Raw genomic sequence first — 113075 nt, 5'->3', positions numbered from 1 at the left:
TGGTCCTGCCCCGGCTCGTCGACCTGCTCGGCGAGCTCACCCCCGTCGTCGAGACGGCCCCGCCCCGCGAGGCGCTCGCCGACGTGCGCGGCGCGCTGCGCTACTTCGGCCGGACCCCCGCCGAACTCGCCTCGGTGATCCGGGTCAGGGCGCTCGCCCTCCACGGCGTCGACTGCGTCATCGGCGCCGGGCCCAACCCGATGCTGGCCAGGATGGCGGCCGACGAGGCCCGCCCCGGCGTCACCCTGGTCGTCGAGGACCCCGAGGCCTTCCTGCGCGACCGGCCGGTCGTCGCGCTCGACGGCGTCGGCCGCGCCACGGCCCGTACCCTCTGCGGCTACGGGCTCGACTCCGTCGGCCGGGTCGCGGACGCGCCCCTCGCCGTGCTCCAGCGGCTCGTCGGCGCGAAGACCGGCCGCGACCTGTGGGAACGGGCCCGGGGCATCGACCGCACCCCCGTCGTCCCGCACGCCGCCTCCCGGTCGGTCGCGGCCGAACGCGCCTTCCCGCGCGACGAGACCGACCGGGCCGAACAGCGCAGGGCCCTGCTCTCGCTCGCCGAGGAGCTGGGCACCCGGCTGCGGACGGAGGGGCAGGTGTGCCGCGCGCTCGCCGTCACCGTGCGGTACGCCGACCGGACCACGACCACCCGGAGCCGCACCCTGCCCGAACCCACCGCCCACACGGCGGCGCTCACCACCCTCGCGTACGCCGTCCACGACTCCTTCGGCCTCCAGCGGGCCCGGGTGCGGGGCATCGCCGTGCGCGCCGAGGGCCTGACGGGCGCGGAGGGGGCGGCGCACCAGCTGTCCCTGGACCCGGCGGACGAGAAGGCCCGGCGGATCGAGGCGGTGGCGGACAGGGCGCGGGCGCGATTCGGCCCACGGGCGGTGGTGCCGGGCTCACTGGCGACGGGACGTCCGGGCTCGCCGACGGGAGGCCCACCGGACTCACCGGTGGGCGGGCGGCCGGGCTCCCTCGCGGCCTGAGCCCTGCCGCGGCGGCCCCACCGGCGGCCCCGGGGCGGCCCGACGGCCCCCGTATCAGGCTCTGGTGACGACACAGCACTTTTTACCGACGCGTAACTTCCCAGCCAAGGCTACCCGTGCGTAGCTTGGCTGAAGCGCATCCCCACCGCGCATCCCCACTTGTGGTCCGGACCGCAGGGCACAGCACCCCCACCATCCCCTTGAGCCGCAAGGAGATCGCCCGATGCTGCCCTGGAAACACGCCGTCAGAGCGCTGTCCGTCCTGCTCCTCACCGCCGTCGCCACACTCGCCCCGACGACCGCCGCCTCGGCCCGGGCCGAGACCGCCACCGTCAGCCGCGGCTGGAACGACTTCTCCTGCAAGCCCTCCGCCGCGCACCCGCGCCCCGTCGTCCTCGTCCACGGAACCCTCGGGAACTCCGTCGACAACTGGCTCGTCCTCGCGCCGTACCTGGTCAACCGCGGATACTGCGTCTTCTCGCTCGACTACGGCCAGCTGCCGAACGTGCCGTTCTTCCACGGTCTCGGGCCCATCGCCGCGTCCGCCGGGCAGCTCGACACGTACGTCGACCGGGTCCTCGCCGCCACCGGAGCCCCCGAGGTCGACCTGGTCGGACACTCGCAGGGCGGCATGATGCCCCGCTGGTACCTCAAGTTCCTCGGCGGTGCCGAGAAGGTGAACGCGCTCGTCGGGATCGCCCCCGACAACCACGGCACCACCCTGCTCGGCCTCACCAAGCTCCTGCCGTACTTCCCCGGCGCCGAGGGCCTGATCAAGGCCACCACCCCGGGCCTCGCCGACCAGATCGCCGGCTCGCCCTTCCTCACCCAGCTCAACGAGGGCGGCGACACCGTCCCCGGAGTCCGCTACCACGTGATCGCGACCCGGTACGACGAGGTGGTCACCCCGTACCGCTCGCAGTTCCTGACCGGCCCGAACGTCACCAACGTCCTCATCCAGGACAAGTGCGCGCTCGACCTGTCCGAGCACGTGGCGATCGGGACGGTGGACCGGGTCACCTTCCACGAGGTGGCCAACGCCCTCGACCCGGCCCGCGCCACCCCGACCACCTGCCTCTCGGTGATCGGCTAGTCCCGCTAGGGCCTGTCTGACCATTCCGGCCCGGACCCGACGCCAATGGTCAGGCAGGACCTAGCGCTGGGTACGGCGCCGGCGCGTCGACCCGAAGAGCACGGCCGCACCGAGCGCGAGCACGGCGGCGCCACCGACCGCGAGGTACGGGGTCGTGGCGTCGCCACCGGTCTCGGCGAGCACCTCACCGGAGTCGGAACCGGCGGCGGGCGCGGGCGCGTTGGGCGCGGCCGAGGTCGTGGCGGCCTCCGGAGCGGCCGAAGCGGTCTGCCCGCCCGATCCCGCGCTCTCGCTCGACTCGGGAGCCGCCGCGGTCTCCCCGGCGCCGGTGGCCGGGTCACCGTCACCGTGGCCGCCGTGCTCGACCGAGGACTCGTCCTGGCCCTCCTCGATCTGCTCGTCGCTCGGCGCGGAGGCGGTCGGCGCCGGAGCCGTACCGCCGTTGTCCTGCCCGAACACCACGTCCGAGCAGGTGTAGAACGCCTCGGGCGAGTCGGAGCGCTGCCAGATCGAGTAGACCAGGTGGCGGCCGGACTTCTTCGGCACCGTGCCCTGGAAGACGTAGTCGCCGCTCTCCATCCGCGGGTCGGTCACCGTCGCGAACGGCTTCGCCTCCAGGTCGGACCACTTCAGCGGCTTCGACGGGTCGTACCCGTCCTTCGTCACGTACAGCTCGAACGAACCCCGGTGCGGCGCGGTCCCCTTGTAACGGAAGGTGTGCGCACCGGACTTCAGGTTGCTCGCCGGCCAGTCCGCCCGCGCGAGGTCGAGCCCCCGGTACTTGTCGTTGCCCGCGCTGCACAGCTTGCCGTCCGGGATCAGGTCCCGGTGCTTCCCGGCCGCGTTGGCGATGTTCACCGCGTTCCAGTCGTAGAACGCCTGCGTCCCACTGGCCGCCACCGCCGCCTTGCACGCCGCCGACCGCGGCGCCTCGGGCCCCTCCGCGTAACAGCCCGACACCCGGCTCACCGGATCGGTCATCGACCCGTGCGCGAACGCGGGCGCGGACACGACCCCGGAGAGGGCCAGCACCGCGGTGCCGGTGGCGGTGGCGAGGATACGGCGAGAGGTCATGGGGGGACAGCTCCTTCACGAGGGTGGTGTGGGGGGTTGCCACGGAAGCTAGCCGACCGCACCCGCGAAAAAGCCTTCGGAGAGCCCGATACGACGATCCTTAGGACCGCTTTAAGGAACCGCTAAGCAGCGGCTCAGGGAGCGGCGCCCGCCCCCGCCCCGAGGAGCGCCCCCGCGCCGGCCGGCCCCCTCCGCGCTGTCCGGGCCCGCGCGGACGCTCCTGCTGCTCCGCGTCCACGGGCGACAACAGCCCTCAGCCCAGCCGTCGGTAGCGTCTCTCCGGGCGGCCCGTTCCCCCGTACCGCAGGGTGATCTCCGCGCGGCCCGTCTCCGCGAAGTACTCCAGGTAGCGGCGGGCGCTGACCCGGGACAGGGAGCCCGCCTCCGCGCACTCCGTGGCCGAGAGGCCCTCCGGGTGGGCGCGGAGGACCGAGTCGACCAGGTCGGCCGTGTGCGCGGCCAGGCCCTTCGGGAGTTCCCGGGAGCCTCGGGGGCGGGTGCCGAAGATCTGGTCGACGTCCTCCTGGCGCGCCTCGTCCAGCTCGTCCAGGCGGCTGCGCAGCGAGGCCACGTGGCGGAGCTGTTCGTGCAGCGCCGCCTGGCTGAACGGCTTGATCAGATAGTGCAGGGCCCCCGCCCGCAGCGCCTCGCGGATCGTGCCCACGTCCCGCGCCGCCGTGATGAACAGCGCGTCCATGCCCAGGCCCGCCGCGCGCAGCTCCCGCAGCACCCGGATGCCGTCCATGTCGGGCAGGAACACGTCGAGCAGCACCAGGTCGGGCCGGAGCCGCTCGGCCGCGCGCAGCGCCTCGGCGCCGCTGTGCGCGACCCCGGACACCGTGAAGCCCGCCACCGCCGACACATAGCGGCAGTGCAGCTTGGCGACCATGAAGTCGTCGTCCACCACCAGCACGTTCGTCACGACGACCCACGCTAGGTCCCGACCACAACGACCACAACGTCCGTTGGTTGCGGAAGAGAGACAGCTTCTTAACGCGCGGGCAACATGTGGGCCACCTCACATCCCCTTTTCCCCTACAGCTGAGAGGCGGCACACGTGCGGTTGCGCACCCCCTTCGCCCTCCTCGGGGCCGCTCTCCTGGTGCTGGTGGGCCCGCCGCTGCTCAGTCCCGGCAGCGGCTCCGACACCGGCACCCGGATACCCGGCCTGCGCTTCATGGTCCCCAACACCCCCGGCGGCGGATACGACATCACCGCCCGCACCGCGGCGAAGAACGCCGAGGAGGCGGGCCTCACCGACGACATCGAGGTCTTCAACCTGCCCGGCGCGGGCGGCACCGTCGGCCTCACCCGGCTCGTCGGCGAACGCGGCAACGGCCGCCTCGCCATGTCCATGGGCCTCGGCGTCGTCGGCGCCGTCCACACCAACGAGACCCCCAGGACCCTCGCCGACACCACCCCGATCGCCCGGCTCACCGAGGAGCAGGACATCGTCGTGGTCGGCAAGGACTCCCCGTACAGGACGATCGGGCAGCTGCTCACCGCCTGGAAGGAGAACCCCGGCAAACTGCCCGTCGGCGGCGGCTCCTCGCCCGGTGGTCCCGACCACCTCGCCCCGATGCTGATGGCCCAGGCCGCGGGGATCGCCCCCAAGGACGTCAACTACGTCCCCTTCGACGGCGGCGGCGAACTCCTCGCCTCCATCCTCGGCGACAAGGTCGCCTTCGGCGTCTCCGGCGTCGGCGAGTACCTCGACCAGATCAAGGCGGGCGAACTGCGGCTCCTCGCCGTCACCGGCCCGAAGCGGGTGCCCGGGCTCGACGCCCCCACCCTCCGCGAGGCGGGCCTCGACACCGAGTTCACCAACTGGCGCGGCATCGTCGCCCCGCCCGGCCTCTCCGACGCCGAGCGCGACAAGCTCGTCGCCCTGGTCACCGAACTGCACGACTCCCCGCAGTGGCGGGAGTCGCTGAAGACCCACGGCTGGAACGACGCCTTCCTGCCCGGTGAGGAGTTCGGCACCTTCCTCACCGAGCAGGAGCGGCGCGTCGGCTCCGTCCTCAAGGAGCTCGGCCTGTGAACACGAAGAGCGTGACCTCGGAGAACGACGGCTCGAAGGACCGAGGCCCGGAGAGCGCGCCCCCGAAGAGCGCCGGACTCGCCGGCCGGCTCCGCGGCCGGTCCGAACTCGGCGTCGGCGTCCTGCTGTTCGTCCTCGGCGTCCTGGTGCTCACCGACGCCCTCACCCTCGACGCCGACCTCGCGGGCCGCGGCCCCGTCGGCCCCGCCACCGTCCCCCTCCTCGTCGGCTGCGGCCTGCTCGTCGTCGCCGTCCTCCTCTCCGTCGACGTGCTGCGCGGCGGCCGCGGCGAGGCCGAGACCGGTGAGGACATCGACCTGGCCGAGCCCGCCGACTGGCGCACGGTCCTGCTCCTCGCCGGCGTCTTCCTCGCCTTCGCCGTCCTCATCGGACCCGTCGGCTTCCCCGTCGCCGGAGCGCTCCTCTTCTGGGGCGCGGCCTACGCGCTCGGCAGCCGCCACCTCCACCGCGACCCGCTGATCGCGGCCGGCCTCTCGCTCCTCACCTACGTCGTCTTCGACAAGCTGCTCGGCGTCCCGCTGCCCGGCGGTCCGCTGATGGGAGTGGTCTGACCCATGGATTCCCTGAACTCCCTCATCGACGGCTTCGGAACCGCCCTCACCCCGATGAACCTGCTGTGGGCGGCCGTCGGCGTGCTCCTCGGCACCGCCATCGGCGTCCTGCCCGGCATCGGCCCCGCCATGGCCGTGGCCCTGCTGCTCCCCGTGACCTACGGCCTGGAACCGACCGGCGCGTTCATCATGTTCGCCGGCATCTACTACGGCGCCATGTTCGGCGGCTCCACCACCTCGATCCTCCTCAACACCCCCGGGGAGAGCGCGGCCGTCGTCGCCGCCATCGAGGGCAATCCGATGGCGAAGGCGGGCCGAGGCGCACAGGCGCTCGCCGCCGCCGCCGTCGGCCACTTCGCCGGCGGCATGATCGGCACGATCCTGCTCGTCGTCCTCGCCCCCACGGTCGCCGCCCTCGCCGTCGACATCGGCGCCCCCGACTACCTGGCCCTGATGGTCCTCGCCTTCATCGCGGTGACCTCGGTCCTCGGCTCCTCCCGCATCCGGGGCCTCGCCTCGCTGCTCATCGGCCTCACGATCGGCCTGGTCGGCCTCGACCAGATGACCGGACAGCAGCGCCTCACCTTCGGTTCGCTCCAGCTCGCCGACGGCGTCGACGTCGTCATCGTCGCCGTCGGTCTCTTCGCCATCGGCGAGGCCCTGTGGGTCGCCGCGCACCTGCGCCGCACCTCGGGGGAGGCCATTCCGGTCGGGCGCCCCTGGCTGGGCCGGGACGATGTGCGGCGGACCTGGAAGTCCTGGCTGCGCGGCCCGTTCATCGGCTTCCCGTTCGGCGCGATCCCGGCCGGCGGCGCGGAGATCCCGACGTTCCTCTCGTACGTGACGGAGAAGCGTCTCTCGAAGCACAAGGACCAGTTCGGCAAGGGCGCCATCGAGGGCGTGGCGGGGCCCGAGTCGGCGGCCTCGGCCTCGGCGGCCGGGACGCTCGTCTCCATGCTGACCCTGGGCCTGCCCACGACGGCCGTCGCCGCCGTGATGCTCGCCGCGTTCCAGCAGTACGGCATCCAGCCCGGCCCGCTGCTCTTCGAGCGGGAGCCCGAGCTGGTGTGGGGGCTGATCGCCTCGCTCTTCGTCGGCATGGTGCTGCTGCTCGCGCTCAACCTGCCGCTCGCGCCCGTCTGGGCGAAGCTGCTGCGCATTCCGCGCCCGTACCTCTACGCAGGCATCCTCTTCTTCGCCGCCGTCGGCGCGTACGCGGTGGGCGGCGAGGCGATCGACCTGGTCATCCTGCTGGTCGTCGGAGTGATCGGGCTCGGCATGCGGCGGTACGGGCTGCCGGTGCTCCCGGCCGTCATCGGCGTCATCCTCGGCCCGGCCGCCGAACAGCAGCTGCGCCGCGCCCTGCAGATCAGCGACGGCTCCGTGACCGGCCTCGTGAACACCCCGTTCTCGATCACCGTGTACGCGGTCGTCGTGGTCCTGCTGGCCTGGCCCCTGCTCCGGAAGGTGGTCGCCCGTCGCGCGGGCGGGTGAGGGACCCGCCGGGCGGACCGTACGACGGTATGCGCGGCGACCCGTCCAAATCGCCCCCGATGGGGTGAGTTTCGGACAGTGGGCGGCGTGATCCGGTATCCCTGGCGGGCAGCACCACCATCCCCCACCCCGAAGGGACCCCGCTCATGCGTGTCCGACTCGTCCTCGCCACAGGCGTCCTGCTGGCCGCCTCAGCCGTCGCCCCTCTCGCCCACGCGGGAGGGGCCGACGGCCTCACCCGCGAGGGCCGCTCCACCGGCGGCTTCACCGCCGACGACCTCTCCGTCTACGGATACGGAACCGTCGGCGCCGACAGCACGGTCACCCTCTCCGGCATGTACCGCTGCCTCGACGACAGCGCGGGCCCCGTCTTCGTCAGCTCCACCCTCGTCCAGGGGGACCGCTCCGCCGGGATCGGCGGCACCCAGGCCGTCTGCGACGGGCACCTGCACGAGTGGGTCAACACCTCCGTCGTGAAGGACCCCGCCTACCGGCCCGGCGCGGCCAGCGTGCGCGCCACCCTCATGCAGCTCACGTCCGACGGGGCGGGCCTGCCGGAACCCGGCTTCCTCGCCACCGAGGACTCGCCCGTCGTCCTGCGCTGACACACGCGCACTGCCCCGGTGAGGCGCCCGCCGTCCCGGGCGCCGACGCACGCGCCCGGCCCCGAGGGACCGGGCGGGGCGCCGCGCTAGCGCAGCAGATCGATCAGGCCCTCACGGCCGAGCTCCTCCAGCTCGTCGAGGGCGACGACGGCACACGCCGCCGCCTCCGGATCGGAGGCGGCGAGCCCGCTCGCCGCGAACTCGTCCTCGTCGAGCCGCAGCACCTCGCTGCCGTCCGCCGACACCCACAGGTCCAGGTCCAGGTCCTCGACCACCACCCCGGAGCCGCCGATCACGGCCGGCCGGGTGATGTCGCAGTACCAGCCCTTGAGGTCGCCGTCGCCGGACCACACCTCCTTGACCGTGAACCAGCGGTCGCTCCAGAAGTGCTCCACGAACACGTCCCCCGGCTCGAACCGCACGAAGCCGAAGTCCCGTACCCCCTCCGCCGCCCACGGGGCGCGGACCGAGAGCCGGGCGCCGTCCTCCACGAGCACCCGCGCCGGGTAGCGGATCTTCGTCCGGCCCGCCTTCGTCAGCGTGACCTCAACCGATCGTCCGGACATGCCGCACCTCCCGCGCCGTGACCTCGTAACCGAACCACTTGTTGATCGCCAGCATCGGACCGTTGCCCGTGTCGTTCCCGGTGAACGCCTCCGTGCAGCCCGCCGCCCGGGCCCGGTGCAGCGAGGTGTTCTTGGCGAGCTTGGCGAGCCCGCGGCCCCGGAAGCCGGGCGCGGTGCCCGTCATCCCCGAGTTGTAGCGGCCCAGACCGTCCGTCTGCGCCGCGCTGAACGCCGCCGGCACACCGTCCACCACCGCGACCGTCGTCAGCGCCCGGTCGAAGAGGGGGTGCTCCCACGTGGTCGCCCGCCAGTGCGCGTAGTCGGCCAGTTCCGCCCCCACGTCGCCCGGCTCGTCGGCCGTCGTCACCGCGTCCAGCTCGAAGAGCGGCCGCGGGTCGGCGGCGAAGTCCTCGGCCGTGCGCAGCTCGACACCGGCCGGCGGCGCCTGGAGCGGCGGCAGCTCGGCCGAGGCGAGGTCGAGCCGGAGGAAGTACGCGGAACGGCTGGGGGAGTACCCGCGCCGCCCGGCCCAGGCGAGGTTCTCCGGCGCGTCCAGGACCCAGCTGTACAGCGTCCGCGCGCCGTGCTCCGCGAGATGCTCCTCGGCGGCGCGCAGCAGCAGCGTCCCGGCACCCCGTCCCGGCCGGGCGGGGTCCGTGTACACGTTGACGGAGCCGATGCCGGGCTCCGGGGCGTCATGGGCGATCCGCACCTGGGCGGTCCCGATCACCCCGCCGTCCTCGGTCACCGCGACGAGCGGACGCTCGAAGCTGTCGGGGTGGGCGTGCGCCCAGTCGAAGGCGCACTGCTCGGCCGTCGCGAGCATGAAGGGGAGCGCGGCCCGGCGCACCCGGGCGAAAGCCTCGGCGTCCTCGGCCCGTACATCACGGACGATCACAGTCATGTGCGCGCACGCTACGGGCCGGAGGCGTACCGCCGCCTCCCATTTTCCGGTGGGGTGGGGGCAGAATCGGCGGGGTGACACTCACCATCGCCGTGGACCACGCATCCACCACCGCTCCGTACGAACAGCTGCGTGCCCAGATCTCGGAGCGGGCCCGGTCGGGCCGACTGCCGGTCGGGTACAAGCTGCCGACGGTACGAGGACTCGCGGAGCAGCTGGGCCTCGCCGCGAACACGGTCGCCAAGGCGTACAAGGCACTGGAGGCGGACGGGGTCATCGAGACGCGCGGGCGTCACGGGACCTTCGTCGCGGCCGCCGGTGACGCGGCGACCCGCCGGGCCGCCACCGCCGCCGCCCAGTTCGCCGAGGAGGCCCGCCGCCTCGGCCTCAGCCGCGAGGCGGCCGAGGCGGCGCTCACCGAGGCCCTGCGCGCCGCCTACGACGACTGACACCCCGGGAAGCGGAAGGACGACCTACAGATAGAGGCCCGCCCCCGCCGTGCGGGGCTCCGGGAGCTCCGCCGGGGGCGTGCCGCGGCGCAGGGCGAACAGCTCCGCCAGCGTCGCGCCCTCGCGCGGTACGTCCTCCTCGCGCCCCAGCCAGCGCACGGACTCGGCCCTGCTCAGCGGCCCGACCTCGATCCGGGCCAGGCAGCGGCCCGGCCGGACGACGGCGGGATGGAGCCGCTCCAGGTCCTCGTTGGTGGTGACCCCGACCAGGACGTTGCGCCCCTGGCCGAGCAGACCGTCCGTCAGGTTGAGCAGCCGTGACAGGGCCTGCCCCGCCGTGTGCTTGGCCTCGCCCCGGATCAGCTCGTCGCAGTCCTCCAGGAGCAGCAGCCGCCAGCGCCCCTTCGCCGTGCCCTCGTCCTCGCCGATGGCGATGTCCATCAGATAGCCGACGTCGTTGAAGAGCCGCTCCGGGTCGAGCACGCAGTCCACCTGGCACCACTCCCGCCAGGACCGCGCGAGGGTCCGCAGCGCGGACGTCTTGCCCGTCCCCGGCGGGCCGTGCAGCAGCAGGAGACGGCCGGCGATCGAGTCGGGCGTGACCTTCATCAGCCGGTCCATGGACTCGGCCACCGGCGCCGAGTAGTTGGGCCGGACCTCCTCCCACGTCCCGGCGCTGATCTGCCGGGTCGTCCGGTGCGGGCCGCGCCGGGGCGACACGTACCAGAACCCCATCGTCACGTTCTCCGGCTGCGGCTCCGGCTCGTCCTTCGCCCCGTCCGTCGCCTCCTTCAGGACGCGCTCGGCGAGCTCCGCGTCGGCGGCCGTGACGGTGACGTCGGCGCCACGGTTCCAGCGGGAGATCAGCAGCGTCCACCCCTCGCCCTCGGCGAGCAGGGCGCTGCGGTCGTCGTCCTTCGCGGCCCGCAGCACCCGGGCCCCCGCCGGGAGCAGCGTCGCCTCGGGCCTGACCCGGTCCAGGGTGGTGCTGTGCGCGTGGGGCTGTTCCCCCGTCGCGAAGCGGCCGAGGAACAGCGCGTCGACGACGTCCGAGGGCGAGTCGCTGTCGTCGAGGTTGAGCCGGATCGGCAGCGACCGCTGCGGCTCGGACGGTACCGGTGAGGTGTCAGCCATGGCGCACATGATCCGGCAACCGGGCATTCCGTGCACCGGGTTTTGAACGGGACGATTCCGCGGCCGGCCGCGCCCCGGAGCCGGAGCGGGGCCGGACCGGGAGCCTCAGATCCAGTGGCCCCGCACCGCGCCCCGGGCGCGTCGCGCGAGGGCGTACCCCTTCGTCATCGCCCGGTCGGCCGCGAAGTTCCGCGCGATCGCCCGGCCCTCCACGAGCCGGGTGAACTCCTCGACCCCGGTGGACCGGCGCACGGTCACCCGCTCCAGGGCGTAAGGCCCCTGGCGGCGCCTGGCCAGCGCGTTGCCGACGGCCAGCGCCTGCTCGAACCCCGCCTCCCGGACGGTACGGCGGACCCGGCGGCTGGAGTAGCCGTAGGGGTAGGCGAAGGAGACCGGGGCGGTGCCCAGCTCCTCGGCCACGATCTCCCGGCAGCGCAGCGCCTCGAACCGGAGCGTCCGCGCGTCCAGCTGGTCGAGCTGCGGGTGGGTGTGGCTGTGACCGCCGATCTCGGTTCCCGCGTCGGCGAGTTCACGCACCTGCTCCCAGTCGAGCATGGTGTCGAGCGCGCCGCCCGTCCCGTGCCGGCCCGGGAGCCAGCCGGTGGAGACGAAGACGGTGGACGCGAAGGAGTGCTTGGCGAGCACCGGCAGCGCGTACCGGTGCACCCCCTCGTAGCCGTCGTCGAAGGTGACGAGGAGCGGGCGCGCGGGCAGTCGGCCGCCGGTGCGCCAGGCGTGGGCGAGCCGGGCGGTGGTCACCGGGGTGAATCCCCGCTCGGCCACCACCTCCATCTGCGTGGCGAAGGCCTCGGGGGTGACGGAGAGCCCCAGCGTCGCGGGCGCGGGGTCCGGGGCGACGGCGTGGTACATGAGGATCGGCACGGCCGTGGTGTCGTCGCTCACGAGACCGCTCCCTCGGCGGCGGGGGCCTCGGTGGCGGCCGGATCCGCCGTGGAGGCCCGGGCCTCGGCCGGAGCGCCTTCGGCGGAGGGGGTCGCGGCGGGAGCGTCGCTCCCGTCCCGTTCGATCGGACCCCACGAGAACGTCGTGCCGTTCCGGCGGGCCCGGAGGGTGCCGAGCGCGTAGCCGCCGGCCGCGACCGTCACCCCGGTGACGATCGCCCCGGCCCGGCCCGCGCCGCCGGAGCGGCCGCGCAGCGCGTCGCCCACTCCGCGCAGGACGCCGGCGGGCAGCACCCGTGTCGTGTAGCGCCGTTCGGACTCCAGGCCCTTCTGCGCGCCGACGCTCCGCGCGACCAGCGCCTTGGAGAGCCCCTCGGCGTAGACCCGGGTGCGGAAGTAGCCGAAGCGCTCGCGGACGGCGGGCACCTTGTGGTGGATGACGGCCCGGTCGTCGATGAGCAGGATCGCCTCGGGCAGCGCCTTGGAGAGCCGGATGCACAGCTCGGTCTCCTCGCCGCCGAGGGGCCGCCGGTCGCCGTCCCGCCCGATGCCGGTGGCGAAGCCGCCCGCCGCGTCGAAGGCCGTACGGCGGAAGGAGGCGTTGCCGCCGAGCACGTTGCGCACGGGGACGCGGCCCGGGGGCAGGCCCCGGTACGTACAGCCGACGACCCAGTCGAACTCCTCGGGGAACCAGGCCGGGCGGCGGCCGGACGCCCAGGCGGGCAGGGTCCGGCCGCCGACGGCCATGACGCGCGGGTCGTCGTAGGCGGCGGCGAAGTGGTGGAGCCACTCCCGCTCGGCGACGGCGTCGTCGTCGAGGAAGGCCACGAACTCGCCGCGGGCGGCGGCGATTCCGGTGTTGCGGCCGGCGGAGAGGCCGCGGGGGCCCGCGTTGGCGAGCACCCGCACCTCCTCGGAGAGCCGCTGTTCCGCGTACTCCTCGGTGAGCCGGGAGAGGAGCCGCTCGTTGTGGTCGACCACGAGCAGCGTCTCCAGCGGCGGCAGCGACTGCTTCCGTACGGAGTCGACGGCGGCGAGGATGTCCTCCCACCGCTCCTCCGTGTAGACGCAGATCACCACCGAGAAGCCGTGCGGGGACGTGCGGTCGCTCAAGACACCTCTCCCCGGGGCACGTTGACCGAGAACGGGGCGGGCCGGCGGCGGGCCGCCTTGGCGAGGGACTTCTCCTTGAGGATGACCTTCAGGACCCGGATGCCGTCGCGCACGGCGTTGAGGTTGCTGACGCCGTGTATGCGGTTGTACTCGTGGCTCGGCACCTCCTGCACCCTGAGACCGGCCTTGACGACCCGGATGTTGATCAGGGTCTCGATCTCGAATCCGGTGCAGTCGAGGGTGATCTTGTCGAGGCAGTGGCGCCAGAAGGCGTTGTAGCCGTAGCAGAGGTCGGTGTACCGGGCGCCGAACTTCCGGTTGACGAGCGAGCAGAGGGCCCAGTTGCCCAGTCTGCGAATGGTCGTCATGTCGTCCGTGCCGCCGCCGTTGGCGAACCGGGAGCCCTTGGCGAAGTCGGCGCCGCCGACGAGGGCGGAGACGTAGGAGACGATCTCCTGGCCGTCGGCCGAGCCGTCCGCGTCGACCATGACGATGATGTCGCCGGTGCAGGCGGCGAAGCCGCTGATCAGCGCGTCGCCCTTGCCCTTGCCGACCTGCTTGACGACCTTGACGTCCGGCCGGAGCTCACGGGCGACGTCCACCGTGTTGTCGGTGGAATTTCCGTCCACGAGGACGACTTCGTGGATCCATTCCGGTAGCGTCTTGAAGACGTACGGAAGATTTTCGGCCTCGTTCATCGCCGGAATGACCACACTGACCGGCGGAGTGATCGCCAGGTGTGAGGTGATGGCCCGGTACTGGGCGGCTATTCGACTCGGCTCGGTCATTTCGGGGCCCGTGATGGATGGGCGCAGGAACGAGCTCATGGGTCTTGTTTCCCTCTCGTCCGGTGGGCCGCCCACCCCTTGGGCGGTCCGATGGTGTGTCCGGTTCGAAAGGGGGGTTCTCGCCATCCCGCACAGAAACGATCTCCTTGCGAGATCGGCGAGTTGGCATGTCTGGCCGCGCGGTACCCGCGACTCGGCGCACGTTCGAACACCGAGCACGGCACCCCCCTACCGCGCCCCGCTCCGGGACCATCAGCGACGCTAGAGCCCTCCCCTGAGCCGCTGTGCGTGATGGATCGATGCGGGTGAGATGTACGACGGTATTGATGAATGGGACTGTATGGCAAGTCCCGGATCTGTGGCCCGCTTTTCCGTAGTTTGGCGAAGCTTCGCCGCTCAGATGCGTAGCAGTTCCGATCGGATTCGATCAATCCGTTTGCATCTAGAAAGCGCTGATACGGGATCACACTCCTGTGCATTGTTGTGCGAATGTGTCGCGATCTCGTTCGATCGTCAAGTGGGACCGGAGCATCCGGTTCCCGTAGTGGCCGAATCTCGACGGTCGCTGACGGAGGATCGGGGGACGTTCATCCCCAGTTTTGACATGAACACTTCCGGTGCGGCGGATCCGATGCTACTACCTGGTAGCGCAGAGATCCTGCTACAGGGAGGTTCCATGAGACTGTCCCGTTTTGCCGCCCTTTCGTCCTCGCTCCTCCTCGGTGCCGTCCTCGCCCTCACCGGGGTGGGCGCCGCCCAGGCCGCCGAGACCGCCGCTGTCGACTACGTCGCCCTGGGCGACTCGTACTCCTCCGGTGTCGGAGCCGGGAGTTACGACAGCGCCAGCGGCGACTGCAAGCGCTCCACGAAGGCGTACCCGGTGCTGTGGAAGAACGCGAACGCCCCCTCCTCGTTCGCGTTCACCGCCTGCTCGGGCGCCCGAACGGGTGATGTGACCGCCAATCAGCTCGGCCCCCTCTCGGCCGCCACCGACCTGGTCTCCCTCACGATCGGGGGAAATGACGCCGGTTTCGCCGACGTCATGACCACCTGTGTGCTGCAGTCCGAGTCCACCTGCATCAACCGCGTCAATCAGGCCAAGAGCTACGTGGACACGACGCTCCCCGGCAAGCTCGACTCCGTCTACACCGCCATCAGGAACAAGGCGCCGTCCGCCCGCGTCGTCGTCCTCGGCTACCCGCGCTTCTACCAGCTCGGCGGCGGCTGCGTCGCCGGCCTGAGCGAGGCCGAGCGCAGCGCCATCAACGGGGCCTCCGACTACCTCAACGCGGCCGTCGCCAAGCGGGCCGCCGACCACGGCTACGCCTTCGCCAGCGTCGTCCCGGCCTTCACCGGACACGAGATCTGCTCCGGCTCCGCCTGGCTGCACAGCGTCAACTGGCTCAACATCGGGGAGTCCTACCACCCGACGGCCGCCGGTCAGTCCGGCGGCTACCTGCCCAGCTTCAGGAACGCGGTCTGACCGGACCGCCGCCCGCGCCGTCCGTGGCGCCGGGGCCGGCCGGAGCGGTGCTCGTGACACCGCCCGGCCCGGGCCCGGCGCCTCGCTCGTCGTCCCGTACGACGTGGTACGTCAACGCCGCCGCGATCAGCAGGGCCCCGATCGACCCGGCGAGGAGGACGGGGCCCCGGCGCGGCCTCCGTGTCACGCGCGGCCGCCGCGACGCGCGGGGCGGCTGCGCCGCATGCGGCGGTCGCTCCGAACCGCCCTCCGCGGGAGCTCCGTCGCCGGGGGCTCCCGTCCCGGCCGCCCCGTGGCCGCCACCGCTGTCGCCCCTGCCCCGGGCCGGTCCGCCGCCCCCCGTCCCGGAGGACTCCCGCCGCGGCGGGCGCGCTCCGCCCGTCGTGATCCGCCGGAGCTCCCGCTCGACCCGCTCCGCCGCGGAAGGGGTCTCGGCGCCCTCGCGGTCCGGCCCTTCCGCCGCACCCTCGCGCGCCGGTCCCTCCGTCGCCCCCTCCGCCAGCTCCTCGATCACGGCGCGGAGCGCCTCGGCCCGACCGTCCGCCGAGGGCAGCGCCGAAGCCGCCGCGTCCAGCAGGGCGCCGAGCGCGCGGAGGTCCCCCTCCGCCCCGGGGTCGTCGCCCGGGCCCGGACCGAAGCCGGTCACGACGATCCTTCCGTCGTTGGAGAGGAGGACGTGCCGGGGCTCCACGCCCCGGTGGGGAACGCCCGCCTCCCGCGCGGCCCGCAGCCCGGCGAGGACCTCGGCGCCGACCCGTGCGGCCTCGCGCGGTGGCAGCGGGCCGGCCGCCTCCAGGGTCTCGGCCAGGGTGAGGCCCCGTACGAGCTCCGACACGACCCACGGCCGGCCGTCGTCGGTGGCCACCCCGAGGACCCGCGCAACGGACGGGTGGGAGATGCGGGAGGCCGCCCGCGCCTCGCGCTCGCGTCGCGCGTACAGCAGGGGTGCCTCGTCCGGAGGGAGTCCGGCCGGGGCGCGGAACTCCTTGAGGGCCACCTCGTGGCGGCTCGTCTCGTCCAGGGCACGCCAGACGGTGCCCGACGCCGCCTCGGCGAGGACGTCCAGAAGCCGGTAACGACCCGCGATCACCGTCATGGATCCACGGTAGCCGAGGGGTGTCGTCCCGGCTCCGGTCCGTCGGCGGGACAGCTCGGACGATCTTGGTGGTGGAGATCACACCGGTCCGGGTGGTCGCGGGCGGCGGTCCGGAGGGCAGGATGGTTCGTGACGGTTCGGCAGGTGTTCGAATCCTGTCCAACTCGCCCTGGAATCAGATGGATTCGCACGGTGACCGTCAACCCCCGTACGAGTGCCGCACATCCCGTCGGCGGGATACACGGGTGTCATGACGGGGCGATAGGGTTAACCTGCCCTGGGTCGGGTGCCCTTGTACGGGTGGGGAGTGACATGGAACAGATAGCAATGCGTAGCAGGCCGCGAGTGCCTGCCATCACCTGCGGAAGCAGCGCGACGAGTTCGCGCCTCGACCGCCATCTCGCGGTGCTCGGCGGTCCCGCCGTGCCCCAGCGCGAGGTGGCGGAGGCGACGCTGCTGATGCGGGAACTGACGTCGCGTACGCACGAGGCGCCGGTGCACGGTCACCGCAGCCGCAGCGCGCGGGTCTCGCTCTTCGCCCCGCTCCGCCGCCTGCGCCGCTCCCTCTTCGGAACGCGCCGCTAGGAGTCGGGCGCACCGGGCCGAGTACCCCGAGGTTCCCGCCCGCTTCCGCCCGGTCGCCCGTACGACTCCGACAGCGACACCGCCGGACGTGTCCCCGCCCGTCCGGCGTTTCGTCGTACCCGCCGGCAGACCCGACGCCCGGGGTGCGACACGATCCGTGCTCCCGGCGTCAGGCGATCACGCCCGCACTCCGCAACTCCTTCACCTCCGCCTCCGGCACCCCGAGTTCGGCGAGTACCTCGTCCGTGTCCTGTCCGAGGGCCGGGATCCGGTCCATGCGCGGCTCCGGCGCGTCCGGGAACACGATCGGCGGCAGCAGCGAACGCAGCGGCCCGACCGGTGACCCCACCTCCCGCCAGCGGTCACGGGCCGTCAGCTGGGGATGGTCCGCGAGCTCCTCGACCGAGTTGAGCCGGGCGCAGGCGACGCCCGCCGCGTCCAGCCGGGCCAGTGCCTCCGGCGCCGTCAGCGGGGCCAGCGCCGCCGCGACCGCCGCGTCCGTGGCGGCGCGGCCCGCCACCCGCGCCGTGTTCGTCGCGAAGGCCGGGTCGTCGGCCAGCTCCGGGCGGCCCAGGACCTGCTCGGCGAGCCGCCGCCACTCCCGGTCGTTCTGCACGGAGAGCAGCACCAGGCCCCCGTCCACCGTCGGATAGGCGTCGTACGGAGCGATGACCGCGTGCGCGAGCCCCGTACGCGCCGGGGGCGTACCCCCGTGCATCCCGTGGTGCAACGGGTGCCCCATCCACTCGGCGAGCGAGTCGAGCAGGGACACCTCCACCGGACCGCCCCGGCCGGTCGTGCCGCGCCGTACGAGCGCCGCGAGGACACCCGAGAACGCGTACATCCCGGCGGCGATGTCCGCCGCCGGGATCCCGGACTTCACCGGCCGCTCCGGCGTGCCGGTCACCGATACGAGACCCGCCTCGCACTGCACGAGCATGTCGTACGCCCGCTTCTCCGCGTACGGCCCCTCCGCCCCGTACCCGGAGACGTCCACCGCGATCAGCCACGGGTGCGCGGCGCAGAGGGTGGCGGCGTCGAGACCGAGCCGGGCCGCCGCCCCCTGGGCCAGGTTCTGCACGAAGACGTCGGCGCCGGCCACCATCCGCCGGACCAGGGCCAGGCCCCGGGGGTCCTTGAGGTCGACCGCCACGGACTCCTTGCCGCGGTTGCACCACACGAAGTGGGAGGCGAGCCCCCGGGCGGCCGTGTCGTACCCCCGGGCGAAGTCCCCGCCGTCGGGCCGCTCGATCTTGACGACGCGGGCGCCGAGGTCGGCGAGTTGCCGGGTGGCGAAGGGGGCGGCGACGGCCTGCTCGACGGCGACGACCGTGACCCCTTCGAGGGGGAGTGGCTGAGTGCTCATGGAGACCCTGCCTACCCTGCGGGACCGGCCCTTGTCACCAGGATGTGGGTCACCCTCGGCGCCGCGCCGGTCTCCTCAGCCCCTTCCGCAGCGGCGGACGGCGAGCGGGGCGAAGACGGCGATCAGGCCGAGCGACCGCAGGAGCGCCCAGCAGGACGCCCACCCAGGTCGTCGCGGAGCGGAAGAGCAGCAGCGGGCCGAGGGCGCCGAGGGCCTCCGGTGTCGTCCCCTCGACCCGCCGGCCCACGAGCGCGCCCGGCCGTGCTCACAGCAGCATGAACTGCCCCTCCGGGCCCTCCTCCTGATGGTCGAGGACGGACGCGGGGCGGCGGGACCAGGGCGGCGGGGGAAGGACCGCGGCGGCGCGCAGCTCCTCCCGCCCGACGGCTCCCGCCGTGAAGGCCGCCCGCTCCGGCTCCCGCGCCCCGAGCAGCGCCAGCACCGTGATCAGGTCGAGCAGCTCCGAGGTCCACTCCTGCGGCCAGGCCGCCGGGCCGATCGCCTCCAGGGAACCCGGCTCGGCCGGGGCCGTCCGGTGCGCGAACCACTGGTCGAGGACCCGCGCCCCACCGGCGCCGAACTCCCAGGCCTCCACCGGCACGGGCGAGATCCGGCCCACGTCGAGGCACAGGGCCTCGTCCCCCGCGTCGTACGTCATCGCCCGGGGCCGCGCCGGGACCGCGACCCGTACGTACGGCCGGCGCCCACCCGGCAGCCGCGGCTTCGTCCCGCTGAGGGCGCCGCGCGCCTGGACGTCCGTGAGCTCCCGGCCGAGCGCCACGCCCGCCGCCCAGACCTCCGGGTCCGCCGGGATCGGGACGCGGCACCCGGCGGGGGAGGGCCGGGCCGCCGCCACCGTCCACGCGAGCCACTCCAGGGCGTCCACCTCGTGCCCGTACCGCTGCCCGAGGAAGGCGAGCAGGCCGGGTGCGAGGTTGGGCTCCCGGCCGCCGGGGCGCCGGAACAGCGGGCGGATCCGGCCCGGCCGGCCCGCGGGGGAGCGACCCTCGGGCAGCGCGGCCGTCACCAGGAGGGCCGGTCCCGTCGCGCCGGGCACGTACCCCGGCTCGACGATGAACAGCTGCGGGTCCCCGGCGACCCGCCACAACTCGGGGCGCGCGGTGTCGATCAGCCGGTGGTCGGGCAGCAGCCACTGCTCGTCGTACGGCCCGCGCGCGATCCGTACCGGCTCCGGGCACCGGCCCGGCTCCCGGGCCCACCGGACGGTCCCGGTCCGCTGGCCGGGCAGCGCGGCCACCGCGCTCGCCGTGGTGCGGGCCCGGCTGGGGCGGAACAGGGCCTCGCGTTCGGCGCCTTCGGCGGCCACCAGCCGGTCCCAGCGGGACCGCAGCGTCCGGGCGTCCGGCGCGACGATCCACGAACGGCCGAGGCGCAGCGGCGCGACCGACCACGGCATGAGGTCGTCGAGGAGGGGGAGGGCGTCGAGACCGGCGGGGTCGTCGAGGCGGGGTCGGGCGTCGAGACCGGCGGGGTCGTCGAGGTGCGAGGGGACGTCGTCGTTCGCTCCGGGCGCTTCCGTCACGCCCCGCATGCTAACGACCGCCGTCGGCGCGCCTCCACCGATCGCGCACCTCGCGCGGTCACTGGGCCTCCACCGTCACGGTGACGCGGGCACAGGATTCCTCCGTCACGGTGAAGCGGTCACTGGGCCTCCACCGTCACGGTGAAGGAGAAGCGGTCGCCCCGGTAGCGGATGCGCGCCACGTCGACGACCCTGCCGTCCTCGTCGTAGGTCACGCCCGTGTAGTGGAGGATCGGGGAGAGCAGCGGGACCTGGAGGAGGGTCGCCGTCTCCGGATCGGCGAGACGGGCCTCGACCGTGTCCGTGATGCGGCTGATCCGCACCCCGACGACGTCCCGCAGCACCTTCGTCATCGGCCAGCGCTCCAGGTCGGCCGGGTCGATCGCGGCGGCGAACTCGGGGAGCACCGCGTTCTCCGCCCAGTTCGTCGGCTCGTCGCTCTCGCCGTCGCGGCGCAGTCGCCGGTACGCCGCGATCTCCATCACGCCCGGGAAGTACTCCGTGAGCTCACCCGGCACCGGCTCGGTGCCGTGCCCGAGGACCGTCGTCCGCTCGCCCGACTGCTGGGCCACGATCGCGTCGATCGAGCCGAGCAGCCGGCGCGGGGTGGAGCGCCGGGCGCCCGGCTCGATGAAGGTCCCGCGCCGCCGGTGCCGGCTGATCAGGCCCTCCTCCTCCAGCTCCTTGAGGGCCTGGCGCATGGTCAGCACGCTCACGCCGTAGTGGGCCGCGAGCTGCTCCTCGGTGGGCAGCCGCAGCGAGGCGTCGGGCGCGCGGCCCAGTATCGAGGCGCGCAGCGACTGCGAGACCTGATACCAGAGCGGCAGCTTGCGGTTCAGGACCAGTGAGTCGGGAGCGAAGGCGGTCACGGGTTCTCCGTACGAACGGCTACGGGCTTACGGCCGAGACACTACGGCCGAAAGTGGCGCTCAAGACCCTGCCATACGTCGTCGTACCCACTCTGCAGATGGTCGGCGTCCGCGGCCTGCGGGGTCGCCGTCACCGGCCAGCGGGTCTCGAACATGAACGCCAGGCCGTCGTCGATCCGCTGCGGCTTCAGTTCGGCGGCGCTGGCCTTGTCGAAGGTCTCCCGGTCGGGACCGTGCGCGGACATCATGTTGTGCAGCGAGCCGCCGCCCGGGACGAACCCTCCCTTCCCGGCCGTCTTGGCGTCGTACGCGCCCTCGATGAGCCCCATGTACTCGCTCATCACGTTGCGGTGGAAGTACGGCGGCCGGAAGGTGTCCTCGCCGACCAGCCAGCGCGGGGCGAAGACCACGAAGTCCACGCTCGCGAGCCCCGGGGTGTCGGAGGGCGAGGTGAGGACGGTGAAGATCGACGGGTCGGGGTGGTCGTACGAGATCGTCCCGATGACATTGAAACGGTGCAGGTCGTAGACGTACGGCGTGTGGTTGCCGTGCCAGGCGACGACATCGAGCGGGGAGTGGCCGTACGTCGCCGACCAGAGGTTTCCGCAGTACTTGTTGACCACCTCGACCGGGCCCTCGACGTCCTCGTAGGCCGCGACCGGGGCCCGGAAGTCACGGGCGTTCGCGAGGCCGTTGGCGCCGATCGGGCCGAGGTCGGGGAGCTGGAACGGGGCCCCGTAGTTCTCGCAGACGTACCCGCGGGCCGTCTCGTCGAGGAGTTCCACGCGGAAGCGGACCCCGCGCGGGATCAGGGCGACCTCGCCGGGGTGGGCGGCGAGCAGGCCCAACTCGGTACGGAGGAGGAGCCCGCCGCGCTCCGGGACGATCAGCAGCTCGCCGTCCGCGTCGCCGAAGACCCGCTCCATGGAGGCGTTGGCGTGGTAGAGGTGCACGGCCATGCCGCTGCGCTGCGTCGCGTCGCCGTTGCCGCCGAGGGTCCACAGGCCGGCCAGCCAGTCGGTGCCCGGGGCCGGGTCGGGCAGCGGGTCCCAGCGCAGCCGGTTGGGGTCGGGCACGGTCTCGGTGAAGGGGGCGCCGCGCAGCGCGCCGTTCTCGATCCGGGTGAACGGCGGGTGGGCGGCCGAGGGGCGGATCCGGTAGAGCCAGGAGCGGCGGTTGTGGGACCGCGGCTCGGTGAAGGCGCTGCCGCTCAGCTGCTCGGCGTAGAGACCGAGGGGTGCGCGCTGCGGCGAGTTGCGGCCGTGCGGCAGCGCACCGGGGACCGCCTCCGAGCTGTGCTCGTTGCCGAATCCGGTGCTGTAGCCGAGCGCCTCGGCCGTCTTCCTGGCCTGCTCCGTGGTCATCGCCCGCTCCTGTCCTGAGCCCACAAGGGAATCCTATGCATGACCGTAGGATTCCGCGCGCCTTCCGTCAACGGGGCGCGGTGAGGAGGTCGCGCGGCCGAGGTGGGCGGGAGGGGGGTGGGGCTGTTGCGGGAGGGGGTGAACGCCTGCCCGTGGGGGCGGATTCCCGTGCGTGAGGGCGAATGTCGGTGCGCGAGGGCGAATGCCGGTGCGCGAGGGGGTCAAAAAAGATGAACAATGCTCTACTCTCACGCGCATGTCCTGGACCCGAAGGTTCGTCCTCGCGCTCTCGGTCGTGCTCGCGGCGCTCGCCGCGGCCCTGCTCACCGCCCCCGGGGCCCAGGCCCACGAGGAGCGGCCCGTCACCTTCCCCGACGGCTCCGGCAGCGTGCCGAAGCTCCGCACCGGAGAACCCGACCTCCTCGTCTGCAAGACCGACCGGACCGATTTCGAGCGCCGGATCTCCGGCTTCCCCGCCACCCTCAAGGCCCGCAACCTCGCCCTCTTCGAACGCTGCGCCCGCGACGGATACCGCCACCTCCAGCAGGCCGTCGACGCCGTCGACCGGCCCGGCCTCACCATCGCGCTCCTCCCCGGCCTCTACGAGGAGGAACCCTCACTGCCCCCGCCCACCGGAGCCTGCGCCACGCTCAAGGCGCCCAAGTCCGCGCTCGGCTACCAGATCCTCAGCTACGCGCAGCAGCGGCAGTGCCCGCACAACCAGAACCTCGTCGCCATCCTCGGCAAGAAGGACCTCCAGATCGAGGGCACCGGCGCCTCCCGCCTCGACGTGGTCATCGACGCCAAGTACCAGAAGCTCAACGCCCTCCGTGCCGACGGCTCCGACGGCGTCTACTTCCGCAACTTCACCGCCCAGCGCACCACGTTCAACTCCCTGTACGTGCTCGCCGCCGACGGCTTCGTCATCGACGACGTGCTCACCCGCTGGAACGACGAGTACGGCTTCCTCACCTTCGCCTCCGACCACGGCCTCTACAAGAACTGCGAGTCCTACGGCAACGGCGACTCCGGCATCTACCCCGGCTCGGCCTCGAACATCAACGACGGCCGCGGCTACGACGTCCCCCGCTACTCCATCGAGATCACCGGCTGCCGCAGCCACCACAACATGGTCGGCTACTCCGGCACCGCCGGAGACTCCGTCTGGGTCCACGACAACGAGTTCGACCACAACATGGGCGGCGCCTCCATGGACTCCGCCTTCCCGGGCCACCCCGGACTCCCGCAGAACCACGCCCGCTTCGAACGCAACCTGATCCACGACAACAACCAGAACTACTATCCGTACGTCGCCGACGGCACCTGCGCCAAACCGCCCGTCGAACGCGGCTACGAACAAGGCGTCGTCTGCCCCCAGATCTCCATGCCCCCCGGCACCGGCATCATCACCGCCGGCGGCAACTGGAACCTCTACGAGAACAACTGGGTCTACGGTCACCAGCGCGCCGCCTTCTTCCTCAGCGCCGTCCCCGCCTTCATCCGCGGCGAGTCCGCCTGGGCCAAGCAGACCGACACCTCCCACCGCAACCGCTACGCCGACAACCACCTCGGCGTCGACAGGGCCGGCAACGCCCGCCCCAACCGCACCGACGTCTGGTGGGACGGCCAGGGCAGCGGCAACTGCTGGCAGACCGACACGGGTGCCGCCACCCCCGGCGCCCTGCCCGGCTGCGGGGCGCGCCGCGGCGACGTCTCCGGGAACACCGACCGGCTCGTCGGTGAACCCGTCAAACTCGCCCACCTCCTCGTCTGCGCCGACTACAACGTCCAGGCCCGCCGCCTCCCGGCCGGCTGCGACTGGTACGGCGCCCGTGGCCTCCAGCGCGTCGAGACCCAACTCGTCCTCGGCAGCTCCCTCGTCCTCGCCCTGGCGGGCTTCGCCCTCTGGTGGCGCCGCCTGCGCGGCAACCGGCTCGCCGGAGCCGCCACCCTCATCGGCCTCGCGGGCCTGGCCCTCGACGTGGTCGCATCGACCCTCGCCCTCACCCCGACCGTCCTCCCGGCCCTTGCCCTGCTCCTCATCGGCGTGTGGTGGAGCCTCCTCGGCCTCGCCCTGCGCCCCACCCGCCCCGTTCTGGCCTGGACCACCGTGGCCCTCGGCGCCCTCACCCTGCTCGACGCCTTCGACAAGGCGATCCTGATGGTCCCGGGCATCCCCCTGAGCCCCGCCTGGCTCCGCCTCCTGCTGGGCGTGATCTGGGTCCTCTGGGCCGTGGTCGCGGCAGGAACCCGAGGACAGACCCCGCCCGGTCGCGCGTCCACGTCGGGGTCCGCGTCAGGGCCTGCGACCGGGCTCGCGACCGGGCTCGCCTCCGGGCATGCCGAGGCGCGGCCGCAGGGGGAGGGAACGGTATGACCCCCCTGCCGCGCGAGGCCACGCCCCTCCACCCCTCGACACCCCAGACACCAGGAGCCACGGCGTCCCCCACATCCCAGGGGGTCACCACACCCCCGACGTCCCCGGCATCCCCCACACCCCCGGCATCCCCCGCGTCCCCGGCAGCCCCCGCTGCCCGGGCCTCCGTCGTGGGCCTGGTGCTCGTCCTGGCCGCCGTGGCGGCCCTCGCGGGCTGTGGTGGACGGCCCACCACCCACCACAAGCCCGGCACCAGTCACCAGGAGGCCACCGGGAGCAGCGGCGTTCTGCTCCCGGCCCGGGACGAGGGCGGGCACCGGCTCCGGGAGCTGCCCGCAGCCGACGCGCCGACCGTCCGGGCCGAGGCCCGCCCCGACAGCGAGGGCGGCTGGAACGTCCACCTCACGGTGGAGAGGTTCCGTTTCACCCCCGACAGCACCGGTGGCGCGGCCCTCCCGGGCCGCGGCCACGCCCGCCTCCTGGTCGACGGCCGGGAGACCACCCGCCTCTACGGCCCGTGGGGGTACGTGCCGGCGGGCGCCCGCACCCTGACCGTCCGGCTCCACGCGGACGACCACACGGTCTGGGCCGTCGCGGGCACCCCGGTCCAGACCACCCTCCGCCTGGACGGCGCCCCCGCCACGCCCGCCCCCACCACGAAGGCCCCCACCATGCCCGCCCCCACGGCGTCGGCTCCCACCGCGTCGCCCACCTCCGCACCGTCCAGCCCCCGCCCGACCGAGACCCCCGCGCCCGATCCCGGCCGGACCGTCACCCTCACCATCGCCGGCAGGACCGTCTCGCCACCCCCCTCCCGCATCGAGTTGAAGAAGGGTGAACGCCTCACCCTCCGGGTCACCAGCGACCGCGCCGACACCCTCCATGTGCACGGCTACGACCGCGAACTGCCCCTCTCTCCCGGCACTCCCGCCACCCTCACCCTCACCGTCGACCGCACCGGCCTCTTCGAGGTGGAGACCCACGAGTCCGGACTCGTGCTGACCCAACTCGTCGTCCGATGACCGGCGCCCTCACCCACGCCACCCACGCCGTCCAAGCCGCCCACGCCCCGGCGTTCGGCCTTCCGCTCGCCCACGGCGTGGGCTCCCGGCACGATCTCCCCCTCTCGCCGTTCTACGCCTACGCGGGCGCCTTCGCCGCGCTCCTCGTCTCCTTCCTCGCCCTCGGGCTGCTCTGGTCCTCCTCCCGCTTCCGCGGCGACCGGGCCGGACGCCCGCTCCCCGCCGCCGTCCAACGGGTGGCCGACGCCCCTGCCACCCGCACCGCCCTGCGCCTCCTCGGCGCCGCCGGCGCCCTCGTCTTCCTCCTCCACCTCCTCCTCGGCCCCGACGACCCCGACCGCAACCCCGCACCCGGCGCCCTCTACGTCCTGCTCTGGGTCGGGCTCGTCCCCGCCTCCCTCCTCCTCGGTCCCGTCTGGCGCCTCCTCAACCCCCTGCGCGCCCTCCACGCCCTTCACCCGCCCAGGGACCCCCGTCCACTGCCCGCCGCCGTCGGGATCCGCCCGGCGGCCGCCGGACTGCTCCTCTTCACCTGGCTCGAACTCGTCGCCCCCGACAACACCTCCACCACCACCCTCCTGACCGCCCTCGCCACCCACACCGCCGTCCAGCTCCTCGGCGCCGCCCGCTACGGCGACCGCTGGTTCGCCCACGCCGACCCCTTCGAGGTGTACTCCTCCCTCCTCGCCCGCCTCTCCCCACTCGGCCGCCGCGACGACGGACGGCTCGTCCTGCGCTCCCCCTTCCACGGCCTCGACGCCACCCCGCAGATCCCCGGTCTCGTCGCCACCGTCTGCGTCCTCCTCGGTTCCACCGCCTACGACGGGCTCTCCGACAACCCCCGCTGGATCACCACCCTCCAGACCTCCGCCCTCGGCCCCACCCCCACCGCCACGATCGGCCTGCTCGCCGCCGTCGCCCTCGCCGCCGCCTGCTACGGAATCTGCGCGGGCGCCCTGCGCCTGTTGCACCGCACCCTCACCACCCCCCTCACCTCCTTCGCCCACTCGCTCCTGCCCATCGCCCTCGGCTATCTCGTCGCCCACTACTTCTCGCTCTTCGTCACCGAAGGGCCACGCACAGTCATCGTGGCAGCGGGCACTGACAACGCCCTCGCACCCGCCCCGCTCCTGGGTCCCGCCGGCCTCGCGACGCTCCAGGTCGCCGCCATCGTCACCGGCCACGTCCTGGGCGTGATCGCCGCCCACGACCGGTCCGTGCGCCTCTTCCCGCCCGACCGCGCGGTCGCGGGCCAGCTCCCCCTGTTCGCGCTGATGATCGCGTACACCCTCGGCGGTATCGGCCTGCTGATCGCCTGAGCCCGACCGGAGCGGCATCATGGTCCCCGTGCCCCAGACCCACCCCCAGACCCCGCCGGCCCTCCGCCGCACCCCGGTGCAGCAGCGCAGCGCCGAGCGGCTCGCCCGGATCCTCGACGCGTGCGCCATACTCCTCGACGAGGCCGGGTACGAGCAGCTGAGCACCCGCGCCGTGGCCGCCCGGGCGGGGGTCCCCATCGGCTCCGTCTACCGCTTCTTCGGCAACAAGCGGGCGATGGTCGCCGCCCTCGCGCACCGCAACCTGGACGAGTACGCCCGGAGGATCTCCGACCGCCTCGCCGCCGCGCCGCTCCTCGACGCGTACGGCGCCATCGACGGCGTCCTGGACGAGTTCATCGCGATGAAGCGGACCGTGCCGGGTTTCGCCCTCGTCGACTTCGGGCTCCCCGCGGCCGCGTCGGGCGAGGCCGCGACGGAGGGCCGGAGTGAGGGCCGGAGCGAGGGCGACGGCCAGGGCGGCAGTGGGGGCGCTGGCGCGGTCGGGAACGCCGTCGAGGATCCCAACCTGCTGGTCGCCGAGCGGATCTGCGCCCTCCTCGCCACCCATCTGAACCGCCCGTCCGACGACGACCTGCGGCGGAAGGTCCTAGTCGGGGTCGAGACGGCCGACGCCCTCGTCCGGCTCGCGTTCCGCACCGATCCCGTCGGCGATCCCGCGATCGTCGACGAGACGCGCCACCTGCTCTACGCGTATCTCGCGCCCTCGCTCTCGTAACTTCCCCTCGATCCGCCCTCTCTCCCTCGATCTCCGCCCCCGCCATCCGGCCCTGCCGCTCCATCCGGCCCCTGGCGCCCGGCCCGCCCCTTTCGTCCAGGCCCCCCCCGCAGGCTCCTCCCGCACACCCCTCCCGAACGTGCCTACCGGTCGGTATGCTCGGCGCCACCCGACGCCGCCCCAGGGAGACGCCATGCCCACCGCCCTGCGCATCTGCCCCCTCTGCGAAGCGACCTGCGGACTGACCCTGACGATCGAGGGGGCCCGCGTCACCGGCGCGCGCGGCGACCGCGACGACATCTTCAGCCAGGGCTTCATCTGCCCCAAGGGCGCCGCCTTCCCCGAGGTCGACGCCGACCCCGACCGGCTGCGCGGCCCCCTCGTCCGGAAGGACGGGCGCCTCCAGGAGGCCACCTGGGAGGAGGCGTTCGACACGATCGCCGCCGGAATCCGTCCGTTGATCGAGGAGTACGGGCCGGATGCCGTGGGTATCGTCCTGGGCAACCCCAATGTGCACACGATGGCCGGCGCCCTCTACCCGCCCCTGCTGATCGGTGCGTTGCGCACACGGAACCTGTTCACGGCGTCCACGCTCGACCAGATGCCCAAGCACGTCTCCAGCGGCCTGCTGTTCGGAGACCCCTTCGCCGTCCCCGTGCCGGACCTGGACCGCACCGATCACCTGCTGATCCTCGGAGCCAACCCGCTGGACTCCAACGGAAGCCTGTGCACCGCCCCCGACTTCCCCGGCAGGCTCAAGGCGCTCCGCCGACGCGGCGGCACCCTCACCGTCGTCGACCCCCGGCGCACCCGCACCGCACGCCTCGCCGACCGGCACGTCGCGATCCGCCCCGGCGCCGACGCGCTCCTCCTCGCCGCGCTCGTCCACACCCTCTTCCAGGAGGGACTCACCGACCTCGGCCCGCTCGCCGCCCATGTGGAGGGGGTCGAGGAGGTGCGGGCGGCGGTGCGGGAGTTCACCCCCGAGGCGGTCGCCGACGCCTGCGACGTGGACGCGGACACCATCCGCGCCCTCGCCCGGGACCTCGCCGCCGCGCCCACCGCCGCCGTCTACGGGCGGATGGGCAGCTCCACCGTGGCCCACGGCACCCTCGCCAACTGGCTCGTCGACGTCCTCAACATCCTCACCGGCAACCTCGACCGGCCCGGCGGCGCCCTCTTCCCGCTCTCCGCCACTCTGCCCGCCCCGCGCCCCGCCGGACCCGGCAGGGGCTTCTCCCTCGGTCGCCGGCACAGCCGGGTCTCGCACCACCCGGAGGTCAAGGGGGAGTTGCCGCTCGCCGCGCTCGCCGAGGAGATCGAGACCCCGGGGGAGGGGCGCATCCGGGCGCTGATCACCGTCGCGTCCAACCCCGTCCTGTCCGCCCCCGACGGACAGCGCCTGGACCGGGCGCTCGACTCCCTCGACCTCATGGTCGCCGTCGACCCGTACCTCAACGAGACCACCCGCCACGCCGACGTCCTGCTGCCCCCGCCCCCGCCCTCACGGAGCGCCCACTTCGACTTCGCCTTCAACGGCTTCGCCGTCCGCGACCAGGTCCGCTACACCCCGGCGGCCGTCCCCCTCGAAGCGGACCGCATGGACGAGTGCGAGATCCACGCCCGACTCGTCCTCGCCGTCTCCGGCATGCACGGGGCTCCGCCGGACGCCGTCGACCGCCTCGCGATCGACACCACACTCGCCAAGGCGGTGACCCAGGAGCACTCGCCCGCGTACGGCGAGGATCCGAAGGAGTACGCGGCGCGGCTCACCGGGGAGACCGGACCGGAGCGCCGGCTCGACCTGATGCTGCGCCTCGGCCCGTACGGGCTCACCCTGGACGAGCTGCGGGCCCACCCGCACGGCATCGACCTCGGCCCCCTGAAGCCGCGCGTTCCCCAGCTCCTCAAGACCCGCAGCGGACGGATCGAACTGTTCCCCGCGCCGATCGCCGCCGACCTGCCCCGGCTGCGGGCCGCGCTCGACGCCGTACCCGACGAGGGCACCCTCCAGCTCGTCGGGCGCCGCCACCTGCGCTCGAACAACAGCTGGCTGCACAACACCCCCGCCCTCGGCGGCGGCTCCAACCGGTGCACCCTCCAGGTGCACCCCGACGACGCGGCCCGGCTGCGGCTGGCCGACGGCGGACTCGCCCGGGTCAAGGGCGAGGGCGGCGAGCTGGAGGTGCCGGTGGAGGTGACCGAAGGGGTGCGCCCCGGGGTGGTGAGCCTTCCGCACGGCTGGGGTCACGACCGGCCGGGCACCCGGCTGACGGTGGCGTCCGCCCGCCCCGGCGTCAACGTCAACCAGCTGCTCGACGGCTCCCGGCTCGACCCGCTGTCCGGCACCGCCGTGCTGAACGGCTTCCCGGTCGAGGTCTCGCCCCTGCGGTGACCCCGGGGTGGAGCCCGTCGTGGGCTTGACCGCCACCCCGTCCGTGACCTGGGGTTTTGCTCGTATTGCTCACGCGTCAACGTCTTGTTAACGGCAGAAGAGGGCACCTACCGTCATCCGGACCGCCGCTCGGCGGCTGTTCAACGGTGAACGTGAGGTGCCCTCCATGCTGACCGTCCTCGGCTTCGCCATGATCGCGACCTTCCTGGTCCTGATCATGATGAAGAAGATGTCGCCGATCGCGGCGCTCGTCCTGATCCCCGCGTTGTTCTGCGTCGCGGTCGGGCAGGGGGCCCAGCTCGGCGACTACGTCATCGAAGGCGTCGGGAAGCTGGCGCCGACGGCCGCCATGCTGATGTTCGCCATCGTCTACTTCGGCGTCATGATCGACGTCGGCCTCTTCGATCCGATCGTCCGGGGCATCCTGCGCTTCTGCAAGGCCGACCCCGTGCGGATCGTCGTGGGGACGGCGGTGCTGGCCGCGATCGTCTCGCTGGACGGCGACGGCTCCACCACTTTCATGATCACCGTTTCGGCGATGTATCCGCTCTACAAGCGGCTCGGGATGAGCCTGGTGGTCATGACGGGCGTCGCCGCCACCGCCAACGGCGTCATGAACACCCTGCCCTGGGGCGGTCCCACGGCCCGCGCCGCGACCGCGCTGAAGCTGGACGCCGCCGACGTCTTCGTGCCGATGATCCCCGCGCTCGGCATGGGCCTGCTGTTCGTCTTCCTCCTCGCGTACGTCCTCGGGCGCCGCGAGCGCAAGCGCATCGGCTACCTCACGCTCGACGAGGCCCTGGTGACCGAGACCGACACGGTGCTCGTCACGGCGGGTGGCGGCGGCGCGGACCTCACCAAGAGGACGAGCGGTGGCTCCGGCTCCGGCGAGGGCTCCGGTACGGGGAAGGGCTCGGGAGACGGCGCGGGAGCGGCGACGGCCGGAGGCGAGGGCGAAGGCAGGGACGGAGGCGCGGGGAGCGGTCCGGACGCGGGTGCGGGCGGGGACGAGGGCTTCCAGGGGCTCGACCCGAACCGGGCGACCCTCCGGCCCAAGCTGTACTGGTTCAACGCCGGCCTGACGGTCGCGCTTCTCACCGCGATGATCCTGGAACTGATGCCGATCCCGGTGCTGTTCCTCCTCGGTGCCGCGCTGGCGCTCACCGTCAACTACCCGAACATGGCCGAGCAGAAGGCGCGCATCGCGGCCCACGCCGACAACGTCCTCAACGTCTCCGGCATGGTCTTCGCCGCCGCCGTCTTCACCGGTGTCCTCACCGGCACGGGCATGGTCAAGCACATGGCGGACTGGCTCGTCGGCGCCATCCCCGAGGGCATGGGCCCGCACATGGGCCTGGTCACCGGCGTCCTCAGCATCCCGCTCACCTACTTCATGTCGAACGACGGCTTCTACTTCGGCGTGGTGCCGGTCCTCGCCGAGGCGGGCGCGGCCCACGGCGTCTCGCCCCTGGAGATCGCGAGGGCCTCGCTGGTCGGCCAGGCGCTGCACATGTCGAGCCCGCTGGTGCCCGCCGTGTACGTGCTCGTCGGCATGGCGAAGGTGGAGTTCGGCGACCACACCAGGTTCACGGTGAAGTGGGCCGCGCTGACCTCGTTGGTCGTGCTCGCGTCGGGGATCCTCTTCGGAATCATCTGAGCCGGAGGCCGGAGGCCGGAGGCCGGCAGCCGGAGGTCCGGGACGGAGGTCCGGGGCGGGGTTCTGAGCCGGACGGGCGACTTCGGAGGGTGGCGCGCGCATGGCGCCACCCTCTGTAGCGATGTTGTGACAGATAGTCCGATTATCGGTTGAACTGTCCGACGAACTCCTCCGGAGGAATCCGCATGACCGCTCGTACCGTCCGTCCCCTCGCTCTGACCGCCGCTGCCGCCCTGACTCTCGGTGGCGCCACGCTCGCGGGCGCGCCGGCGGCGTTCGCCGCGCCCGGGGACAACGGCGACATCAAGATCCACAGGGTCGGCACGTCCTTCACCGACCAGAGGAACGAGCCGAGGGTCTGCACCTTCTACCTCGCCGCCTTCAACTTCGACACGCTCCAGGAAGTCGACTGGGAGATCTCCCGCCAGCCCTCCGACAACGGGCCCGTCCGCTCCGGGGAGCTCACGCTCGCCGCGGGCACGGGGCACACGGCTCCCCTCTCGCTGCCCAACGGCCAGTACAAGCTCGTCTGGACCTTCGAGGGCCAGACCGGTACGGGCAAGCAGAAGGTCTTCCGGGTCGCGTGTCCCGGTGACGTGATCACCAACCCGCCGCCGACCGGAGGGAACGGGGACGGCGGCAGCCCGAACGGCACCGGCGCGAACGGCACCGGCAACAACGGGACCGCCAACGGAACCGGCAACGGCACCAGCAACACCGGCGACAACTGGAACGGCACCGGCACCGGCAACAGCACCGGCAACGGCACCAGCAACAGCAGCGGCGACAACTGGAACGGCACCAGCAACAGCAACAGCAACAGCAACGGCGGCAGCGCCAACGCCAACGGCAACGGCGACGCCGACAACTGGAACGGCGACAGCAACAGCAACGGCAACGGCCGGCCCCCGCAGGGCCCGGTGGGCGCGGGTGGCGGCGGCAGCGTCCAGCTCGCCGACGAGGACTCCTCGGCCTTCGGCGTCGGTGCGGCCGTCGCCGCCGGCCTCGCCGGTACGGCCGGACTGGTCCTGATCCGCCGCTCGCGCCGCCGCAACGATGGCGCCGCGTAGGTCCTCGCGCCTCACGCGCCGGCGCCGGCGTCTGCTCCGGCTCGCCAGGACCGTGACGGTCGCCGCGGTCCTGGTGGTCGGCGGCTTCTGGTGGGCCGGTGACGAGGAGCCGGCCGGTCCGGCGCTCGCCGCCGGACCGGCCGACCCCGGCCGGGAGGCCGGGGCGGTCGCGGCGGCCGGCGCCCCGGCCGCCCTGGACCACAAGGCGAAACCGGAGGCGAAACCCGAGGCGAAACCCGGCGGCCCGTCCGAGGCGAAGTCCCCCGTGAATCCCCACGCGCGGCCCCCGGCGAAGCCCGGGGTCAAGCCCCAGGCCAAGCCCACCGTGAACGCCAAGCCGGTGCCGAAGGCCGTACCCGGGCCCCGGCCGTCGCCCCCGCCCACGCCGCTGGCCCGTTCGCGCCCCACCCTCGTCGCCGTACCGGCCATCACCATCGAGGCCCCGGTGATGGAGCTCGGCCTCGACGGTCAGGGCCGGCTGGCGACACCGCCCATCGACGACCCCACCCTCGTCGGCTGGTACGCGAAGGGCGTCACCCCCGGTGAGCGCGGTACCGCCGTCGTCGTCGGCCACCGTGACACCCGCACCGGGCCCGCCATCTTCGTCAGTCTCGACTCGCTCAGCCCCGGCAACACGGTCCGGGTCGCCCGCGCCGACGGCAAGGTCGCCGTCTTCACGGTCGACCGCGTCGTGACGTACGCCAAGGCCGAGTTCCCCGACAAGGAGGTGTACGGCTCCACCGGGCGGCCCGAACTGCGGCTGCTCACCTGTGGCGGAGCCTTCGACAGCAGTACGGGCTACGACGCGAACATCGTCGTCTTCGCCCACCTCACCGACATCGCCCAGCAGATCTGACCACCGGGAGCGCCGACAGGGTTCCGACGGACCCAGCCGCTCCGTCGGAACTCCGCCGCTCCCGGCCCCCTCTCCTCACCTCCCTCCCCGTCGCGTCCGGCGGGCCGCGCCGGCCGGGTGCGCGCCCACCGGACGCGGCGGTGTGTCCGAGGCCGGTGGGGTCGGGTCGGGTGGGGCTGGGCCAGGAGGCCTGTCCAGGTGCCGTTGGCCAGTTCCGGAGCCAGGGGCCTGTCCGGTCCCGCCGTGGACAGGCCCCCCGACGGGGCGGCACGATCGGCTCGGTACTGAGACCGGGGGCACGTCCCGGAGCCCTGGCGCCCAAAAACTAACAGCGCTAGTTTGGTCTGGACGACGCCCCGGTCGGTCACGTGAGGAGACAGCGGATGAAGGCGCACGACGCGATGTACATCGGTGGGGAGTGGCGCCCCGCGGCCGGCCCCGACACGATCGCCGTCATCAACCCGGCGGACGAGCAGGTCATCGGCCACGTCCCGGCCGGCACCGCCGAGGACGTCGACGCCGCCGTACGCGCCGCCCGCGCCGCCCTGCCCGGCTGGGCCGCGACCCCGCCCGCCGAGCGCGGAGCCCGTATCGCCGCCCTGCGCGACGCGCTCGCCGCCCGCGCGGAGGAGATCGCCGCCACTGTCACCGCCGAACTCGGCGCCCCGCCGCAGCTCGCCGCCGCCGTCCACGCCGGGCTGCCGATCGCCGTGGCGGGGTCGTACGCGGAACTGGCCGCCACCCACCCCTTCGAGGAGAAGGTCGGCAACTCCACCGTCTACGCCGAGCCGGTCGGCGTCGTCGCGGCGATCACTCCCTGGAACTACCCGCTCCACCAGATCGTCGCCAAGGTCGCCCCGGCCCTCGCCGCCGGCTGCACGACCGTCCTCAAGCCCGCCGAGGACACCCCGCTCACCGCCCAGCTCTTCGCCGAGGCCGCGCACGAGGCGGGGCTGCCCGCCGGTGTGTTCAACCTGGTCACCGGGCTCGGCCCGGTCGCCGGGCAGGCCCTCGCGGAGCACCCGGGCGTCGACCTCGTCTCCTTCACCGGCTCCACCGCCGTCGGCCGGAGCATCGGCGCCCTGGCGGGTGGCGCCGTCAAGCGCGTCGCCCTCGAACTCGGCGGCAAGTCCGCCAACGTGATCCTGCCGAGCGCCGACCTCGCCAAGGCCGTCGCCGTCGGCATCGCCAACGTCATGTCCAACTCCGGTCAGACGTGCAGTGCCTGGACCCGGATGCTGATCCCCGCCGACCGGTACGAGGAGGCGGTGGGGCTCGCGGCCGAGGCCGTCGCCAAGTACGTCCCCGGCGAGCGCGTCGGCCCCCTGGTCAACGCCAAGCAGCGGCAGCGCGTCCGCGGCTACATCGAGAAGGGCGTCGAGGAGGGTGCCCGGCTCGTCGCCGGCGGCCCCGAGGCCCCGCGCGAGACCGGCTACTACGTCTCCCCGACCGTCTTCGCCGACGTCACCCCGGAGATGACCATCGCCCAGGAGGAGATCTTCGGTCCTGTCGTCTCGCTCCTCCGGTACGAGGACGAGGACGAGGCCCTGGCCATCGCCAACGGCACCGTCTACGGCCTCGCCGGAGCGGTCTGGGGCGAGCCCGAGGAGGCCGTGGCCTTCGCCCGCCGCATGGAGACCGGCCAGGTGGACATCAACGGCGGCCGTTTCAACCCGCTGGCCCCCTTCGGCGGGTACAAGCAGTCCGGTGTGGGCCGGGAGCTCGGCGCGCACGGCCTCGCCGAGTACCTCCAGACCAAGTCCCTCCAGTTCTGAGCCCCGAGGAGCACCGCACGTGAGCCCGATCCGCGCCGCCGTCCTGCCCTCCGTCGGCTCTCCGCTGGAGATCACCGGCATCGAACTCCCCGAGCCCGGCCCCGGGCAGGTCAGGGTCCGGCTCGCCGCCGCAGGCGTCTGCCACTCCGACCTGTCGCTCTCCAACGGCACCATGCGCCTGCCCGTGCCCGCCGTCCTCGGTCACGAGGGCGCCGGCACCGTCGTCTCCGTCGGCGAGGGAGTCGACCACGTCGCCCCCGGTGACGCCGTCGTCCTCAACTGGGCCCCGTCGTGCGGAAGCTGTCACCCCTGCTCGCTCGGCGAGGTCTGGCTCTGCGCCAACGCCCTGGTGGGTGCCGCGAACATCCACGCCCGCACGGAGGACGGCAGGGAGCTCCACCCGGGCCTCAACGTCGCGGCCTTCGCCGAGGAGACGGTCGTCGCCGCGAACTGCCTGCTCCCGGTGCCGGACGGCGTTCCGCTCACCGACGCGGCCCTGCTCGGCTGCGCGGTCCTCACCGGCTGGGGCGCGGTCCACCACTCGGCCCGGGTCCGCGAGGGCGAGTCGGTCGCGGTGTTCGGCGTCGGCGGCGTCGGCCTCGCGACCCTCCAGGCCGCCCGGATCGCGGGCGCCTCGACGATCGTCGCCGTGGACGTCTCCCCGGAGAAGGAGGAGCTGGCACGGGCGGCGGGGGCGACCGAGTACGTCGTCGCCTCCGGGACGACGGCGAAGGAGATCCGGAAGCTGACGGGGGGCCACGGCGTCGACGTGGCCGTCGAATGCGTCGGCCGCGCGGTCACCATCCGTACCGCCTGGGACTCCACGCGGCGCGGTGGCCGCACCACGGTCGTCGGCATCGGCGGCAAGGACCAGCAGGTCACCTTCAACGCCCTGGAGATCTTCCACTGGGGCCGCACCCTCGCGGGCTGTGTCTACGGCAACTCGAACCCGGCCGCCGACCTGCCCGTCCTCGCCGAGCACATCAGGGCCGGCCGGCTCGACCTCGGGGCCCTCGTCACCGAGCGGATCACCCTGGACGGCATTCCGGGCGCCTTCGACAACATGCTCGCGGGCAAGGGGGGCCGGGCCCTGGTGGTCTTCCCCTGAGCCGACGGACCGACGGACCGACGGACCGACGGACCGACGGACCGACGGACCGTCGGACCGACCGACCGTCGGACCGACCGCCCGACGGAACGCGGAAGCCCGTACCGCCCTGCACGCCGGTACGGGCTTCCGCGCTTCACAGGTCCAGGACGAGACGGGCCCCGCGCGAGCGGCCCACGCAGATCATCATCGTCGTGCCCGAGGCCTTCTCGTCCTCGCCGAGGACGGAGTCGTGGTGCTCCGGCGTCCCGGCGACCACCTTCGTCTCACAGGTGCCGCACCACCCCTCCTCGCAGGAGTACGCGACCCCCGGCACCACCTCGCGTACGGCGTCGAGCAGCGTCCGGCCGGGGTCGACCCGCACGGTCCGCCCGCTCCGGCGCAGTTCGACGTCGAAGCCCGCCCCGGGTCCGCGCACGGGCTCCCGCTCCGGCGCCGTCCCGAACCGCTCCGTGTGCAGCGGACCGGGCCACCGCTCCTCGACCGCCCGCAGCAGCCCCTCGGGGCCGCAGCAGTACACGGCCGTCCCGGCCGGCTGCCCGGCGAGGACGGCGTCCAGGTCGAGCGGCCCCGCCGCGTCCTGCGGGACGAGCGTGACCCCGGGGAGTACGGAGAGCTCCTCGCGGTACGCCATGGACGCGAGGCTCCGGCCGCCGTACAGCAGCGACCAGGACCCCGGCCGCAGCGCGCGGACCATCGGCAGCAGGGGGGTGATGCCGATGCCTCCCGCCACGAACAGGTACCGCTCGGCGGGCACGAGCGGGAAGCGGTTGAACGGGCCCCGGGCCCCCAGGAGCGTGCCCTCCCCGACGGCGGCGTGGATCTCCTCCGATCCGCCCCGGCCGCCGGGCTCCCGCAGCACCCCCAGCCGGTACGTGCTCCGGGCCGCCGGGTCGCCGCAGAGCGAGTAGTGCCGGACGGCCCCGGACGGCAGGGTCACCTCCAGATGGGCGCCGGGCTCCCACGGGGCCAGGTCGGCGCCCGCGGGGTCGGCGAGGACGAGCCCCCGGACGCCTTCCGCCTCCTCGACGACCGACCGGACCGTGAGTCGGAACATGGACATCAGTGAGTCACCTCGGTCAGTGGGCGGGGTCAACGGCCTGCGGAGGGAGGCAGCAGCGGCTCCGGCCACACCCGGCACAGCGCCCCGTACAGCGCGGCGGCGACCACGAAGGAGGCCGGCAGGCTCAGGTCGACCCCGCCCGTGAGGCCGGTCAACGGTCCGGTGTACAGCGGGTTGTTGACCCAGAGGACGCCGACGGCCGCACCGGCCGCGAAGGCCGTGGCGGCCCGCGGGTTGACCCCGCCGGTGTACCAGTACCGGCCGCCCCCGCCCGTCGTGAAGGTGCGCAGCGCCTCCGCGTCGTACCGCCCCCGGTGGAGCACGTATCCGACGAAGAGCACGGCCGCCCAGGGGGCGACGACGGTGAGGAGCAGGGTGACGAACGCCGACATCGCGTCCATGGCGTCGTACACCACCGCCCCGAGGTACAGCACGGCCGCCGCGAGCAGCGCCACCACCGTGGTCACGGCGGCCCGTGAGGAGCGCCAGAACACCGAGTTGGCGGAGAGACCGGCCGCGTACAGACAGAGACCGGCCTGCGGGAGGGTGCCCGCGAAGCCGAAGACCACGACGGCGATCGCGAACCAGCCGGGCACCGCGTCCGTCAGGCCCTGGAGCCACGGCTCGTCGGGGACGGGGAAGAGGGTCGTCACGTACGCGCCGGTGAGCAGTGCGGTGAGACTGCTCAGGAACATGGAGATCCCGCTGGCCCGTACGACCCGGCCGGTGGGGGTGGAGGCCGGCATGTAGCGGGTGTAGTCGCCCTGGAAGGTGGCGTACGACAGGGGGACGGTGGCGGAGGCGGTCGCCGCGAGCAGCCAGGTGTGCAGGGTGCTGCCGAGTGCGAGCGTCCCGCCGGTGTACCCCGCGTCGAAGTCCGGGGCGAGGACGAGCACCGTCCCCAGGAGGACCACGCCGCCGGTCACCGCGGTGATCTTGTACGTCCGGACGAGCGTCTCGTGGCCGCGCACGGCGACCAAGGCGACGGCCGCGGCCGTCACGAACATCGCCGCCGTCAGCGCGCCGGGTCCCGTGGGGGTGGAGAGGAGCCGGTGCCCGGCGACCATGACGGCGGTGCCGCCCGTCCACACGGCGATCGCGAAGAAGCCGAGCGCGGTCACGACGGTGATGACGTTGCCGACGACCCTGCCCCGCACACCGAAGTGCGCCCCGCTCGCCACGGGATCGTTGGTGCCGGTACGGACGCCGAAGCGGGCGAGCGGTGCGAGCAGCGCCGTCCCGACGGCGACGCCCACGGCGACGGCGCTCGCCGAGGCCCACCAGCCGAGGCCGAAGACGACGGGGAGCGCGCCGAGGACGACCGTGCCGAAGGAGAACTGCGCGGAGGGCCAGATCCAGCCGAAGTCGCCCGGCGTCGAGGTCCGTTCGGCCTCGGGCACCGGTGCGATGCCGTCGTGGTCGACCGCCGCGCGGGGCGGCGCCACGGCGGGCGCCGCCCCGGTCGGTGTGGTGGTCATGAGGCGCCTCCGACGGGGCTCTGCCCGGAGTCGTCGCCGGGCAGCACGTCGACCACCCGGATGTCGGCGCACGCCGCTCCGGAGAGCCGCTGCCCGCTGGTCAGGTCGAAGGTCGTGTGGTGCAGGGGGCAGGTGATGCGCAGCCTGTCCCCGTCGACCCTGCCGTACTTGAGCCGGCCCCCGCGGTGCGGGCAGACGGCGGCGGCGAGGACCTTGCGGTCGCCGACCTCGACCAGGACCAGCTCCTCGGTCACCTGGCGGACGCTGGGCTCGCCCGAGCCCCGCCGCCTTCCGGCGGGCACGGCCGTCATCCGGCGGTCTCCCGCCTCCGTGCGGTCGCCCGCGGTCATGCGACGGTCTCCCGCGCCCGCGCGATCGCCGTCTCGGTGGCCGTGCCGACGATGTCGGAGGCCAGCCGGACGCCCGCCCAGATCTTCGCCAGGTCCGGCTGCTCCAGGGCGCGGATCGCCGTACGCATGTGACTGCTGTGGTACGAGTCGATGTACAGGTGCTCGGTGTAGTAGGCGTCGTGGGCGATCCCGAGCCGGCGCGCGGCCCGCGCGAAGCTCTGGAAGGCGTAGAGCACACTGGTCTCGAAGTAGGCGTACGCGCCCAGGAAGTACTGGGGCGAGGGCGCCCGGCTCGCCAGCCAGTGGAACATGTTGACGTAGGCGAAGCACTCCGGCGCCGTCTCGTCGAGGTAGTCGTCGAGCCGGAGGCTCAGACCGAGCTCGGTGAGCAGGTCGCGGTAGAGCTGGGAGTGCGCCTTCTCCTCGTTGCCGCAGCCGAGTTCGTCGATGAGGACCCGGAAGACCGCCATCGCCGAGCGGTACGGCAGCCGGGGCACCACCGGGAGCAGCGACTCGGACTCGGTGAGGCCGTCGAGGGCGAACTGCCGCACCACGACCTTGAACTGGTCGAGCGTCGCGTGCTCGGCGAGGAAGGTCGCGCTCTCCGGCAGCGCGGCCTCCTCCTCGGCGAGGAACTCCTTGAGCGCCTGGAGGAGGTCGCCGGCCGAGTCGAACCGGGGCGCGGAGGCCTCGTACGCCCGCGCCTTGGGCAGGATCCAGCGCTCCTCGATCGCCGTCATCGAGCCGTAGTCGCCGAGGTTGGGGACCCGGCGGTAGAGACCGTGCAGTTCGCGCTGCGCGGTCGCGGCCGGGGCGGTGATCGAGTGCGCGGCCACCGGGACGGCGGGGGCGACGGACGAGGAGGCCGAGGCGGGAGCGGCGGGGGTGTTGCTCATGCCGCCTTCGCCTCCTCGTGGGTGGTGGGGGAGGCGATCACGCCGCGCCGGTGCAGTTCCTTCTTGACCCAGCGGTACCAGTCGTCCTTGAAGACTCCGTACCGCTCGCAGACGGTGTTGATCTCCGCCTGCCGGTCCGGGGTCGGGTCGACCAGCATCGCGTTGCACAGGGAGGGTTCGAGGTTGGCCAGCGGGCCGATGAAGCCGTCGATGCCGCGGGCGTCGACCAGGAGGTTCTCCCAGCCCTCGAAGACCGGGATGCCGGTGCCGGCCTCGGCCATCCTCCGGGTGAAGGCGGCGTCGCCGCTGGACTCCTTGATGCCGGCGATGCCCGGGATCTCCTTGCAGATCCGGATCAGGGTCTCGAACTCGATGCGATTGCCCGAGAGCGCCTCCTCGTTGTAGAGGAAGATCGGGACGTCGACGGCGGCGCGGATGGCCTCGTAGTGGGCGACGATCCGGTCCTGCGTCACGTCGGCGCCGAACGGCGTGGTGACGACGACGGCGTCGACGCCGATCGCGGCCGCCGTACGGGCCCGGTCGATCACCGCCCCGGTCTCGGGGAGCTGGATGCCGGCGAGCACCGGCAGGCCGTCCGCGTGCCGGACGGTGTACGTGACGACGTCCTGCCACTGGCGGGCGTCGAGCTTCCAGCCCTCACCGGAGGTCAGGGCCGGCATGAAGCCGTTGACCTCGGCGCGGACGTGGTCCAGGAGCCGGACGACGCTCTGCTCGTCGACGACACCGTGCTCGTCGAAGGGGGTGATCAGCGGGACGACGGTCCCGGAGTAGGTGCCAGGCATGAGGTGGGTGCCCTTCGGAAATGGCTTCAGAGGATTTCGGGGACGACCGTCAGCACCAGCGACCGCTGGTAGAGGTCCTCCAGGTACGCCGGGAACGAGGGCTCCTCGCCGAGGGCGGGAGCGTCGGCCGACGCGAGCGGGGCGAGCGGTACGACGGGCAGTCCCGCCCTCCCGGCCAGCCGGGGGCTCGCCGTGTGGAGCACGCCCCCACGGCCGATGACCTGGGCGAGCAACAGCCGCTCGTGCGGGGGCAGTCCGTCGAGCTCGGGCGAGGTGAAGGCCCGGCGGACGTCGTCCTCGCCGTAGCCGACCCGCTCGACGGCCAGGTCGGTGTGGAGGACGTCCATGAAGGGGTAGTACTCGTCCTGCACCCCCCGGTCGTAGCCCCACACGAGGTCGTCGCAGCGGCCGACCTGCTCCCAGCTCATGACGACCCCGCCCGCGTCCCCCGCGGCCAGCCGGCCCGCGAAGAAGGCCTTGGCGGCCACGCGGACGGCGTCGTCCTTGCTGTGCATGCCCATGAAGGTCGTGGCGTCGATGAACACCACCGGCCTCGCCACCGGGTCCGCGTCAGGCCGCATAGCGCTCGAGCACCTTCCGCATCCGCTCCATGGCGCCGGCGAACACCTCGGGCTCGCGGGCCAGGGCCAGGCGGATGAAGCGCTCGCCCTTCTCCCGGGTGTTCCAGTAGAAGAACGTGCCGGGCAGGACGTACACCTCCTCGTCGAAGAGGACGGCCTGCAGCTGGGTGGCGGTCAGGTGGTCCGCGGTGATCCGGAACCAGGCGACGCTGGTCCCGACGACCGGCTCCTGGAACTCCAGGACGGTGCCGGCGAGGGCGGCTCGGGCGGCGTCGCCGTTGGTCGTGATGATGTCGCGCACGGAGGCGAAGCCGTCGGTGATGGAGTCCTCGACGTACTGCGTGACCATGTTGAGGACGAAGGGCGAGACGTTCAGGAGGACGCTGGTGTGGAGGTTGTACACCTCCTCCTGGATGTCCCGGCTGGCGGTGATCATGGCGCACTTGGCGTCCTGGATCGGCCAGGTCTTGCCGGTGTCCTCCATGACCATGTACGTGACGCCGGACTCCTCCAGGAGCCGGTAGATGTCCACCCGGCCGATGCCCTCGTCACAGAGCGCGAAGGACGCGAAGCAGAAGTCCATGACGAGGACCTTGTCGTGGTCCACGCAGTAGCGGACCACCTCGCGGAAGCCCTCCAGCTTCTCGGCGAGGAGGGTGAACCCGGTCGGGTTGTTGGGGTCGACGAGGTAGATCGCGTCCGCGTCGACCTGCTCGACGAGCCGGTCGTAGAGGGTGTCCTTGTCGTGCAGCGCCGACTCGGCGAGCGGGGAGATCGGCACCTGCATGTTGCGGAGCAGGTCGACCAGGTTGTCGAAGCAGGGCTCGACCAGCTGCACCGACTTGCCGCGCTGCTTCAGGAACATGCCGGCGACCATCGTCGACACGCTGGCGGAGTAGGAGAGGAGCGTGCGGTCCATGGCGCGGGCCGTGGGCTGCTGGTGCAGCCGGAAGAAGGCGTCCAGGAACTGGCGCTCGAAGTGCGCCTGCTGCTTCGACTCGGACTCGTGCCACAGCTCGGGGAGCCGCGAGACGATCCGCTCCTGGGAGGAGGACTGACGCTGGTGAGTGTGCGCGTCGGCCAGGTTGAACCGGGTCTTCAGGGCTTCGATCTCGTGCTGGGTGAGGTCGACGAACGTGCTGACGTCTGCCTTGTCGGTCAACGACATGAAGAACTCCCGCTGTCGATACGAATCTCCGTCCGGAATTCCGGCGGCGTGAATGACTGTAGGAGCTTCGGCCGTTCTTGCGAATAACGGCCGGGTCACGCATTTAATAATCACCGCGATGTTCTGAACGCCGAAAAAGGGAACGACGGAAAGGCATTCCGTGAATCGGAATGCCTGCCGTCGTTCCCTTTTCCGGGCCCCCTTGCGAGGGCTTTTCAACTATTCAGTGGCGGCCCGCAGCAGGATGTCCTCGTACACCTTCGGGTCGTCCGAGCCGATCACCGGCCAGCCGATGCCGTACGCGCCCTCCCAGCCCACGTCGATGCCCGGGTTGGGGTGGTCGGAGCCGTCGGGCAGGAACAGGTGCGGGCTGCAGTTGACCCGGTCGCTCGCGGACAGCGCCGCCTGGTCCGCCAGCGTCCGGCGCGCCCGCCCGTCGTCCAGCGCCTCGGTGAGGGCGCCGACGTCGACGACACCGGTGTCCGCGGCCACGTCCAGGATGACCTTGCGGTGGCTGATGCAGCGGGACTCGGCCCAGAACGCCCGGCGCAGCCCGAGGTCGAGCCGCTCGGACGCGTTCAGGCTCTGCTCCTTGGCGGCGAGCACCGCTTCGAGGGCCGGGAGGGTCGTGGAGGGGTAGAGCCAGTCCTTGGCCTGCCAGAGCTGCCAGCCGGCACCCGGCTCCAGGGCGGCCATCCGGGCCACCTCGCTGTCCGTGCCGGGGCGCGGGCTCGGGGCGTCGTTGAGCAGTTCCAGCGGGAAGGCCCGCAGGTCGAAGGAGACCTGCTCCTCCAGGCCGAGCCGGGCCCGGGTGGCGTGCAGCCGGTGGATCGCGATGTGCGCGAAGGAACACCAGATGTCGGAGAAGACGGTGACGACTCCGCGCGGCGGGGTGAGGTCCGCGGTCGTCGGGTCGGCGGTGGTCGGGTCGGGCATGGTTCTCCTCGGTTCGTACGCGGGCGGAGCGGGAAGCTCAGCCGGCGGGGGACTCGACGGCGTCGAGCGCCGCCTCCAGGTCGAGGTCGGCGTCGGGCAGCCAGGCGGGCAGGGAAGGTATACGGGCCATCGCCTCGAACAGCCGGGGCACGGCGTCCTCGCGGACGGTCGGCCCATGGGCGCTCAGCAGCTTCGCGGGGCGCAGGGCGGCCAGCTCGCGCACCGGCCGGAGGAACTTCGCCTCGTCGACGAGCGCGGTCCACGGGGCTATGGCCCGGTTCAGGACGTCGAATCCGTGGAAGAACTCCGCCTCGGAGAGATCGGCGAACTCCTGGCTGATTTCCTCGACGACGGTCCCGAAACTGTCGGAACTGTAGAGCGTTCCATCGGAATGGTCGAACACGGCGAGGGTGCCGGGTGAATCGAATGTGGGCGGCCGGTGAAAACTCAGCTCACGGTCGCCGACTTTGACCCGGCTTCCCGGATTCGCGGTGACCACCCGGTCCTGCGGAATGCCGAACTCTTCCGATATTCGCGTCAGCGATATGGCGTTGGCGAGCACGGTGGCGTTCGGCGCGGCCTCCAGGATCCGGGCGAGGGCGCCGGTGTGGTCGCGGTCGTCGTGGGTGACGACGACCCAGCGCAGATCGGCCGGCTCGACGAGCGACCAGAGGGAGTCGAGGAAGCCCTCCCGGTCGACGGGCATGCCGGTGTCCACGAGGAGCGGCTCGCCGGACCGGAGGAGGAAGGCGTTCACCGGCTGGTCGCCGAGGCCGGGGATGGGCAGCGCCGAGGGGAGGACGTGGAGGTCCGGCCCTGCGGTGTAGGACGCTTTCATGACACACCTTTCATGGCGCACCGTTTTCATGACGCGCCGTTCTCACGGCGCGCCCTGCGGGCCGTCGCCCCCGGGTGGGGTCCCGGGGGAGCGACGGCCTCGGTCAGACGAGCTGGATGGTCAGCGAACCGGCGATGAGCAGGGCGAGGCCCAGGGCGCGCGGCTTCGTGAGGGAGCGCTGGGGGAGCTTGAACAGGCCCTTGTGGTCGATCAGGGCCGAGGTGAGCTGCTGCCCGGTCACGGTGAGCGCGATGGTCACGGCCGCCCCGATGGAGGGGATGAGCAGGAAGGTGCCGGTGACGTAGGCGGCGGCGCAGGCGCCACCGAGCCAGCCCCACCAGGGCATTTTCTTCAGCGGGGCGATCTTGGGCTTCGGCGTCCTGCGGGTCGCGTAGAGCACGAGCAGGACGACGGCGATGGTGAAGGTCGCCACGGCGAAGCTGATCACGGCGACGGTGATGGGCTCCTTGATCTGGGCGCGCAGCTGGGCGTTGACCGCGCCCTGGACGGGCAGCACGGCACCGGCGACGACACCGAGCGCGAGCCAGCCGGCCCGGCCGGCGCTCGACATCCTGGGGGCGCCGGGAGGGGCGGCGGCCTTCATGCCCCGGATGATCACGACGATGCCGGCGAGGACGGCGACGGCGCCGACGACGATCCCGGCGCTCAGGTCCTTCCGCTCCAGGCCGAGGAGGCCGAAGAGGTCGAGGGCGAGCGAGGCGAACATCTGGCCGGTGACGAAGAGCCCGACGGCGGCGAGGGCGCCGAGCCGTGGGAAGAGCAGGATGCCGCTGGTGATGTAGAGCGGACTGGCCAGTCCGCCCAGCAGCTGCCAGGCCTCGACGTCGGGCAGTTTGCCGAGCGCGCCGAGGGCTCCGGCCACCACCGCGAGCACGGTCAGCAGACCGGTCGCGACGCCGAGCTGGATGGTCGAGGCGCCGTACGGGGTGCCGACGGCCGAGTTGAGCTGGAGGTTCACCGAGGCCTGGACGGCCAGGAGGCAGCCGACCAGCAGGGCCGCGGCGAGGAGCGCGGTGTGCATCTTGATCTCCCTGGGGCGGGATGGCGAGCGGGTAAGTGGACACTGAGTCCGTTTAGCATGCCATGGGACACCGCAAACGGACAAGGTGTCCACTTAGCTCCAGGGGAAGTAAGGTCTGGTCCATGAGCGACGACGAGCAGCGCGGTCGTGGAGCCGCCTCCGTGCACCGGGTCGGCGGGCTCCTTGGCGATCTCCAGGCCGCGGACGAACAGCCGGTCGCCCCGCGCAGACGCGCGGACGCGGAACGCAACCGTGCCCAGATCCTGGCCGCGGCCGAGCAGCTCTTCGCCGCACAGGACCCGCGGACGGTCACCATGGACCGGATCGCCAAGGCCGCCGGCGTGGGCCGCGCCACGCTCTACCGGAGCTTCCCCGACCCGTCGTCGGTCGCCGTCGCGCTGCTCGACGAGCACGAGCGCCGGCTCCAGGGGCAGCTCATCTACGGCCCGCCACCGCTCGGGCCCGGCGCTCCGGCGGGGGAGCGGCTCGCCGCGTTCTACCTGGCGATGCTCGATCTGCTCGAACGTCATCTGCCGCTGGCGCTCGGCGCGGAGACCGGCCCCGCGCGCTTCCGGACCGGCGCCTACGGCTTCTGGCGCGTCCACGTCCGCACCCTGCTCGTCGACCACGGGGTCCGTGACCCCGACCCGCTGATCGACATCGCGCTCAGCCCGCTGTCACCCGAGCTCTTCCAGTTCCAGCGGCACGAACTCGGCCTCTCGACCGAGCGCATCGGCTGCTCCCTGGCGGACTTCGCCCGTCAGCTGCTGCGATCGGGAGAGTGAACCGGAGCCCCGGCCGCCGGGCCGGGGCGGGCGGGGGCCGACGGGCGGACCCGGACCCGGGATCGGGCCGGTTCGGTTCGGGCCGGTTCGGTTCAGTTCGGGCCGGGTCGGGTCGGGACGGAACGCGGATCCGCGGTCGCGGTGGGGCGGAGGGCGGATCCGCGCGGGGGCGGGCCTCGGCGAGGGCGGCCTCGGCGAGGGTGGGGGGCCGTCGGACCCGATCGGCGGGGCGCCCTAGGCGCCGCGCGGGCGGCCGGTCGGGTGGACCAGGCCCGGCAGGATCAACTGCCAGATGCGGAAGAGCCGTTGCTCCGCGGGGCCGCGCAGCGCCCCGTTCTCGGCGGTCCTGGGCTCGGTCGTGGGCCAGAACTCGTCGCCGGGCGGATGGGGGCGGCGCATCTCCAGCTCGACCCCGGTGATCACATAGCCGAGGAGCGCGGCCACCGCGGTGGCGTCCACGCCCGGGCGCAGGGCCTTCTCGGCCTCGGCGAAGCGCGCGAGACGCGAGACCTCGCGCCGCCAGGGGCAGTCCCCGGAGAGCCCGGGGTCGGTTAACTGCAGCTCGCGCGCGAGGCGTTCGCCGGCGCGCGCCATCGGATCGGTCTCGAAGAGCCGGATCAACGCGTGCGTGGCGAGCACCAGTTTGTCGATCGCGGTGCCCCCCACGCCCTCCGTGGACAGACAGGCCGATTCGACCGTGATCCGCGTGACCGCGTGGGCCCGCCCGCGGACCGCCGTCGCCAGATCCGCCTTCGTCGCGAAGTGGAAGACGAGCGCGCCCGTGGTCACCCGTGCCTCACCGGCGATCCTCGCCAGGGACGCCCGCTCGTAGCCGAGCCCGTCGAACACCCTCGCGGCCGCCGACAGGATCTCCTGTCTCGTCCGCTCCGCCCGCTGTTGAATCGCCATGAGCTCCCCCGTCGGCTTGCGAGAAGGTGCCGGAGCGTGATGTTCCGGCCCGCGCCTGTGACCGACTCGAAACTATCCGGCCGGGAGGCCACGAAACGTGGCCTCTCGACCCACCGGCCGAAACTGGGGCTTGACGGGCATCTCCCTTCCAGGTCGAGAGCGCCGCCCCGGCGCCGCCCCTCCGTGAAGTGACCGGAACCGGGGGTATGGCCTGTCAGGTGGATTCGGCCGTTCCGGAGGCGGCGGAGGACCGCGGCCGCGAGCGGGAAACGGCCACCCCCGCGAGGCACAGCGCGCCCCCGGCCAGCGTGAGCAGCCCCGGCAGCTCACCCAGGAACACCCAGGCCATCAGGACGACGAGCGCGGGTACGGCGTACGTCGTCGCTCCCATGCGTCCCGCGGTCGTACGGGCCAGGGCGTAGGCCCAGGTCGTGAACGCGAGCGCGGTCGGGAAGACCCCCAGGTAGATCATGTTCAGGGTCGCGGACAGCGGCGCGCGCCCGGCCTCCTCGACCAGTCGCCCGGCGAACGGCAGGCACGCCACCGCCCCCACCAGGCACCCGAAGGTCGTCACCTGGAGCGCGCTGCCGTGGGCGAGCGCGGGCTTCTGGGCCACGACCCCGCCCGCGTACGCCATCGCCGCGAGGACGCAGAGCAGCACCCCGAGGACCGACGCGTGCCCGCCCGCGGACGAACGGGACATCGACAGGCCCACGGCCACCGCGCCCGCGAAGGACACCGCCATGCCCGCGAGCAGCCGGGGCGGCAGGGACTCCTTCAGGAACCGCGCGCCGAGCAGGGCGATCAGGATCGGCCCGATGTTCACCACCATCGCCGCCGTGCCCGCGTCGACCTCCTGCTCGCCCCAGTTGAGCACCACCATGTACACCCCGAACCAGAGCAGGCCCGAGACCACGATCCCCGGCCAGGCCGCCCGGGGCGGCAGCCCCTCGCGCCGGACCAGGAGCACGGCCCCGAGGACCAGGACCCCGGCGAGCAGCCGCCCGAGCGCGAGGGCCCCGGGGGAGTAGGCCGCCCCCGCGCTGCGGATGGAGACGAAGGCGGAGGCCCACAGGACGACGGTGACACCGGCGGCGGCGAACGCGAGCCGCGAGGATTGCTTCTGCATGGCTCGACCGTAGGGTGCGGACACTTCGGCGCTCACCGCACTGTCGCCCGCCCGGTTCACCGCAGCTCCGCCGGGGCGATGCCCAGGGACGCGCGCAGCGCGTTCTCGCCCGCCTCGGTCACCTTCACGGCCCGCTCGGACCCGATCCGTACGCACCACCCGGCGTCCAGCGCGTGCCGGCACAGCTCGGCGCCCGCGACCCCCGCGAGGTGCGGCCGCCGCTCGGTCCAGTCGAGACAGCCGCGCGCGACGGGCCGCCGCCCCCGGCGTACGAGGGGGATGCCCAGCTCGTCGAACCAGGCCAGGCCGCGGTCCGTGAGCGCGAACCCGGTGTCCTGGCGCAGCAGTCCGCGCGCGGTCATCGCCTCGGTGACGGTGATGCCCAGCCGTCCGGCGAGATGGTCGTAGCAGGTGCGGCCCCGGGCCATCGCCCGTCCGGCGCTCGCGGCCCGCAGCGAGCGGGGCGGCGCGGTCACCGCCGGCTCGGAGCGGGCGGCCAGCTCCTCGACGAGGTGCGCGATCGCGGGGTCGGCGAGCCGTACGTACCGGTGGCGGCCCTGGCGTTCCTGCGTCAGTACGCCGCCGGTGACGAGCTTCCCGAGGTGTTCACTGGCGGTGGAGGGCGCCACGCGCGCGTGCCGGGCGAGTTCCCCGGCGGTCCAGGCCCGTCCGTCGAGCAGGGCGAGCAGGAACGCGGCGCGGGTCTCGTCCGCGAAGAGCGCCGCGAACGCGGCGAGGTCACTGGCAGCCATGCGTCCAGCGTCCCGCACTCACGCTTCGGCGGAGGCCGAACCGTCACCCGACGACGCCCGGGAGACCCGGCCCCGCCCCGTGCCCCGGTCCTCGCCCACCCCCGTGCCCCGGCCCGCGCTCCCCGCCCCGTCCCGACCCTCGCCCCGTGCCTCGTACTGGAGCCGCAGTCCGTCGAGCAGTGCCCGCAGACCCGTGTCGAAGGCGCCCTCGTCGACCTTCTGGCGGTGCTCCGCGAGGAGGTGCGCCTGGCCGAGGTGGGGGTAGTCGGCGGGGTCGTAGGCCGTCTCGTCGTCCACGAAGCCGCGGGCGAAGGAGCCGAGGGCGGAGCCGGTGATGAAGTACCGCATCAGCGCGCCGATGGAGGTGGCCTGGGCGGGCGGCCACCCCGCCCGGACCATCGCGCCGAAGACGGCGTCCGCGACGCGCAGGCCCGCCGGGCGGCGCCCGGGGCCCTGGGCGAGGACCGGCACGATGTGCGGGTGGTCGGCGAGGGCCGCGCGGTAGGAGACGGCCCAGTCGTGCAGCGCCGTCAGCCAGTCGCGCCCGTCGGACTCCGCGAACATCGACAGGTCGATCTTCGCGCTGACCGCGTCGGCGACCGCGTCGAGGATCTCGTCCTTCGTGCGGAAGTGGTTGTAGAGCGAGGGTCCGCTCACCCCGAGCTCGCCCGCGAGGCGCCGGGTCGAGAGCGCGTCGAGCCCTTCCGCGTCCACGAGCGCGCCCGCCGTCTCGACGATGCGGTCTCGGCTGAGCAGGGGCTTGCGCGGTCGGGCCATGGCGCACATAGTAGGCCTGCGCAATAAAACTAGCAGTGGTAATTAATGAGCGACCGGGCGGCGCCCGGGTGAGGGGTGACACGGTGGATCTGGCGCTGAGCGAGGAGCAGGAAGCCGTCCGGCGGCTCGCCGAGGACTTCGTCGCACGCGAGGTCACCCCGCACGCCGTCGCGTGGGACCGGGCCGAGGAGGTCGACCGGGCGATCGTGCGGAAGCTCGGCGCCGTCGGCTTCCTCGGACTCACCGTCCCGGAGGAGTACGGCGGTTCGGGCGGCGACCACCTCGCGTACTGCCTCGTGACCGAGGAGCTGGGCCGCGGCGACTCCTCGGTGCGCGGCATCGTCTCCGTCTCGCTCGGCCTGGTGGCCAAGACCGTCGCCTCCTGGGGCACCGAGGAGCAGAAGCGGAGCTGGTTGCCCCGGCTCGCGTCCGGCGAGGCGCTCGGCTGCTTCGGTCTCACCGAGCCCGGCACCGGATCCGATGCGGGCAACCTCGTCACCCGGGCGGTGCGGGACGGCGACGACTACGTCGTCAACGGCACCAAGATGTTCATCACCAACGGCACCTGGGCCGATGTCGTGCTGCTCTTCGCCCGCACCGGCGACACCCCCGGTCACAGGGGCGTCTCCGCCTTCCTCGTCCCCGCCGACACCCCCGGCCTCACCCGCCGCCCGGTCCACGGCAAGCTCGGCCTGCGCGGCCAGGCCACCGCCGAACTGGTCCTGGAGGACGTCCGCGTCCCGGCCGCCGCGCTGCTCGGCCCCGAGGGCAAGGGCTTCACCGTGGCCATGTCCGCCCTCGCCAAGGGCCGCATGTCGGTCGCGGCGGGCTGTGTCGGCATCGCCCAGGCCGCCCTCGACGCCGCCGTGCGGTACGCGGGGGAGCGCGAGCAGTTCGGAAAGCCCATCGCCTCGTACCAGCTCGTGCAGGAACTCATCACCGACATCGCCGTCGACGTGGACGCCGCCCGGCTGCTGACCTGGCGGGTCGCCGATCTGATCGACCGGGGCCAGGACTTCGCCACCGCCGCCTCGAAGGCGAAGCTGTACGCCTCCGAGGCCGCCGTCCGCGCCGCGAACAACGCCCTCCAGGTCTTCGGCGGCTACGGCTACATCGACGAGTACCCGGTCGGGAAGCTGCTCCGCGACGCACGCGTCATGACCCTGTACGAGGGCACCAGCCAGATCCAGAAGCTCATCATCGGCCGGGCGCTGACGGGGGTCTCCGCCTTCTGAGGTCTGAGTACCGGGCTGAGTACGCGGACGGATGTGGCGCCTGCCACATCCGCCCGATGCTGTGCCCATGAGCGACACACCGGTCAAGCAGCAGAACACCGCCGCCTACTACATGCAGGCCGTCATCTCCTTCGGGATCGCGATCACGGCCGTGTCCATCGGGATCTACCAGCTCGACGCGAGCGCCTGGGTCCGCGCCTTCCTCGCCGTCTCGGTCCTCTACCTCACGACCTCGGCCTTCACGCTCGCCAAGGTCGTCCGCGACCGGCAGGAGGCCGGCCAGATCGTCAGCCGGGTCGACCAGGCCCGGCTGGAGAAGCTCCTCGCCGAGCACGACCCCTTCCAGAAGCTCTGAGCCGTCGACCGCCGCCCATCGCCACCGCCCACCGCTACCGACCGCTGCCGATCGACAGCGATCGGTGTCGATCGGCATCGATCGGGCATCGATCTCTAAGCGCTTGCTCACCCTCGTTGTATGGTGTTCGTCCTGACGGGGTCCGAGAGGGAGTGTGGGATGAGCACGGCGGAGCAGACGCCCGGGGGCGAGGACATGCCCTGGGGCGAGGTCACGCCCGAGGCGGCCCGGCGACTGCTGGTGGCCGCCGTCGAGGCGTTCGCCGAGCGCGGCTACCACGCCACCACCACCCGGGACATCGCCGGCCGCGCCGGCATGAGCCCGGCCGCGCTCTACATCCACTACAAGACCAAGGAAGAGCTGCTCCACCGGATCAGCCGGATCGGTCACGACAAGGCCCTGGAGATCCTCCGGGCCGCGGCCGGCGGCGACGGCACGGCCGCCGACCGCCTCGCCGACGCCGTGCGCTCCTTCGTCCGCTGGCACGCCGAGCGCCACACCACCGCGCGGGTCGTCCAGTACGAGCTCGACGCCCTCGGCGCCGAGCACCGCGCCGAGATCGTCGAGCTGCGCCGCGAGTCCGACGCCGCGGTGCGCGGGATCATCAACGAGGGCGTGGCGGCGGGCGAGTTCGACGTGCCGGACGTCCCCGGCACCACGGTCGCCGTGCTCTCCCTCTGCATCGACGTCTCGCGCTGGTTCAACACCCAGGGACGCCGGACGCCCGACGAGGTCGGCGCGCTCTACGCCGACCTCGTCCTCAGGATGGTCGGCGCTCAGAAGTAGTAGCGGGACACCGACTCGGCGACGCAGACGGGCTTCTCGGCGCCCTCGCGTTCCACGGTCACGGCCGCCGTCACCTGCACGCCGCCGCCCGCCTCCTCGACCTTCGTCAGGACGGCCGTGGCGCGCAGCCGCGAGCCGACCGGGACCGGGGAGGGGAAACGCACCTTCTCGGTGCCGTAGTTGATGCCCATCTTCATGCCCTCGACGGACAGGATCTGCGGGACGAGGACCGGCAGCAGGGAGAGCGTCAGATAGCCGTGCGCGATGGTCGCGCCGAACGGCCCGTCGGCGGCGCGCTCCGGGTCGACGTGGATCCACTGGTGGTCGCCGGTGGCCTCGGCGAAGAGGTCGATGCGCTTCTGGTCGATCTCCAGCCAGTCGCTGTGCCCCAACTGCTCGCCGACCCCCGCGCGCAGTTCCTCCGCGGAGGTGAAGATCCTCGGCTCGGCCATGTCCCTGCTCCCTCTCGTCACGCTTCCTCCGGCTCTCCGGCTCCCCGTCCCGGGCTCCCCGGTCGCGCTGTCTAAGCGCTTGCTCAGCATGTGGGGGTGAGGGGCGCCCTGTCAACGGATCCGTGGGGGGTGGCGCCGGCCGACCAGTAGGGTTGACGGGGTGCCGCAGATTCCAGAGAAGATCCACGAACTCAGCGTCGGTCAGCTCTCCGCCCGTAGCGGGGCCGCCGTCTCCGCCCTGCACTTCTACGAGGCCAAGGGGCTCATCAACAGCCGCCGTACCACCGGCAACCAGCGCCGCTACGGCCGCGACACCCTGCGCCGGGTCGCCTTCGTCCGGGCCGCGCAGCGGGTGGGCATCCCGCTGGCCACGATCCGCGAGGCGCTCTCCCAGCTCCCGGAGGAGCGCACGCCCACCAACGAGGACTGGGCCAGGCTCTCGGCCGCCTGGCGCACCGAGCTCGACGAGCGCATCAAGCAACTGGGCCGGCTCCGCGACCACCTGACGGACTGCATCGGCTGCGGCTGTCTGTCGCTGGAGAACTGCGTCCTGTCCAACCCCGACGACGCCTTCGGCGAGCGGATGGCCGGCTCCCGCCTGCTGCCGATCCGCCGGACCGCCTCGGACGAGGACAACGGCTAGGCCGGAGGCGCCGCCCTCCTCCGGGGCCGGCCCGTGCCGGTCGACCGGCACGGGGTCGCGCCCCGGCGTTCACGCCGCCGAGGCCAGCGACCGGATCCGCTCCCCGCGGGCGCGGGCCAGTGCCCCGGACGTGAGAACCGAGCGCGGTACGCCGACCCCGCAGTCCCCGCACACCGGGCCGAGCCACGGCTCGGGGGCGTCGCCCGGACCGGCCCACGCGATCCGGGGTCCCGCGCACACCGGGCACCCCTCGCCCGGTCCGCGCTCCAGGGCCGTGATCAGCCTCCGCAGCACCTCCGGCAGCGGGTCCGACGGGTGCACGGCCGGATCGCCGCACTTCACCACCCCGTTGCCGCCCCAGACCCGCCGGTGCCAGTCGTCGAGCGCACCGGGCCTGCGCAGGCCCTCGTACTTCTCCCGCCGCCGCCGGGCGGCGAACCTCTCCTCGTACGCGAGCCACAGGGCCCGCGCCTCCTCCAGCTCGTCGAGCGCGGCGATCAGCCGCCCGGGGTCGAGCTCCCGGTCCTCGGGTCCGAACCTGTGCCTGCGGCACAGGTGGTCCCACGTCGCCCGGTGCCCGTACGGCGCGAACCGCTCCAGACACTTGCGCAGGGAGTACCTGCGCAGGGCCGTGTCGCACCCAGGATCGCGCACCTGTCTCGCGAGACTCCGGAAACCGGCCATCTCCCGCCACCTCCGTCGCTGGTCCTTCCGCGGTATCAGAGGGACGAACGAGCGCGCTCCGGTGTTCCATCGAAATTCGGATGGGACCCATCAACGGTGCGCGAGGTGCTCCTGGGAACCGGTGGAACCGAGCCGTCCGGTGAGGTCCGCCGACCCGTCTAGCGGCCGGTGCGGGACGCCGAGACCACCACCCGGGCCAGCTCGGGGCGGCAGACGTCGCCGTGCGAACGGACCACGTCCGCCACGTCCACGTTCACGCACCCCGAGGCCGGCACCCCCTGGCGCAGCACCGTCGCCAAGGTCCGCACCACCGTCCCCGGCACCGCCTGGACACCGTCGTGCCCGATCGCGCCCCAGCGCGGATCACCGACGCCGAGCAGCCCGGCCGGGGCGCCGCCCGAGGCCCCGGAAGGCCCGGCTCCGGAGGGCGCGGTCCCGGAGGGCGCGGCCCCGGAACGCCCGGCCGGTTCCGCGCCGAGCCCTTCCGCGCCGAGCCCTCCCGCGCCGAGCCCTTCCGCCCCCGGCCGTTCCGCGCCGATCGACGCCGAGTCGCCCACGAGCCGGGAGGCCAGCGGGTACATCACCCCGAGCGCCGTGTCGTGCCGCGAGTAGCAGGCCACCACGGGCCCCCGGACCCGCTGCCGCACGTCCCGCAGCGAGCCGGACCGCCCGGCGTCGTGCGGCAGCCGCGCGGCGAACGCGTAGTGGGAGAAGGCCCCCTGGAGGAGGGTCACCGAGGCCACCGGACGTGCCCCCGTCGGCAGCCCCTTCAGGGCGTACGCGACGAGCCGGGCGCCCATGCTGTGGCCCACCAGGTGGACGCGGAGGCCGGGGGCGGCCCGGGAGACCTCACCGAGCAGCGGTCCCAGGCCGAGCTCGCCGACCTGCCCGGCCCGCTTCTTCATCACGTAGTACGTGGCCTGCCGCAGGACCTCCCTGGCGCCCTTCCAGTACCGCTTGAGGCCCTCGCCGAATCCCTCGGCGCGAGCACCCTCCGTCGCCTCCACCGCCTCCGTGAACCGCGCGCACACCTCCACCGGGTCCGCGACCAGGAACTCCGGCACCCGCTCCCCGGCCCCGGCCGCGACCTCCCGGCCGCCGTCGGGCGCGAGGTCCGTCAACTCCCGCAGCAGCGCGCCGAACTCGGCGAACGCGCTCTCCTCCGCCGGTGCCGTCACGAGGAGTTCCGTGAGCCGGTCGAGGACCGGCTCCTTCTCCGGGAGGACCCGCACGAGGGCCCGGTAGTCGGGGACCGGCTCGTCCGTGAACATCATCGAGGGCCAGATCACCCCCGCGTACCCCGCCTCGACCCCGGGCGCGAGCAGCCCGGGGAAGGGGGCGAAGAAGTCCGAGCAGAGCCGGGTCGCGCCCGACGGCGAGCTGTTCCACCCGTGCGCGAACAGCACCAGGTCGGAGACGCCCTGCCGGGCGAGCCCGGCGAGAGCCGACGCCTGCCCCGGGGGGCCGTCGCCGTCCTTGTCGAAGGTGATCTCCCGGTAGGGCTCCACGCTCATTCCGGCCACGGCACGACCGTCCCTCCGCTTCGAGGGGGCCGCAGCGCCGAGTGCGCCCCGTGCGCGGGCGGCGGCTCCACCGCCAGCATGCCCGCGCACGGGCCCGTCCAGACGTGCGGCGGGCGGTCAGCGCAGCCGGGCCGCCGAGATCCGGGGGAAGTGGATCAGGAGGTCGTACGAGGAGGAGAGCCGTACGGGCACGGTGTCGCCCGGCCAGGGGTACGCGGTGCCGATGCTCCGGGTCGGCCGGGCCGTCCCGAGCCAGTCGCGCGCCACCGGAGTCGTACGGCGGAGGTCCAGGTAGAAGGGGGTGGACGAGACCCGGTCCAGTGTGTGGGCGCCGCTGTCGGGGCCGAGCGGTCCGACGGTGAAGGGCCGGAGCGGCTCGCCCGGGGCCTCGGTGTCGTGCGCGTTGAAGGAGCCCTGCCCGAAGGTGGCGCCCACGCTCACGTAGTCCCGGCCGAGCATGTCCCGCAGGAACGCGCCCTGGAGCCGGGGGTACTGGTCCGGCCTCGGTGTCACGTACCCGACGTGGCCGTTGTGCGCGGAGAGCAGGACCCGGTCGCCGGTCTTCCGCTGCCACCACACGGTGTTCTCGGCCATGATCCGGTCGCGGTAGAGCATCGCCGCGGCGATCCCCTCCGGCGTCGCGATGTCATGGGCGAGCTCCGTGCCGACCTGGGCGATCGCACGCGCGTGCTGCACGGCCCAGGCGTACGCCTCCCGCGCCCCGGGGCCCTTGCCGGGCCGCTGGCGCTCCAGGAGGGCGAGGGCCCGGTTCACGTCGCCGGACATCCGCTTCCGCTCGGCGAGCGGCCGGTTCATGTACCCCGTCATCCACTCCTCGACCCCGCCGGTGGGCCGCGAGCCCCGGTACAGCTCCTGGAAGCGGGGGAGGAGCGCGGGACGGTTCCGGGCCACGTACGAGGTCACGGCGTCGAAGACGTTCCCGCCCGCGTAGCCGAGGTCGTTGCCCATGAAACGGACCTGGTGATCGGGGTGGAGCCGGTTGTGCTGCCGCATCCAGCGGAAGAGGTCGAGGTACTCCTCGGTGTTCCAGAGGCGGTACGACTCCTGGAACTCGTCCCGCATGATCGCCCGGATGTCGCCGCGGCCGGTCCGCACCCACTCGTCGACGAGCAGCCCGGTGGACCAGGGGGCCTCCAGGGCGAAGGTGGTGAAGCCCTGCCGCTCCACGAGGTGTTCGAAGATCCGGTGCTTGGCCGTGAAGAACTCCGCCGAGCTGTGGGTGGCCTCGCCGATGCCGACGACCTTGGCCGAGCCGATCATCCGGTCGAGCGGGCGCAGGTCGGTCAGGGGCTGCGCGGTGCGGGCGAGTTCACGCGCGGGATCGGGAGCGGCCGGGGCCGCCGCGGCGCCGGCGGCGGGCGCCAGGGAGCCGAGACAGGCGGCGACCAGCAGCCCGACGAGGGGCAGCCGACGCCGTAACGGGGAGTGGGCGGAACGGGAGGAACGGAAGGGGCTGGAAAGGTTCATGGGACAAGCGTCGTCGGCGGGATGCCCCGGAGGACATCCCGCCCGCACCCCTGTGGACCGGGGGACAACCCCACCGGCCCGGGCGCGGCGCCGCGAACCGGGCCGGGACAACCCCCCTCACCGGTACAGCAGATACTCCCTCCGCACCGCCCGGAAGGCCGACAGGTCCGCCTGCCAGGCCTCCACGGTCCCGTCCACGTCCGCGCCCGCGTCGATCAGCGTCCGGACCCGCGTCGAGCCGGTCAGCTTGTCGATCCAGTTGTCCGGCCGCCAGGCGAAGCCGGGCCACGAACTCCGGGCGGTGATCAGGAGCCCGATCCCGGTCCGTACCGGGTCGAAGGACGCCCGGTCGTGGACGTGCAGCTGCACCCCGCCGACGGTCCTGCCCTGGAACTTGGAGAAGGTCGGCGCGAAGTACGCCTCGCGGAACCGGACCCCCGGCAGCCCGAGGGCGTTCGCCGCCTCCGCCCACCTCCGGTCGATCCCCTCGGCGCCGAGCAGTTCGAAGGGGCGGGTGGTGCCCCGCCCCTCGGAGAGGTTCGTCCCCTCGAAGAGACAGGTGCCGGAGTAGACGAGCGCGGTCTCCGGCGTCGGCATGTTCGGGCTGGGCGGCACCCAGGGCAGCCCGGTGGAGTCGAAGAACTCCGTGCGCCGCCACCCCGTCATCCGTACGGTCTCCAGGGCGACCGGCGTCGTCAGGAACTCGCCGTTGAAGAGCCGGGCCAGCTCGGCCACGGTCATGCCGTGCGCCTGCGCGATCGGCTCCCGCCCGACGAAGGTGGCGAAGGCCCGGTCGAGGACGGGGCCGAGCGCCGCCCGCCCGGTGACCGGGTTCGGCCGGTCCAGGACGACGAGCCGCTTCCCGGCGAGGGCGGCGGCCACCATGCAGTCGTACAGGGTCCAGATGTAGGTGTAGAAGCGGGCTCCGACGTCCTGGATGTCGAAGACGACCGTGTCCACCCCGGAGGCGGTGAAGACGTCCGCGAGCGGCTGTCCGCTCTTCAGGTACGTGTCGTAGACGGGCAGTCCGGTCGCCGGATCGTCGTACCGCCCCTCCGAGCCGCCCGCCTGCGCCGTGCCGCGGAAGCCGTGCTCGGGGCCGAAGACGGCGGCCAGGTCGACGCGTTCGTCGGCGTGCATCACGTCCACGATGTGCCGCGCGTCCCGGGTGATGCCGGTGGGGTTGGTGACGACGCCGATCCGTTCGCCGGCGAGGAGGGCGTACCCGTCGTCCGCGAGCCGCTCGAAGCCGGTCCGCAGCCGCCCGCGCGCGGGGGGTCCCTCCGCCGCCGAGGCGGTGGGGGCGGCGGCCGCCACCGCCCCCAGGGCGCCCCCTGCGGCCAGCAGACTCCGTCGCGACAGGCTCATGCGGAAACCTCCTCGATCGCCGTCCCCGGCCGGGGCGCGTGACATGGGCACGCACGCTAGCGCTCCTGACGCCGCTGGGGAACGAGGCGTGCGGGACGGGTCCGGTACGACCCTTCCCCGATCCCTTCCCTCTCTACATACCGACCGGTTAGTCTGCCGAGCGGAACGTCATGCCGTACGGCACGGGGAGAGGTGGATCACGCCATGAGCGCGGGTACGGGCACGGGTACGGGCACGGGTACGGACGGGAACGCGGGCGGCGTCCGGGGCGCCGGAGTCGTCGTCACGGGAGCGGGCGGCGGCATCGGCGCCGCCCTCGCCCGCCGGTTCGCCGCCGAGGGGGCCCGGGTCGTCGTCAACGACCTCGACCCCGAACGCACCAAGGCCGTCGCCGAGGAGATCGGCGCCCTCGCCGTCCCGGGCGACGCCTCCGCCGTCGTCGACGAGGCCCGCGAGGCCCTCGGCGGCACCGTCGACATCTGGTGCGCCAACGCCGGACTCTCCTCGCCCGGCGACGCCTTCGCCGACGAGGACGTCTGGGCCGCCGCCTGGGACGTCAACGTCATGGCCCACGTCCGCGCGGCCCGCGCCCTCCTCCCGGAGTGGCTGGAGCGCGGCAGCGGCCGGTTCGTCTCCACCGTCTCCGCCGCGGGCCTGCTCACCATGATCGGCGCGGCGCCGTACAGCGTCTCCAAGCACGGCGCCTACGCCTTCGCCGAGTGGCTCTCCCTCACCTACCGGCACCGCGGCCTCGCCGTCCACGCCATCTGCCCCCAGGGTGTCCGTACGGACATGCTCACGGCCGCCGGAACGGCCGGCGAGCTCGTCCTCGCCCCCACCGCCATCGAGCCCGAGGACGTCGCCGACGCCCTCCTCGACGCGATCGAGGCCGACCGCTTCCTCGTCCTGCCGCACCCCGAGGTGGCCGGTTTCTACCGCAACCGGGCCACCGACCCGGAGCGCTGGCTCACCACCATGAACCACGTCCAGCGGACCTGGGAGACGGGCACCCGTTAGCCGGCGCCCCGGCGGATGGGAAGATCTACCGGCGGGAACACGTTCCCCTGACCGAAAACGATCACCAAGGAAGGCGGCGGAGCATGGCCAGGACGACGGACGGGAGCGGCACACCCGTCCCCCAGAGGCTCCTCGCCGCCGCCACCCGGCTCTTCGCGGAGCAGGGGTACGACCGCACCTCCGTGCAGGAGATCGTCGAGGCCGCCGGTGTCACCAAGGGCGCCCTCTACCACTACTTCGGCTCCAAGGAGGACCTCCTCCAGGAGGTCTACGCCCGCGTCCTGCGCCTCCAGCAGGAGCGTCTCGACGCCTACGCGGACGCCGACGAGCCCATCGAGGTCCGGCTGCGCGCCGCCGCCGCGGACGTGGTCGTCACCACCATCGAGAACCTCGACGACGCCGCCATCTTCTTCCGCTCCATGCACCACCTGAGCCCGGAGAAGAACAAGCAGGTCAGGGCCGAGCGGCGCCGCTACCACGAGCGGTTCCGGGCCCTGGTCGAGGAGGGCCAGCAGGCCGGGGTCTTCTCGTCCGCGACCCCGGCGGACCTGGTGGTGGACTACCACTTCGGCTCCGTCCACCACCTGTCCACCTGGTACCGCCCGGACGGCCCGCTGGCGCCGCAGCAGGTCGCCGACCAGCTCGCCGACCTGCTGCTGCGCGCGCTCCGTCCCTGAGCCGCGGCTACAGGTACTTCTTCAGCTCCCGGTGGGCCAGCGACCGCTGGTGCACCTCGTCCGGCCCGTCCGCGAGCTTCAGCGTCCGCGCCGCCGCCCACAGCTCGGCCAGCGGGAAGTCCTGCGAGACCCCGCCCGCCCCGTGCGCCTGCACGGCCCGGTCGATGATGTCGACCACCGCGCGCGGGGTCGCGATCTTGATGGCCTGGATCTCGGTGTGGGCGCCGCGGTTGCCGACGGTGTCCATGAGCCAGGCCGTCTTGAGGACGAGGAGCCGGAGCTGCTCGATCGTCACGCGGGCGTCCGCGATCCAGTTCTGGACGACGCCCTGCTGGGCGAGCGTCTTGCCGAAGGCGGTACGGGAGACCGCGCGCCGGCACGTCAGCTCCACGGCCCGCTCGGCCATGCCGATGAGCCGCATGCAGTGGTGGATGCGGCCGGGGCCGAGCCGGGCCTGGGCGATGGCGAAGCCGCCGCCCTCCTCGCCGACGAGGTTCGAGGCGGGGACACGGACGTCGTGGAACACGACCTCGGCGTGACCGCCGTGGGAGTGGTCCTCGTAGCCGTACACCCGCATCGCCCGGCGGACCTCCACGCCGGGGGTGTCGCGCGGCACGAGGATCATCGACTGCTGGCGGCGGATGTCCGCGCCGTCGGGGTCGGTCTTCCCCATCACGATGAAGACCTTGCAGTCGGGGTTCATCGCCCCGGAGATGTACCACTTGCGGCCGCTGACGACGTACGATCCCCCGCTCTCGGCTCCGCCCGAGCGGGAGGTGCCCCCCTCGTCCCGCCGGATCCGGGTCTCGATGTTCGTCGCGTCGGAGGAGGCGACCTCGGGCTCGGTCATCGCGAAGGCCGAGCGGATCTCGCCCGCCAGGAGCGGCTCCAGCCACTGTTTCCTCTGCGCCTCGTCGCCGAACTGGGCGAGCAGCTCCATGTTCCCGGTGTCCGGGGCGGCGCAGTTGAGGGCGGTGGGGGCCAGGTGGGGGCTGCGTCCGGTGATCTCGGCGAGCGGCGCGTACTGGAGGTTGGTCAGCCCGGCCCCGTACGCGGCGTCGGGCAGGAAGAGGTTCCACAGACCCTGCCGCTTGGCCTCGGCCTTCAGCTCCTCGACGATCCGCGGGGTGTCCCACGGGGAGGGGAGCAGGGCCCGCTGTTCCTCGGCGACGGCCTCGGCCGGGTACACGTGCTCGTCCATGAAGGCGAGGAGTCTCGCCCGCAGTTCCTCGGTGCGGGCGTCGTACGCGAAGTCCATGGCGGATCAGCCTTCCTGGAGGGTGGTGAGGCCGTGCTCGATGAAGACGGGGACGAGTTCGCCGATGCGGTCGAAGCCGGCGCCGACGGTCCGGCCGAGGGTGTAGCGGTAGTGGATGCCCTCCAGGATCACGGCGAGCTTGAACCAGGCGAAGGCCGTGTACCAGGCGAGGGCGGAGGTGTCGCGGCCCGAGCGGGCGGCGTAGCGCTCGACCAGTTCGGCGGCGCTCGGATGCCCGGGGGCCGTGGCGGTCGTGGAGATGGGGGAGTCCGGCAGGTGGAGCGGCGTGCTGTACATGACGAGCAGGCCGAGGTCGGTGAGCGGGTCGCCGAGGGTGGACATCTCCCAGTCGAGGACGGCCCGGATGCGGTCGTCCCCGTCGATGAGGACGTTGTCGAGCCGGTAGTCGCCGTGGATCACGGTGGGCGGCGGGGAGACGGGCAGCGCGCGGCCGAGGGCGGCGTGCAGCTCGTCGATCCCCGCCAGGTCGCGTCCGCGCGAGGCGTCGAGCTGCTTGCCCCAGCGGCGCAACTGCCGGTCGAGGAAGCCCTCGGGGCGCCCGAAGTCGCCGAGCCCGACGGAGTCGGGGTCCACGGCGTGCAGGTCGACGAGGGTGTCGACCAGGCCGAGGACGGCGGCGCGGGTGCGGTCGGGGCCGAGCGGGGCGAGTTCGTCCGCCGAGCGGTACGGCGTGCCGTCGACGAACTCCATGACGTAGAAGGGCGCCCCGAGCACGGAGTCGTCCTCGCAGAGCAGCAGCGTCTCCGGGACGGGCACGTCCGTGGTGTGCAGGGCGCTGATGACGCGGTGCTCGCGCCGCATGTCGTGGGCGGTGGCGAGGACGTGGCCGAGCGGCGGCCGGCGGACCACCCAGCGGCCGGTGCCGTCGGTCACGACGTACGTCAGGTTCGACCGGCCGCCTTCGATCAGCCGGGCTTCGAGGGGGCCGGACACCAGCCCTGGCCGCTCGCGGTCGAGGAAGCGGCGCAGCTGCTCGGGGTCGAGACCTGGCGGCGGGGCGGAACTCATACGTGCGTACCTCCGGATCGGCTTCGGTCGGCGTTCATGATGACCGACCAGTCGGTATGTCGTCCAGGGGGGTGCCGGGAAAGCGCTGTGGATGCTCTGGTCTCCGGTCGAGTCTCTGAATAGAGTTCACATATGGATGCGAAGCTGATCGTCGACGAAGTCCGGCTGACCCCGATCCTCATCTCCGACCCGCCTCTCCTCAACGTCCAGGGGGTCCATCAGCCGTACACGCCCCGGCTCGTGGTCGAGGTGGTCACCAGGGGAGGGGTGAGCGGCCTCGGGGAGACGTACGGAGACGGCGTGTACCTGGACCTCGCGCGCCCGCTGGCGGAGGCGCTCCAGGGTCGACCGGTCACGGATGTGAACAGCCTCTTCGCGCTCGCGGAGAGCGCCGACACGGGCGCCGACGCGAACGCGAGCGCGAACGCGGGCGACGGCGGGGAGACCGGGCCGGGCCAGGCCTCCGGCGTCGACGCCGGAGGCCTGCGCGGTGTCCGGACCGCCGACAAGCTCCGCCTCTCCGTCGTCTCCGCCTTCGAGACCGCCTGTCTCGACGCCCTCGGCAAGTCCCTCGGCCTGCCCGTCCACGCCCTGCTCGGCGGCAAGGTCCGCGACACCGTCGAGTACAGCGCCTACCTCTTCCACCGCTGGGCCGCCCACCCCGGCGCGGACGCCTCGTCCCGGCCGGCGGACGACTGGGGCGCGGCCCTCGACCCCGCCGGCATCGTCGCCCAGGCCCGCCGCTTCGACCGCGAGTACGGCTTCCGGTCCTTCAAGCTCAAGGGCGGGGTGTTCGCGCCCGAACGGGAGGTCGCCGCGATCCGCGCGCTCGCCGAGGCGTTTCCCGGCCGCCCGCTCCGCCTCGACCCCAACGGCGCCTGGTCCGTGCGGACCTCCCTCGCCGTCGCGCGCGAACTGGAGGACGTGCTGGAGTACCTGGAGGACCCGGCGAGCGGCACCGACGCCATGGCCGAGATCGCCGCCGGCACCGACGTGCCGCTCGCGACCAACATGTGCGTCACCACGTTCGAGGAGGTCCCGGAGGCCTTCGCGAAGGGGGCGGTACGGATCGTCCTCTGCGACCACCACTACTGGGGCGGCCTCGGGCGCACCCGTGAACTGGCCGCCCTCTGCCGGACGTACGGCGTCGGGCTCTCCATGCACTCCAACACCCACCTGGGCATCAGCCTCGCCGCCATGACCCAGGTCGCCGCCACCCTGCCCGAACTGCGCCACGCCTGCGACACCCACTACCCGTGGCAGACGGAGGACGTCGTCACCACCCGCCCCGTCTTCCGGGACGGCCGGCTCACGGTCTCCGACGCGCCCGGCCTCGGCGTCGAGCTCGACCGGGCCGCCCTCGCCGCCCTGCACCGCCGCTGGCTCGACGACGACGGCACCCTGCGGGACCGCGACGACGCGGCGGCGATGCGCGTCGCGGACCCGGAGTGGCGCACGCCGGAGGTCCCCCGCTGGTGACCCCTGAACCAGGCGCCCGCCCCACCCCGTCCCGGCGCGCACGCGCGCGCGTGGCTCAGGCGTGGCAGGCCACCGGCACCCCGCCGTTCATCGCCGCCATGTCGCCGAAGACCGCCACCGGGTCGAGCGGCGACCCCTCGGCCAGCCCCTCCAGCTCGGCGTACGCCCGGTGCAGGTTCGCCACCAGGCGCTCGCTCTCCCGCCACGCGGCGAACTCGCCGAGTTCCGCCCGCCGCGCCGTCTCCAGCGGCGTCGCCCCGCGCGCGTACCCCTCGGTGGCCAGCTCCCGCACCCGGAGCAGATAGCGCTCCGTCGCGTCGTACGCCGACGGGTCGGTCACCCGGCCGTGGCCCGGCACGACCGTCGGCGCGTCGAGGGAGCGCAGCAGGTCGAGCGCGCGCAGGGAACCGGCGAGCGAACCCATCGGCAGGAAGGGGGTCCCGCCGTGGAAGACCAGGTCGCCGGTGAAGACGACACCCTGCTCGGGCAGGTGCACGATCGAGTCGCCCGTGGTGTGCGCGGGCCCCGGGTGGATCACCCGCACCTCGATGTCGCCGACGTACAGCGTCAGCCGCTCGCGGTACGTGACGGACGGCGGCAGGATGTCGACCTTCCCGAAGTCGGTCTGCGGCCACAGGAGATGGAGCTGGTGCCCGGCCGCGAGCTGCTCGCTCCGGCAGTTCTCGTGCCCGACGATCCGGGCCTCCGGCAGGAACACCCCGTTGCCGTAGGTGTGGTCGCCGTGGTGGTGGGTCGAGACGATGGTCCCCGGGAGCGGGAGGCCCTCGCCGAGGAGCGCCTCCCGCAGCCGTCGCGCCCGGCGCTCGGTCGCCGCGGTGTCGACGAGCAGCGACTCGCGGGCGTCGCCGAGGAATCCGGCGTTGTTCAGGCACCAGCCTCCGTCGGGCTGGACGAAGGCGTGGACGTTCGGTGCGAGCGCGACCACATAGGGATCGGTGGCAGACAAAGGGATTCCCCCGGATGAGAGCCCGACTGGACAGGGGAAGAGTGCCAGTCGGCCCTGACCCGGGGGAAGTCGGAGCGGCTCCGGGACCGGATCAGTGGTCGTCCCAGTGCCCGTCGTGCGCCGCGTGCCGGTGCCCGTCGTGCACGTAGTCGACGTGGTCCCCGTGGGCCACCGTGAGGTGGCCGCAGTCGGGCCCGTGCGCGTGCTCGTGGGCCTCGTGGGAGACGTGACCGGCCTGCTCGCACTCGTCCCAGTGGCCGGAGTGCTCGCGGTGCAGGTGCCCGTCGTGCGCGTAGTCGACGTGGTCCCCGTGGGGCACCGCCTCGTGGCCGCAGTCGGGGCCGTGGGCGTGGGTGTGCGCGGGGTGCTCGTGGTGGAGAACGGTCATCACATGGCCTCTGTGAGGGGGCGGACTGACCGTTCCAGGCTAGTCCGGTACGCACCTCTCGTCCCGCTTCGGTGCCTCTGTCCCTCCCGTGTCCTTCCGTCGCGCACGTCGCCCCGACGCCGAGTTGCGGACGCCCCGGGCCGCGCCGAGGGTCGGGGTATGAAGGCGATCAGCTACAGCCGGTACGGCGGTCCCGAGGTCCTGGAGTACGGCGAGCTGCCCGACCCGAAGATCGGACCCGACGCGGTCCTGGTCAGGGTGCGGGCGGCGGCCGTCAACCCGGTCGACTGGAAGTGCCAGGCCGGGTACCTCGACGGAATGATGGACGCGGTCTTCCCCGTCGTCCCCGGCTGGGACGTCTCCGGCGTCGTGGTCCGGCCCGGCGTCTCCGTCACCGAGTTCGCCGAGGGCGACGAGGTCATGGGCTACGTCCGCGAGGACTTCCTCTCCCGGGGCACCTTCGCGGAGTACGTCGCCGCCCCCGTCCGTACCCTCGCCCGCAAGCCGCGCACGCTCGGCTTCGAGGAGTCCGCCGCGCTGCCGCTCGTCGGTCTCACCGCCTACCAGGTGCTCCACCAGGCCCTCACCGTCGGCCCGGGGGACACCGTGCTGGTGCACGCGGCGGCCGGCGGGGTCGGTTCGATGGCGGTGCAGATCGCCCGCCACCTCGGCTGCCGGGTCATCGGCGCGGCCCGGGACGCGGGTCTCGAACGGGTCGCGGAACTCGGCGCCGAGCCGGTCCGCTACGACGAGACGACCTTCGCCGACCAGGTCCGCGCCCTCGCCCCGCAGGGCGTGGACGCCGTCCTCGACACCATCGGAGGACCGTTCCTGCGGATCTCCGCCGGGCTCCTCGCCCCGGGCGGCCGGCTCGCCTCGATCGCCGACGGGGAGGTCCTCGCCCTCGGCGGCCGCTACTTCTGGGTCCGCCCGGACGCGGTGGACCTCGCGGCCCTCGCCGACCTGGTCGACGAAGGCGTCCTGACCGTACGGGTGGCCAGGACGTTCCCGCTGGAGCGGGCGGCGGACGCGCAGCGCGCGAACGCCGCGGGCGGCCTCAACGGCAAGGTCGTCGTCACCGTCCCCTGACGGTCGTCATGCCCCCGGGCGAGGGCTCACCAGATCATCGCCGCGCCGCACACGGCGAGCGCGATCGTGCATCCGGCCGCGAGCAGCCCGCCCCGGTGCGAGAGGGGCCGGGGCCTGGCCGCGGCCAGGGACCGGATCCGGCGGTGGGCGACGGCCAGGAAGCCGATCCACACCAGCGCCGAGAGCGCGAGTCCGGTGAGGCCCAGGGGTGTGATCTCGTCGTGGACGGCCAGCTTGACGGCGAGCACCGCGACGATCGTGCACGACAGGGTCGTGCGCCGCCAGGCCAGCCGCGTCCGCTCCGGCTGAAGCCCGGGATCCCGGGCCTCGGCGGAGGCGGCGGGGGCCGGGCCCCCCTCGGCGGCGGGGCCGGGGGCGGAGGCTCCCTGCGCCGCGGGGTCGGGATCCCGGTCCCCGCCCGCCGGGCTCACCGCCCGGCCCAGCCGAAGACGACGACCACCACCATCGCGAGCGCCACCGCGGCCACCGCGAAGCTCAGCACCGCGGGGAACCGGGAGACCGGCAGGTCCTCACCGCGCCGCATCGCCCGCTCGCAGCGCACCCAGTGGTTCACGGCCCGCAGCGCGCACAGCACCCCGGCCGCGAGCAGGGCGAGCGCGAGCCCGACCCGTACGCCCCACCGCAGGTCCGGCAGGAACTGGTCGACGGCGAAACCGCCGCCGACGAGTGCGAGCGCGGTCCGGATCCAGGCGAGGAAGGTCCGCTCGTTGGCGAGGGAGAAGCGGTAGTCGGGGGTCTCTCCCTCGTCCCGGATCCGCTGCGGTGCGAACCACAGCCGCAGGCTCTGCACGAAATCGCTCACACGTGCACCCTAGCGGTCAGATGTTCGCCCCGCCCGGCCCGCCCGGACCCCTTGGCCCGGCCCGCCCGGACCCCTTGGCCCGGCCCGCCCGGACCCGTCGGCCGTGACCCGCCCGGACCCCCCGACCGGGTCGCTCCAGCCCGGCCGCCCGGCCCCCGACCCGCTTCCCGCCCCCGTACCCCCCGCCGCCATCACCAGCGCGTCCGCAGCCGCTCGTGCGCGGCGAGCCCGTCCGGCACCCACTCCCAGTCGTCCAGCCGCCGGTCCAGCTCCTCCTCCGTCAGGAAGGAGTGCCAGGCGACCTCCTCCACCTGCGGGTGGACGGGCAGGTCGCAGCGCACCTCGTACACGGCCGACCACCACTTCCCGGCCACGCCCTCGGAGTCGTACAGGAAGCGCAGGACCGGCTCGGGGCGCGGGAGCCCGGAGACCCCCAGTTCCTCCTCGGCCTCGCGCAGCGCGGCCTCGTCGTAGGACTCGCCCGCGCCGACGACCCCGCCGACGAACATGTCGTACAGCCCGGGGAAGACCAGCTTGGTCGGGGTCCTGCGGTGGACGAAGACCCGCCCCGAGGCGTCCCGGACCCGGACGAAGACGCAGCGGTGGATCAGGCCCCGCGCGTACACCTCGCCGCGTGGGGCCCGGCCGACCACCCGGTCGTGCTCGTCGACGACATCGAGAATCTCTTCAGCGGCGCTCATGCCGCCATCCAAGCAAACCCGCCGGGGACGCCGCCCGCCCTCGGCGGGACGGCCACCCCGACCGGCTCGGCGCGCCCGTCACTGCCCCATGACGTACTTGACCGTCGGCCCGGTGGTCCAGCCGCCGTCCACCGCCAGCTCCGCCCCCGTCACGTACGAGGCCGCGTCCGACAGCAGGAAGACGACCGCGCCCGCGATCTCGTCGGCCTCGCCGACCCGGCCCATCGGCGTGTTCGGGTACCTGCCCTCGCCGCGCTCGATGCCGACGGAGGCGGTCATCGGGGTGTAGGTCATGCCCGGGTGGACGGAGTTGACGCGGATCCCCGCCGTGCCGAGCTCCACCGCGCCGATCTTCGTCAGACCCCGGACGCCCCACTTGGAGGCGCCGTACCCGGCGGTCAGGGCGAGGCCCATGAGTCCGGCGGCCGAGGAGATGTTGACGATCGAGCCGCCGCCGGCCTCCTTCATCGCCGGTATCGCGGCCTTCATGCCGATGAAGACACCGGTCAGGTTGATGTCGAGGACCTTGCGGAAGTGCTCGACGGACTCGGTCTCCAGGAAGGCGCCGGTGGAGATGCCCGCGTTGTTCACCAGACCGTGCAGCCCGCCGAACTCCGCCACCGCGTACGCGACGGCCGCGGCCCACTCCTCCTCGGAGGTCACGTCGTGGTGGAGGAAGCGGGCCCGCTCGCCGAGCGCTTCGGCGGTCGCCGCGCCCTCCTCGTCCAGGACGTCGGTGAGCACGACGTTCGCGCCGGCCGCGACCGCCAGCCGGGCGGCCTCGGCGCCCAGGCCGCGGGCGCCGCCGGTGATGAGGACGGTCCTGCCGGTGAGGTCGTTCATGAAGGGTCCTTTCGGGGGAGGGGGTGTGCCTGCTCCGGCTGTGCGGCGCGCAGCAGGGCGGTGGTGGTCTCGACCAGATCGGCGAGGAAGAGCGGCTCCCCGGTGAGGGGTTCGGTGCCGTCGAGGTACTGCCGGGCCCGGTCCGCCATCGCCGCGCCGACCACGGTCAGTGCCAGGTCGAGGCGCTCCAGGAGCAGGGGCTCGGGCAGTCCGCCGGCGGCCAGCCGGTCCGCGATCCGCTCGATCAGGCGCCAGTAGCCGGTGCCGGCGAGCGTGGGGTGGGGGGTGCGGGTGCGCACGCCGCTCTCGTGGCTGAGCTGCGCGGAGATCCGCAGACAGCGGCGGCCGCGGTCGGTGCCCAGCTCGCTCGCCTCGGCCGTGACGAGGGCGGTGACCAGGGCGTGCACCTCGTCGGGGGCGGCCGCGAGCAGCGGGGCGAGCACGCTCTCCGTACGGAGCTGGCGGCCGGCCATCACCGCGTCGAGGAGTCCCGCGCGCGAGCCGAAGTGGTACTGCACGGCGGACGGGTTCGCCTGCCCCGCGCGGGCCACGATGTCGCGCAGCTGGGCTCCGTGCACGCCCTGGGCGGCGAAGAGTTCCTCCGCCGCGCGGATCAGTCTGTCCCGGGTCTCGGGCCCCGATGTCCTCGCCATGCGTCCATATTAATGCTCAGCATTAGAAAACGGGAGCGGGTGCCCGGCTGAGGGGGATCCCAAGGCCGGAACGGCGAAACGGTTGACTCGATACATCCGTGTATCCAAGATGCGGTCCATGTCCTACGACGCTGATGTGATCGTGATCGGGGCCGGCCTCGCCGGGCTCGTCGCCACCGCCGAGCTGGTCGACGCCGGCCGCACCGTGATCCTCCTCGACCAGGAACCCGAACAGTCGATCGGCGGCCAGGCCCACTGGTCCTTCGGCGGCCTCTTCCTCGTCGACTCGCCCGAACAGCGCAGGATGCGGGTCAAGGACAGTCACGCCCTCGCCCTCCAGGACTGGTACGGCACCGCGGGCTTCGACCGGACCGAGGACCACTGGCCCCGGAAATGGGCCGAGGCGTACGTCGACTTCGCCGCCGGCGAGAAGCGCTCCTGGCTCCACGCGCGCGGGGTCCGCTTCTTCCCCGTCGTCGGCTGGGCCGAGCGCGGCGGCTACGACGCCAACGGACACGGCAACTCCGTCCCCCGCTTCCACATCACCTGGGGGACCGGCCCCGGCCTCGTCGCCCCCTTCGAGCAGCGGGTCCGCGAGGGCGTCGCCCGCGGCCTCGTCCAGCCGCGCTTCCGCCACCGCGTCACCGCCCTCGGCCGTACCGCCGGAGCCGTGGACACCGTCACCGGCGAGATCCTGGAACCCTCCACCGCCGCCCGCGGCACCGCCAGCACCCGCACCCCCACCGGCACCTTCGAACTCCGCGCCCAGGCCGTGATCGTCACCTCCGGCGGCATCGGCGGCAACCACGACCTCGTCCGCGCCCAGTGGCCCGAGCGCCTGGGCACCCCGCCCGCCCGCATGCTCTCCGGAGTGCCCGCCCACGTCGACGGCCTGATGCTCGGCGTCGCCGAGAAGGCCGGTGCCCACCACATCAACCGCGACCGGATGTGGCATTACACCGAGGGCATCGAGAACTGGAACCCCATCTGGGCCCGGCACGGCATCCGCATCCTTCCCGGACCGTCCAGCCTCTGGCTGGACGCGACCGGCAAGCGGCTGCCGGTGCCGCTCTTCCCCGGATTCGACACCCTCGGCACCCTCGAACACATCATGCGGACCGGCCACGACCACACCTGGTTCGTCCTCGACAAGAAGATCATCGGCAAGGAGTTCGCCCTCTCGGGCTCCGAGCAGAACCCCGACCTCACCGGCAAGTCCATCCGCGACGTCATCGGCCGCGCCCGCGCCGACGTCCCGGGCCCGGTCCGGGCGTTCATGGACAAGGGCGTCGACTTCGTCGTCGAGAACGACCTCCCGGCCCTCGTCCGCGGCATGAACCGGATCACCGGCGAGGACCTGATCGACGAGACCGCGCTCCGCCGCGAGATCACCGCCCGCGACCGCGAGATCGCCAACCCCTTCACCAAGGACCTCCAGGTCACGGCGATCCACGGAGCCCGCCGCTACCTGGGCGACAAGCTGATCCGTACGGCGACCCCGCACCGCATCCTGGACCCCAAGGCGGGCCCGCTCATCGCCGTCCGCCTCAACATCCTCACCCGCAAGTCCCTCGGCGGCCTGGAGACCGACCTCGACTCCCGCGTCCTCACGGAGGGCGGCGAGCCCCTGGCGGGCCTGTACGCGGCGGGCGAGGCGGCCGGCTTCGGAGGCGGCGGCGTCCACGGCTACCGCTCCCTCGAAGGCACCTTCCTCGGCGGCTGCATCTTCTCGGGAAGGGCGGCGGGCCGGGCGGCGGCGAAGGCGGTGAGCTGACGCACGGCCGGCCGGTGAGGCAGCTGGTGAGCTGACGCACGGCCGACCGGTGAGGCAGGCGGTGGGCCGACGCACGGCCGGCCGGCGGGGCGAGCCCGGGCATCGCGCTCCTCCGCCGGGCGGCCGACGACGATGCCCCGTCGATCCGCGACCCCGCGCACCGCCTCCCCGTGGACCGACTCCTGGCGGTCCCGGCCCCTCAGCCGTCGAGCTGAAGGACCTCCACCACCTTGAACCACTCCACGACCAGCACCGTCTCCTCGTCCACCACGAACTCCGGGTCCCCCAGCGCCTCCCGCATCTCCTCGCTGTGCCAGAAGCTCTCGTGGCCCGCGCGCCACTCCGCGACCGACCGGTATCCCTCGCCCTCGCCGAGCGCGAGGCGGAGGTCCGCGTCGCGCAGGGGCAGGACGTGGACCTCGGTGATCTCCACGACCGCCACCTCGCGGCCGTCCGAGTCGATGACGGCCGAGCGTTCGCCGACCTCCGGCAGGTCCTCGTTCTCGATCTCGTACTCCACGAGGAGCCCCGTCGTGGCGGTCTTCTCGCCGGCGAGCACCGCCGCGACGAGCTGGTCCCGCAGCGGGCCGGGGAAGGCGAGGAGGAAGGGCTTGAGCGCGTGAGGGCCGGTCATGGCCGACAGTCTGTCAGCCACGACCGGCCCTCACCTCCGGATTTCCGCCGGGCTACAGCACCAGCGACAGCAGCAGCACGAACACGATGCCCACGACCGAGATGATCGTCTCCATCACCGACCAGGTCTTGATCGTCTGGCCGACGGTCATCCCGAAGTACTCCTTCACCAGCCAGAACCCGGCGTCGTTGACGTGGCTGAAGAAGAGCGAGCCCGCGCCGATCGCCAGGACGAGGAGCGCCGTCTCACCGGTCGACATGCCCTCCGCGAGCGGGGCCACGAGCCCCGCCGCCGAGATCGTCGCCACGGTCGCCGAGCCGGTCGCGAGGCGGATCGCGACGGCGATCAGCCAGGCGAGCAGCAGGGCCGGGATGGACCAGTTCTCGGAGAGGTCCAGGATCATCTGGCCGACGCCGATGTCGATCAGGGTCTGCTTGAAGCCGCCGCCCGCGCCGACGATGAGGAGCACGCCCGCGATGGGGGCGAGGGACTTCTCGACGGTGGTGGAGAGCCGCTCCTTGGTGAAGCCGGCCGCGCGGCCCAGGGTGAAGAGCGCCACTATGACGGCGGCGAGCAGCGCGATCAGCGGGGAGCCGATGACGTCGGTGACCTTCTGGACGCTGTTCTCGGGGTCGTCGACGACGATGTCGACGAGCGCCTTCACCAGCATCAGGACGACCGGCAGCATGACGGTCGCGACGGTGACGCCGAAGCCGGGGCGCTTCTCCAGGTCCTCGGACGGCCGGGCCGGGATCATGTTCTCGGGGGCCGGGATGTCGACCCAGCGGGCGGCGTACCGGGAGAAGACCGGGCCGGCGATGATCACGGTCGGGACGGCCACGACGAGACCGAGGGCGAGGGTGACGCCCAGGTTGGCGCCGACCGCGTCGATCGCGACGAGCGGGCCGGGGTGCGGCGGGATGAGCCCGTGCATCACCGAGAGGCCGGCGAGGGCGGGGATGCCGATCCGCATCAGGGAGTAGTTGCCGCGCTTGGCGACCATGAGGACGACCGGGATCAGCAGCACGATGCCGACCTCGAAGAAGAGCGGCAGGCCGATCACCGAGGCGATGAGCACCATGGCCCAGGGCATGGCCCGGCCACTGGCCTTGGCCAGGATCGTGTCGACGATCTGGTCGGCGCCTCCCGAGTCGGCGAGCAGCTTGCCGAGGATGGCGCCGAGGGCGATCAGGACGCCCACGCCGGCGACGGTGGCGCCGAGGCCGGTGGTGAACGACTTGATGGTGTCCGCGAGCGGGGCCCCGGCGAACGCGCCGAGCGCGAGCGAGCCGATGGTGAGCGCCAGGAACGCGTGCAGCTTGAACCTGGTGATGAGCACGACGATGACGGCGATGCCGGCGAGTACGGCGATGCCGAGCTGGGCGTTGCCTGCCGAGGTGATCGGTTCGGCGGCGTCCGCTGCCAGGATCTCGACGCTGAGACTGGGCACGGTGGTGTCCTTCGTACGAGCGGGGGAACGGGGACGGGACGAGAGGTCAGAGGGCGATGCCGCGCAGGGCGGCGACGGCCCGGGCGGCGATCTCCTCGGGGGTGCCGGAGACGTCGACGGCGACGCCGGCCTCGTCCTCCCGCAGTGGTTGCAGGGTGGCGAACTGGGAGTCGAGGAGCGCCGTCGGCATGAAGTGGCCCTCGCGGGCGCCCATGCGCCGCTCGATCAGTTCCCGGTCACCGGTCAGGTGGAGGAAGACCACACCCGGGGCGGCGGCGCGCAGCCGGTCCCGGTAGCTCCGCTTCAGGGCGGAGCTGCTCACCACGCCGCCGAGTCCGGCCCGGTCGTGCGCCCACGCCCCGATGGCGTCGAGCCAGGGCTCCCGGTCGCTGTCGTCGAGGGGGACGCCGGCCGACATCTTGGCCACGTTCGCCGCCGGGTGGAAGTCGTCGCCCTCCGCGTAGGGGAGGGCCAGGGCCTCGGCGACCAGGGGTCCGATCGTGGTCTTGCCGGTCCCGGCGACGCCCATCACGACGACGACTGCCCTGGTCCCGGGCTGGGGGGTGGTGCTCATGGGGGGTGCCTCGCTGTCTTCTTCGACATCGATCCGTCGCAGACATGAAACCCATTGGGTACGACGTATTCAAGAGGCTGTGACATAAAAGTAGTACTTTTAATTCCCGAGGTGATCACCCGCGCGAGCGCGCATAGGCTTGCCACCATGACGACACCGGCCCAGGGGCTTCATTCGCACGTGCTGGCCACCCTGGGTCTCGCGATCACCGCGGGGGAGTACCCGCCCGGCACGGTGCTGCGCACCGACGAGCTCGCCCAGCGCTTCGACGTCTCCCGGACCGTGGTCCGCGAGGTCGTCCGGGTCCTGGAGTCCATGCACCTCGTCGAGTCCCGCCGCCGCGTCGGCGTCACCGTGCTCCCCACCGCGCGCTGGAACGTGTACGACCCCCAGGTCATCCGCTGGCGCCTGGCCGGCGCCGACCGCCCCCGGCAGCTCCGCTCGCTCACCGTGCTCCGCTCGGCCGTCGAGCCCGTCGCCGCCGGCCTGGCCGCCGTCAACGCCACCCCCGACCAGTGCCGGGAGCTCACCGAACAGGCCCTCGGCATGGTCGCCACCTCCCGCGGCCGGCGCCTGGAGGAGTACCTCGTCCACGACGTCGCCTTCCACCGGGTCGTGCTCAACGCCTCCGGGAACGAGATGTTCGCCCGCCTCGGCGACGTCGTCGCCGAGGTCCTCGCCGGCCGCACCCACCACCACGTGATGTTCGAGGACCCCGACCCGGCCGCCGTCACCCTCCACGTCCAGGTCGCCGAGGCCGTACGGGAGCGGGACGCGGCCCGCGCCGAGGAGCTCACCCGTCAGATCGCCGTCGGCGCCCTCCAGGAACTGGACGTCCTCGCTCCGTAAGGTCCGGACGCAAGCTCTGAACTAGCTCAAATATGGGCGTTCAGTGACATGCGCCACAGTCAGTTACCGTCCCTTGCCGTGAGGATGTGCGCTGGTCGTGCCGGGGAAGACCCCCCACCGGGCACGACCGGGTACCGCACAGCCCCCTCACGAAGGCGATCAACTCCATGAGTGACCGCGTCACCGCGGCCGACCCGCTGCCCGCCGTCCCGGCGGCGACCGGCGGCACCAAGGCCGCCACCCCCCACGTCGACGCCGGCGACGCCGGATACCGCAAGGACCTCAAGTCCCGGCACATCAACATGATCGCCATCGGCGGCGCCATCGGCACCGGCCTCTTCCTGGGCGCCGGCGGCCGGATGTCCCAGGCGGGCCCCTCCCTCTTCATCGCCTACGCCGTCTGCGGCGTCTTCGCCTTCTTCGTGGTGCGGGCCCTCGGCGAGCTGGTGCTCTACCGCCCCTCCTCCGGCGCCTTCGTCTCCTACGCCCGTGAGTTCATGGGCGAGAAGGGCGCCTACACGGCCGGCTGGCTGTACTTCCTCAACTGGTCGACCACCGCCGTCGCCGACATCACCGCGGCCGCGACCTACGCCCACTTCTGGGCCATGTTCAGCGACGTCCCGCAGTGGGTCCTCGCCCTGATCGCCCTCGCGGTCGTCCTCGCCGCCAACCTCATCTCCGTGAAGTACTTCGGGGAGATGGAGTTCTGGTTCGCGATCATCAAGGTCGGCGCCCTCGTCGCCTTCATGCTGATCGGCATCTTCCTCATCGTGACCTCGCACGACGTCGGCGGTCACACCCCCGGCCTCGGCAACATCAGCGACAACGGCGGCATCTTCCCCAACGGCATGATGCCGATGCTGCTGCTCATCCAGGGCGTCGTCTTCGCCTACGCCTCCGTCGAGCTGTGCGGCGTCGCCGCCGGCGAGACCGAGAACCCCGAGAAGATCATGCCGAAGGCGATCAACTCGATCATGTGGCGCGTGGGCCTCTTCTACGTCGGCTCCGTCGTCCTGCTCGCCCTGATCCTCCCGTACACCGCCTACTCGGGCGACCAGAGCCCCTTCGTCACCGTCTTCGACAAGCTGGGCATCCCCGGCGCCGCCGGCGTGATGAACCTCGTCGTCCTCACGGCCGCGCTCTCCAGCCTCAACTCGGGCCTCTACTCCACCGGCCGCATCCTGCGCTCCATGTCGCTCTCCGGCTCCGCGCCGAAGTTCACCGGTGTCATGAACAGGGGCGGCGTCCCCTACGGCGGCATCCTGCTCACCGCCGCCTTCGGCGTCATGGGCGTCGCCCTCAACTACGTGATGCCCGGCGAGGCCTTCGAACTGGTCCTCAACTTCGCCTCCATCGGCATCATCGGCACCTGGGCCATGATCATGGTCTGCTCGCTGCTGTTCTGGCGCAACGCCCGGCAGGGCAAGCTGACCCGCCCCGGCTACCGCCTGCCCTGGGCCCCGTACACCCAGATCGTGACCCTCGCCTTCCTCGCCTCCGTCCTCGTCCTGATGTGGATGGACGAGGGCATCAGCCGCACCACCGTCAACTGCCTCCCGCTCATCGCGGCCGCGCTCGTCGGCGGCTGGTTCCTGGTCCGCCGACGGGTCCGTACGACCGCCTCGGCGACCCGCGACTGACCTTCCCCGAGGGAACCGGCGAGACCCCGACAGGCACGGCCTGTCGGGGTCTCGCCTTTTGTCAGGAGATAGTGGTACGCAAGAGCCTTACAAGATCCGGTCGGAGGAAGGGAAGTTCGCGATGCCGCAGCACGTACAGGGGGTCATCGCCCCCGGCAGGAACGAACCGGTACGGGTCGAGACGATCGTGATCCCGGATCCCGGCCCGGGCGAGGCCGTCGTGAAGATCCAGGCGTGCGGCGTCTGCCACACCGATCTCCACTACAAGCAGGGCGCGATCAACGACGAGTTCCCCTTCCTCCTCGGACACGAGGCCGCGGGAATCGTCGAGTCCGTCGGCGAGGGCGTCACCGACGTCACCCCCGGCGACTTCGTCGTCCTCAACTGGCGAGCCGTGTGCGGCACCTGCCGCGCCTGTCTGCGCGGCCGCCCCTGGTACTGCTTTGACACCCACAACGCCAAGCAGCGGATGACCCTGCTCGACGGTACGGAGCTCTCCCCGGCCCTCGGCATCGGCGCCTTCGCCGAGAAGACCCTCGTCGCCGCCGGCCAGTGCACCAAGGTCGACCCCGCCGTCGCCCCCGAGGTCGCGGGCCTCCTCGGCTGCGGCGTGATGGCCGGCATCGGCGCCGCCATCAACACCGGGAACGTCGGCCGCGGCGACACCGTCGCCGTCATCGGCTGCGGCGGCGTCGGCGACGCGGCGATCGTCGGCTCCCGCCTCGCCGGAGCCGCGAGGATCATCGCCGTCGACATCGACGACCGCAAGCTGGAGACGGCGAGGACGATGGGCGCCACCCACACCGTCAACTCCCGCTCCGGCGACCCCGTCGAGGCCATCCGCGAGCTCACCGGCGGCTTCGGCGCCGACGTGGTCATCGAGGCCGTCGGCCGCCCGGAGACGTACCAGCAGGCCTTCTACGCCCGCGACCTCGCCGGCACCGTCGTCCTCGTCGGCGTCCCCACCCCCGAGATGAAGCTCGAACTCCCGCTCCTCGACGTCTTCGGCCGCGGCGGCGCGCTCAAGTCCTCCTGGTACGGCGACTGCCTGCCCTCCCGCGACTTCCCGATGCTCGTCGACCTGCACCAGCAGGGCCGCATCGACCTCGCCGCCTTCGTCACCGAGACCATCGGCCTCGGCGACGTCGAGAAGGCCTTCGGCCGCATGCACGAGGGCGACGTCCTCCGCTCGGTGGTGGTGCTGTGATGGCCGCCCGCATCGACCACCTCGTCACCTCCGGCACCTTCAGCCTCGACGGCGGCACCTGGGACGTCGACAACAACGTCTGGATCGTCGGCGACGACACCGAGGCGATCGTCATCGACGCCGCCCACGACGCCGAGGCCATCCTCGCCGCCCTCGACGGCCGCGCCCTGCGCGCCATCGTCTGCACCCACGCCCACAACGACCACATCGACGCGGCCCCGGCGCTCGCGGCCGCCACCGGCGCCCGCATCCTGCTCCACCCCGCCGACCAGCCGCTGTGGAAGCAGACCCACCCCGACCACAGCCCCGACGGCGACCTCGCCGACGGTCAGGTCCTCACCATCGCCGGCACGGACCTCACGGTCCTCCACACCCCCGGACACGCCCCCGGCGCGGTCTGCCTCCACGCCCCGGAACTGGGCACCGTCTTCACGGGGGACACCCTCTTCCAGGGTGGCCCCGGGGCCACCGGCCGCTCCTTCTCGGACTTCCCGACGATCGTCGACTCGATCCGCGAGAAGCTCCTCACCCTCCCGCCGGAGACGGTGGTCCGCACCGGCCACGGCGACCCCACCGTCATCGGTGACGAGGCCCCGCACCTCCAGGAATGGATCAACCGGGGCCACTGAGCCGCGTCCGGCTCTCGAAGCGCCTCGCCACACCCGTGAACGGGTCGGTGAACTCCAGCGTCCGCGCCAGCAGTTGCAGCGGCCGCCCGAAGTCCTCCGGCCCGTCCTCGCGGACCACCGGATAGACCGGGTCGTGCAGGAGCGGCAGCCCCAGCCCGTTCATGTGCACCCGCAGCTGATGCGTCCGCCCGGTCACGGGCAGCAGCCGGTACCACCCGAGCCCGCCCTCGTGCCGGAGGAGTTCGATCCGGCTCTCGCTGTTCGGCTCGCCCGGCACCTCGCGGGCGGCCATCACCCCGCGCTCCTTCTCGATCCGGCTCCGCACCGTCACCGGCAGCGCCACCGCCGGGTCGTACGGGGCCACCGCCTCGTACTCCTTGCGCACCAGCCGGTCCCGGAACAGCGTCTGGTACGCCCCCCGGTCCTCCGGCCGTACGACACAGAGCACCAGGCCCGCCGTCAGCCGGTCGAGCCGGTGCGCGGGCTGGAGGTGCGGCAGCCCCAGCTCCCGCCGCAGCCGCGCGAGCACGGTCTCCGTCACGTGCCGCCCCCGGGGCATCGTGGCGAGGAAGTGCGGCTTGTCCGCGACCACGACCCGCTCGTCGCGGTACACGACCCCGATCGGGAAGGGCACCGGAGTCTCGGCGGGAAAGTCCCGGTGGAACCAGAGGTACCGCCCCACGGTGTACGGCTCGTCCCCGTCGACCGGCCCGTCGACCCCGACGAACCGCCCCTCGCGGACCATCGCCTCGACCCGCCCGACCCCGACGGCCGCCCCGTACCGATCGACCAGATGCTCCCGCACGGTCGCCCAGCCGGCACCCGGATCCTCGGGCAGTCGCACCCGGACGGGATCGACCCCGTCCCGCTGGGGGAGCGGCGCCGAGGGCGCCTTGGCTCTGCGTCTCACCGCTCCGCCTCGTGATAGCGCGTACTCATGCCGAAAGTCCCGGTCGAGATGATCTCGACCGGGACTCCGTGTGGTGTCCGAGGGGGGACTTGAACCCCCACGCCCGATAAAGGGCACTAGCACCTCAAGCTAGCGCGTCTGCCATTCCGCCACCCGGACAAGGTGTCTGTCTTCCTGGCCGCTCGGCCCTTCCGACGTGGAAAACAATAGCAAACATCTGGAGGGCCGATCACCACCCCCGGTCGGCCCCCGTCATGTGACAGCCGCATGTCGGCCGGAGGCCACCCTTGGGCAGGGAGGGGGACACGCGGGAGGATGGGAGGAGCACCGAAGCAATCACGTGGGGCACGTAGTGGGAGGAAGCAGCGTGAGCGAGTCGAACACCGGCCGAAGCGGCAACGCCGAGACCGCCGAGAACGAGGTCGTGGATCTCTGTCGCGACCTCATCCGCATCGACACCAGCAACTACGGCGACCACTCCGGCCCCGGCGAGCGGGCGGCGGCCGAGTACATCGCCGAGAAGCTCGCGGAGGTCGGCCTCGAGCCGAAGATCATCGAGTCGCACCGGGGACGGGCCTCCACCGTCGCCCGCATCGAGGGGGAGGACCCGTCGCGGCCGGCCCTCCTCATCCACGGCCACACCGACGTCGTCCCGGCCAACGCCGAGGACTGGACCCACCACCCCTTCTCCGGGGAGATCGCCGACGGCTGCGTCTGGGGCCGGGGCGCCGTGGACATGAAGGACATGGACGCGATGACCCTCGCGGTCGTACGGGACAGGCTGCGCAGCGGTCGCAAGCCCCCGCGCGACATCGTCCTCGCCTTCCTCGCCGACGAGGAGGCCGGCGGCACCTACGGCGCCCGGCACCTGGTCGACAAGCACCGGGACCTCTTCGACGGGGTCGACGAGGCCATCGGCGAGGTCGGCGGCTTCTCCTTCACCGTCAACGAGAACCTGCGGCTCTACCTGGTCGAGACCGCCCAGAAGGGCATGCACTGGATGCGGCTGACCGTCGAGGGCACGGCCGGCCACGGCTCGATGACCAACGACGACAACGCGATCACCGAGCTCTGCGAGGCCGTGGGCCGCCTCGGCCGCCACCAGTGGCCGGTGCGGGTCACCAAGACCGTGCGCTCCTTCCTCGACGAGCTCTCGGACGCGCTCGGCACCCCCCTCGACCCCGAGGACATGGACGGCACCCTCGCCAAGCTGGGCGGCATCGCCAAGATGGTCGGCGCCACCCTGCGGAACTCTGCCGCCCCGACCATGCTCGGCGCCGGCTACAAGGTGAACGTGATCCCCGGCCAGGCCACCGCGCACGTCGACGGCCGCTTCCTGCCCGGGTACGAGCAGGAGTTCCTCGCCGACCTGGACCGGATCCTCGGCCCGAACGTGAAGCGCGAGGACGTGCACGGCGACAAGGCCCTGGAGACGAGCTTCGACGGCGCCCTGGTCGACGCCATGCAGCTGGCGCTGCGGGCCGAGGACCCGATCGCCCGCGCCGTGCCGTACATGCTCTCCGGCGGCACCGACGCCAAGTCCTTCGACGACCTCGGCATCCGCTGCTTCGGCTTCGCTCCGCTCAAGCTGCCGCCGGAGCTCGACTTCGCCGGCATGTTCCACGGCGTGGACGAGCGGGTGCCGGTGGACGGCCTGAAGTTCGGCGCCCGCGTCCTGGACCGCTTCATCGACGCCTGCTGAATTCGTCCGCGCGTTTGCCTGTGACCGGAAAGAGTGAATGAACTCTTGGGCTCGTAGCCCCCACCATTCCCCCTCGTTACAGGTGTGCGGTCCGCGGCTGGGACCGCATTTCCAACTAGGAGGAATAATGATCAAGAAGGTCGTCGCTGCTGCGGCTGCCACTGGCGGTCTCGTTCTCGCGGGTGCGGGCATGGCCGTTGCCGACGCGGGTGCCCAGGGTGCCGCCATCGGTTCCCCCGGCGTCCTCTCGGGCAACGTCGTCCAGGTTCCGGTTCACGTTCCCGTGAACCTCTGCGGCAACACGGTCTCCGTGATCGGCCTGCTGAACCCCGCCTTCGGCAACACCTGCGTCAACGCCTGACGTTGTCCCTCGCCCCGTGAGGGTGTGAGCCGGTCCGGCCCCGGAGTGCGTGCCATGCACTCCGGGGCCGGTGGCCATTTCCGCCCCGGGTGTTCCGCCCGGTGGCCCTCTTTCGAAGCCCAGCAGGCAGGGAACAAGCTATGCGACAGGTCACGCGCAAGGGTCTGGTCACCGTTGCGGCCGCCGGAGGCGTTCTCGCCGCCGTCGGCGGATACGCGCACGCCGATTCCGGTGCGCACGGTGCGGCCACGAATTCCCCGGGCGTCGCGTCCGGAAACTCCGTCCAGGTCCCGGTGCACGTACCGGTGAACGCCTGCGGAAACACCGTCAACGTCGTCGGACTGCTGAATCCGGCGATGGGCAACAAGTGTGCCAACACCTCCAAGCCCGGCAAGCCCGGCAAGCCCGGTGGCGGTTCCTCCGCCGGCGGGCACACGAGCAATTCTCCCGGCGTCGCCTCCGGCAACACCGTCCAGGTGCCGGTCGACGCCCCGGTGAACGTGTGCGGCAACAGTGTCACGGCCATCGGCCTGGGCAACGCCGCCGCGGGCAACAGCTGCGGCAACGGCATCGAGCCGACGCACCCCGGGAACCCGGGGAATCCCGGTAACCCTGGGAACCCGGGGAATCCCGGTAACCCGGGTAACCCGGGTAACCCGGGTAACCCCGGCAACCCTGGTAACCCGGGGAATCCCGGTAACCCTGGTATCCCGGGGAATCCCGGTAACCCTGGCAACCCCGGTAACCCTGGCAACCCGGGTAACCCTGGCAACCCGGGTAACCCCGGGAACCCGGGTACGCCCGGCAACCCGGGCACCCCTGGCAACCCCGGCACCCCCGGTAACCCGGGCACGCCCGGTAACCCCGGGACCGACGGTGGGTCGAACACCCCCGGTGAGCACGGTGTCACTCCGCCCCGCGCCGTCGAGGAGCTCGCCGAGACCGGCGCCGGTCCGCTCGGCGTGATCGTCCCCGCCGGGGCCGGTCTGCTGCTCGCGGGCTCGCTGATCTACCGCCGCACCCGCAACGCCGCCTGACGCACACCGCGTCACGCGTGACGCGCACCACCACGCACAGGGGCCCCGCGGTCGCGGGGCCCCTACCGTCGTCTACCAGGTCGCCCGGACCTGGCGGATGATCCGCCGCTTCAGCCGCACCCTGCGGCTCCCGTCCCGGTGGAGGGTCAGACGGTCCAACTCCCAGTGTCCGTACTCGGCATGGTCGGTCAGCAGCCGCGTCGCCTCCTTGCGGGAGACACCGCGCGGCACGTACACGTCGACAAATTCGTATTCCGGCATCGCATCTATTGTGCGGGCACCGGCCCGGTACGGATAGCGTCTGTCCCATGTCTGATGCTGCGCAGCCCACCGCTGCCGAGGTACGTGCCGCCGCCGAGGCGGTCAAAGCCGCACTGGACCGTCACCTCGCGGCGGTCGAACGCCGCACGGGGGACGATGACACGGCCGTCTACGAAGCCTTCAACGCCCTCGCCGCGGCGGCCGAGGGATACGACGAGATCCTCTACGACCGCTACGACGAGGTCACTCCCTTCGAGATCCCCGGGGCGGACGGGACGCTGCCGCCCTACGCCGGACCTGACGAACCTCACGCCCTCAGCCTTCTGATCCGCCGCGACTACGCCGTGGCCGAACCGCAACGCCTGCTGGCCCAGGCCCGCCGTGTCGCCGAGATCGACGGCGACGCCGACCCCACGGGGGCGGCCGCCAGGGCCGGGGTCTCGCCGCTCGCCGCGCTCGGCGTGCTCTTCGGCGAGTTCGAGCCGGACGAGATCGCCTCCCGGCACAAGGAGTTCGGCCTGGAGGAGGGCGACTCCACCCTCTGGGTCACCGCCGCCGAGGAGCTTCCGGAACCGGGGGAGTGGCTCAACGCCCCCTTCGAGCACGCCGATCCGGAGCGGATCGTCTGCCGCTTCGACGTCAGCGCCGTCTTCGACGAGGACGAGGACGATGAGGAGGAACGGGCCGGCGTCTCCGGCTCCTGAGGGAACGGCGGAGGGCCGGGACACCGTGATCGGTGTCCCGGCCCTCCGCCGTTGTGCCGGCCGACCCTCGGCCCGTCGGCCGTCCTCTCCTCGCCCGTCTACTCCTCGCCCGTCTACTCCTCGGGCGTGGCGAGCAGGGTTTCCAGGAGCGGTCGCAGTCGCGTCGTACGCTCCGGGGCCACCCCCTCGGCCACCGCGCGGGCCAGCGCCTGGTCCACGCCGTGCACGACCGACAGATGGCGCTCCGCCCGGCCGAAGGCCGTGTACACCCATGGCCGGCTCAATCCTCCGGCGGCGTCCCCCGGCAGCACGACGACCACCGCGGGCCAGCGCGCCCCGGCGGCCTGGTGCGCGGTGAGCGCCCAGCCGTGCCGCAGCGCCGACTCCACCCGCTCCCTCGGTACGACGAGCTCCTCGTCCCCGCACCGCAGCCGCAGGCCCTCGGCGTCGGCCGAGAGCACCGACCCCGTCACCGTCCGCCCGGGCACCGGCGCGTACGCCACCCGGTCCCCGGGGTCGTAGCCCCCGAACCGGCCGGGGCCGGGGTTGAGCCGCTCCTTGAGGGCCGCGTTCAGCGCGCGCGTACCGGCCGAGCCGCCGTGACCGACCGTGACGACCTGCGTCTGCTCCGACGGCACCCCGATCGCCCGCGGCACCGAGTCCGCCACCAGCTGGACCGCGCGGTGCACGGCCTCGCCCGCGTCCCGCACCGGGACGATCACGATCTCCTTGCCCGGGGCCTCGACCTGGTTCAGCTCCCCGGCGCCGATGCCCGAGACCAGCTCGCCGAGCGGCCCGGGGTCGGGCAGCCGGGAGGCGATCCGGGGACACACCCGGGCCGCCAGCACATCGGCGAAGACCCGGCCCGCGCCCGGCGCGCCCAGGACCTCCGGGTCGCCGCTCAGCACCAGACGGCAGCCGTCGGGCAGCGACTCCACGAGCATCGCGGCCGTCTCCACGTCCAACTGGGGCGCGTCGAGGACCACCAGGAGGTCGAGGGCGAGCGCGCCCTCCTCGTCGCGGCCGGGACCGGCCGTACCGGAGAGCAGCGCGGCGACCGTCACCGCGTCCGTCCCGGCGAGGCCCGGCGCGCGCCGCCCGCCGTCCGCGTGGACGGCGACCAGGGCGCGCAGCCCGCGCTCACGTGCGGCCGACGCCAGCGCCACCGGTTCGGCGCGGGAGGCCTCGCCGCCGGTGTGCAGGACGAGACCGCACGCCCCGGTGGCCCGCGTCAGCTCCGAGCCCTCCCAGGCGTCGGCCGTCGCCGTCCTGACCAGCCGGGCGAGTCCGTCCGCGAGGCTCTCCTCCGCCAGCGCGTACCGGTCGAGCCCGAGCAGCACGGGCGAGGCCGGCTCCTCGGCGACGGCCTCCGCCGGCTCCTCCTCGTCCTCTTCGGTCTCCTCCCGCGCGGTCTCCTCCTCCTGGAAGACGAGGACCGCGCCCGCCGAGACCGCCTCCTCGACCGCCGACCCGGGGTCGGGCACCGCGTGCCCGGCGAGCCCGGCGCGCACGGCTTGGACCTCCAGCGCGGTGTGTCCCTGGAGGGCGGCCCGCTCCAGGAGCCACACGGTCAGGGCGACCGTCCTGCGCGGGTCGTCGGGGCCGCAGGCGGCGCCGAGCAGCGCCCGCGCGAATCCGTCGGCCTGCTCGGGGCGCACTCCGGCCACCGCGAGCAGCGCCCAGGGGTCGGCGAGCAGCGCGTCGGCCGCGTTCTCGCCGAGCGCGGCGGCGACCTGCGCCGCCAGCGTCTCGGGGGCGCCGCCCTTGGCGAGGACCTCGCGCACGGCGGCCGTGGTCCCGGGCGCCGGCGCGGAGGCCTGTGCCGGTACCGGCGGCCGTACGGTCATGGCCGGGGCCGCCTCGGGGGCGGGGCGCCTCGGCGCGGGCTCGGGGGCCTCGTAGAACGTGCTGCCGGAGGCCGCGCCGCCCTCCACCGCCCGGACGGCGGCGAGCAGGTCGGCCGCCGTGCCGCTCAGCTTGGCGCCGCTCGCCAGGGGGCCCTCCTTGTCGGCCTTGCGCGCCTCGATCCTGGCCCGCAGCTCCCGCTGCGCGGCGAGTTCGGCCTGGGCGTCGCTCAACTCGGGCGTGTCGGCACCCCCGGCGACGGCCGCGCCGGGGTCGCCGGACTCCTCGGCCGCGCCCTCGGGCGGGACGCCCGGTTCCTCGGAGGCGGTCGTCTCCCGGACCTCGCCCGGGTCCTCGGAATCGGCCCCCGGGGCCGCGCCCGGGTCCTCGGCGTCCTGGGCCGGTTCGGCCCCCCGCGCGTTCTCCCGCGCGTCCTCGGTGGGCTCCACGTCCTCGGGTGCCTCGGGCGCGGTCTCCCCGGAAGGCTCGGTCACAAGGTGCTCCAGTCGTGATCCGGATAGCGGTGCACGGGCGCCGACACATCGTCCAGCGCCCGACAGATCTCGTCAGGAAGACTAAGGGTCTCCACCGACAACGCGGCCGCGAGCTGCCGCGCGGTGCGCGCGCCGACGATCGGGGCGGTCACCCCCGGCCGGTCGCGGACCCAGGCGAGCGCCACGTGGAGCGGCGTCGTCGCGAGCCCGTCGGCCGCCGTCGCGACCGCGTCCACGATCCGGCTCGCCGCCTCGTCCAGATACGGCTCCACGAAGGGCCCCATGGTCTCGGACGCGCCCCGCGAGTCCGAGGGGGTCCCGGTGCGGTACTTGCCGGTCAGGACCCCGCGCCCGAGCGGTGAGGAGGGCAGCAGGCCTATCCCCAGGTCCTGGGCGGCCGGCAGCACCTCCCGCTCCACGCCCCGCTGGAGCAGCGAGTACTCCAGCTGCGCCCCCGCGAGCCGGGTCCGGTCCCCGCCGAGCTGCCAGGTACCGGCCTTGGCGAGCTGCCAGCCGCAGAAGTTCGCCACGCCCGCGTACCGCGCGCGTCCGCTGCGCACGGCGATGTCGAGGGCCTGGAGGGACTCCTCCAGAGGTGTGTGCGGGTCGTAGGCGTGGAGCTGCCACAGGTCCACGTGGTCCGTGCCGAGCCGGGCGAGGGAGGCGTCGAGCGCGGCGAGCAGGTGCCCGCGCGAACCGTCCGTACGCCGGTCGGGGTCCGGGACACTGCCCGCCTTGGTCGACAGGACGAGGTCCTGCCGCGAGACCAGCCGCTCCATCAGGCGCCCGAGCAGATACTCCGCCTCGCCCCCGCCGTACACGTCGGCGGTGTCCACGAGCGTCCCGCCCGCGTCCCAGAACGACTTCAACTGCTCGGCGGCGTCGTGCTCGTCGGTGTCCCGGCCCCAGGTGAGGGTGCCGAGTCCGATGCGCGACACACGCAGGCCGGTACGTCCGAGATGCCTCTGCTCCATGGGCGCGAGATTACTGGCCAGGGCACCACGCGGAGAGAGCCTGTGGACAACCACGCCCTGACGGATGCCCCGGCCGCGCGCTAGAGTCCGGCCCACAGGGACGTTACCGATGGGTAAGGGGTGCGTGGACATGCGGCTCGGCATCAACCTCGGCTACTGGGGTGCGGGAATGGACGGCGACAACCTCGCCGTCGCCCAGGAGGCGGACCGCCTCGGCTACGACGTCTGCTGGGCCGCCGAGGCCTACGGCTCCGACGCCCCCACGGTCCTCGCCTGGGTCGCGGCGAAGACCGAACGGATCGACGTCGGCTCCGCGATCATGCAGATCCCCGCCCGGCAGCCCGCGATGACGGCGATGACCGCCGCCACCCTCGACTCGCTCACCGGCGGTCGTTTCCGCCTCGGCCTCGGCGTCTCCGGCCCCCAGGTCTCCGAGGGCTGGTACGGCGTCAAGTTCGACAAGCCGCTCGCCAGGACCCGCGAGTACGTCGAGATCGTCCGCAAGGCGATGACCCGGGAGCGCCTCAGCTACGACGGCGAGCACTGGACCCTGCCGCTCCCCGGCGGCCCCGGCAAGCCCATCAAGCTCACCGTCCACCCGGAGCGCGAGCACATCCCGCTCTACATCGCCGCCATCGGACCCAAGAACCTGGAGCAGACCGGCGAGATCGCCGACGGCGCCCTGCTGATCTTCCCCTCCGCCGCCCACCTGGAGGAGACCGCGCTCCGGCACCTGCGCGCGGGCCGCGAGAAGGCCGGTCTGACGATGGACGGCTTCGACGTCTGTCCCACCGTGCCGCTGGCCCTCGGCGACGACGTCGACGCCCTCGCCGACGTCTTCCGCCCGTACACGGCGCTGTACGTCGGCGGCATGGGCAGCCGCAAGCAGAACTTCTACAACCAGCTCGCGCGGCGCATGGGCTACGAGAAGGAGGCCGCCGAGATCCAGGACAAGTACCTGGCCGGCGACAAGGCGGGCGCGGCGGCCGCCGTTCCCCAGAGCCTGATCGACCAGACCGCCCTGCTCGGCTCCGTCGAGCGGATCGCCGAGCGGATGACGGCCTACGCGGAGGCCGGGGTCACCACCCTCACCCTCGCCCCGGCCGGTTTCACCCTCGACGAGCGCCTCGCGGCGCTGCGGGCGGGCGTGGAGGCGGCCGAGCGGGCGGGCCTCGCGTAGCGGTTCCGCCGTCGACGGAACCGAAGGGTTTCCGCGGCCGTGGTGGGGGCTCGGGGGTCTTCCCCGCCACGGCCGTCACGCAGCACAACGGCTTCACAGGCCCCCCGGTTACGCCCCCGGGCCTCACTCTTTCGGCCGAGTCGCCCGGCCCTCCTGTTGCCCCTCGCCCCGGACCGCATTTGACTCGTGGTCCGGGGGCGGACGGAGTGCGGAACGCGCACGGAGGTGGCGGCGATGCTCACGGCCAAGGGCCTGTTCCAGGAAATCATCGACAACGACGAGTCCTTCCGGCTCTTCTGCTCCATCGCGGCCAGCGGTGAGTCCCAGGGCGGCTGGGAGAACGCCAGGATCGCGGCCCTCGTCGCGCCCGGTATGAAGGACCTCACGCCGAAGATCACCCGGCACGGCGCCGACGAGGACAAGCACGGCCGGATCTTCAACGCGTTGATGAAGAAGCGCGGCCTCGAACCCGTCCCCGTACCGCCCGACACCGACTACACAATGCTGCTCGAACAGCGCGGCATCGGCCTCGCGCACGACAAGCTGCGCCGCGACGAGCCCCTGACCGAGCGGGACATCGTGGTCTATCTCGCCCACAGCAGGGTCACCGAGCAGCGGGCCGCCGACCAGATGGACATGCTCGTCACGTACTTCGGGGACCACCCCGAACTCGGCAGGGCCATCCACATGATCGACAACGACGAGGCGAACCACCTCGCCTACTGCCACGAGGAACTGCTCCGCCTCGCCCGCCAGGGCCACGGCCGGCTCATCCAGCGGACCCTGCGCGACTCCGCCCTCGTCGAGATCCAGGTCTACCGCGACGTCAGCCTCGCCGTGATGGGGCACATGGGACGGATCCTGCGCTGGCCCCGCCCCAAGGCGGCCGTCCTCGCCGCCGGAATCCGCGGCATGTACGCGTACGAACGGCTCGCCGGCTGGCACCGGATGGTGAGCCTGAAGACGCCCGAGCGGCTCGACGCCCTCGGCGGACCCGCGACCCCCGCCCCCGCCTTCTGAGGCGGGCCCGGGACCCGGGGCGGGCGACCCCTTCCGGCCGTCCCGTCCCGGCCCGTCACGAAGCGGCCGTCACGAACCTGCCGTCACATCCAGCCGCGCCGCTTGAACAGCCGGTACAGCCCCAGGACGATGCCCGCCATCACGGCGATCACCACCGGGTACGACGCCACCCAGTGCAGCTCCGGCATGTGGTCGAAGTTCATGCCGTAGACCCCCGCGACCATCGTGGGGACCGCGGCCATCGCCGCCCACGCCGAGATCTTCCGCATGTCGTCGTTCTGCCGCACCCCCATCTGCGCGAGATGGGCCGACAGGACGTCGGACAGGAGCCGGTCGAGCCCCTCCACCTGTTCGTTGGCGCGCAGCAGATGGTCGTTGACGTCCCGGAAGAAGGGGTGCGACCGCTCGTTCACGAACGGCACCGAACCGGCCGTCAGCCGGGCCATCGGCCCGGCGAGCGGCACGCTGGCCCGCCGGAACTCCAGGACCTGCCGCTTCGCCGTGTAGATCCGCTCCGCGGTGTTCGCCGGATTGCCCCCGGTGGGCGCGAAGACGTCCGCCTCCAGCTCCTCCAGGTCGACCTGGAGCTCGGCGGCCACGTCGAGGTAGTGGTCCACGATCGCGTCGCTCACCGCGTACAGCACCGACGTCGGCCCGTGCTTCAGCACCTCGGGGTCGGCCTCCAGCCGCCGGCGGACCTCCGCGAGGGGCGCGCCCTCGCCGTGCCGGACGGTCACCACGAACGAGTCGCCCATGAACAGCATCAGCTCGCCGGAGGAGACCCGGTCGCTCTCCGGCTCGTAGACGATCGGCTTGAGCACGGCGAACAGCGAGTCGTCGTAGACCTCCAGCTTCGGGCGCTGATGGGCCTTGAGGGCGTCCTCGACCGCCAGCGGGTGCAGCGCGAACTCCGAGGCGACATGGTCGAACTCCGCCTCCGTGGGCTCGTGCAGACCCACCCAGAGAAAGGCGTCCCCGGCCGCCCGCGCCTCGTCGAGCGCGTCGGAGAGGTCGGCGGGGCCGTCCGTACGGCGCCCGTCCCGGTAGATGGCAGAGTCCACGATCACGCGCCGTATTCTCCATCGAACGCGCGCTCCACGCACGCGTGCATCCGTCCGGGCCGTCCGCGGACCCCGATCCGGCCGGCAGCGGCCACCCCGGCCGGGCACGACGGGGACGGCCGGGCACCGCCTAGGCTGGCCGGCATGGCCACGCTGATCCTCGTCCGGCACGGACGCTCCACCGCCAACACCTCCGGGGTCCTCGCCGGACGCACACCCGGGATCTCCCTCGACGAGCGGGGGGCCGCGCAGGCCGCCGCGCTCCCCGGGCGCCTCGCGGACATCCCGCTCGCCGCCGTCGTCTCCAGCCCGCTCCAGCGCTGCCGGCAGACGATCCGGCCGCTGCTCGACGCCCGCCCGGAGCTGCCGCTGCACGTCGAGGACCGGATCAACGAGTGCGACTACGGCGACTGGTCCGGCCGGAAGCTGGCCGAACTGAACGACGAACCCCTGATGGAGGTCGTCCAGGCGCACGCCTCCGCCGCGGCCTTCCCCGGCGGCGAGTCCATGCGCGCCATGCAGGCCCGCGCCGTCGACGCCGTCCACGACTGGAACGCCCGGATCGAGGCCGAGCACGGCGAGGACGCCTGCTATGTGATGTGCTCGCACGGCGACATCGTCAAGTCGATCGTGGCGGACGCCCTCGGCCTCCACCTGGACCTCTTCCAGCGCCTCCACGTCGACCCCTGCTCGGTCACCGTCATCCGCTACACGCGCCTGCGTCCCTTCCTCGTCCGCCTCGGCGACACCGGGGACTTCGCCGGATTCGCGCCACGTGAGCACACCGACGGCGGTGGGACGGCTGAGGTCGGGGGCGGCGCGGGCGCACCGTGATCCTCTCGCGCAGTAGGGTGGACGCGCCGCTGTAGTACGACTGTCGAGACGCAAGGGAGCCGGGAAACGTGTCCCGTCAGGTGTTCCTCTACGACCCACCGGAGCGTTTCGTGGCCGGTACGGTCGGGCTGCCTGGCCGCCGTACGTTCTTCCTCCAGGCGTCCGCCGCCGGCCGGGTCACCAGCGTCGCCCTGGAGAAGACACAGGTGGCCGCCCTCGCCGAGCGCATGGACGAACTCCTCGACGAGGTCGTCCGCCGCACCGGGGGCAACGCTCCCGTCCCCGCCGTGGCCCCCGTCGAGGTGGCCGACACCGCCCCCCTCGACGCGCCCGTCGAGGAGGAGTTCCGGGTCGGCACCATGGCGCTCGCCTGGGACGGCGAGGAGCAGCGCATGATCGTCGAGGCGCAGGCGCTCGTCGAACTCGACGTGGACTCCGAGGAGGACCTCGCCGAGGCCGAGGAGCGGCTGCTCCAGGACGAGGAGAACGGCCCGCCGATGCTCCGGGTCCGCCTCAGCGGCGCCCAGGCGCGCGCCTTCGCCAAGCGGGCCCTGGACGTGGTCAACGCGGGCCGGCCGCCGTGCCCGCTGTGCAGCCTGCCGCTCGATCCCGAGGGCCACGTCTGCCCGCGCCAGAACGGATACCGCCGCGGAGCATGAGCAGCAGCCCCCCGACGCCGACCGACGCCGAGCTGCTCGCCCACGGTGAGCTGACCGTCCGCGGCCAGGTCCGCGAGGCCTCCAACGCCGTCCTGTACTGCTCCGTCGCCCACGGGGGACGGGAAGCCTCCTGCGTCTACAAGCCGGTCGCGGGCGAGCAGCCGCTGTGGGACTTCCCCGACGGCACCCTCGCCCAGCGCGAGGTCGCCGCGTACGAGATCTCCGAGGCCACCGGCTGGGGCCTGGTCCCGCCGACGGTGCTCCGCGACGGACCGTACGGGGAGGGCATGGTCCAGCTGTGGATCGAGGCCGACCCCGGAGCGCGGCTGCTCGCCCTCACCGAGGACGACGAGGCGGGCGAGGGCTGGAAGGCCGTGGGGCCCGCCCAGATCGCCGAGGACCGCACCGCGCTGCTCGTCCACGCCGACACGCCCGAACTGCGGCGGCTCGCCGTCCTGGACGCCGTCATCAACAACAGCGACCGCAAGGGCGGCCATCTGCTGCCCACCCCGGACGGACGGCTCTACGGCATCGACCACGGCGTCACCTTCCACGTCGACGACAAGCTGCGCACCCTGCTGTGGGGCTGGGCGGGCGAGGAGCTGCCCGCCGAGGCGGCCGGGGTGCTCGCCGCGCTCGACCGCTCCCTGGCCGCGGGAGCGCCCCTCGCCGCCCGTCTGGCGGAACTGCTCACCGGCGCCGAGGTGGCGGCGGTACGCGCCCGTGTGGCGGCGCTGCGGGCCACCGGCAGGCACCCGGAGCCCTCGGGGCAGTGGCCGGCGATCCCCTGGCCGCCGGTCTGAGGTCACGGGTTCCGGCCCAGGTCACCGCCGTACCCCTGCCGGAGACCGAAAAGTCTCGGCCAAGGGGCCGAAGAGGGGGCTGCACCCCTGGGGGGTATGCACGCACCCCTCCGACCCGCAAGAGTGCCTAATCGGTCAAGATCCCGGATCCGGTTCGTATCCGGAACAGCTGTCCGGTTACGCTCGGGTCATGCATGCCTGGCCCGCTTCTGAGGTCCCCGCCCTTCCCGGCAAGGGCCGCGACCTCCGGATCCACGACACCTCGACCGGCGGACGAGTGACCCTCGCCCCCGGTCCCGTCGCCCGTATCTACGTCTGCGGCATCACGCCGTACGACGCGACCCACATGGGTCACGCGGCGACCTACAACGCGTTCGACCTCGTGCAGCGCGTGTGGCTCGACACCAAGCGGCAGGTGCACTACGTCCAGAACGTGACGGACGTGGACGACCCGCTCCTGGAGCGCGCGATCCGCGACGGGGTCGACTGGGTCGGACTCGCCGAGCGCGAGACCGCCCTCTTCCGCGAGGACATGACCGCCCTGCGGATGCTGCCCCCGCAGCACTACATCGGCGCGGTCGAGGCCATACCCGGCATCGTCCCGCTCGTGGAGCGACTCCGGGACTCCGGCGCCGCCTACGAACTCGAAGGGGACATCTACTTCTCCGTCGACGCCGACCCGCACTTCGGCAAGGTCTCGAACTACGACACCGAGCTGATGCGCCACCTCTCCGCCGAGCGCGGCGGCGACCCCGAGCGCCCCGGCAAGAAGAACCCGCTCGACCCGATGCTCTGGATGGCCGCCCGCGAGGGCGAGCCGAGCTGGGACGGCGGCAGCCTCGGCGCCGGCCGCCCCGGCTGGCACATCGAGTGCGTCGCCATCGCCCTCGACCACCTCGGCATGGGCTTCGACGTGCAGGGCGGCGGCTCCGACCTGATCTTCCCGCACCACGAGATGGGCGCCTCCCACGCCCAGACCCTCACCGGCGAGTTCCCCATGGCCAAGGCGTACGTCCACGCCGGCATGGTCGGCCTCGACGGCGAGAAGATGTCCAAGTCCCGGGGCAACCTCGTCTTCGTCTCGCGGCTCCGCCGTGACGGCGTCGACCCGGCCGCCATCCGGCTCGCGCTCCTCTCCCACCACTACCGCGCCGACTGGGAGTGGACCGACCAGGTCCTCCAGGACGCCGTGGAGCGCCTCGACCGCTGGCGCGCCGCCGTGTCCCGCCCCGACGGCCCGTCCGCCGACGCGCTCGTCGAGGAGCTCCGCGAGGCGCTCTCCGACGACCTCGACGCCCCGGCCGCGCTCGCCGCGGTCGACCGCTGGGCCGCGCTCCAGACGGCCGAGGGCGGCACCGACGACTCCGCTCCCGGTCTCGTCTCCCGTGCCGTCGACGCACTGCTCGGTGTGGCCCTGTAACGAGCAGGACCGCACAACTCTCTTTCAGGCAACCGCCCTTGGACTTCTCGCCGAAGTCCGAGGGCGGTTCCGTTTTGTCCTGGCGGGAATGCTCGTTCCTGCGCTAAATAACCTCCATGCAATCATCATCACGCATGAAAGTTGCACTTGCCGGAGCCGTCCTCGGGCTCCTCGCGGCCCTCGCGGGACCCGGCACCACCGCGTCGGCCCTCCCCACGGACCGCGCCGACCGGGCCGACACCGCGGCCCAGGAACCGGACACCACCGTCGGCGACCTCACCGGGTTCGCCGCCGCCGGCCCCGTCTACCGGCTGACCGCAGGCCAGACCCTGGCCAGGGTCAGCTTCGTCACCGCCGACACCTTCCGCATCGAACTCGCCCCCGACGGCACGTTCACCGACGCCACCGGCAGCGACATCGTCCTGCCCCAGGGCCCGCCCCCGGCCACCCGCTGGCGCGACCGGGGCGACCGCTACGAACTGAGCACCGCCGAAGTGACCGTGCGCGCCTACAAGACACCGCTCCGCTTCGCCGCCGTACGCGCCGACGGCACCCCGCTCTGGAGCGAGGCCCGCGGACTCAGCTGGACCGCCGACCGCACCACCCAGACCCTCGCCCGCGGCGCCACCGAGCAGTTCTACGGCGCCGGCATGCAGAACGGGCGCGGCAACACCTCCCACCGCGACAAGACCGTCGAGGTCGGCGTCGACTACAACTGGAACGACGGCGGCCACCCCAACTCCGTCCCCTTCTACCTCTCCTCCGCCGGATACGGCGTCTACCGCAACACCTACGCCCCGAACACCTACGCCTTCACCGAGCCCGTCACCACCAGCGCGAAGGAACGGCGCTTCGACGCCTACTACTTCGCCGGCACCGGCGCCGACGCCGCCAAGGACGTCATCGGCCAGTACACCCGGCTCACCGGCAAACCCTTCCTGCCGCCCGTGTACGGCCTGGAGATAGGCGACGCCGACTGCTACCTCCACAACGCCAACCGGGGCGAGCGCCGCACCCTCGACGCCCTGAAGGTCGCCGACGGCTACGTCGAGAACGACATGCCCAACGGCTGGATGCTCGTCAACGACGGCTACGGCTGCGGCTACGAGAACCTCGCCGAGGCCTCCGCCGGGCTCGGCGAGCGCGGCATGAAGCTCGGCCTCTGGACCGAGGACGGCATCGACCAGCTCGAAGAGCAGGTCAAGGCCGGCCAGCGGGTCGCCAAGCTCGACGTCGCCTGGGTCGGCCCCGGCTACAAGTTCGCCCTCGACGGCTGCAAGGACGCCCACGCCGGCATCGAGGCCCACAGCGACGCCCGCGGCTTCACCTGGGCCCCCGAGAGCTGGTCCGGCGCCCAGCGCTGCGGCGTCCAGTGGTCCGGCGACCAGTCCGGCACCTGGGAGTACATCCGCTGGCAGATCCCGACCTACGCGGGCGCCTCCATGTCCGGCCTCGCCTACACCACCGGTGACGTCGACGGCATCTTCGGCGGCAGCGCCAAGACGTACACCCGCGACCTCCAGTGGAAGACCTTCCTGCCGGTCACGATGACCATGGACGGCTGGGCGGCCAGCGACAAGCAGCCCTTCCGGTACGGCGAGCCCTACACCAGCGTCAACCGCGCCTCCCTCAAGCTCCACGAGGCCCTGCTCCCGTACATCTACAGCCACGCCCACCGGGCCACGAAGACCGGCGTCGGCCTCGCGCGGCCGCTCGCCCTGGAGTACCCGGACGACCCGAAGGCGGCGACCGAGGCCGCCAAGTACGAGTTCCTCAGCGGCGAGGACTTCCTCGTCGCCCCCGTCTACCAGGACGCGGTGGAGCGCGACGGCATCTACCTCCCCAAGGGCACCTGGATCGACTACTGGAGCGGACGCGCCTACGAGGGCCCCGTCACCCTCGACGACTACAGCGCCCCGCTCGACACCCTGCCCCTCTTCGTACGGGCCGGGGCGACCGTCCCGATGTGGCCCGGCGACATCCGCTCGTACACCGACCGCGCCCCCGGCGACCCGATCGCCTGGGACATCTACCCCAAGGGTGACTCCTCCTTCGAGCTGTACGAGGACGACGGCGTCACCCGCGAGCACCGCACCGGCCGCTACGCCACCCAGCGCGCCGAGGTCCGCGCCCCGAACGGAGGCCCCGGCGACGTGACCGTCCGCGTCGGCGCGAGCAAGGGCTCGTACACCGGCAAGCCGACGGCCCGGCCCTACACCTTCACGGTCCACACCGGCGACGCCCCCGGCGCCGTCCGGCTCGACGGGCGCAAGCTGCCCGCCCTCACCTCCCGCGCCGCCTTCGACGCCGCCGCCCAGGGCTGGTGGTACGACCGCGACGACCGCGGGGGAGTGGTCCGGGTCAAGACCGCCGCCCTCTCCACCGGCCGCGCCTTCGAGCTGGCGCTGACCGACACCAGCGCCGTCGGCGGCGCGGTCCGGGGCGCTTCCGCCGCCCTCGCCGTCCCCGCGGCGCAGGAGCTCGGCGCCGGAGCACCCGGCACCGTCGCCGTGGACGTCACCGCGGGCACCCGGGACGCCACGGACGTACGCGTCTCCCTGGCCGCCCCGGCCGGCTGGCAGGTCACCCCGGCCGCCCCGGTCACCCGGATCCCGGCCGGCACCACCCGCCGGGTCGAGGTCACCGTCACCCCGGCGGCGGACGCGAAGCCCGGAGAGGCGACCCTCACCGCGACCGCCCGCCACCGCGCGGCGGGCACCGACCGCACCGCCACCCAGCGGTTCGCGGTCGGGGTGATGCCCCCGCCGCCGACCGGCGACGCCTGGGCGAGCGACCTCGTCTGGCTGCGCTCCACCAACGGCTGGGGCCCGCCCGAACGCGACCGCTCCAACGGCGAGTCCGGCGCCGCCGACGGCCGGCCGCTCACCCTGGCCGGACAGACCTACGAGAAGGGCATCGGCGCCCACGCCGACTCCGACATCGAGGTCTACCTCGGCGGCCGCTGCACCGCCTTCACCGCCGACGTCGGCATCGACGACGAGATCAACGGCTACGGCGAGGTGGCCTTCTCCGTCGAGGCCGACGGCAAGGTCCTGTGGACCTCGCCCCGGCTCACCGGGGCCTCCGCGACCCTGCCCGTGAACGTCGACGTGACCGGAGCCCGGCACGTCCGGCTGCGGATCACGGACACCAACGGGTCCAAGAGCGGCGACCACGCGGACTGGGCGGCGGCCCGGTTCGACTGCGCGTGACACGAGCCGGCGCCTGATGCGCGGAGCCGTGTGAAGCGAGGAACGGGAGGGGCGCCCCTGGGCACCCCTCCCGTTCCGTCGTCGTCACGACGAGCCGCTACTTCTCGGACCCGCCGTCCGTGTCGGTGTCCGGCTCCGCGCCCGTCTCCGTGACCGCGTCCGGCGCCGCGTCCGGGTCCGGCGCCGCGTCGGTGTCGGCGGGGCGCTCGGCCGAGCCCTCCGCGGCATCCGGTTCCCCGGACTCCCCGGCCGGCTCCGCGCCCGGGACCGACTCGGCGCCCGGGACCGATTCCGGCCCCGGCTGTTCCGGCTTCGGCGGCCGCGTACGCCCGCTCCCCGTCTCCCGGAGGAACGCCGAGTCGCCGCCCTCCGTCGCCACCCCGGGGCCGCCCGGACCCGTGCCCGGCTCACGCCGCTGCAGATACCGCTCGAACTCGCGGGCGATCGCCTCGCCCGAGGCCTCCGGCAGCTCCGCCGTGTCCCGGGCCTCCTCAAGCGTCTGCACGTACTCGGCGACCTCGCTGTCCTCCGCGGCCAGCTGGTCCACGCCCACCTGCCAGGCCCGCGCGTCCTCGGGCAGCTCGCCCAGCGGGATGCGCAGCCCGATCAGGTCCTCCAGGCGGTTGAGGAGCGCCAGCGTCGCCTTCGGGTTCGGCGGCTGCGACACGTAGTGCGGCACCGCCGCCCACAGGCTCACCGCCGGCACGCCCGCGTGGGTGCACGCCTCCTGGAGGATGCCCACGATGCCCGTCGGCCCCTCGTACCGGGTCTCCTCCAGGTCCATGGTGCGCGCCAGATCCGGGTCGGAGGTCACCCCGCTGACCGGGACGGGCCGGGTGTGCGGGGTGTCCCCGAGCAGCGCGCCCAGGATCACGACCATCTCCACGCCCAGCTCGTGGGCGAAGGCGAGGATCTCGTTGCAGAAGGAGCGCCAGCGCATCGAGGGCTCGATCCCGCGCACGAGCACCAGGTCACGGGGCTTCTCGCCGCCGACCCGGACCACGGAGAGCCGGGTCGTCGGCCAGGTGATCTTCCGGACGCCGTTCTCCAGGAAGACCGTGGGCCGATTGACCTGGAAGTCGTAGTAGTCCTCGGCGTCGAGCGCCGCGAACACCTCGCCCTTCCATTCCCGGTCAAGGTGGGCGACCGCGGTGGAGGCGGCGTCGCCGGCGTCGTTCCAGCCTTCGAACGCGGCCACCATGACCGGGTCGATCAGCTCGGGTACCCCCTCGAGCTCGATCACCCAGCGCCTCCTTTTCGAAGTTCCTGTCGTACGGACCAACCTTACGGCTTTCCGGAGGTCCGTCCGCAGCCCCCGGACATCCCCGAAAACCCGTGCGGCCTTGATCGACTACCCAGGAACTCGCCTCCGCACACGGCGGTGTCACTCCTCCCAGAGCGTGCTCGGCGCCTCCCTCCGGACCACCGGGGCGATCTCCTCGGCGAAACGCTGGAGCGTCTCGATCTGTTCGCCCGTCGACTGGGCGAAGGTGTCCACGGTGACGGACTGCAGGTCGTGTCCGTAGTGCTCGTGGTAGCCGAGGATCTTGTCGATGATCTGCTGCGGCGAGCCGATCAGCTGGGGACCGCCCGCGACGGCGTCCTCGATCGTGCGGAACGGGGTGTTGTACCCGGCCTTCCCCTCCAGGTGGGGCCGGAAGCTCTGCCGGACCTTCGCCTCGTACAGGTCCTTGTAGCGGGCGACCGCCTGTTCGGCGGTGTCGGCGATGAGCAGGCCGCCGGAACCGGCCGCCACGCGCGCGTGGGCGGGGTCGTGCCCGTACTCCTCGAACTTCTCGCGGTAGTGGGCGATGAGCTTCGCGTACGCCTCGCGGGGCTGGATGGCGTTGGCGGTGAAGAGCGGGTCACCGTGCTTCGCCGCGAGTTCGGGGGAGTTGAGACTGGTGGCCGAACCGTGCCAGATCCGGGGCGGACCCGCGTACGGGCGGGGAACCGTGGTGACGTTCTTCAGCGCGGGCCGGAACTCGCCCTCCCAGTCGACGCCCTCCTCCGTCCAGAGGCGGCGCAGCAGCTCGTACTTCTCCTTCTGGAGGTCCCACTGCCGCTCCTCGTCCAGGCCGAAGAGGTCGAAGTGGCCCGCCTCCGCGCCCTTGCCGACGACGAGTTCGAGCCGTCCCCGGGAGAGCTGGTCGAGCGTGGCGTAGTCCTCGGCGACCCGCACGGGGTCGAGGATCGCGACCACGGTGACGCCGGTGAGCAGCTTGATCCGGGTGGTGCGGGCGGCGAGCGCGGCGAGCAGCACGGTGGGGGCGGAGGAGAGGAACGGGCCCGCGTGCCGCTCGCCGACCGCGTACGCGTCGAAGCCGAGCCGTTCGGCGGTCTCGCCGAGCGTGACGACCTGCTCCAACCGGTCGGCCGCGGAGAGGATGTCGCCGGTCAGCGGGTGCGGGGAGTGGTGGACGATCGAGAGCACCTGAAACTTCATGCGTTCCACTCTGCGCGCCGAGTGTTGCGGCGGTGTGGACGGCGTGTGGCACGCCGCAGGGGCGGCCCTCCGGAGAGGAACCGCCCCTGTGCGTACGGGAGTTGCCACCCGTCGACCTGTCCGCCCCGATGCCCGGCGGACGTGTCCCGGCTACTTGTCCAGCATCTTCTCGACGTCGGCGCGGATCTCGTCCGTCGCGAGACCGCGGATGGTCAGCGTCGTGCGGCGGCGCAGCACGTCGTCCGCCGTCTCGGCCCACTCGTGGTCGCGGGCGTAGGCGACCTGCGCCCAGATCTCCGGCGCGTCCGGGTGGATGCGGCGGGCCAGGTCCGGGTTCTCGTTCGCCATCCGCGCGATGTCGAAGGAGAGCGAGCCGTAGTGCGTCGCCAGGTGCTTGGCGGTGTCGGCGGCCATCCGGGGGCCGGGCGCCGGACCGTCGACGAGCAGCCGGTGGGCGACCGCGTTCGGGTTGGCTATGCCGGGCAGCGGCAGCCGCTTCGGCAGCGTCGACACCGGCTCGTAGTCCTCGCCGAGCGGGTGCCCGGGCAGCTGCTCCAGCTTCTTCATCACCGTACGGCCGATGTGGCGGAAGGTCGTCCACTTGCCGCCGGCCACCGACAGCATGCCGCCGCGGCCCTCGGTGACGACCGTCTCGCGCTTGGCCTTGGAGGTGTCGCCGGGACCGCCCGGGAGCACCCGCAGACCGGCGAAGGCGTAGGTGATCAGGTCGCGGGACAGCTGCTGGTCGCGGATGGAGAACGCGGCCTCGTCCAGGATCTGGGCAGTGTCCTTCTCGGTGACCTCGACCTGGCCGGGGTCACCCTCGTACTCCTCGTCGGTGGTGCCGAGGAGCAGCATGTCCTCCCAGGGGAGGGCGAAGGTGATGCGGTACTTGTCGATCGGGGTGGCCAGGGCGGCCTTCCACGGCGAGGTCCGCTTGAGGACCAGGTGCGCGCCCTTGGAGAGGCGGATGGAGGGGGCCGCGTTCGGGTCCTCCATCCTGCGCAGGTGGTCGACCCACGGGCCGGTCGCGTTGAGCACGAGGCGGGCGGTGACGCCGAACTCGTCGCCGCTGGTGCGGTCCTTGAGCTCGGCGCCGGTGACCCGGCCCCGCGTGAAGCGCAGCCCGGTGACCTCGGCGTGGTTGAGGACGGTGGCTCCGGCGTCGACGGCCGCGCGGACCGTCATCAGGGCCATGCGGGCGTCGTTCATCTGGTCGTCGCCGTAGACGGCCACGGCCTTGAGGTTGTCGGTGCGCAGCTCCGGCACGTCCTGCGCGGCCTTGGCGGGGGAGAGCAGGTGTCCGACGCCGTCGCCGAAGGCCGAGAGGGCGCTGTAGGCGAAGACGCCGGCGCCGAGCTTCGCCGCGCCGTGCGGGCCGCCCTTGTAGACGGGCAGGTAGAAGGTGAGGGGGTTGGCGAGGTGCGGTGCCACCTGACGGGAGACCGCACGCCGCTCGAAGTGGTTCTCCGCCACCAGCTTCACCGCGCCGGTCTGCAGGTAGCGCAGTCCGCCGTGGAGGAGCTTCGAGGAGGCGGAGGAGGTGGCGCCGGCGAAGTCGCCGGCGTCCACCAGGGCCACCCGCAGGCCCGACTGCGCGGCGTGCCAGGCGGTGGAGATGCCCAGGATGCCGCCGCCGATCACCAGGAGGTCGTACGTCGCCTTGGAAAGCTGGTCCCGGGTCTCGGCGCGGCTCGGGAGGGAGCCGGACGCCGGGTGCGTCCCAAGGGCAGGGACGCTCTGCAGGGTGGTCATGTCTTACTCCTCGGATGCGTCATCGAGCCAGCCCATGGAGCGTTCCACGGCCTTGAGCCAGCTCTTGTACTCGCTGTCACGCCTGCCGGCGTCCATGCGAGGGGTCCATTCCGCGGCGCGGCGCCAGTTGGCGCGCAGCGCGTCGGTGTCCGGCCAGAAGCCGACGGCCAGGCCGGCGGCGTAGGCGGCGCCGAGGCAGGTGGTCTCGGCGACCATCGGACGCACGACGGGCGCGTCCAGGAAGTCCGAGAGGGTCTGCATCAGCAGGTTGTTGGAGGTCATGCCGCCGTCGACCTTGAGCGCGGCCAGCTCGACGCCGGAGTCCTTGGTCATGGCGTCGGTGATCTCGCGGGTCTGCCAGGCGGTCGCCTCCAGGACGGCGCGGGCGATGTGCGCCTTGGTGACGTACCGGGTGAGGCCGGCGATCACACCGCGGGCGTCGGAGCGCCAGTACGGGGCGAACAGTCCGGAGAAGGCCGGCACGAAGTAGGCGCCGCCGTTGTCCTCGACCGAGGACGCGAGGGTCTCGATCTCGGCGGCGGACTTGATCAGGCCCATCTGGTCGCGCATCCACTGCACCAGGGAGCCGGTGACGGCGATCGAGCCCTCCAGCGCGTAGACCGGCTTGGAGTCGCCGATCTGGTAGCCGACCGTGGTCAGCAGGCCGCTGTAGGAGTTGATGATCTTGTCACCGGTGTTCATCAGCATGAAGGTGCCGGTGCCGTACGTGGACTTGGCCTCGCCCTCGGCGAAACAGGTCTGGCCGAAGAGGGCGGCCTGCTGGTCGCCGAGCGCCGAGGCGACCGGGACGCCGGCGAGGGCGCCGTCCTTGACGTGGCCGTAGACCTCGGCGGAGGAGCGGATCTCGGGGAGGACGTTGAGGGGGACCCCCATCGACTCCGCGATCTTCTCGTCCCAGGCCAGCGTGTGGAGGTTCATCAGCATGGTGCGCGAGGCGTTGGTGACGTCGGTGACGTGCACGCCGCCGTCGGCGCCGCCGGTCAGGTTCCAGATGACCCAGGAGTCCATGGTGCCGAAGAGGATGTCGCCGGCCTCGGCGCGCTCGCGCAGGCCCTCGACGTTGTCGAGCATCCAGCGGATCTTCGGGCCGGCGAAGTAGCTCGCCAGCGGCAGGCCGGTCTCGCGGCGGAAGCGGTCCTGGCCGACGTTGCGGCCGAGCTCCTTGCAGAGGGCGTCGGTGCGAGTGTCCTGCCAGACGAGGGCGTTGTGGACGGGCTCACCGGTGTTCTTGTCCCAGAGCAGCGTGGTCTCGCGCTGGTTGGTGATGCCGATGGCCTTGACGTCCGCGGCGGCGATGCCGCCCTTCGTCAGGGCGCCGGCGACGACCTCCTGGACGTTGGTCCAGATCTCGGCGGCGTCGTGCTCGACCCAGCCCGGCTTCGGGAAGATCTGCTCGTGCTCCTTCTGGTCGACCGAGACGATCCGGCCGTCCTTGTCGAAGACGATGCAGCGGGAGGAGGTGGTGCCCTGGTCGATCGCGGCGATGAAGGGGCCGGAGGTGTGTGCGTCGGTCACGGTGTGCTCCATGGGAGGTCTGGAAGAAGGACGGCTCAGGCGAACGCGATGTTGTAGATACCCGCGGCGAGGGCTCCACCGATCAGCGGACCGGCGACCGGGATCCAGGCGTAGCTCCAGTCGGAGCCGCCCTTGTGCTTCAGCGGCAGCAGGGCGTGCACGATGCGCGGGCCGAGGTCACGGGCCGGGTTGATCGCGTAGCCGGTCGGGCCGCCGAGCGAGAGGCCGATGGAGACGACCACGAACGCGGTGATCAGGGCGCCTATGACGCCGAGGCCCTTGCCGCTGTCGTTGAGGCCCTGGGTGAGCACGGCCAGGACGAGCACGACGGTGCCGATGATCTCGGTGGCCAGGTTCTGCCAGGTGTTCCGGATCTCGGGGCCGGTGGAGAAGACGCCGAGCACCGGGCCGGGGCCCTCGATCGGCTTCTGGCCCGAGGCCTCGGGGTCGGCGAGGTGCGCCTGGAACTGGCCGTAGTAGGCCACCCAGACCAGCGCCGCGCCGATCATGGCGCCGAGCATCTGGCCCGCGAAGTAGACGGGGACGTTGCCCCACTCGCCGTCCTTGATCGCGATGCCGACCGTGACGGCGGGGTTCAGATGGGCGCCCGAGAGGGAAGCCGTCATGTAGACGGCCGTCATGACGGCGAAGCCCCACCCGAAGGTGATCGCGAGCCAGCCCGCGTTGCGGGCCTTGGAGCCCTTGAGCGTGACGGCGGCGCACACACCGCCGCCGAGCAGAATGAGAACGGCGGTACCGATGGTCTCGCCGAGGAAGATGTCGGAGCTGGACACCCGCGACTCCTTTGTCCTTCGTCCAGGGGAAGGCGAACCCCGGGTCCCTCCGGTGGTCCGCGCCCTCGTGTGAGGGCGTTACCGGCCCTTGGCACTGCCACACCATAGCGCTTATTGCCGTTAAGTGTTCGGCAATGCCGACCGGTGAACGGAAGTTTTGCCCCCGGGTTAACAGCACGTCAAGGCTTCGGGGCATGAAAAACCCGCCGATAACGCGATCGTTACCGGCGGGTTCGGTCGTACGCGGGGTACCGCGCCGAAGGCCTCAGAAGCGCCCGGCCCCCAGATCCCGGGACACCGCGCGGGCGCAGTCCCGTACCGCCGCCACCAGCTCGGGGCGCAGCTCCCCGGACGGGCACAGCCGCTCCACGGCCCCCGTGACCGCCACCGCGCCCACCGGCATCCGCCGCCGGTCGTGGATCGGCGCCGCCACCGAGGCCACGCCCTCCCAGGTCTCCTCCGCGTCCGCGGCCCAGCCCCGGGCCCGCACCATGTCCAGCAGCGACTCGAACTCCCCGAGTTCCGTGGTCGTACGGGGCGTGAACGCCTCCCGCTCGACCTCCAGGACCTCGCTGTGCGCCACCGGGTCGTACGCCGAGAGGACCTTGCCCAGCGCCGTGGAGTGCAGCGGCTGCATGGCCCCCACCTCCAGGACCTGCCGGCTGTCGTCCGGCCGGAAGACGTGGTGCACGATCAGCACGCCCCGCTGGTGCAGCACCCCCAGGTGGACGCTCTCGCCGCTGGACCGCGCCAGGTCGTCCGTCCAGACGAGGGCCCGCGCGCGCAGCTCGTGGACGTCCAGATAGCTGTTGCCGAGCCGCAGCAGCTCCGCCCCCAGCTGATAGCGGCCCGAGGCCGCCTCCTGCTCCACGAAGCCCTCCGCCTGGAGGGTGCGCAGGATGCCGTGGGCGGTGCCCTTGGCGAGCCCCAGCGAGGACGCGATGTCGGACAGACCGAGCCGGCGCTCGCCGCCCGCGAGCAGCCGCAGCATGGCCGCCGCCCGTTCAAGCGACTGGATGTTCTTCGCCATCGCCCGACCCCTTATCCCTCTCACGCTGTTCGACAATGCTGAACACTATCGGTCGATGCCGACCTTGCGTTACACATGACAGTGTCAGCCAAGAACGGGCCGTACCGGGAGTCCCCGACACACAGGATGCCGTCCGGCCCGTGGGACGCCGTGTCCACCCCGGCCGGAGCGCGGTTACGCTGGCCCCGTGCACCCTCCACCGAGGGCGCAAAGCCGACAGCCGTCGCACCCCTGGGAGCTCATCCATGGCCTCGTTGCCGACCCCTTCCGCCGACAGCCGGACCCGCGCAGCGGCCCTCCGCGAGGCGCTCGCCAGCCGAGTCGTCGTCGCCGACGGCGCCATGGGCACCATGCTCCAGGCACAGGACCCCACCCTCGAGGACTTCCAGAACCTCGAAGGATGCAACGAGATCCTGAACGTCACGCGGCCCGACATCGTCCGTTCGGTCCATCAGGAGTACTTCTCCGCCGGCGTCGACTGCGTCGAGACCAACACGTTCGGCGCCAACCACGCCGCCCTGGCCGAATACGACATCCCCGGACGCGTCCACGAGCTCTCCGAGTCCGGCGCCCGCATCGCCCGCGAGGTCGCCGACGAGTTCACCGCCGCCACCGGCCGCCAGCGCTGGGTCCTCGGCTCCATCGGCCCCGGCACGAAGCTCCCGACCCTCGGCCACGCCCCCTACACCCTGCTGCGCGACGCCTACCAGCAGAACGCCGAAGGCCTCCTCGCCGGCGGATCCGACGCCCTGCTCGTCGAGACCACCCAGGACCTCCTCCAGACCAAGGCCTCCGTCATCGGCGCCCGCCGCGCCCTCGACGCCCTCGGCGCCGACGTACCGCTCATCGTCTCCGTCACCGTCGAGACCACCGGCACCATGCTCCTCGGCTCCGAGATCGGCGCCGCGCTCACGGCCCTGGAGCCGCTCGGCATCGACATGATCGGCCTGAACTGCGCCACCGGCCCCGCCGAGATGAGCGAGCACCTCCGCTACCTCGCCCGCCACTCGCGCATCCCGCTCTCCTGCATGCCCAACGCCGGCCTGCCCGTCCTCACCTCCGACGGCGCCCACTACCCGCTCAGCCCCGCCGAGCTCGCCGACGCCCAGGAGACCTTCGTCCGCGAGTACGGCCTCTCCCTCATCGGCGGCTGCTGCGGTACGACCCCGGAGCACCTGCGCCAGGTCGTCGAGCGCGTCCGCGACCTCACCCCCGGCGAGCGCGACCCGCGCCCCGAGCCCGGCGCCGCCTCGCTCTACCAGACCGTGCCGTTCCGCCAGGACACCGCCTACATGGCGATCGGCGAGCGCACCAACGCCAACGGCTCGAAGAAGTTCCGCGAGGCCATGCTCGACGCGCGCTGGGACGACTGCGTCGAGATGGCGCGGGACCAGATCCGCGAGGGCGCGCACATGCTCGACCTCTGCGTGGACTACGTGGGCCGCGACGGCGTCGCGGACATGGAGGAGCTCGCGGGGCGCTTCGCCACCGCGTCGACGCTGCCGATCGTGCTGGACTCCACCGAGGTGGAGGTGATCCGGGCCGGTCTGGAGAAGCTCGGCGGCCGGGCCGTCATCAACTCCGTCAACTACGAGGACGGTGACGGACCCGAGTCCCGCTTCGCCAAGGTCACCGGGCTCGCCCGGGAGCACGGCGCCGCGCTCATCGCCCTCACCATCGACGAGGAGGGCCAGGCCCGCTCCGTCGAGCACAAGGTGGCCATCGCCGAGCGGCTCATCGACGACCTCACCGGCAACTGGGGCATCCACGAGTCGGACATCCTCATCGACACCCTGACCTTCACCATCTGTACCGGTCAGGAGGAGTCCCGCAAGGACGGCATCGCCACCATCGAGGCGATCCGCGAGCTGAAGCGCCGCCACCCGGACGTCCAGACCACGCTGGGCCTCTCCAACATCTCCTTCGGTCTGAACCCGGCCGCCCGCATCCTCCTGAACTCCGTCTTCCTCGACGAGTGCGTCAAGGCCGGCCTCGACTCGGCGATCGTCCACGCCTCGAAGATCCTGCCGATCGCCCGCTTCGACGACGAGCAGGTCACCACCGCCCTCGACCTCATCTACGACCGGCGCGCCGAGGGCTACGACCCGCTGCAGAAGCTGATGGCCCTCTTCGAGGGCGTCAACACCAAGTCGATGAAGGCCGGCAAGACCGAGGAACTGCTCGCCCTGCCGCTGGACGAGCGTCTCAAGCGCCGGATCATCGACGGCGAGAAGAACGGCCTGGAGGCCGACCTCGACGAGGCCCTGACCGTCCGGCCGGCTCTGGAGATCGTCAACGAGATCCTGCTCGACGGCATGAAGACGGTGGGCGAGCTGTTCGGCTCCGGCCAGATGCAGCTGCCGTTCGTGCTCCAGTCCGCCGAGGTCATGAAGACGGCCGTGGCCCACCTGGAACCGCACATGGAGAAGTCGGACGCCGACGGCAAGGGCACGATCGTCCTCGCCACCGTCCGCGGCGACGTCCACGACATCGGCAAGAACCTCGTCGACATCATCCTCTCCAACAACGGCTACAACGTCGTCAACATCGGTATCAAGCAGCCCGTCTCCGCGATCCTGGAGGCCGCCGAGGAGCACAAGGCCGACGTCATCGGCATGTCCGGCCTCCTCGTGAAGTCCACCGTGATCATGAAGGAGAACCTGGAGGAGCTGAACCAGCGCGAGCTGGCCGCCAAGTACCCCGTGATCCTCGGCGGAGCCGCCCTCACCAGGGCCTACGTCGAACAGGACCTCCACGAGATCTACCAGGGCGAGGTCCGCTACGCCCGCGACGCCTTCGAGGGCCTGCGCCTCATGGACGCCCTCGTGGCCGTCAAGCGCGGAGTCCCCGGCGTCGAACTGCCCCCGCTCAAGCAGCGCCGGGTCGCCAAGCAGCCCGCCACCGCCCTCCAGGTCTCCGAGCCGGAGCCCGGCGGCCGCTCCGACGTCTCCGTCGACAACCCGGTGCCGACTCCGCCGTTCTGGGACACCCGGGTCGTCAAGGGCATCCCGCTGAAGGACTACGCGTCCTGGCTCGACGAGGGCGCCCTCTTCAAGGGCCAGTGGGGCCTCAAGCAGAACCGGGCCGGTGACGGACCCTCGTACGAGGAGCTCGTCGAGACCGAGGGCCGGCCCCGGCTGCGCGGCTGGCTGGAGCGCCTCCACACGGAGAACCTCCTGGAGGCGGCCGTCGTCCACGGCTACTTCCCGTGCGTCTCCAAGGGCGACGACCTGATCATCCTGGACGACGCCGGCAACGAGCGGACCCGCTTCACCTTCCCGCGCCAGCGCCGGGGCCGCCGCCTCTGCCTCGCGGACTTCTTCCGCCCCGAGGAGTCCGGCGAGACCGATGTCGTCGGCCTCCAGGTCGTCACCGTCGGCTCCCGGATCGGCGAGGCCACGGCCGAGCTCTTCGCCTCCGACTCCTACCGGGACTACCTGGAGCTGCACGGCCTCTCCGTGCAGCTCGCCGAGGCCCTCGCCGAGTACTGGCACGCGCGCGTCCGCGCCGAGCTGGGCTTCGGCGGCGAGGACCCGGCCGACGTGGAGGACATGTTCGCGCTCAAGTACCGCGGCGCGCGCTTCTCCCTCGGCTACGGCGCCTGCCCCGACCTGGAGGACCGCGCGAAGATCGCGGAGCTGCTGCGTCCCGAGCGGATCGGCGTGCACCTGTCGGAGGAGTTCCAGCTCCACCCCGAGCAGTCCACCGACGCGATCGTGATCCATCACCCCGAGGCGAAGTACTTCAACGCTCGGTGACCGCCCGGAGATGAATCCGCGCTTTCCCGGTCATCGGGACGTACACTGGTCGGTCCAGTGCAGGCCGGTCTTCCTCCCCGTACCGGGGAGGGGGGCCGGCCTTCTCGTCCCTCCATGGAGGTGTGCCGGATGACCAGTACGGTCCCCGCGTCCCTGTTCCGTACGAACGGAAGCTCCGCCCTGCAGGCGGTCTTCCTCGACATGGACGGGACCCTTGTCGACACGGAGGGCTTCTGGTGGGACGCGGAGGTCGAGGCCTTCGCCGACCTCGGTCACCGGCTGGACGAGGCCTGGCGGGACGTCGTCGTCGGCGGCCCCATGACCCGCAGCGCCGGTTACCTCATCGAGTCCACCGGCGCCGACATCACCCTCGCCGAGCTGACGGTCCTGCTCAACGAGAAGTTCGAGCAGCGCATCGCGCGCGGAGTGCCGCTGATGCCGGGCGCCGAGCGGCTCCTCGCCGAGCTGGCCGCGCACAACATCCCGACCGCCCTGGTCTCCGCCTCGCACCGCCGGATCATCGACCGGGTCCTCCACTCGCTCGGCCGTGATCGCTTCACGCTCACGGTCGCCGGGGACGAGGTCGTACGGACCAAGCCGCACCCCGAGCCGTACCTGACGGCCGCCCAGGGCGTCGGGGCCGACCCCGCGCTCTGTGCCGTCGTCGAGGACACCGCGACCGGTGTCGCGGCCGCCGAGGCGGCGGGCTGCCGGGTCGTCGCGGTGCCCTCCGTGGCGCCGATCGCCCCCTCCCCGGGCCGGGTCGTCGTGCGCTCCCTCGAAGAGGTCGACGTGCCCTTCCTCCGCACATTGATCACCGGCATCTGAGGTTTTTCTGAGCTTCCCCCGGCGGAATGCGCTTTCACCAGGGGAAAACGATCAGGCCATTCGCCGAAAAGGCCCCCGCGTGACCTTGGTCACGCAGAGTGCCGGACGGTGGGTGGCCTCCGTTGTGTCCCTGCCCGAAAAGGGCACGTTTCGGCGCCCCCATGTGTCCTGATTCGCTCGCCACCGTCCGCATCATCCGACGCATGGTTATCGAAGGCCCCGTATTCATGATCACTGTGCGATTACCCCCGCGGCGGCCGGTGGTCCGGCAATAGCGACGCCGCCCACTAATCTTTCGCGAGTACTTCGCCGCATAACCGCGTGCAACGGCGCACCCACCGAAGTCGCCGCGAACACAGGACCGATCGCAACACCCGGCCCGATCGCTCCCGCCCCGACCGGGCGGCCGGCGGCGGAGTTCCACTGACCGCTGTATCCCAGTGCCGGATGAGGAGATCGTCCCTGATGAACCGCAAGACCCTGGTGCTCCCGGCCGTGGCCGGACTGCTCGCCCCCCTGCTCGCCGCCTGTGGCGGAGCGGAGGACGGTGGAGCGATCGTCGTCGGCACCACGGACCAGTTCATCGCCACCGCGGACGCCCCCGCACCGCTCGACCCGGCCTTCGCCTACGACACCGGTGCCTGGAACATCCTGCGACAGACCGTCCAGACCCTGATGCACGTGCCCCGCGACGGCGGCGAGCCCGTCCCCGAGGCCGCCCAGAGCTGCGGATTCTCCGACAAGGCCAGCGAGAGCTACCGCTGCAAGCTCCGCTCCGGACTCACCTTCGCCGACGGCACCCCGATCACGGCCGAGGACGTCAAGTACTCCATCGAGCGCGTCATGAAGATCAAGTCGGACAACGGCACGGCCGCCCTCCTCTCGAACATCGACACGATCGAGACCAAGGGCACCGACGAGGTCGTCTTCCACCTGAAGACCCCCGACGCCACCTTCCCGTACAAGCTCTCCACCCCGGTCGCCGGCATCCTCAGCAAGGACAAGTACGCCGCCGGAGAGCTCCGCGAGGGCTTCGACGTCGACGGCTCGGGCCCGTACACCATGAAGGTCGAGCGCGAGGGCGAGAAGGCCACCCGCTTCGTCTTCACCAAGAACCCCGCCTACAAGGGCGACATCACGCTGCGCAACGACAAGGTCGAGCTCCGCCCCTACGCCGACGCCGACACCATGGGCGAGGCCCTGGAGAGCGACGACATCGACATGATGGCCCGCTCCCTGTCCCGGAAGCAGATCAAGAACCTCACCGAGACCCCCAAGGACGGCATCGAGGTCGTCGAGGTCCCCGGCCTGGAGATCCGCTACCTCGGCTTCAACACCAAGGCCCCCGCCGTCCAGGAGAAGGCCGTCCGCCAGGCCATGGCCGCCGTCGTCGACCGGGGCGCCCTCGTCAACCTCGTCTACGGCCCCACCGCCGAGCCGCTCTACTCGCTGATCCCCTCCAGCATCACCGGCCACGCCACCCCCTTCTTCGACGAGTACGGCGAGCCCGACCACGACCGCGCCGCCAAGCTCCTCAAGGACGCCGGCGTCGAGACCCCGGTCAAGATGACGCTCAACTACACCACCGACCACTACGGCGCCGAGACCGCCCAGGAGTTCGAGGCGCTCAGGAAGCAGCTCGTCGCCAGCGGTCTCTTCGACGCCTCCGTCCAGGGCGCCGAGTGGTCCACCTTCCGCACCGCCCAGAAGCGCGGCGACTACGCCGTCTACGGTCTCGGCTGGTTCCCGGACTACCCGGACCCGGACAACTACATCGCGCCGTTCCTGGACAGCGACAACTTCCTCAACACCCCGTACGTGAACAAGGTCGTCCGCGACCAGCTCATCCCGCGCTCGCGCCGCCAGGCCGACCGCACCGCCGCCGGCCCCGTCTTCAACCAGATCCAGAAGATCGTCGCCCAGGACGTACCCGTCCTGCCCCTGTGGCAGGGCAAGCAGTACGTCGCCGCCCGCGACGACCTCAACGGAGTCGAGTACGCCCTCAACACGTCCTCCGACCTCCTCCTCTGGGAACTGGGCCGCGGTACCGCATAACCCCGTCGACTGGATCGGTTACACCGGCCTCGCACCCGCGCGCGGCCGGCCTGACAAGAGATCACGAGGCACGTTCTGTGAAGACGCACAACAAGTGGCTGACCGCCCCGCTCGCCGCGGGCCTCGCCACCGCCCTGCTCAGCGGCTGCGGCACCGAGCAGGGAGGCTCGGGCGGCTCGGGCGACGGCGTACGCGTCGGCATGTCCGACGAGATCCTCGCCACCGACCCGGCGGCCGGCTACGACCCCGGCTCCTGGCTGCTGTTCAACAACGTCTTCCAGTCCCTGCTCGCCTTCCCCAAGGGCGGCTCCGAGCCCGAGCCCGAGGCCGCCGACAAGTGCGGCTTCTCCGCCGGCAGCAAGGTCTACACCTGCACCCTGCGGGACGGCCTCACCTTCTCCAACGGCAACAAGCTCACCTCGAAGGACGTCAAGTACTCCTTCGAGCGGGCCATCAAGATCGCCGACCCCGCGGGCCCGGCGCCACTGCTCTCCACCATCGACACCATCGACACCCCGGACGAGAAGACCGTCGTCTTCCGCCTCAAGGTCCCCGACGCCACCTTCCCCAGCAAGATCGCCTCCGGCGCCGGCTCCATCGTCGACCACCGCGACTACCCCGCCGACGCCCTGCGCACCGACGGCAAGGCCACCGGCTCCGGCCCCTACAAGCTGGACTCCCTCAGCGACTCCGAGGCCGGCTTCTCCGCCAACGCCGGCTACCGGGGCACCGCACGGCCCAAGAACGACGCCGTCACCCTCAAGCTCTACAACGGCGACCGCGCCGCCCTCTCCAAGGCCCTCACCGACGGACAGATAGACGTCGCCTACCGAGGCCTCTCCGCCGAGGACATCGCCGCCCTCGAATCCTCCGACACCACGGACGACAAGGGCATCGAGGTCGTCCAGGGCAGCAGCGCCGAGGTCCAGCACCTCGTCTTCAACATGAAGGACCCGATCGCCGGCAAGCTCGGCGTACGCCAGGCCATCGCCCACCTCGTCAACCGCGAGGCCCTCGTCGAAGGCGTCTACAAGTCCACGGCCACGCCGCTGTACTCGATCGTCCCGGCCGGCATCGCCGGACACAACACCGCCTTCTACGACACCTACGGCACCCCCGACAAGGCCAAGGCGAAGAAGGCCCTGCGCGCCGACGGCGTCACCGGCACGGTCAAGCTCACCCTCTGGTCCACCCCCAGCCGCTACGGCCCCTCCACCGACCAGGAACTCAAGGCCATCGCCGAGCAGCTCAACGCGAGCGGCCTCTTCGAAGCCGACGTCAAGTCCGTCGCCTACGACCAGTACGAGAAGGACATCGCGGCCGGCAAGTACGGCGTCTACGTCAAGGGCTGGGTCCCCGACTACCCCGACGCCGACAACTTCACCGCCCCCTTCTTCGGCGAGGGCAACGTCCTCGGCAACCACTACGAGAACACCACCATCACCGGCAGCCTCCTGCCCAAGACGGCCGCCGCCCCGGACCGCGCCGGCACCGCCGACGAGTACGGCCGGATCCAGGACATCGTCGCCGAGCAGCTGCCCCTCCTCCCGCTCTGGCAGGGCAAGCAGTACGCCGTCGCCCGCGACGACGTCACCGGCCTCGAATGGACCCTCGACGCCTCGACCGTCTTCCGCTTCTGGGAGATCCGCAAGGGCTGACGCACCCGCCCGCGAGGGCAGACACACCCCCACGACGAGAAGGGCCCGGCACGCCTCCGCGCACCGGGCCCTTCTCGTACCCCCGACGGGCTACTGCCCGGCCGCGCCCGGCCGCACCAGACCGCTCTCGTACGCGTACACCGCGGCCTGCACCCGGTCCCGCAGGCCCAGCTTCGTCAGCACATGACCCACGTGCGTCTTCACCGTCGTCTCGCTCACGAACAGGTCCGCCGCGATCTCCGCGTTCGACAGACCCCGCGCCACCAGCTTCAGCACCTCGACCTCGCGATCCGTCAGCGTGCTCAGCGTGTCCGGCATCTGCTCCTCGCCCGTCGGCAGATGCGCCGAGTACTTGTCGAGCAGCCGACGCGTGATCGACGGCGCCAGCATCGCCTCACCGGCCGCCACCACCCGGATCGCCTGCACCAGCTCGTTCGCCGGGGCGTCCTTCAGGAGGAAACCGCTCGCCCCCGCGCGCAACGCCTCCACCACGTACTCGTCGAGATCGAACGTCGTCAGCACCAGCACCTTCGCCGGGCCGTCCCGACCCGGACCCGTGATCTGCCGGGTCGCCTCCACCCCGTCCATCCGCGGCATCCGGATGTCCATCAGCACCACGTCCGGCTGCAACGCCCGCACCTGGTCCTGCGCCTGGAGACCGTCACCGGCCT

104 protein-coding genes and 1 tRNA gene (2 of these 105 running past the window's edge) are annotated in these 113075 nt (G+C 72.5%); 48 read left to right on the top strand and 57 right to left on the bottom strand.

Annotated features, from left to right (window positions below; genetic code table 11):
• Together ABT129_RS12620 and ABT129_RS12615 are read left to right on the top strand one after the other, a co-directional pair.
• Positions 1 to 989, top strand: the 3' portion of a protein-coding gene (locus ABT129_RS12620) for a DNA polymerase Y family protein (protein WP_351900092.1). Its footprint begins 43 nt before the window's first position; the window shows 989 of its 1032 coding nt (coding positions 44-1032); the start codon falls outside the window, past its left edge; its stop codon occupies positions 987 to 989.
• Positions 990 to 1212: 223 nt separating this feature from the next.
• On the top strand, positions 1213 to 2082 hold the full coding sequence (locus ABT129_RS12615) for an esterase/lipase family protein (RefSeq protein ID WP_351900090.1): 870 nt from the start codon (positions 1213 to 1215) through the stop codon (positions 2080 to 2082).
• Between the two features lie 60 nt (positions 2083 to 2142).
• Here ABT129_RS12615 and ABT129_RS12610 read toward each other — a convergent pair whose 3' ends face one another.
• Both ABT129_RS12610 and ABT129_RS12605 read right to left on the bottom strand, forming a co-directional pair.
• The gene (locus tag ABT129_RS12610; RefSeq protein WP_351900089.1) at positions 2143 to 3156 is read right to left on the bottom strand and encodes a lytic polysaccharide monooxygenase auxiliary activity family 9 protein; all 1014 of its coding nucleotides are present in this window, start codon (positions 3154 to 3156) and stop codon (positions 2143 to 2145) included.
• A 253-nt stretch (positions 3157 to 3409) separates the two neighbouring features.
• Positions 3410 to 4078, bottom strand: coding sequence for a response regulator (locus tag ABT129_RS12605; RefSeq protein ID WP_351900088.1), 669 nt, complete (start codon positions 4076 to 4078; stop codon positions 3410 to 3412).
• 135 nt (positions 4079 to 4213) lie between these two features.
• Here ABT129_RS12605 and ABT129_RS12600 point away from each other — a divergent pair, with 135 nt between their 5' ends.
• The 4 genes from ABT129_RS12600 to ABT129_RS12585 all read left to right on the top strand — a co-directional run bounded on the left by ABT129_RS12600 (position 4214) and on the right by ABT129_RS12585 (position 7868).
• Positions 4214 to 5197: a Bug family tripartite tricarboxylate transporter substrate binding protein gene (locus ABT129_RS12600; protein ID WP_351900086.1), complete on the top strand. Its 984-nt coding sequence runs from the start codon at positions 4214 to 4216 to the stop codon at positions 5195 to 5197.
• 122 nt (positions 5198 to 5319) lie between these two features.
• Positions 5320 to 5769, top strand: a complete 450-nt coding sequence (locus ABT129_RS12595; RefSeq protein ID WP_351900138.1) for a tripartite tricarboxylate transporter TctB family protein — start codon at positions 5320 to 5322, stop codon at positions 5767 to 5769.
• 3 nt (positions 5770 to 5772) lie between these two features.
• Positions 5773 to 7263 (top strand): tripartite tricarboxylate transporter permease, encoded by a 1491-nt coding sequence (locus tag ABT129_RS12590; protein ID WP_351900085.1) that lies wholly within the window; start codon positions 5773 to 5775, stop codon positions 7261 to 7263.
• 146 nt (positions 7264 to 7409) lie between these two features.
• Positions 7410 to 7868 carry a DUF6299 family protein gene (locus ABT129_RS12585; protein ID WP_351900084.1) on the top strand — a complete coding sequence of 153 codons (459 nt, stop codon included), beginning with the start codon at positions 7410 to 7412 and terminating at the stop codon, positions 7866 to 7868.
• Positions 7869 to 7954: 86 nt separating this feature from the next.
• On the opposite strand, the gene ABT129_RS12580 is transcribed toward ABT129_RS12585, so the two are convergent.
• Positions 7955 to 8434: a ribonuclease FAU-1 family protein gene (locus tag ABT129_RS12580; RefSeq protein WP_351900082.1), complete on the bottom strand. Its 480-nt coding sequence runs from the start codon at positions 8432 to 8434 to the stop codon at positions 7955 to 7957.
• Positions 8415 to 9338 (bottom strand): GNAT family N-acetyltransferase, encoded by a 924-nt coding sequence (locus ABT129_RS12575; RefSeq protein ID WP_351900081.1) that lies wholly within the window; start codon positions 9336 to 9338, stop codon positions 8415 to 8417. Before ABT129_RS12575 ends, ABT129_RS12580 begins: the two co-directional genes overlap by 20 nt.
• Before the next feature lie 74 nt (positions 9339 to 9412).
• Between ABT129_RS12575 and ABT129_RS12570 the strand changes: the two genes are divergently transcribed.
• Positions 9413 to 9787 (top strand): GntR family transcriptional regulator, encoded by a 375-nt coding sequence (locus tag ABT129_RS12570; RefSeq protein WP_351900080.1) that lies wholly within the window; start codon positions 9413 to 9415, stop codon positions 9785 to 9787.
• A 24-nt stretch (positions 9788 to 9811) separates the two neighbouring features.
• Here the strand turns inward: ABT129_RS12570 and ABT129_RS12565 are convergent, their stop codons facing one another.
• From ABT129_RS12565 to ABT129_RS12550, 4 genes are all read right to left on the bottom strand, one after another.
• On the bottom strand, positions 9812 to 10930 hold the full coding sequence (locus tag ABT129_RS12565) for a DUF5925 domain-containing protein (RefSeq protein WP_351900078.1): 1119 nt from the start codon (positions 10928 to 10930) through the stop codon (positions 9812 to 9814).
• Positions 10931 to 11026: 96 nt separating this feature from the next.
• Entirely contained in the window at positions 11027 to 11791 is a 765-nt protein-coding gene (locus tag ABT129_RS12560) for a polysaccharide deacetylase family protein (RefSeq protein ID WP_351900137.1), read from the bottom strand.
• Between the two features lie 29 nt (positions 11792 to 11820).
• Positions 11821 to 12936 (bottom strand): glycosyltransferase family 2 protein, encoded by a 1116-nt coding sequence (locus ABT129_RS12555; RefSeq protein WP_351900077.1) that lies wholly within the window; start codon positions 12934 to 12936, stop codon positions 11821 to 11823.
• Positions 12933 to 13763: a glycosyltransferase family 2 protein gene (locus ABT129_RS12550; protein ID WP_351900076.1), complete on the bottom strand. Its 831-nt coding sequence runs from the start codon at positions 13761 to 13763 to the stop codon at positions 12933 to 12935. Before ABT129_RS12550 ends, ABT129_RS12555 begins: the two co-directional genes overlap by 4 nt.
• Before the next feature lie 637 nt (positions 13764 to 14400).
• Here ABT129_RS12550 and ABT129_RS12545 point away from each other — a divergent pair.
• Positions 14401 to 15207 (top strand): SGNH/GDSL hydrolase family protein, encoded by an 807-nt coding sequence (locus ABT129_RS12545; RefSeq protein WP_351900074.1) that lies wholly within the window; start codon positions 14401 to 14403, stop codon positions 15205 to 15207.
• Here the strand turns inward: ABT129_RS12545 and ABT129_RS12540 are convergent.
• Entirely contained in the window at positions 15191 to 16303 is a 1113-nt protein-coding gene (locus ABT129_RS12540; protein WP_351900073.1) for a protein kinase domain-containing protein, read from the bottom strand. The two genes, ABT129_RS12545 and ABT129_RS12540, sit on opposite strands and share 17 nt — an antisense overlap.
• Before the next feature lie 312 nt (positions 16304 to 16615).
• On the opposite strand from ABT129_RS12540, the gene ABT129_RS12535 reads away from it, so the two are divergent.
• The gene (locus ABT129_RS12535; RefSeq protein WP_267042765.1) at positions 16616 to 16888 is read left to right on the top strand and encodes a hypothetical protein; all 273 of its coding nucleotides are present in this window, start codon (positions 16616 to 16618) and stop codon (positions 16886 to 16888) included.
• Positions 16889 to 17057: 169 nt separating this feature from the next.
• On the opposite strand, the gene ABT129_RS12530 is transcribed toward ABT129_RS12535, so the two are convergent.
• The 4 genes from ABT129_RS12530 to hmgA all read right to left on the bottom strand — a co-directional run bounded on the left by ABT129_RS12530 (position 17058) and on the right by hmgA (position 22030).
• Positions 17058 to 18254: a CaiB/BaiF CoA transferase family protein gene (locus tag ABT129_RS12530; protein WP_351900071.1), complete on the bottom strand. Its 1197-nt coding sequence runs from the start codon at positions 18252 to 18254 to the stop codon at positions 17058 to 17060.
• Between the two features lie 265 nt (positions 18255 to 18519).
• On the bottom strand, positions 18520 to 19806 hold the full coding sequence (locus tag ABT129_RS12525; RefSeq protein WP_502981732.1) for a type ISP restriction/modification enzyme: 1287 nt from the start codon (positions 19804 to 19806) through the stop codon (positions 18520 to 18522).
• A 110-nt stretch (positions 19807 to 19916) separates the two neighbouring features.
• The gene (locus ABT129_RS12520; protein WP_351900070.1) at positions 19917 to 20666 is read right to left on the bottom strand and encodes a GntR family transcriptional regulator; all 750 of its coding nucleotides are present in this window, start codon (positions 20664 to 20666) and stop codon (positions 19917 to 19919) included.
• A gap of 41 nt (positions 20667 to 20707) precedes the next feature.
• The gene (gene hmgA, locus ABT129_RS12515; RefSeq protein WP_351900068.1) at positions 20708 to 22030 is read right to left on the bottom strand and encodes a homogentisate 1,2-dioxygenase; all 1323 of its coding nucleotides are present in this window, start codon (positions 22028 to 22030) and stop codon (positions 20708 to 20710) included.
• A gap of 256 nt (positions 22031 to 22286) precedes the next feature.
• On the opposite strand from hmgA, the gene ABT129_RS12510 reads away from it, so the two are divergent.
• From ABT129_RS12510 to ABT129_RS12465, 10 genes are all read left to right on the top strand, one after another.
• Complete coding sequence (locus ABT129_RS12510) at positions 22287 to 24407, top strand: right-handed parallel beta-helix repeat-containing protein (protein ID WP_351900066.1); 2121 nt, start codon at positions 22287 to 22289, stop codon at positions 24405 to 24407.
• A gap of 170 nt (positions 24408 to 24577) precedes the next feature.
• Positions 24578 to 25429, top strand: a complete 852-nt coding sequence (locus ABT129_RS12505) for an RAD23 family protein (protein ID WP_351900064.1) — start codon at positions 24578 to 24580, stop codon at positions 25427 to 25429.
• Positions 25426 to 26748 carry a hypothetical protein gene (locus ABT129_RS12500; protein ID WP_351900061.1) on the top strand — a complete coding sequence of 441 codons (1323 nt, stop codon included), beginning with the start codon at positions 25426 to 25428 and terminating at the stop codon, positions 26746 to 26748. Before ABT129_RS12505 ends, ABT129_RS12500 begins: the two co-directional genes overlap by 4 nt.
• A 19-nt stretch (positions 26749 to 26767) precedes the next feature.
• Positions 26768 to 27484 (top strand): TetR/AcrR family transcriptional regulator, encoded by a 717-nt coding sequence (locus ABT129_RS12495; protein ID WP_351900059.1) that lies wholly within the window; start codon positions 26768 to 26770, stop codon positions 27482 to 27484.
• A 193-nt stretch (positions 27485 to 27677) separates the two neighbouring features.
• Complete coding sequence (locus ABT129_RS12490; protein ID WP_351900057.1) at positions 27678 to 29879, top strand: molybdopterin oxidoreductase family protein; 2202 nt, start codon at positions 27678 to 27680, stop codon at positions 29877 to 29879.
• Positions 29880 to 30045: 166 nt separating this feature from the next.
• Entirely contained in the window at positions 30046 to 31536 is a 1491-nt protein-coding gene (locus ABT129_RS12485) for a CitMHS family transporter (RefSeq protein ID WP_351900054.1), read from the top strand.
• A gap of 185 nt (positions 31537 to 31721) precedes the next feature.
• Positions 31722 to 32606: a hypothetical protein gene (locus tag ABT129_RS12480; RefSeq protein WP_351900052.1), complete on the top strand. Its 885-nt coding sequence runs from the start codon at positions 31722 to 31724 to the stop codon at positions 32604 to 32606.
• Complete coding sequence (locus ABT129_RS12475; RefSeq protein ID WP_502981731.1) at positions 32593 to 33462, top strand: class F sortase; 870 nt, start codon at positions 32593 to 32595, stop codon at positions 33460 to 33462. Before ABT129_RS12480 ends, ABT129_RS12475 begins: the two co-directional genes overlap by 14 nt.
• A 383-nt stretch (positions 33463 to 33845) precedes the next feature.
• The gene (locus ABT129_RS12470) at positions 33846 to 35237 is read left to right on the top strand and encodes an aldehyde dehydrogenase family protein (RefSeq protein WP_351900047.1); all 1392 of its coding nucleotides are present in this window, start codon (positions 33846 to 33848) and stop codon (positions 35235 to 35237) included.
• A 19-nt stretch (positions 35238 to 35256) separates the two neighbouring features.
• Complete coding sequence (locus tag ABT129_RS12465; protein WP_351900045.1) at positions 35257 to 36345, top strand: Zn-dependent alcohol dehydrogenase; 1089 nt, start codon at positions 35257 to 35259, stop codon at positions 36343 to 36345.
• 136 nt (positions 36346 to 36481) lie between these two features.
• On the opposite strand, the gene ABT129_RS12460 is transcribed toward ABT129_RS12465, so the two are convergent.
• The 10 genes from ABT129_RS12460 to ABT129_RS12415 all read right to left on the bottom strand — a co-directional run bounded on the left by ABT129_RS12460 (position 36482) and on the right by ABT129_RS12415 (position 45500).
• Positions 36482 to 37408 carry a PDR/VanB family oxidoreductase gene (locus ABT129_RS12460; protein ID WP_351900042.1) on the bottom strand — a complete coding sequence of 309 codons (927 nt, stop codon included), beginning with the start codon at positions 37406 to 37408 and terminating at the stop codon, positions 36482 to 36484.
• Positions 37409 to 37437: 29 nt separating this feature from the next.
• Positions 37438 to 38886, bottom strand: a complete 1449-nt coding sequence (locus ABT129_RS12455) for a purine-cytosine permease family protein (protein WP_351900040.1) — start codon at positions 38884 to 38886, stop codon at positions 37438 to 37440.
• Positions 38883 to 39236, bottom strand: coding sequence for a Rieske (2Fe-2S) protein (locus ABT129_RS12450; protein ID WP_351900038.1), 354 nt, complete (start codon positions 39234 to 39236; stop codon positions 38883 to 38885). Before ABT129_RS12450 ends, ABT129_RS12455 begins: the two co-directional genes overlap by 4 nt.
• The gene (locus tag ABT129_RS12445; RefSeq protein WP_351900035.1) at positions 39233 to 40132 is read right to left on the bottom strand and encodes an iron-containing redox enzyme family protein; all 900 of its coding nucleotides are present in this window, start codon (positions 40130 to 40132) and stop codon (positions 39233 to 39235) included. Before ABT129_RS12445 ends, ABT129_RS12450 begins: the two co-directional genes overlap by 4 nt.
• Positions 40129 to 40935 carry a dihydrodipicolinate synthase family protein gene (locus tag ABT129_RS12440; RefSeq protein WP_351900033.1) on the bottom strand — a complete coding sequence of 269 codons (807 nt, stop codon included), beginning with the start codon at positions 40933 to 40935 and terminating at the stop codon, positions 40129 to 40131. Before ABT129_RS12440 ends, ABT129_RS12445 begins: the two co-directional genes overlap by 4 nt.
• Before the next feature lie 26 nt (positions 40936 to 40961).
• Positions 40962 to 41516: a DUF6190 family protein gene (locus ABT129_RS12435; protein WP_351900030.1), complete on the bottom strand. Its 555-nt coding sequence runs from the start codon at positions 41514 to 41516 to the stop codon at positions 40962 to 40964.
• Positions 41506 to 42684, bottom strand: coding sequence for an aminotransferase class I/II-fold pyridoxal phosphate-dependent enzyme (locus tag ABT129_RS12430; protein WP_351900028.1), 1179 nt, complete (start codon positions 42682 to 42684; stop codon positions 41506 to 41508). Before ABT129_RS12430 ends, ABT129_RS12435 begins: the two co-directional genes overlap by 11 nt.
• Before the next feature lie 219 nt (positions 42685 to 42903).
• Positions 42904 to 43620, bottom strand: coding sequence for a DsbA family oxidoreductase (locus tag ABT129_RS12425; RefSeq protein ID WP_351900026.1), 717 nt, complete (start codon positions 43618 to 43620; stop codon positions 42904 to 42906).
• Between the two features lie 37 nt (positions 43621 to 43657).
• Positions 43658 to 44458: an MBL fold metallo-hydrolase gene (locus ABT129_RS12420; protein ID WP_351900023.1), complete on the bottom strand. Its 801-nt coding sequence runs from the start codon at positions 44456 to 44458 to the stop codon at positions 43658 to 43660.
• Positions 44459 to 44561: 103 nt separating this feature from the next.
• Positions 44562 to 45500 carry a DMT family transporter gene (locus ABT129_RS12415; RefSeq protein WP_351900021.1) on the bottom strand — a complete coding sequence of 313 codons (939 nt, stop codon included), beginning with the start codon at positions 45498 to 45500 and terminating at the stop codon, positions 44562 to 44564.
• Between the two features lie 122 nt (positions 45501 to 45622).
• On the opposite strand from ABT129_RS12415, the gene ABT129_RS12410 reads away from it, so the two are divergent.
• Positions 45623 to 46285 carry a TetR/AcrR family transcriptional regulator gene (locus ABT129_RS12410; RefSeq protein ID WP_351900018.1) on the top strand — a complete coding sequence of 221 codons (663 nt, stop codon included), beginning with the start codon at positions 45623 to 45625 and terminating at the stop codon, positions 46283 to 46285.
• Between the two features lie 234 nt (positions 46286 to 46519).
• Here ABT129_RS12410 and ABT129_RS12405 read toward each other — a convergent pair whose 3' ends face one another.
• From ABT129_RS12405 to ABT129_RS12390, 4 genes are all read right to left on the bottom strand, one after another.
• Entirely contained in the window at positions 46520 to 47194 is a 675-nt protein-coding gene (locus ABT129_RS12405) for a TetR family transcriptional regulator (protein ID WP_351900016.1), read from the bottom strand.
• Positions 47195 to 47408: 214 nt separating this feature from the next.
• Entirely contained in the window at positions 47409 to 48323 is a 915-nt protein-coding gene (locus tag ABT129_RS12400) for a DMT family transporter (protein ID WP_351900013.1), read from the bottom strand.
• 56 nt (positions 48324 to 48379) lie between these two features.
• Positions 48380 to 49075, bottom strand: coding sequence for an ArsR/SmtB family transcription factor (locus tag ABT129_RS12395; protein WP_351900010.1), 696 nt, complete (start codon positions 49073 to 49075; stop codon positions 48380 to 48382).
• 18 nt (positions 49076 to 49093) lie between these two features.
• A complete protein-coding gene (locus ABT129_RS12390) occupies positions 49094 to 49852 on the bottom strand; it encodes a TetR/AcrR family transcriptional regulator (RefSeq protein WP_351900007.1) in 759 nt (252 codons plus the stop codon).
• An 83-nt stretch (positions 49853 to 49935) separates the two neighbouring features.
• On the opposite strand from ABT129_RS12390, the gene ABT129_RS12385 reads away from it, so the two are divergent.
• The 3 genes from ABT129_RS12385 to ABT129_RS12375 all read left to right on the top strand — a co-directional run bounded on the left by ABT129_RS12385 (position 49936) and on the right by ABT129_RS12375 (position 52228).
• The gene (locus tag ABT129_RS12385) at positions 49936 to 51087 is read left to right on the top strand and encodes an acyl-CoA dehydrogenase family protein (protein ID WP_351900005.1); all 1152 of its coding nucleotides are present in this window, start codon (positions 49936 to 49938) and stop codon (positions 51085 to 51087) included.
• Positions 51088 to 51154: 67 nt separating this feature from the next.
• Positions 51155 to 51442, top strand: coding sequence for a YiaA/YiaB family inner membrane protein (locus ABT129_RS12380; protein WP_351900003.1), 288 nt, complete (start codon positions 51155 to 51157; stop codon positions 51440 to 51442).
• A 159-nt stretch (positions 51443 to 51601) separates the two neighbouring features.
• Positions 51602 to 52228 (top strand): TetR/AcrR family transcriptional regulator, encoded by a 627-nt coding sequence (locus tag ABT129_RS12375; RefSeq protein ID WP_351900002.1) that lies wholly within the window; start codon positions 51602 to 51604, stop codon positions 52226 to 52228.
• Here the strand turns inward: ABT129_RS12375 and ABT129_RS12370 are convergent.
• Positions 52219 to 52680 carry a MaoC family dehydratase gene (locus tag ABT129_RS12370; protein WP_351899999.1) on the bottom strand — a complete coding sequence of 154 codons (462 nt, stop codon included), beginning with the start codon at positions 52678 to 52680 and terminating at the stop codon, positions 52219 to 52221. The genes ABT129_RS12375 and ABT129_RS12370 overlap by 10 nt on opposite strands.
• 160 nt (positions 52681 to 52840) lie before the next feature.
• On the opposite strand from ABT129_RS12370, the gene soxR reads away from it, so the two are divergent.
• A complete protein-coding gene (gene soxR, locus ABT129_RS12365; RefSeq protein WP_351899997.1) occupies positions 52841 to 53323 on the top strand; it encodes a redox-sensitive transcriptional activator SoxR in 483 nt (160 codons plus the stop codon).
• A 69-nt stretch (positions 53324 to 53392) separates the two neighbouring features.
• Here soxR and ABT129_RS12360 read toward each other — a convergent pair whose 3' ends face one another.
• The 4 genes from ABT129_RS12360 to ABT129_RS12345 all read right to left on the bottom strand — a co-directional run bounded on the left by ABT129_RS12360 (position 53393) and on the right by ABT129_RS12345 (position 58386).
• Complete coding sequence (locus ABT129_RS12360) at positions 53393 to 54007, bottom strand: hypothetical protein (RefSeq protein WP_351899995.1); 615 nt, start codon at positions 54005 to 54007, stop codon at positions 53393 to 53395.
• A 158-nt stretch (positions 54008 to 54165) separates the two neighbouring features.
• Positions 54166 to 55521, bottom strand: a complete 1356-nt coding sequence (locus ABT129_RS12355) for an alpha/beta hydrolase family protein (RefSeq protein WP_351900134.1) — start codon at positions 55519 to 55521, stop codon at positions 54166 to 54168.
• Positions 55522 to 55647: 126 nt separating this feature from the next.
• Positions 55648 to 57018: an erythromycin esterase family protein gene (locus ABT129_RS12350; RefSeq protein WP_351899992.1), complete on the bottom strand. Its 1371-nt coding sequence runs from the start codon at positions 57016 to 57018 to the stop codon at positions 55648 to 55650.
• A gap of 117 nt (positions 57019 to 57135) precedes the next feature.
• Positions 57136 to 58386 carry an exo-beta-N-acetylmuramidase NamZ family protein gene (locus tag ABT129_RS12345; protein ID WP_351899990.1) on the bottom strand — a complete coding sequence of 417 codons (1251 nt, stop codon included), beginning with the start codon at positions 58384 to 58386 and terminating at the stop codon, positions 57136 to 57138.
• A 204-nt stretch (positions 58387 to 58590) separates the two neighbouring features.
• Here ABT129_RS12345 and ABT129_RS12340 point away from each other — a divergent pair, with 204 nt between their 5' ends.
• Positions 58591 to 59403, top strand: a complete 813-nt coding sequence (locus ABT129_RS12340) for an SDR family oxidoreductase (protein WP_351899987.1) — start codon at positions 58591 to 58593, stop codon at positions 59401 to 59403.
• Between the two features lie 83 nt (positions 59404 to 59486).
• Positions 59487 to 60080 (top strand): TetR/AcrR family transcriptional regulator, encoded by a 594-nt coding sequence (locus tag ABT129_RS12335; RefSeq protein WP_351899985.1) that lies wholly within the window; start codon positions 59487 to 59489, stop codon positions 60078 to 60080.
• A gap of 7 nt (positions 60081 to 60087) precedes the next feature.
• On the opposite strand, the gene ABT129_RS12330 is transcribed toward ABT129_RS12335, so the two are convergent.
• Positions 60088 to 61338 (bottom strand): acyl-CoA dehydrogenase family protein, encoded by a 1251-nt coding sequence (locus tag ABT129_RS12330; RefSeq protein ID WP_351899983.1) that lies wholly within the window; start codon positions 61336 to 61338, stop codon positions 60088 to 60090.
• A gap of 6 nt (positions 61339 to 61344) precedes the next feature.
• Complete coding sequence (locus ABT129_RS12325; RefSeq protein ID WP_351899981.1) at positions 61345 to 62367, bottom strand: phosphotransferase; 1023 nt, start codon at positions 62365 to 62367, stop codon at positions 61345 to 61347.
• A gap of 132 nt (positions 62368 to 62499) precedes the next feature.
• On the opposite strand from ABT129_RS12325, the gene ABT129_RS12320 reads away from it, so the two are divergent.
• Positions 62500 to 63846, top strand: a complete 1347-nt coding sequence (locus ABT129_RS12320; RefSeq protein WP_351899979.1) for an enolase C-terminal domain-like protein — start codon at positions 62500 to 62502, stop codon at positions 63844 to 63846.
• 55 nt (positions 63847 to 63901) lie between these two features.
• On the opposite strand, the gene ABT129_RS12315 is transcribed toward ABT129_RS12320, so the two are convergent.
• Both ABT129_RS12315 and ABT129_RS12310 read right to left on the bottom strand, forming a co-directional pair.
• Positions 63902 to 64813 (bottom strand): MBL fold metallo-hydrolase, encoded by a 912-nt coding sequence (locus ABT129_RS12315; RefSeq protein ID WP_351899976.1) that lies wholly within the window; start codon positions 64811 to 64813, stop codon positions 63902 to 63904.
• Between the two features lie 91 nt (positions 64814 to 64904).
• The gene (locus ABT129_RS12310; RefSeq protein ID WP_351899974.1) at positions 64905 to 65201 is read right to left on the bottom strand and encodes a hypothetical protein; all 297 of its coding nucleotides are present in this window, start codon (positions 65199 to 65201) and stop codon (positions 64905 to 64907) included.
• Positions 65202 to 65360: 159 nt separating this feature from the next.
• On the opposite strand from ABT129_RS12310, the gene ABT129_RS12305 reads away from it, so the two are divergent.
• Positions 65361 to 66290: an NADP-dependent oxidoreductase gene (locus tag ABT129_RS12305; protein WP_351899971.1), complete on the top strand. Its 930-nt coding sequence runs from the start codon at positions 65361 to 65363 to the stop codon at positions 66288 to 66290.
• Positions 66291 to 66316: 26 nt separating this feature from the next.
• Here ABT129_RS12305 and ABT129_RS12300 read toward each other — a convergent pair whose 3' ends face one another.
• The 5 genes from ABT129_RS12300 to ABT129_RS12280 form a co-directional block, all read right to left on the bottom strand.
• Positions 66317 to 66580, bottom strand: a complete 264-nt coding sequence (locus ABT129_RS12300; RefSeq protein ID WP_502981737.1) for a DUF202 domain-containing protein — start codon at positions 66578 to 66580, stop codon at positions 66317 to 66319.
• A 137-nt stretch (positions 66581 to 66717) separates the two neighbouring features.
• Positions 66718 to 67113, bottom strand: a complete 396-nt coding sequence (locus ABT129_RS12295; protein ID WP_351899969.1) for a YidH family protein — start codon at positions 67111 to 67113, stop codon at positions 66718 to 66720.
• 191 nt (positions 67114 to 67304) lie between these two features.
• Entirely contained in the window at positions 67305 to 67814 is a 510-nt protein-coding gene (locus ABT129_RS12290; RefSeq protein ID WP_351899967.1) for an NUDIX domain-containing protein, read from the bottom strand.
• Positions 67815 to 67892: 78 nt separating this feature from the next.
• Positions 67893 to 68657: a glucose 1-dehydrogenase gene (locus tag ABT129_RS12285; protein WP_351899964.1), complete on the bottom strand. Its 765-nt coding sequence runs from the start codon at positions 68655 to 68657 to the stop codon at positions 67893 to 67895.
• Positions 68654 to 69310, bottom strand: coding sequence for a TetR/AcrR family transcriptional regulator (locus ABT129_RS12280; RefSeq protein WP_351899962.1), 657 nt, complete (start codon positions 69308 to 69310; stop codon positions 68654 to 68656). The genes ABT129_RS12285 and ABT129_RS12280 overlap by 4 nt, the downstream gene beginning before the upstream one ends.
• 118 nt (positions 69311 to 69428) lie before the next feature.
• Here ABT129_RS12280 and ABT129_RS12275 point away from each other — a divergent pair, with 118 nt between their 5' ends.
• A complete protein-coding gene (locus tag ABT129_RS12275; RefSeq protein ID WP_351899959.1) occupies positions 69429 to 71084 on the top strand; it encodes an FAD-binding dehydrogenase in 1656 nt (551 codons plus the stop codon).
• A 199-nt stretch (positions 71085 to 71283) separates the two neighbouring features.
• On the opposite strand, the gene ABT129_RS12270 is transcribed toward ABT129_RS12275, so the two are convergent.
• The 3 genes from ABT129_RS12270 to ABT129_RS12260 are packed head-to-tail and all read right to left on the bottom strand — an operon-like array spanning position 71284 to position 73742.
• Positions 71284 to 71718 (bottom strand): ASCH domain-containing protein, encoded by a 435-nt coding sequence (locus ABT129_RS12270; protein WP_351899957.1) that lies wholly within the window; start codon positions 71716 to 71718, stop codon positions 71284 to 71286.
• Positions 71719 to 71770: 52 nt separating this feature from the next.
• Positions 71771 to 73168: a GntT/GntP/DsdX family permease gene (locus ABT129_RS12265; RefSeq protein ID WP_351899954.1), complete on the bottom strand. Its 1398-nt coding sequence runs from the start codon at positions 73166 to 73168 to the stop codon at positions 71771 to 71773.
• Positions 73169 to 73214: 46 nt separating this feature from the next.
• Positions 73215 to 73742, bottom strand: coding sequence for a gluconokinase (locus ABT129_RS12260; protein WP_351899952.1), 528 nt, complete (start codon positions 73740 to 73742; stop codon positions 73215 to 73217).
• A 147-nt stretch (positions 73743 to 73889) separates the two neighbouring features.
• Here ABT129_RS12260 and ABT129_RS12255 point away from each other — a divergent pair, with 147 nt between their 5' ends.
• The 4 genes from ABT129_RS12255 (at position 73890) to ABT129_RS12240 (ending at position 78067) form a co-directional block, all read left to right on the top strand.
• Entirely contained in the window at positions 73890 to 74591 is a 702-nt protein-coding gene (locus tag ABT129_RS12255; RefSeq protein WP_351899950.1) for a FadR/GntR family transcriptional regulator, read from the top strand.
• A gap of 167 nt (positions 74592 to 74758) precedes the next feature.
• Positions 74759 to 76231 (top strand): amino acid permease, encoded by a 1473-nt coding sequence (locus ABT129_RS12250; protein WP_351899947.1) that lies wholly within the window; start codon positions 74759 to 74761, stop codon positions 76229 to 76231.
• Between the two features lie 121 nt (positions 76232 to 76352).
• On the top strand, positions 76353 to 77438 hold the full coding sequence (locus tag ABT129_RS12245) for an S-(hydroxymethyl)mycothiol dehydrogenase (RefSeq protein ID WP_351899945.1): 1086 nt from the start codon (positions 76353 to 76355) through the stop codon (positions 77436 to 77438).
• The gene (locus ABT129_RS12240; RefSeq protein WP_351899943.1) at positions 77438 to 78067 is read left to right on the top strand and encodes an MBL fold metallo-hydrolase; all 630 of its coding nucleotides are present in this window, start codon (positions 77438 to 77440) and stop codon (positions 78065 to 78067) included. The genes ABT129_RS12245 and ABT129_RS12240 overlap by 1 nt, the downstream gene beginning before the upstream one ends.
• Here the strand turns inward: ABT129_RS12240 and ABT129_RS12235 are convergent.
• Both ABT129_RS12235 and ABT129_RS12230 read right to left on the bottom strand, forming a co-directional pair.
• Entirely contained in the window at positions 78051 to 78977 is a 927-nt protein-coding gene (locus ABT129_RS12235; protein WP_351899941.1) for a pseudouridine synthase, read from the bottom strand. The genes ABT129_RS12240 and ABT129_RS12235 overlap by 17 nt on opposite strands.
• Positions 78978 to 79048: 71 nt before the next feature.
• Positions 79049 to 79136, bottom strand: a tRNA-Leu gene (locus ABT129_RS12230).
• Positions 79137 to 79344: 208 nt separating this feature from the next.
• Here ABT129_RS12230 and ABT129_RS12225 point away from each other — a divergent pair.
• The 3 genes from ABT129_RS12225 (at position 79345) to ABT129_RS12215 (ending at position 82077) form a co-directional block, all read left to right on the top strand.
• Positions 79345 to 80679, top strand: a complete 1335-nt coding sequence (locus ABT129_RS12225; protein ID WP_351899938.1) for a M20/M25/M40 family metallo-hydrolase — start codon at positions 79345 to 79347, stop codon at positions 80677 to 80679.
• Positions 80680 to 80806: 127 nt separating this feature from the next.
• On the top strand, positions 80807 to 81040 hold the full coding sequence (chpH, locus tag ABT129_RS12220; RefSeq protein ID WP_030218232.1) for a chaplin ChpH: 234 nt from the start codon (positions 80807 to 80809) through the stop codon (positions 81038 to 81040).
• A gap of 140 nt (positions 81041 to 81180) precedes the next feature.
• Positions 81181 to 82077: a chaplin gene (locus ABT129_RS12215; protein WP_351899936.1), complete on the top strand. Its 897-nt coding sequence runs from the start codon at positions 81181 to 81183 to the stop codon at positions 82075 to 82077.
• Positions 82078 to 82149: 72 nt separating this feature from the next.
• On the opposite strand, the gene ABT129_RS12210 is transcribed toward ABT129_RS12215, so the two are convergent.
• The gene (locus tag ABT129_RS12210; protein ID WP_073915128.1) at positions 82150 to 82338 is read right to left on the bottom strand and encodes a DUF5703 family protein; all 189 of its coding nucleotides are present in this window, start codon (positions 82336 to 82338) and stop codon (positions 82150 to 82152) included.
• A gap of 47 nt (positions 82339 to 82385) precedes the next feature.
• Here ABT129_RS12210 and ABT129_RS12205 point away from each other — a divergent pair, with 47 nt between their 5' ends.
• Positions 82386 to 83042, top strand: coding sequence for a hypothetical protein (locus ABT129_RS12205; protein WP_351899934.1), 657 nt, complete (start codon positions 82386 to 82388; stop codon positions 83040 to 83042).
• A 113-nt stretch (positions 83043 to 83155) separates the two neighbouring features.
• Here the strand turns inward: ABT129_RS12205 and ABT129_RS12200 are convergent, their stop codons facing one another.
• Both ABT129_RS12200 and ABT129_RS12195 read right to left on the bottom strand, forming a co-directional pair.
• Positions 83156 to 85381, bottom strand: coding sequence for a helix-hairpin-helix domain-containing protein (locus tag ABT129_RS12200; RefSeq protein ID WP_351899931.1), 2226 nt, complete (start codon positions 85379 to 85381; stop codon positions 83156 to 83158).
• Positions 85378 to 86355, bottom strand: coding sequence for an aldo/keto reductase (locus ABT129_RS12195; RefSeq protein WP_351899929.1), 978 nt, complete (start codon positions 86353 to 86355; stop codon positions 85378 to 85380). Before ABT129_RS12195 ends, ABT129_RS12200 begins: the two co-directional genes overlap by 4 nt.
• Positions 86356 to 86485: 130 nt before the next feature.
• On the opposite strand from ABT129_RS12195, the gene ABT129_RS12190 reads away from it, so the two are divergent.
• Both ABT129_RS12190 and ABT129_RS12185 read left to right on the top strand, forming a co-directional pair.
• Positions 86486 to 87535 (top strand): LLM class F420-dependent oxidoreductase, encoded by a 1050-nt coding sequence (locus ABT129_RS12190; RefSeq protein WP_351900133.1) that lies wholly within the window; start codon positions 86486 to 86488, stop codon positions 87533 to 87535.
• Positions 87536 to 87769: 234 nt separating this feature from the next.
• Positions 87770 to 88555: a ferritin-like domain-containing protein gene (locus ABT129_RS12185; protein ID WP_351899926.1), complete on the top strand. Its 786-nt coding sequence runs from the start codon at positions 87770 to 87772 to the stop codon at positions 88553 to 88555.
• A gap of 83 nt (positions 88556 to 88638) precedes the next feature.
• Here ABT129_RS12185 and ABT129_RS12180 read toward each other — a convergent pair whose 3' ends face one another.
• The gene (locus ABT129_RS12180; protein WP_351900131.1) at positions 88639 to 89631 is read right to left on the bottom strand and encodes a magnesium and cobalt transport protein CorA; all 993 of its coding nucleotides are present in this window, start codon (positions 89629 to 89631) and stop codon (positions 88639 to 88641) included.
• 129 nt (positions 89632 to 89760) lie between these two features.
• Between ABT129_RS12180 and ABT129_RS12175 the strand changes: the two genes are divergently transcribed.
• From ABT129_RS12175 to ABT129_RS12155, 5 genes are all read left to right on the top strand, one after another.
• Entirely contained in the window at positions 89761 to 90450 is a 690-nt protein-coding gene (locus ABT129_RS12175) for a histidine phosphatase family protein (RefSeq protein ID WP_351899924.1), read from the top strand.
• 68 nt (positions 90451 to 90518) lie between these two features.
• Entirely contained in the window at positions 90519 to 91109 is a 591-nt protein-coding gene (locus tag ABT129_RS12170) for a DUF3090 domain-containing protein (protein WP_351899921.1), read from the top strand.
• Entirely contained in the window at positions 91106 to 91912 is an 807-nt protein-coding gene (locus tag ABT129_RS12165; RefSeq protein ID WP_351899919.1) for an SCO1664 family protein, read from the top strand. The genes ABT129_RS12170 and ABT129_RS12165 overlap by 4 nt, the downstream gene beginning before the upstream one ends.
• Positions 91913 to 92102: 190 nt before the next feature.
• Positions 92103 to 93332, top strand: a complete 1230-nt coding sequence (mshC, locus tag ABT129_RS12160) for a cysteine--1-D-myo-inosityl 2-amino-2-deoxy-alpha-D-glucopyranoside ligase (protein WP_351899917.1) — start codon at positions 92103 to 92105, stop codon at positions 93330 to 93332.
• 116 nt (positions 93333 to 93448) lie between these two features.
• Positions 93449 to 96544, top strand: coding sequence for an NPCBM/NEW2 domain-containing protein (locus ABT129_RS12155; RefSeq protein WP_351899914.1), 3096 nt, complete (start codon positions 93449 to 93451; stop codon positions 96542 to 96544).
• A gap of 97 nt (positions 96545 to 96641) precedes the next feature.
• Here the strand turns inward: ABT129_RS12155 and ABT129_RS12150 are convergent, their stop codons facing one another.
• From ABT129_RS12150 to ABT129_RS12125, 6 genes are all read right to left on the bottom strand, one after another.
• Positions 96642 to 97787, bottom strand: a complete 1146-nt coding sequence (locus ABT129_RS12150; RefSeq protein ID WP_351899912.1) for a PAC2 family protein — start codon at positions 97785 to 97787, stop codon at positions 96642 to 96644.
• A 141-nt stretch (positions 97788 to 97928) separates the two neighbouring features.
• Positions 97929 to 98990, bottom strand: coding sequence for an LLM class flavin-dependent oxidoreductase (locus tag ABT129_RS12145; protein WP_351899911.1), 1062 nt, complete (start codon positions 98988 to 98990; stop codon positions 97929 to 97931).
• A gap of 150 nt (positions 98991 to 99140) precedes the next feature.
• Positions 99141 to 100745 carry a glycerol-3-phosphate dehydrogenase/oxidase gene (locus ABT129_RS12140; RefSeq protein WP_351899908.1) on the bottom strand — a complete coding sequence of 535 codons (1605 nt, stop codon included), beginning with the start codon at positions 100743 to 100745 and terminating at the stop codon, positions 99141 to 99143.
• Positions 100746 to 100748: 3 nt separating this feature from the next.
• Entirely contained in the window at positions 100749 to 102281 is a 1533-nt protein-coding gene (gene glpK, locus ABT129_RS12135; protein WP_351899906.1) for a glycerol kinase GlpK, read from the bottom strand.
• A 35-nt stretch (positions 102282 to 102316) separates the two neighbouring features.
• Positions 102317 to 103075: an MIP/aquaporin family protein gene (locus ABT129_RS12130; RefSeq protein ID WP_351899904.1), complete on the bottom strand. Its 759-nt coding sequence runs from the start codon at positions 103073 to 103075 to the stop codon at positions 102317 to 102319.
• Between the two features lie 265 nt (positions 103076 to 103340).
• Positions 103341 to 104105: an IclR family transcriptional regulator gene (locus ABT129_RS12125; RefSeq protein ID WP_351899901.1), complete on the bottom strand. Its 765-nt coding sequence runs from the start codon at positions 104103 to 104105 to the stop codon at positions 103341 to 103343.
• A 245-nt stretch (positions 104106 to 104350) separates the two neighbouring features.
• Here ABT129_RS12125 and metH point away from each other — a divergent pair, with 245 nt between their 5' ends.
• From metH to ABT129_RS12105, 4 genes are all read left to right on the top strand, one after another.
• On the top strand, positions 104351 to 107863 hold the full coding sequence (gene metH, locus ABT129_RS12120) for a methionine synthase (RefSeq protein WP_351899899.1): 3513 nt from the start codon (positions 104351 to 104353) through the stop codon (positions 107861 to 107863).
• Between the two features lie 129 nt (positions 107864 to 107992).
• Complete coding sequence (locus ABT129_RS12115) at positions 107993 to 108691, top strand: HAD family hydrolase (RefSeq protein WP_351899896.1); 699 nt, start codon at positions 107993 to 107995, stop codon at positions 108689 to 108691.
• 465 nt (positions 108692 to 109156) lie between these two features.
• Entirely contained in the window at positions 109157 to 110746 is a 1590-nt protein-coding gene (locus tag ABT129_RS12110; RefSeq protein WP_351899894.1) for an ABC transporter substrate-binding protein, read from the top strand.
• A 77-nt stretch (positions 110747 to 110823) separates the two neighbouring features.
• Positions 110824 to 112404, top strand: coding sequence for an ABC transporter substrate-binding protein (locus ABT129_RS12105; RefSeq protein ID WP_351899891.1), 1581 nt, complete (start codon positions 110824 to 110826; stop codon positions 112402 to 112404).
• Positions 112405 to 112494: 90 nt separating this feature from the next.
• Here ABT129_RS12105 and ABT129_RS12100 read toward each other — a convergent pair whose 3' ends face one another.
• Positions 112495 to 113075, bottom strand: the 3' portion of a protein-coding gene (locus ABT129_RS12100; protein WP_351899889.1) for a response regulator. The gene runs 97 nt beyond the window's last position; 581 of the gene's 678 nt are visible here — the last part of the coding sequence; its start codon lies beyond the right edge, outside the window; the stop codon is at positions 112495 to 112497.

The organism is Streptomyces sp. NPDC002057 (assembly GCF_040296665.1).
GTDB lineage: Bacteria > Actinomycetota > Actinomycetes > Streptomycetales > Streptomycetaceae > Streptomyces.
The sequence above is the reverse complement of the archived record's forward strand: the minus strand, read 5'-3'. Positions and strand labels throughout refer to the sequence as shown.

Bases quoted from the DNA above. Each gene is read 5' to 3' on its own strand.
- ABT129_RS12615 (WP_351900090.1), top strand. From the start codon at position 1,213: ATGCTGCCCTGGAAACACGCCGTCAGAGCGCTGTCCGTCCTGCTCCTC.
- ABT129_RS12610 (WP_351900089.1), bottom strand. From the start codon at position 3,156: ATGACCTCTCGCCGTATCCTCGCCACCGCCACCGGCACCGCGGTGCTG.
- ABT129_RS12590 (WP_351900085.1), top strand. From the start codon at position 5,773: ATGGATTCCCTGAACTCCCTCATCGACGGCTTCGGAACCGCCCTCACC.
- ABT129_RS12585 (WP_351900084.1), top strand. From the start codon at position 7,410: ATGCGTGTCCGACTCGTCCTCGCCACAGGCGTCCTGCTGGCCGCCTCA.
- ABT129_RS12580 (WP_351900082.1), bottom strand. From the start codon at position 8,434: ATGTCCGGACGATCGGTTGAGGTCACGCTGACGAAGGCGGGCCGGACG.
- ABT129_RS12575 (WP_351900081.1), bottom strand. From the start codon at position 9,338: ATGACTGTGATCGTCCGTGATGTACGGGCCGAGGACGCCGAGGCTTTC.
- ABT129_RS12565 (WP_351900078.1), bottom strand. From the start codon at position 10,930: ATGTGCGCCATGGCTGACACCTCACCGGTACCGTCCGAGCCGCAGCGG.
- ABT129_RS12560 (WP_351900137.1), bottom strand. From the start codon at position 11,791: ATGTACCACGCCGTCGCCCCGGACCCCGCGCCCGCGACGCTGGGGCTC.
- ABT129_RS12550 (WP_351900076.1), bottom strand. From the start codon at position 13,763: ATGAGCTCGTTCCTGCGCCCATCCATCACGGGCCCCGAAATGACCGAG.
- ABT129_RS12545 (WP_351900074.1), top strand. From the start codon at position 14,401: ATGAGACTGTCCCGTTTTGCCGCCCTTTCGTCCTCGCTCCTCCTCGGT.
- ABT129_RS12540 (WP_351900073.1), bottom strand. From the start codon at position 16,303: ATGACGGTGATCGCGGGTCGTTACCGGCTTCTGGACGTCCTCGCCGAG.
- ABT129_RS12535 (WP_267042765.1), top strand. From the start codon at position 16,616: ATGGAACAGATAGCAATGCGTAGCAGGCCGCGAGTGCCTGCCATCACC.
- ABT129_RS12530 (WP_351900071.1), bottom strand. From the start codon at position 18,254: ATGAGCACTCAGCCACTCCCCCTCGAAGGGGTCACGGTCGTCGCCGTC.
- ABT129_RS12525 (WP_502981732.1), bottom strand. From the start codon at position 19,806: ATGCGGGGCGTGACGGAAGCGCCCGGAGCGAACGACGACGTCCCCTCG.
- hmgA (WP_351900068.1), bottom strand. From the start codon at position 22,030: ATGACCACGGAGCAGGCCAGGAAGACGGCCGAGGCGCTCGGCTACAGC.
- ABT129_RS12510 (WP_351900066.1), top strand. From the start codon at position 22,287: ATGTCCTGGACCCGAAGGTTCGTCCTCGCGCTCTCGGTCGTGCTCGCG.
- ABT129_RS12500 (WP_351900061.1), top strand. From the start codon at position 25,426: ATGACCGGCGCCCTCACCCACGCCACCCACGCCGTCCAAGCCGCCCAC.
- ABT129_RS12495 (WP_351900059.1), top strand. From the start codon at position 26,768: ATGGTCCCCGTGCCCCAGACCCACCCCCAGACCCCGCCGGCCCTCCGC.
- ABT129_RS12490 (WP_351900057.1), top strand. From the start codon at position 27,678: ATGCCCACCGCCCTGCGCATCTGCCCCCTCTGCGAAGCGACCTGCGGA.
- ABT129_RS12485 (WP_351900054.1), top strand. From the start codon at position 30,046: ATGCTGACCGTCCTCGGCTTCGCCATGATCGCGACCTTCCTGGTCCTG.
- ABT129_RS12480 (WP_351900052.1), top strand. From the start codon at position 31,722: ATGACCGCTCGTACCGTCCGTCCCCTCGCTCTGACCGCCGCTGCCGCC.
- ABT129_RS12475 (WP_502981731.1), top strand. From the start codon at position 32,593: ATGGCGCCGCGTAGGTCCTCGCGCCTCACGCGCCGGCGCCGGCGTCTG.
- ABT129_RS12470 (WP_351900047.1), top strand. From the start codon at position 33,846: ATGAAGGCGCACGACGCGATGTACATCGGTGGGGAGTGGCGCCCCGCG.
- ABT129_RS12460 (WP_351900042.1), bottom strand. From the start codon at position 37,408: ATGTCCATGTTCCGACTCACGGTCCGGTCGGTCGTCGAGGAGGCGGAA.
- ABT129_RS12455 (WP_351900040.1), bottom strand. From the start codon at position 38,886: ATGACCACCACACCGACCGGGGCGGCGCCCGCCGTGGCGCCGCCCCGC.
- ABT129_RS12450 (WP_351900038.1), bottom strand. From the start codon at position 39,236: ATGACCGCGGGCGACCGCACGGAGGCGGGAGACCGCCGGATGACGGCC.
- ABT129_RS12445 (WP_351900035.1), bottom strand. From the start codon at position 40,132: ATGAGCAACACCCCCGCCGCTCCCGCCTCGGCCTCCTCGTCCGTCGCC.
- ABT129_RS12440 (WP_351900033.1), bottom strand. From the start codon at position 40,935: ATGCCTGGCACCTACTCCGGGACCGTCGTCCCGCTGATCACCCCCTTC.
- ABT129_RS12435 (WP_351900030.1), bottom strand. From the start codon at position 41,516: ATGCGGCCTGACGCGGACCCGGTGGCGAGGCCGGTGGTGTTCATCGAC.
- ABT129_RS12430 (WP_351900028.1), bottom strand. From the start codon at position 42,684: ATGTCGTTGACCGACAAGGCAGACGTCAGCACGTTCGTCGACCTCACC.
- ABT129_RS12425 (WP_351900026.1), bottom strand. From the start codon at position 43,620: ATGCCCGACCCGACCACCGCCGACCCGACGACCGCGGACCTCACCCCG.
- ABT129_RS12420 (WP_351900023.1), bottom strand. From the start codon at position 44,458: ATGAAAGCGTCCTACACCGCAGGGCCGGACCTCCACGTCCTCCCCTCG.
- ABT129_RS12415 (WP_351900021.1), bottom strand. From the start codon at position 45,500: ATGCACACCGCGCTCCTCGCCGCGGCCCTGCTGGTCGGCTGCCTCCTG.
- ABT129_RS12410 (WP_351900018.1), top strand. From the start codon at position 45,623: ATGAGCGACGACGAGCAGCGCGGTCGTGGAGCCGCCTCCGTGCACCGG.
- ABT129_RS12405 (WP_351900016.1), bottom strand. From the start codon at position 47,194: ATGGCGATTCAACAGCGGGCGGAGCGGACGAGACAGGAGATCCTGTCG.
- ABT129_RS12400 (WP_351900013.1), bottom strand. From the start codon at position 48,323: ATGCAGAAGCAATCCTCGCGGCTCGCGTTCGCCGCCGCCGGTGTCACC.
- ABT129_RS12395 (WP_351900010.1), bottom strand. From the start codon at position 49,075: ATGGCTGCCAGTGACCTCGCCGCGTTCGCGGCGCTCTTCGCGGACGAG.
- ABT129_RS12390 (WP_351900007.1), bottom strand. From the start codon at position 49,852: ATGGCCCGACCGCGCAAGCCCCTGCTCAGCCGAGACCGCATCGTCGAG.
- ABT129_RS12380 (WP_351900003.1), top strand. From the start codon at position 51,155: ATGAGCGACACACCGGTCAAGCAGCAGAACACCGCCGCCTACTACATG.
- ABT129_RS12375 (WP_351900002.1), top strand. From the start codon at position 51,602: ATGAGCACGGCGGAGCAGACGCCCGGGGGCGAGGACATGCCCTGGGGC.
- ABT129_RS12370 (WP_351899999.1), bottom strand. From the start codon at position 52,680: ATGGCCGAGCCGAGGATCTTCACCTCCGCGGAGGAACTGCGCGCGGGG.
- ABT129_RS12360 (WP_351899995.1), bottom strand. From the start codon at position 54,007: ATGGCCGGTTTCCGGAGTCTCGCGAGACAGGTGCGCGATCCTGGGTGC.
- ABT129_RS12355 (WP_351900134.1), bottom strand. From the start codon at position 55,521: ATGAGCGTGGAGCCCTACCGGGAGATCACCTTCGACAAGGACGGCGAC.
- ABT129_RS12350 (WP_351899992.1), bottom strand. From the start codon at position 57,018: ATGAACCTTTCCAGCCCCTTCCGTTCCTCCCGTTCCGCCCACTCCCCG.
- ABT129_RS12345 (WP_351899990.1), bottom strand. From the start codon at position 58,386: ATGAGCCTGTCGCGACGGAGTCTGCTGGCCGCAGGGGGCGCCCTGGGG.
- ABT129_RS12340 (WP_351899987.1), top strand. From the start codon at position 58,591: ATGAGCGCGGGTACGGGCACGGGTACGGGCACGGGTACGGACGGGAAC.
- ABT129_RS12335 (WP_351899985.1), top strand. From the start codon at position 59,487: ATGGCCAGGACGACGGACGGGAGCGGCACACCCGTCCCCCAGAGGCTC.
- ABT129_RS12330 (WP_351899983.1), bottom strand. From the start codon at position 61,338: ATGGACTTCGCGTACGACGCCCGCACCGAGGAACTGCGGGCGAGACTC.
- ABT129_RS12325 (WP_351899981.1), bottom strand. From the start codon at position 62,367: ATGAGTTCCGCCCCGCCGCCAGGTCTCGACCCCGAGCAGCTGCGCCGC.
- ABT129_RS12320 (WP_351899979.1), top strand. From the start codon at position 62,500: ATGGATGCGAAGCTGATCGTCGACGAAGTCCGGCTGACCCCGATCCTC.
- ABT129_RS12310 (WP_351899974.1), bottom strand. From the start codon at position 65,201: ATGACCGTTCTCCACCACGAGCACCCCGCGCACACCCACGCCCACGGC.
- ABT129_RS12305 (WP_351899971.1), top strand. From the start codon at position 65,361: ATGAAGGCGATCAGCTACAGCCGGTACGGCGGTCCCGAGGTCCTGGAG.
- ABT129_RS12290 (WP_351899967.1), bottom strand. From the start codon at position 67,814: ATGAGCGCCGCTGAAGAGATTCTCGATGTCGTCGACGAGCACGACCGG.
- ABT129_RS12285 (WP_351899964.1), bottom strand. From the start codon at position 68,657: ATGAACGACCTCACCGGCAGGACCGTCCTCATCACCGGCGGCGCCCGC.
- ABT129_RS12280 (WP_351899962.1), bottom strand. From the start codon at position 69,310: ATGGCGAGGACATCGGGGCCCGAGACCCGGGACAGACTGATCCGCGCG.
- ABT129_RS12275 (WP_351899959.1), top strand. From the start codon at position 69,429: ATGTCCTACGACGCTGATGTGATCGTGATCGGGGCCGGCCTCGCCGGG.
- ABT129_RS12270 (WP_351899957.1), bottom strand. From the start codon at position 71,718: ATGACCGGCCCTCACGCGCTCAAGCCCTTCCTCCTCGCCTTCCCCGGC.
- ABT129_RS12260 (WP_351899952.1), bottom strand. From the start codon at position 73,742: ATGAGCACCACCCCCCAGCCCGGGACCAGGGCAGTCGTCGTCGTGATG.
- ABT129_RS12255 (WP_351899950.1), top strand. From the start codon at position 73,890: ATGACGACACCGGCCCAGGGGCTTCATTCGCACGTGCTGGCCACCCTG.
- ABT129_RS12250 (WP_351899947.1), top strand. From the start codon at position 74,759: ATGAGTGACCGCGTCACCGCGGCCGACCCGCTGCCCGCCGTCCCGGCG.
- ABT129_RS12245 (WP_351899945.1), top strand. From the start codon at position 76,353: ATGCCGCAGCACGTACAGGGGGTCATCGCCCCCGGCAGGAACGAACCG.
- ABT129_RS12240 (WP_351899943.1), top strand. From the start codon at position 77,438: ATGGCCGCCCGCATCGACCACCTCGTCACCTCCGGCACCTTCAGCCTC.
- chpH (WP_030218232.1), top strand. From the start codon at position 80,807: ATGATCAAGAAGGTCGTCGCTGCTGCGGCTGCCACTGGCGGTCTCGTT.
- ABT129_RS12215 (WP_351899936.1), top strand. From the start codon at position 81,181: ATGCGACAGGTCACGCGCAAGGGTCTGGTCACCGTTGCGGCCGCCGGA.
- ABT129_RS12210 (WP_073915128.1), bottom strand. From the start codon at position 82,338: ATGCCGGAATACGAATTTGTCGACGTGTACGTGCCGCGCGGTGTCTCC.
- ABT129_RS12205 (WP_351899934.1), top strand. From the start codon at position 82,386: ATGTCTGATGCTGCGCAGCCCACCGCTGCCGAGGTACGTGCCGCCGCC.
- ABT129_RS12195 (WP_351899929.1), bottom strand. From the start codon at position 86,355: ATGGAGCAGAGGCATCTCGGACGTACCGGCCTGCGTGTGTCGCGCATC.
- ABT129_RS12190 (WP_351900133.1), top strand. From the start codon at position 86,486: ATGCGGCTCGGCATCAACCTCGGCTACTGGGGTGCGGGAATGGACGGC.
- ABT129_RS12185 (WP_351899926.1), top strand. From the start codon at position 87,770: ATGCTCACGGCCAAGGGCCTGTTCCAGGAAATCATCGACAACGACGAG.
- ABT129_RS12175 (WP_351899924.1), top strand. From the start codon at position 89,761: ATGGCCACGCTGATCCTCGTCCGGCACGGACGCTCCACCGCCAACACC.
- ABT129_RS12165 (WP_351899919.1), top strand. From the start codon at position 91,106: ATGAGCAGCAGCCCCCCGACGCCGACCGACGCCGAGCTGCTCGCCCAC.
- mshC (WP_351899917.1), top strand. From the start codon at position 92,103: ATGCATGCCTGGCCCGCTTCTGAGGTCCCCGCCCTTCCCGGCAAGGGC.
- ABT129_RS12155 (WP_351899914.1), top strand. From the start codon at position 93,449: ATGCAATCATCATCACGCATGAAAGTTGCACTTGCCGGAGCCGTCCTC.
- ABT129_RS12145 (WP_351899911.1), bottom strand. From the start codon at position 98,990: ATGAAGTTTCAGGTGCTCTCGATCGTCCACCACTCCCCGCACCCGCTG.
- ABT129_RS12140 (WP_351899908.1), bottom strand. From the start codon at position 100,745: ATGACCACCCTGCAGAGCGTCCCTGCCCTTGGGACGCACCCGGCGTCC.
- ABT129_RS12125 (WP_351899901.1), bottom strand. From the start codon at position 104,105: ATGGCGAAGAACATCCAGTCGCTTGAACGGGCGGCGGCCATGCTGCGG.
- metH (WP_351899899.1), top strand. From the start codon at position 104,351: ATGGCCTCGTTGCCGACCCCTTCCGCCGACAGCCGGACCCGCGCAGCG.
- ABT129_RS12115 (WP_351899896.1), top strand. From the start codon at position 107,993: ATGACCAGTACGGTCCCCGCGTCCCTGTTCCGTACGAACGGAAGCTCC.
- ABT129_RS12110 (WP_351899894.1), top strand. From the start codon at position 109,157: ATGAACCGCAAGACCCTGGTGCTCCCGGCCGTGGCCGGACTGCTCGCC.